The sequence below is a fragment of the Clostridia bacterium genome (assembly GCA_035628995.1).
Taxonomy (GTDB): Bacteria; Bacillota; Clostridia; order Lutisporales; family Lutisporaceae; genus BRH-c25.
In genome coordinates this window covers 346,029-461,371 of the sequence record DASPIR010000023.1, presented here as the reverse complement: position 1 = coordinate 461,371, position 115,343 = coordinate 346,029, and the positions used below count along the sequence as shown (strand labels likewise).

At 40.2% G+C, this 115,343-nt stretch carries 118 protein-coding genes, 5 tRNA genes, 1 riboswitch and 2 other annotated features (2 of these 126 cut by a window edge); of the genes, 113 read left to right on the top strand and 10 right to left on the bottom strand.

The window, feature by feature from the left end:
- From VEB00_09155 to VEB00_09070, 18 genes are all read left to right on the top strand, one after another.
- Positions 1 to 378: the 3' portion of a YicC/YloC family endoribonuclease gene (locus VEB00_09155; GenBank protein ID HYF83178.1), read on the top strand. The gene continues 507 nt to the left of window position 1, outside the view; 378 of the gene's 885 nt are visible here — the last part of the coding sequence; the start codon falls outside the window, past its left edge; its stop codon occupies positions 376 to 378.
- 13 nt (positions 379 to 391) lie between these two features.
- A complete protein-coding gene (locus VEB00_09150; protein HYF83177.1) occupies positions 392 to 670 on the top strand; it encodes a DUF370 domain-containing protein in 279 nt (92 codons plus the stop codon).
- 17 nt (positions 671 to 687) lie between these two features.
- The gene (gene gmk / locus VEB00_09145; GenBank protein ID HYF83176.1) at positions 688 to 1,299 is read left to right on the top strand and encodes a guanylate kinase; all 612 of its coding nucleotides are present in this window, start codon (positions 688 to 690) and stop codon (positions 1,297 to 1,299) included.
- A gap of 1 nt (position 1,300) precedes the next feature.
- Positions 1,301 to 1,510 (top strand): DNA-directed RNA polymerase subunit omega, encoded by a 210-nt coding sequence (gene rpoZ / locus VEB00_09140; protein HYF83175.1) that lies wholly within the window; start codon positions 1,301 to 1,303, stop codon positions 1,508 to 1,510.
- A 24-nt stretch (positions 1,511 to 1,534) separates the two neighbouring features.
- Positions 1,535 to 2,731: a bifunctional phosphopantothenoylcysteine decarboxylase/phosphopantothenate--cysteine ligase CoaBC gene (gene coaBC, locus VEB00_09135; GenBank protein HYF83174.1), complete on the top strand. Its 1,197-nt coding sequence runs from the start codon at positions 1,535 to 1,537 to the stop codon at positions 2,729 to 2,731.
- Between the two features lie 37 nt (positions 2,732 to 2,768).
- On the top strand, positions 2,769 to 5,210 hold the full coding sequence (gene priA, locus VEB00_09130; GenBank protein ID HYF83173.1) for a primosomal protein N': 2,442 nt from the start codon (positions 2,769 to 2,771) through the stop codon (positions 5,208 to 5,210).
- A 132-nt stretch (positions 5,211 to 5,342) separates the two neighbouring features.
- The gene (gene def / locus VEB00_09125) at positions 5,343 to 5,804 is read left to right on the top strand and encodes a peptide deformylase (protein ID HYF83172.1); all 462 of its coding nucleotides are present in this window, start codon (positions 5,343 to 5,345) and stop codon (positions 5,802 to 5,804) included.
- Positions 5,805 to 5,827: 23 nt separating this feature from the next.
- Positions 5,828 to 6,760 carry a methionyl-tRNA formyltransferase gene (gene fmt / locus VEB00_09120; protein ID HYF83171.1) on the top strand — a complete coding sequence of 311 codons (933 nt, stop codon included), beginning with the start codon at positions 5,828 to 5,830 and terminating at the stop codon, positions 6,758 to 6,760.
- 22 nt (positions 6,761 to 6,782) lie between these two features.
- On the top strand, positions 6,783 to 7,460 hold the full coding sequence (locus VEB00_09115; GenBank protein HYF83170.1) for a zinc metallopeptidase: 678 nt from the start codon (positions 6,783 to 6,785) through the stop codon (positions 7,458 to 7,460).
- A 70-nt stretch (positions 7,461 to 7,530) separates the two neighbouring features.
- Entirely contained in the window at positions 7,531 to 8,877 is a 1,347-nt protein-coding gene (rsmB, locus tag VEB00_09110) for a 16S rRNA (cytosine(967)-C(5))-methyltransferase RsmB (GenBank protein ID HYF83169.1), read from the top strand.
- Between the two features lie 7 nt (positions 8,878 to 8,884).
- A complete protein-coding gene (gene rlmN / locus VEB00_09105; GenBank protein HYF83168.1) occupies positions 8,885 to 9,922 on the top strand; it encodes a 23S rRNA (adenine(2503)-C(2))-methyltransferase RlmN in 1,038 nt (345 codons plus the stop codon).
- A gap of 190 nt (positions 9,923 to 10,112) precedes the next feature.
- A complete protein-coding gene (locus tag VEB00_09100; GenBank protein ID HYF83167.1) occupies positions 10,113 to 10,880 on the top strand; it encodes a Stp1/IreP family PP2C-type Ser/Thr phosphatase in 768 nt (255 codons plus the stop codon).
- Complete coding sequence (gene pknB, locus VEB00_09095; protein HYF83166.1) at positions 10,870 to 12,843, top strand: Stk1 family PASTA domain-containing Ser/Thr kinase; 1,974 nt, start codon at positions 10,870 to 10,872, stop codon at positions 12,841 to 12,843. The genes VEB00_09100 and pknB overlap by 11 nt, the downstream gene beginning before the upstream one ends.
- Positions 12,844 to 12,869: 26 nt before the next feature.
- Complete coding sequence (gene rsgA, locus VEB00_09090) at positions 12,870 to 13,742, top strand: ribosome small subunit-dependent GTPase A (protein HYF83165.1); 873 nt, start codon at positions 12,870 to 12,872, stop codon at positions 13,740 to 13,742.
- Positions 13,743 to 14,399 carry a ribulose-phosphate 3-epimerase gene (gene rpe / locus VEB00_09085; protein ID HYF83164.1) on the top strand — a complete coding sequence of 219 codons (657 nt, stop codon included), beginning with the start codon at positions 13,743 to 13,745 and terminating at the stop codon, positions 14,397 to 14,399.
- 2 nt (positions 14,400 to 14,401) lie between these two features.
- Positions 14,402 to 15,034: a thiamine diphosphokinase gene (locus VEB00_09080; protein HYF83163.1), complete on the top strand. Its 633-nt coding sequence runs from the start codon at positions 14,402 to 14,404 to the stop codon at positions 15,032 to 15,034.
- A gap of 292 nt (positions 15,035 to 15,326) precedes the next feature.
- Positions 15,327 to 15,482 (top strand): hypothetical protein, encoded by a 156-nt coding sequence (locus VEB00_09075; protein ID HYF83162.1) that lies wholly within the window; start codon positions 15,327 to 15,329, stop codon positions 15,480 to 15,482.
- A gap of 22 nt (positions 15,483 to 15,504) precedes the next feature.
- The gene (locus VEB00_09070) at positions 15,505 to 15,657 is read left to right on the top strand and encodes a hypothetical protein (GenBank protein HYF83161.1); all 153 of its coding nucleotides are present in this window, start codon (positions 15,505 to 15,507) and stop codon (positions 15,655 to 15,657) included.
- Positions 15,658 to 15,694: 37 nt separating this feature from the next.
- Here the strand turns inward: VEB00_09070 and rpmB are convergent, their stop codons facing one another.
- Complete coding sequence (gene rpmB, locus VEB00_09065; protein ID HYF83160.1) at positions 15,695 to 15,886, bottom strand: 50S ribosomal protein L28; 192 nt, start codon at positions 15,884 to 15,886, stop codon at positions 15,695 to 15,697.
- Between the two features lie 523 nt (positions 15,887 to 16,409).
- On the opposite strand from rpmB, the gene VEB00_09060 reads away from it, so the two are divergent.
- The 7 genes from VEB00_09060 (at position 16,410) to VEB00_09030 (ending at position 23,239) form a co-directional block, all read left to right on the top strand.
- Entirely contained in the window at positions 16,410 to 16,760 is a 351-nt protein-coding gene (locus VEB00_09060) for an Asp23/Gls24 family envelope stress response protein (GenBank protein HYF83159.1), read from the top strand.
- Between the two features lie 169 nt (positions 16,761 to 16,929).
- Positions 16,930 to 18,558 carry a DAK2 domain-containing protein gene (locus tag VEB00_09055; GenBank protein ID HYF83158.1) on the top strand — a complete coding sequence of 543 codons (1,629 nt, stop codon included), beginning with the start codon at positions 16,930 to 16,932 and terminating at the stop codon, positions 18,556 to 18,558.
- A 17-nt stretch (positions 18,559 to 18,575) separates the two neighbouring features.
- Complete coding sequence (gene recG / locus VEB00_09050; GenBank protein ID HYF83157.1) at positions 18,576 to 20,639, top strand: ATP-dependent DNA helicase RecG; 2,064 nt, start codon at positions 18,576 to 18,578, stop codon at positions 20,637 to 20,639.
- A 239-nt stretch (positions 20,640 to 20,878) separates the two neighbouring features.
- Positions 20,879 to 21,097 (top strand): alpha/beta-type small acid-soluble spore protein, encoded by a 219-nt coding sequence (locus VEB00_09045; protein ID HYF83156.1) that lies wholly within the window; start codon positions 20,879 to 20,881, stop codon positions 21,095 to 21,097.
- A 398-nt stretch (positions 21,098 to 21,495) separates the two neighbouring features.
- A complete protein-coding gene (gene rsmD, locus VEB00_09040; protein ID HYF83155.1) occupies positions 21,496 to 22,095 on the top strand; it encodes a 16S rRNA (guanine(966)-N(2))-methyltransferase RsmD in 600 nt (199 codons plus the stop codon).
- A gap of 2 nt (positions 22,096 to 22,097) precedes the next feature.
- The gene (coaD, locus tag VEB00_09035) at positions 22,098 to 22,571 is read left to right on the top strand and encodes a pantetheine-phosphate adenylyltransferase (GenBank protein HYF83154.1); all 474 of its coding nucleotides are present in this window, start codon (positions 22,098 to 22,100) and stop codon (positions 22,569 to 22,571) included.
- 131 nt (positions 22,572 to 22,702) lie between these two features.
- Positions 22,703 to 23,239, top strand: a complete 537-nt coding sequence (locus VEB00_09030) for an ATPase (GenBank protein ID HYF83153.1) — start codon at positions 22,703 to 22,705, stop codon at positions 23,237 to 23,239.
- A gap of 23 nt (positions 23,240 to 23,262) precedes the next feature.
- On the opposite strand, the gene ylbJ is transcribed toward VEB00_09030, so the two are convergent.
- Both ylbJ and VEB00_09020 read right to left on the bottom strand, forming a co-directional pair.
- The gene (gene ylbJ, locus VEB00_09025; protein ID HYF83152.1) at positions 23,263 to 24,471 is read right to left on the bottom strand and encodes a sporulation integral membrane protein YlbJ; all 1,209 of its coding nucleotides are present in this window, start codon (positions 24,469 to 24,471) and stop codon (positions 23,263 to 23,265) included.
- A 79-nt stretch (positions 24,472 to 24,550) separates the two neighbouring features.
- A complete protein-coding gene (locus tag VEB00_09020; GenBank protein HYF83151.1) occupies positions 24,551 to 25,801 on the bottom strand; it encodes a nucleotidyltransferase in 1,251 nt (416 codons plus the stop codon).
- 211 nt (positions 25,802 to 26,012) lie between these two features.
- Between VEB00_09020 and VEB00_09015 the strand changes: the two genes are divergently transcribed.
- From VEB00_09015 to VEB00_08990, 6 genes are all read left to right on the top strand, one after another.
- Positions 26,013 to 27,209: an acetate kinase gene (locus tag VEB00_09015; GenBank protein ID HYF83150.1), complete on the top strand. Its 1,197-nt coding sequence runs from the start codon at positions 26,013 to 26,015 to the stop codon at positions 27,207 to 27,209.
- Between the two features lie 530 nt (positions 27,210 to 27,739).
- Positions 27,740 to 28,657 carry an ABC transporter permease gene (locus tag VEB00_09010; GenBank protein ID HYF83149.1) on the top strand — a complete coding sequence of 306 codons (918 nt, stop codon included), beginning with the start codon at positions 27,740 to 27,742 and terminating at the stop codon, positions 28,655 to 28,657.
- Between the two features lie 7 nt (positions 28,658 to 28,664).
- Positions 28,665 to 29,588, top strand: coding sequence for an ABC transporter permease (locus VEB00_09005; GenBank protein HYF83148.1), 924 nt, complete (start codon positions 28,665 to 28,667; stop codon positions 29,586 to 29,588).
- 13 nt (positions 29,589 to 29,601) lie between these two features.
- Positions 29,602 to 30,621, top strand: coding sequence for an ABC transporter ATP-binding protein (locus tag VEB00_09000; protein HYF83147.1), 1,020 nt, complete (start codon positions 29,602 to 29,604; stop codon positions 30,619 to 30,621).
- Positions 30,622 to 30,689: 68 nt separating this feature from the next.
- Entirely contained in the window at positions 30,690 to 31,988 is a 1,299-nt protein-coding gene (gene lysA, locus VEB00_08995) for a diaminopimelate decarboxylase (protein HYF83146.1), read from the top strand.
- 49 nt (positions 31,989 to 32,037) lie between these two features.
- A complete protein-coding gene (locus VEB00_08990; GenBank protein ID HYF83145.1) occupies positions 32,038 to 33,390 on the top strand; it encodes an amidohydrolase family protein in 1,353 nt (450 codons plus the stop codon).
- Between the two features lie 3 nt (positions 33,391 to 33,393).
- Here the strand turns inward: VEB00_08990 and VEB00_08985 are convergent, their stop codons facing one another.
- Positions 33,394 to 33,732 carry a DUF3870 domain-containing protein gene (locus tag VEB00_08985; protein ID HYF83144.1) on the bottom strand — a complete coding sequence of 113 codons (339 nt, stop codon included), beginning with the start codon at positions 33,730 to 33,732 and terminating at the stop codon, positions 33,394 to 33,396.
- A gap of 327 nt (positions 33,733 to 34,059) precedes the next feature.
- On the opposite strand from VEB00_08985, the gene VEB00_08980 reads away from it, so the two are divergent.
- The 35 genes from VEB00_08980 (at position 34,060) to VEB00_08810 (ending at position 64,842) form a co-directional block, all read left to right on the top strand.
- Positions 34,060 to 34,845 carry a serine hydrolase gene (locus tag VEB00_08980; GenBank protein HYF83143.1) on the top strand — a complete coding sequence of 262 codons (786 nt, stop codon included), beginning with the start codon at positions 34,060 to 34,062 and terminating at the stop codon, positions 34,843 to 34,845.
- Entirely contained in the window at positions 34,842 to 35,915 is a 1,074-nt protein-coding gene (locus VEB00_08975) for a dipeptide epimerase (GenBank protein HYF83142.1), read from the top strand. Before VEB00_08980 ends, VEB00_08975 begins: the two co-directional genes overlap by 4 nt.
- A 14-nt stretch (positions 35,916 to 35,929) precedes the next feature.
- A complete protein-coding gene (locus VEB00_08970) occupies positions 35,930 to 36,751 on the top strand; it encodes an NlpC/P60 family protein (GenBank protein ID HYF83141.1) in 822 nt (273 codons plus the stop codon).
- 16 nt (positions 36,752 to 36,767) lie between these two features.
- The gene (locus VEB00_08965) at positions 36,768 to 37,610 is read left to right on the top strand and encodes a M55 family metallopeptidase (GenBank protein ID HYF83140.1); all 843 of its coding nucleotides are present in this window, start codon (positions 36,768 to 36,770) and stop codon (positions 37,608 to 37,610) included.
- Between the two features lie 364 nt (positions 37,611 to 37,974).
- Positions 37,975 to 39,627 (top strand): peptide ABC transporter substrate-binding protein, encoded by a 1,653-nt coding sequence (locus VEB00_08960; protein ID HYF83139.1) that lies wholly within the window; start codon positions 37,975 to 37,977, stop codon positions 39,625 to 39,627.
- 167 nt (positions 39,628 to 39,794) lie between these two features.
- Positions 39,795 to 40,301, top strand: coding sequence for a DUF177 domain-containing protein (locus VEB00_08955; protein ID HYF83138.1), 507 nt, complete (start codon positions 39,795 to 39,797; stop codon positions 40,299 to 40,301).
- A 13-nt stretch (positions 40,302 to 40,314) separates the two neighbouring features.
- Complete coding sequence (gene rpmF, locus VEB00_08950; GenBank protein ID HYF83137.1) at positions 40,315 to 40,494, top strand: 50S ribosomal protein L32; 180 nt, start codon at positions 40,315 to 40,317, stop codon at positions 40,492 to 40,494.
- Between the two features lie 156 nt (positions 40,495 to 40,650).
- Positions 40,651 to 41,214, top strand: a complete 564-nt coding sequence (fapR, locus tag VEB00_08945) for a transcription factor FapR (GenBank protein ID HYF83136.1) — start codon at positions 40,651 to 40,653, stop codon at positions 41,212 to 41,214.
- A gap of 56 nt (positions 41,215 to 41,270) precedes the next feature.
- Complete coding sequence (gene plsX / locus VEB00_08940; GenBank protein ID HYF83135.1) at positions 41,271 to 42,287, top strand: phosphate acyltransferase PlsX; 1,017 nt, start codon at positions 41,271 to 41,273, stop codon at positions 42,285 to 42,287.
- Complete coding sequence (locus VEB00_08935) at positions 42,274 to 43,278, top strand: beta-ketoacyl-ACP synthase III (GenBank protein ID HYF83134.1); 1,005 nt, start codon at positions 42,274 to 42,276, stop codon at positions 43,276 to 43,278. The genes plsX and VEB00_08935 overlap by 14 nt, the downstream gene beginning before the upstream one ends.
- A 4-nt stretch (positions 43,279 to 43,282) precedes the next feature.
- On the top strand, positions 43,283 to 44,233 hold the full coding sequence (fabK, locus tag VEB00_08930) for an enoyl-[acyl-carrier-protein] reductase FabK (protein ID HYF83133.1): 951 nt from the start codon (positions 43,283 to 43,285) through the stop codon (positions 44,231 to 44,233).
- Between the two features lies 1 nt (position 44,234).
- Positions 44,235 to 45,176: an ACP S-malonyltransferase gene (gene fabD / locus VEB00_08925; protein HYF83132.1), complete on the top strand. Its 942-nt coding sequence runs from the start codon at positions 44,235 to 44,237 to the stop codon at positions 45,174 to 45,176.
- Complete coding sequence (gene fabG, locus VEB00_08920; GenBank protein HYF83131.1) at positions 45,176 to 45,919, top strand: 3-oxoacyl-[acyl-carrier-protein] reductase; 744 nt, start codon at positions 45,176 to 45,178, stop codon at positions 45,917 to 45,919. Before fabD ends, fabG begins: the two co-directional genes overlap by 1 nt.
- Positions 45,920 to 45,958: 39 nt before the next feature.
- Positions 45,959 to 46,186, top strand: a complete 228-nt coding sequence (gene acpP / locus VEB00_08915; GenBank protein HYF83130.1) for an acyl carrier protein — start codon at positions 45,959 to 45,961, stop codon at positions 46,184 to 46,186.
- Positions 46,187 to 46,383: 197 nt separating this feature from the next.
- Positions 46,384 to 47,625, top strand: coding sequence for a beta-ketoacyl-ACP synthase II (gene fabF, locus VEB00_08910; GenBank protein ID HYF83129.1), 1,242 nt, complete (start codon positions 46,384 to 46,386; stop codon positions 47,623 to 47,625).
- A gap of 94 nt (positions 47,626 to 47,719) precedes the next feature.
- Positions 47,720 to 48,439 (top strand): ribonuclease III, encoded by a 720-nt coding sequence (gene rnc, locus VEB00_08905; GenBank protein ID HYF83128.1) that lies wholly within the window; start codon positions 47,720 to 47,722, stop codon positions 48,437 to 48,439.
- Entirely contained in the window at positions 48,432 to 49,505 is a 1,074-nt protein-coding gene (locus VEB00_08900) for a radical SAM protein (protein HYF83127.1), read from the top strand. Before rnc ends, VEB00_08900 begins: the two co-directional genes overlap by 8 nt.
- A 67-nt stretch (positions 49,506 to 49,572) precedes the next feature.
- Positions 49,573 to 49,833, top strand: coding sequence for a stage V sporulation protein S (locus tag VEB00_08895; GenBank protein HYF83126.1), 261 nt, complete (start codon positions 49,573 to 49,575; stop codon positions 49,831 to 49,833).
- A 297-nt stretch (positions 49,834 to 50,130) separates the two neighbouring features.
- Positions 50,131 to 53,691 carry a chromosome segregation protein SMC gene (gene smc / locus VEB00_08890; GenBank protein ID HYF83125.1) on the top strand — a complete coding sequence of 1,187 codons (3,561 nt, stop codon included), beginning with the start codon at positions 50,131 to 50,133 and terminating at the stop codon, positions 53,689 to 53,691.
- A gap of 73 nt (positions 53,692 to 53,764) precedes the next feature.
- A complete protein-coding gene (gene ftsY, locus VEB00_08885; protein HYF83124.1) occupies positions 53,765 to 54,901 on the top strand; it encodes a signal recognition particle-docking protein FtsY in 1,137 nt (378 codons plus the stop codon).
- Between the two features lie 84 nt (positions 54,902 to 54,985).
- Entirely contained in the window at positions 54,986 to 55,348 is a 363-nt protein-coding gene (locus tag VEB00_08880; GenBank protein HYF83123.1) for a putative DNA-binding protein, read from the top strand.
- A 22-nt stretch (positions 55,349 to 55,370) separates the two neighbouring features.
- Positions 55,371 to 56,711, top strand: a complete 1,341-nt coding sequence (gene ffh / locus VEB00_08875; GenBank protein HYF83122.1) for a signal recognition particle protein — start codon at positions 55,371 to 55,373, stop codon at positions 56,709 to 56,711.
- A 40-nt stretch (positions 56,712 to 56,751) separates the two neighbouring features.
- Positions 56,752 to 57,000 carry a 30S ribosomal protein S16 gene (rpsP, locus tag VEB00_08870; GenBank protein ID HYF83121.1) on the top strand — a complete coding sequence of 83 codons (249 nt, stop codon included), beginning with the start codon at positions 56,752 to 56,754 and terminating at the stop codon, positions 56,998 to 57,000.
- A 36-nt stretch (positions 57,001 to 57,036) separates the two neighbouring features.
- Complete coding sequence (locus tag VEB00_08865; GenBank protein ID HYF83120.1) at positions 57,037 to 57,264, top strand: KH domain-containing protein; 228 nt, start codon at positions 57,037 to 57,039, stop codon at positions 57,262 to 57,264.
- Between the two features lie 266 nt (positions 57,265 to 57,530).
- Positions 57,531 to 58,034 carry a ribosome maturation factor RimM gene (gene rimM / locus VEB00_08860; GenBank protein HYF83119.1) on the top strand — a complete coding sequence of 168 codons (504 nt, stop codon included), beginning with the start codon at positions 57,531 to 57,533 and terminating at the stop codon, positions 58,032 to 58,034.
- Positions 58,035 to 58,772 (top strand): tRNA (guanosine(37)-N1)-methyltransferase TrmD, encoded by a 738-nt coding sequence (gene trmD, locus VEB00_08855; protein ID HYF83118.1) that lies wholly within the window; start codon positions 58,035 to 58,037, stop codon positions 58,770 to 58,772. It abuts the gene before it with no gap.
- A 260-nt stretch (positions 58,773 to 59,032) separates the two neighbouring features.
- Positions 59,033 to 59,374 (top strand): 50S ribosomal protein L19, encoded by a 342-nt coding sequence (rplS, locus tag VEB00_08850; GenBank protein ID HYF83117.1) that lies wholly within the window; start codon positions 59,033 to 59,035, stop codon positions 59,372 to 59,374.
- A 58-nt stretch (positions 59,375 to 59,432) separates the two neighbouring features.
- Complete coding sequence (gene ylqF, locus VEB00_08845; GenBank protein HYF83116.1) at positions 59,433 to 60,290, top strand: ribosome biogenesis GTPase YlqF; 858 nt, start codon at positions 59,433 to 59,435, stop codon at positions 60,288 to 60,290.
- Positions 60,291 to 60,556: 266 nt separating this feature from the next.
- Positions 60,557 to 61,201, top strand: a complete 645-nt coding sequence (locus tag VEB00_08840; GenBank protein ID HYF83115.1) for a ribonuclease HII — start codon at positions 60,557 to 60,559, stop codon at positions 61,199 to 61,201.
- 5 nt (positions 61,202 to 61,206) lie between these two features.
- Positions 61,207 to 62,859 carry a flagellar hook-length control protein FliK gene (locus tag VEB00_08835; GenBank protein ID HYF83114.1) on the top strand — a complete coding sequence of 551 codons (1,653 nt, stop codon included), beginning with the start codon at positions 61,207 to 61,209 and terminating at the stop codon, positions 62,857 to 62,859.
- Between the two features lies 1 nt (position 62,860).
- The gene (locus tag VEB00_08830) at positions 62,861 to 63,136 is read left to right on the top strand and encodes an EscU/YscU/HrcU family type III secretion system export apparatus switch protein (GenBank protein HYF83113.1); all 276 of its coding nucleotides are present in this window, start codon (positions 62,861 to 62,863) and stop codon (positions 63,134 to 63,136) included.
- Positions 63,129 to 63,509: a YraN family protein gene (locus VEB00_08825; GenBank protein ID HYF83112.1), complete on the top strand. Its 381-nt coding sequence runs from the start codon at positions 63,129 to 63,131 to the stop codon at positions 63,507 to 63,509. The genes VEB00_08830 and VEB00_08825 overlap by 8 nt, the downstream gene beginning before the upstream one ends.
- Before the next feature lie 20 nt (positions 63,510 to 63,529).
- The gene (locus tag VEB00_08820) at positions 63,530 to 64,096 is read left to right on the top strand and encodes a class I SAM-dependent methyltransferase (GenBank protein ID HYF83111.1); all 567 of its coding nucleotides are present in this window, start codon (positions 63,530 to 63,532) and stop codon (positions 64,094 to 64,096) included.
- Positions 64,097 to 64,130: 34 nt separating this feature from the next.
- Positions 64,131 to 64,517 (top strand): hypothetical protein, encoded by a 387-nt coding sequence (locus VEB00_08815; protein ID HYF83110.1) that lies wholly within the window; start codon positions 64,131 to 64,133, stop codon positions 64,515 to 64,517.
- A 151-nt stretch (positions 64,518 to 64,668) separates the two neighbouring features.
- On the top strand, positions 64,669 to 64,842 hold the full coding sequence (locus tag VEB00_08810) for a hypothetical protein (GenBank protein HYF83109.1): 174 nt from the start codon (positions 64,669 to 64,671) through the stop codon (positions 64,840 to 64,842).
- 172 nt (positions 64,843 to 65,014) lie between these two features.
- Here the strand turns inward: VEB00_08810 and VEB00_08805 are convergent, their stop codons facing one another.
- The gene (locus VEB00_08805) at positions 65,015 to 65,554 is read right to left on the bottom strand and encodes a YcxB family protein (protein ID HYF83108.1); all 540 of its coding nucleotides are present in this window, start codon (positions 65,552 to 65,554) and stop codon (positions 65,015 to 65,017) included.
- A 189-nt stretch (positions 65,555 to 65,743) separates the two neighbouring features.
- On the opposite strand from VEB00_08805, the gene VEB00_08800 reads away from it, so the two are divergent.
- The 7 genes from VEB00_08800 to VEB00_08770 all read left to right on the top strand — a co-directional run bounded on the left by VEB00_08800 (position 65,744) and on the right by VEB00_08770 (position 72,102).
- Positions 65,744 to 66,514 (top strand): polysaccharide deacetylase family protein, encoded by a 771-nt coding sequence (locus VEB00_08800; GenBank protein HYF83107.1) that lies wholly within the window; start codon positions 65,744 to 65,746, stop codon positions 66,512 to 66,514.
- A gap of 204 nt (positions 66,515 to 66,718) precedes the next feature.
- On the top strand, positions 66,719 to 67,897 hold the full coding sequence (locus VEB00_08795) for a class I SAM-dependent RNA methyltransferase (GenBank protein ID HYF83106.1): 1,179 nt from the start codon (positions 66,719 to 66,721) through the stop codon (positions 67,895 to 67,897).
- A gap of 159 nt (positions 67,898 to 68,056) precedes the next feature.
- Positions 68,057 to 68,245, top strand: a complete 189-nt coding sequence (locus VEB00_08790; GenBank protein ID HYF83105.1) for a hypothetical protein — start codon at positions 68,057 to 68,059, stop codon at positions 68,243 to 68,245.
- A 166-nt stretch (positions 68,246 to 68,411) separates the two neighbouring features.
- Complete coding sequence (locus tag VEB00_08785; GenBank protein HYF83104.1) at positions 68,412 to 69,722, top strand: Mur ligase family protein; 1,311 nt, start codon at positions 68,412 to 68,414, stop codon at positions 69,720 to 69,722.
- Positions 69,723 to 69,875: 153 nt separating this feature from the next.
- Complete coding sequence (locus VEB00_08780) at positions 69,876 to 70,544, top strand: single-stranded DNA-binding protein (protein ID HYF83103.1); 669 nt, start codon at positions 69,876 to 69,878, stop codon at positions 70,542 to 70,544.
- Positions 70,545 to 70,670: 126 nt separating this feature from the next.
- Positions 70,671 to 71,207, top strand: coding sequence for a cob(I)yrinic acid a,c-diamide adenosyltransferase (locus VEB00_08775; GenBank protein HYF83102.1), 537 nt, complete (start codon positions 70,671 to 70,673; stop codon positions 71,205 to 71,207).
- Positions 71,208 to 71,229: 22 nt separating this feature from the next.
- Positions 71,230 to 72,102: a YitT family protein gene (locus VEB00_08770; GenBank protein HYF83101.1), complete on the top strand. Its 873-nt coding sequence runs from the start codon at positions 71,230 to 71,232 to the stop codon at positions 72,100 to 72,102.
- A gap of 110 nt (positions 72,103 to 72,212) precedes the next feature.
- On the opposite strand, the gene VEB00_08765 is transcribed toward VEB00_08770, so the two are convergent.
- Genes VEB00_08765 through VEB00_08745 form a run of 5 tightly spaced genes read right to left on the bottom strand, consistent with a single transcriptional unit; the run spans position 72,213 to position 76,833 of the window.
- Positions 72,213 to 73,418: an aspartate kinase gene (locus tag VEB00_08765; GenBank protein ID HYF83100.1), complete on the bottom strand. Its 1,206-nt coding sequence runs from the start codon at positions 73,416 to 73,418 to the stop codon at positions 72,213 to 72,215.
- A gap of 13 nt (positions 73,419 to 73,431) precedes the next feature.
- Positions 73,432 to 74,148, bottom strand: coding sequence for a 2,3,4,5-tetrahydropyridine-2,6-dicarboxylate N-acetyltransferase (gene dapD, locus VEB00_08760; protein ID HYF83099.1), 717 nt, complete (start codon positions 74,146 to 74,148; stop codon positions 73,432 to 73,434).
- The gene (dapB, locus tag VEB00_08755) at positions 74,148 to 74,918 is read right to left on the bottom strand and encodes a 4-hydroxy-tetrahydrodipicolinate reductase (protein HYF83098.1); all 771 of its coding nucleotides are present in this window, start codon (positions 74,916 to 74,918) and stop codon (positions 74,148 to 74,150) included. The genes dapD and dapB overlap by 1 nt, the downstream gene beginning before the upstream one ends.
- A 4-nt stretch (positions 74,919 to 74,922) precedes the next feature.
- Complete coding sequence (gene dapA, locus VEB00_08750) at positions 74,923 to 75,810, bottom strand: 4-hydroxy-tetrahydrodipicolinate synthase (GenBank protein HYF83097.1); 888 nt, start codon at positions 75,808 to 75,810, stop codon at positions 74,923 to 74,925.
- Positions 75,811 to 75,837: 27 nt separating this feature from the next.
- Positions 75,838 to 76,833 carry an aspartate-semialdehyde dehydrogenase gene (locus tag VEB00_08745; protein ID HYF83096.1) on the bottom strand — a complete coding sequence of 332 codons (996 nt, stop codon included), beginning with the start codon at positions 76,831 to 76,833 and terminating at the stop codon, positions 75,838 to 75,840.
- 96 nt (positions 76,834 to 76,929) lie between these two features.
- Positions 76,930 to 77,123, bottom strand: a riboswitch (Lysine riboswitch).
- Between the two features lie 207 nt (positions 77,124 to 77,330).
- On the opposite strand from VEB00_08745, the gene VEB00_08740 reads away from it, so the two are divergent.
- The 40 genes from VEB00_08740 to flgC all read left to right on the top strand — a co-directional run.
- On the top strand, positions 77,331 to 78,488 hold the full coding sequence (locus VEB00_08740; GenBank protein HYF83095.1) for an amidohydrolase: 1,158 nt from the start codon (positions 77,331 to 77,333) through the stop codon (positions 78,486 to 78,488).
- Between the two features lie 93 nt (positions 78,489 to 78,581).
- A complete protein-coding gene (locus VEB00_08735) occupies positions 78,582 to 79,889 on the top strand; it encodes a hypothetical protein (protein ID HYF83094.1) in 1,308 nt (435 codons plus the stop codon).
- A gap of 173 nt (positions 79,890 to 80,062) precedes the next feature.
- Positions 80,063 to 80,269 (top strand): small, acid-soluble spore protein, alpha/beta type, encoded by a 207-nt coding sequence (locus VEB00_08730; protein HYF83093.1) that lies wholly within the window; start codon positions 80,063 to 80,065, stop codon positions 80,267 to 80,269.
- A 75-nt stretch (positions 80,270 to 80,344) separates the two neighbouring features.
- Positions 80,345 to 81,094, top strand: a complete 750-nt coding sequence (locus VEB00_08725; GenBank protein HYF83092.1) for an NAD-dependent protein deacylase — start codon at positions 80,345 to 80,347, stop codon at positions 81,092 to 81,094.
- Entirely contained in the window at positions 81,069 to 81,830 is a 762-nt protein-coding gene (locus tag VEB00_08720; protein ID HYF83091.1) for a methyltransferase domain-containing protein, read from the top strand. The genes VEB00_08725 and VEB00_08720 overlap by 26 nt, the downstream gene beginning before the upstream one ends.
- Positions 81,831 to 81,856: 26 nt before the next feature.
- Positions 81,857 to 82,741: an Hsp33 family molecular chaperone HslO gene (gene hslO, locus VEB00_08715; protein HYF83090.1), complete on the top strand. Its 885-nt coding sequence runs from the start codon at positions 81,857 to 81,859 to the stop codon at positions 82,739 to 82,741.
- Positions 82,742 to 82,944: 203 nt separating this feature from the next.
- Positions 82,945 to 83,020 (top strand) — tRNA-Val (locus VEB00_08710).
- A 101-nt stretch (positions 83,021 to 83,121) separates the two neighbouring features.
- Positions 83,122 to 83,198: transfer RNA gene (locus VEB00_08705), tRNA-Asp, on the top strand.
- Positions 83,199 to 83,206: 8 nt separating this feature from the next.
- A tRNA-Phe gene (locus tag VEB00_08700) sits at positions 83,207 to 83,282 on the top strand.
- 7 nt (positions 83,283 to 83,289) lie between these two features.
- Positions 83,290 to 83,364, top strand: a tRNA-Gly gene (locus VEB00_08695).
- A gap of 13 nt (positions 83,365 to 83,377) precedes the next feature.
- Positions 83,378 to 83,452, top strand: a tRNA-Cys gene (locus tag VEB00_08690).
- 129 nt (positions 83,453 to 83,581) lie between these two features.
- Positions 83,582 to 84,343 carry a hypothetical protein gene (locus VEB00_08685; GenBank protein ID HYF83089.1) on the top strand — a complete coding sequence of 254 codons (762 nt, stop codon included), beginning with the start codon at positions 83,582 to 83,584 and terminating at the stop codon, positions 84,341 to 84,343.
- Between the two features lie 244 nt (positions 84,344 to 84,587).
- Positions 84,588 to 85,511 (top strand): putative sporulation protein YtxC, encoded by a 924-nt coding sequence (gene ytxC, locus VEB00_08680; protein ID HYF83088.1) that lies wholly within the window; start codon positions 84,588 to 84,590, stop codon positions 85,509 to 85,511.
- A 52-nt stretch (positions 85,512 to 85,563) separates the two neighbouring features.
- On the top strand, positions 85,564 to 86,160 hold the full coding sequence (locus VEB00_08675) for a DUF445 family protein (GenBank protein HYF83087.1): 597 nt from the start codon (positions 85,564 to 85,566) through the stop codon (positions 86,158 to 86,160).
- A 48-nt stretch (positions 86,161 to 86,208) separates the two neighbouring features.
- Positions 86,209 to 86,419, top strand: a binding site (T-box leader).
- Positions 86,420 to 86,508: 89 nt separating this feature from the next.
- Positions 86,509 to 88,419: a threonine--tRNA ligase gene (thrS, locus tag VEB00_08670; GenBank protein HYF83086.1), complete on the top strand. Its 1,911-nt coding sequence runs from the start codon at positions 86,509 to 86,511 to the stop codon at positions 88,417 to 88,419.
- Positions 88,420 to 88,624: 205 nt separating this feature from the next.
- Entirely contained in the window at positions 88,625 to 90,256 is a 1,632-nt protein-coding gene (locus VEB00_08665; protein HYF83085.1) for an ABC transporter substrate-binding protein, read from the top strand.
- Positions 90,257 to 90,280: 24 nt separating this feature from the next.
- Positions 90,281 to 90,880 carry a DUF6305 family protein gene (locus tag VEB00_08660; protein ID HYF83084.1) on the top strand — a complete coding sequence of 200 codons (600 nt, stop codon included), beginning with the start codon at positions 90,281 to 90,283 and terminating at the stop codon, positions 90,878 to 90,880.
- 45 nt (positions 90,881 to 90,925) lie between these two features.
- Positions 90,926 to 92,320: a HAMP domain-containing sensor histidine kinase gene (locus VEB00_08655; GenBank protein HYF83083.1), complete on the top strand. Its 1,395-nt coding sequence runs from the start codon at positions 90,926 to 90,928 to the stop codon at positions 92,318 to 92,320.
- A gap of 29 nt (positions 92,321 to 92,349) precedes the next feature.
- Complete coding sequence (locus tag VEB00_08650) at positions 92,350 to 92,976, top strand: response regulator (protein ID HYF83082.1); 627 nt, start codon at positions 92,350 to 92,352, stop codon at positions 92,974 to 92,976.
- A 217-nt stretch (positions 92,977 to 93,193) separates the two neighbouring features.
- Positions 93,194 to 94,438, top strand: a complete 1,245-nt coding sequence (locus VEB00_08645; GenBank protein ID HYF83081.1) for a DUF3798 domain-containing protein — start codon at positions 93,194 to 93,196, stop codon at positions 94,436 to 94,438.
- Between the two features lie 138 nt (positions 94,439 to 94,576).
- Entirely contained in the window at positions 94,577 to 96,190 is a 1,614-nt protein-coding gene (locus tag VEB00_08640; GenBank protein ID HYF83080.1) for a sugar ABC transporter ATP-binding protein, read from the top strand.
- Positions 96,183 to 97,217: an ABC transporter permease gene (locus tag VEB00_08635; GenBank protein ID HYF83079.1), complete on the top strand. Its 1,035-nt coding sequence runs from the start codon at positions 96,183 to 96,185 to the stop codon at positions 97,215 to 97,217. The genes VEB00_08640 and VEB00_08635 overlap by 8 nt, the downstream gene beginning before the upstream one ends.
- A gap of 3 nt (positions 97,218 to 97,220) precedes the next feature.
- Complete coding sequence (locus VEB00_08630) at positions 97,221 to 98,339, top strand: ABC transporter permease (protein HYF83078.1); 1,119 nt, start codon at positions 97,221 to 97,223, stop codon at positions 98,337 to 98,339.
- 60 nt (positions 98,340 to 98,399) lie between these two features.
- Entirely contained in the window at positions 98,400 to 99,806 is a 1,407-nt protein-coding gene (gene pepV, locus VEB00_08625) for a dipeptidase PepV (GenBank protein ID HYF83077.1), read from the top strand.
- A gap of 141 nt (positions 99,807 to 99,947) precedes the next feature.
- Positions 99,948 to 100,058 (top strand) — a sequence feature (ribosomal protein L20 leader region).
- A gap of 14 nt (positions 100,059 to 100,072) precedes the next feature.
- Positions 100,073 to 100,585, top strand: coding sequence for a translation initiation factor IF-3 (gene infC, locus VEB00_08620; protein ID HYF83076.1), 513 nt, complete (start codon positions 100,073 to 100,075; stop codon positions 100,583 to 100,585).
- 68 nt (positions 100,586 to 100,653) lie between these two features.
- Positions 100,654 to 100,851, top strand: coding sequence for a 50S ribosomal protein L35 (rpmI, locus tag VEB00_08615; protein ID HYF83075.1), 198 nt, complete (start codon positions 100,654 to 100,656; stop codon positions 100,849 to 100,851).
- 21 nt (positions 100,852 to 100,872) lie between these two features.
- Positions 100,873 to 101,232, top strand: coding sequence for a 50S ribosomal protein L20 (gene rplT / locus VEB00_08610; protein HYF83074.1), 360 nt, complete (start codon positions 100,873 to 100,875; stop codon positions 101,230 to 101,232).
- A 304-nt stretch (positions 101,233 to 101,536) separates the two neighbouring features.
- Positions 101,537 to 102,907 carry a TrkH family potassium uptake protein gene (locus VEB00_08605; protein HYF83073.1) on the top strand — a complete coding sequence of 457 codons (1,371 nt, stop codon included), beginning with the start codon at positions 101,537 to 101,539 and terminating at the stop codon, positions 102,905 to 102,907.
- A 16-nt stretch (positions 102,908 to 102,923) separates the two neighbouring features.
- Entirely contained in the window at positions 102,924 to 103,589 is a 666-nt protein-coding gene (locus VEB00_08600; GenBank protein ID HYF83072.1) for a TrkA family potassium uptake protein, read from the top strand.
- Between the two features lie 3 nt (positions 103,590 to 103,592).
- Positions 103,593 to 104,402 carry an RNA methyltransferase gene (locus VEB00_08595; GenBank protein HYF83071.1) on the top strand — a complete coding sequence of 270 codons (810 nt, stop codon included), beginning with the start codon at positions 103,593 to 103,595 and terminating at the stop codon, positions 104,400 to 104,402.
- A 159-nt stretch (positions 104,403 to 104,561) separates the two neighbouring features.
- On the top strand, positions 104,562 to 106,094 hold the full coding sequence (locus VEB00_08590) for a YifB family Mg chelatase-like AAA ATPase (GenBank protein HYF83070.1): 1,533 nt from the start codon (positions 104,562 to 104,564) through the stop codon (positions 106,092 to 106,094).
- Between the two features lie 22 nt (positions 106,095 to 106,116).
- A complete protein-coding gene (locus VEB00_08585; GenBank protein HYF83069.1) occupies positions 106,117 to 106,554 on the top strand; it encodes a YkvA family protein in 438 nt (145 codons plus the stop codon).
- A 210-nt stretch (positions 106,555 to 106,764) separates the two neighbouring features.
- A complete protein-coding gene (gene dprA, locus VEB00_08580) occupies positions 106,765 to 107,853 on the top strand; it encodes a DNA-processing protein DprA (protein HYF83068.1) in 1,089 nt (362 codons plus the stop codon).
- A 56-nt stretch (positions 107,854 to 107,909) separates the two neighbouring features.
- Positions 107,910 to 110,003, top strand: coding sequence for a type I DNA topoisomerase (gene topA / locus VEB00_08575; protein ID HYF83067.1), 2,094 nt, complete (start codon positions 107,910 to 107,912; stop codon positions 110,001 to 110,003).
- Positions 110,003 to 111,316 (top strand): methylenetetrahydrofolate--tRNA-(uracil(54)-C(5))-methyltransferase (FADH(2)-oxidizing) TrmFO, encoded by a 1,314-nt coding sequence (gene trmFO, locus VEB00_08570; protein ID HYF83066.1) that lies wholly within the window; start codon positions 110,003 to 110,005, stop codon positions 111,314 to 111,316. The genes topA and trmFO overlap by 1 nt, the downstream gene beginning before the upstream one ends.
- Before the next feature lie 259 nt (positions 111,317 to 111,575).
- Positions 111,576 to 112,106, top strand: a complete 531-nt coding sequence (hslV, locus tag VEB00_08565) for an ATP-dependent protease subunit HslV (GenBank protein ID HYF83065.1) — start codon at positions 111,576 to 111,578, stop codon at positions 112,104 to 112,106.
- A gap of 9 nt (positions 112,107 to 112,115) precedes the next feature.
- Positions 112,116 to 113,516 (top strand): ATP-dependent protease ATPase subunit HslU, encoded by a 1,401-nt coding sequence (hslU, locus tag VEB00_08560; GenBank protein ID HYF83064.1) that lies wholly within the window; start codon positions 112,116 to 112,118, stop codon positions 113,514 to 113,516.
- A 14-nt stretch (positions 113,517 to 113,530) separates the two neighbouring features.
- Complete coding sequence (gene codY, locus VEB00_08555; GenBank protein ID HYF83063.1) at positions 113,531 to 114,313, top strand: GTP-sensing pleiotropic transcriptional regulator CodY; 783 nt, start codon at positions 113,531 to 113,533, stop codon at positions 114,311 to 114,313.
- A 251-nt stretch (positions 114,314 to 114,564) separates the two neighbouring features.
- Positions 114,565 to 114,972, top strand: coding sequence for a flagellar basal body rod protein FlgB (gene flgB / locus VEB00_08550; protein ID HYF83062.1), 408 nt, complete (start codon positions 114,565 to 114,567; stop codon positions 114,970 to 114,972).
- A 5-nt stretch (positions 114,973 to 114,977) separates the two neighbouring features.
- Positions 114,978 to 115,343, top strand: the 5' portion of a protein-coding gene (gene flgC, locus VEB00_08545) for a flagellar basal body rod protein FlgC (protein HYF83061.1). The gene runs 78 nt beyond the window's last position; 366 of the gene's 444 nt are visible here — the first part of the coding sequence; its start codon is at positions 114,978 to 114,980; the stop codon falls past the right edge of the window.

The following is a 115,343-nucleotide window of genomic DNA, read 5'->3' as shown; positions in this document are numbered from 1 at the left end:
GGCTTTGTAGCCAACATCAAGGAAAAATCATACAGTATAGTTGATGAATACAAGAACAAGCTATATGATAGAATAAAAGAACTTACAAAGGATATACCAATTGATGAAAACAGGCTTCTGACAGAAGTGGCAGTTTTTGCTGATAAATCAGGCATTGACGAAGAAATAGTAAGGCTTGAGAGCCATATGGAAGAACTGCGAAAAGCATTGAATTTCAAAGGATCTGTTGGAAAGAAGCTGGACTTTATCATTCAGGAAATGAACAGGGAAGTAAATACAATAGGCTCGAAAATTACGGATTTAGGAATATTAAATAACGTAATAAACATCAAAACAGAAATCGAAAAGATAAGGGAACAAGTGCAAAATATAGAATAACTGGAGGTTTAACATGGGAATAAAACTAATAAACATCGGATTTGGTAATATCGTATCAGCCAATAGACTGGTTGCAATAGTCAGCCCTGAGTCAGCTCCAATAAAGAGAATAATACAGGAAGCAAGAGACAGGGGCATGCTTATTGATGCTACATATGGCAGAAGGACGAGAGCTGTAATAATAACAGACAGTGATCATATAATTCTTTCTGCTGTACAGCCTGAAACGGTGGCACATAGGCTGATAGACCGTGAAGCAGAAGAAACAGATGAGGTCGTTACAGAGGAATAATCAAGGCGGAGGGGAATATGAAGAGCAAGGGTCTGCTTATTGTTATATCAGGACCTTCAGGTGCAGGCAAGGGCACTATCTGCAGGGAACTTCTTCGCATCAGCAATGCAAAACTGGAGCTTTCTGTTTCGGCTACGACCAGAAAGCCTCGGGAAGGTGAAATTGAAGGGGTCAACTACTTTTTCAAGGATAAAGCTGAGTTTAGCAGAATGGCTGAGGATGGGGAGTTTATCGAATATGCCAAGGTTCATGACAACTATTATGGAACTCCTAAGAAATATGTCATGGATAAGCTTGAAGAAGGAAAAAGTGTAATACTTGAGATAGATGTTCAGGGTGGAATGAAAGTAAGGCATGTCTTTGAAGAAGCTGTATTTGTTTTCATTATGCCTCCTTCCTTTGAAGAACTGAGAAAGAGGATTGAAGGTCGTGGCACAGAAACTGAACAGGACATTTGCAAAAGGATGAAAAATGCATTTGATGAAGTAAAATATGCCTATAATTACGATTATGTGGTAGTGAATGATGACTTAAAGGATGCAGCAGCAAAACTTGACTGCATACTCACAGCAGAAAAATGTAGAATAAAAAGGTGTAAGACTGATTTTGATAATTTCAGGGAGGGGTAAAATGATATATCCTACTTTATCATCATTATTAGAAAAGGTGGACAGCAAGTACACTCTTGTGGTTGCTGTCGCAAAGCGAGCAAGACAACTGGTAGATGGACAGCCAAGGCTTACAAAAGTTGATTCAAATAAGCCGGTTACAATAGCAATAAATGAAATCAACGACAGTAAGATTATCTATGAAAGAAACAATCCGGAAAGACAAGATTAGTGTACTGGAATATAGGTGAGTAAAATGCTTAAAGGAAAGAAGATAGTCCTGGGGGTATCAGGAGGCATAGCTTCATATAAGGCTTGCGAGCTAGTAAGCAGGCTCAAGAAGCTGGACGCCGAGGTACACGTTATAATGACGGACTCAGCTTCCAAATTTGTCACACCGCTTACCTTCCAGTCACTTTCATTGAATCAGGTGTCTATAGACATGTTTGAAGCGCCAAAGTATTGGGAGATAGAGCATATATCTCTGGCAAAGCTGGCTGATGTATTTGTGATTGCCCCTGCGACTGCCAACATCATTGGCAAACTGGCATGCGGGATTGCAGATGATATGCTGTCGATTACTGCTATTGCAACTAAAGCACAGATAATACTCGCTCCCGCTATGAACACCAACATGTATGACAATCCCGTGGTTCAAAGGAATATTAAGCTTCTGAAGGAACTGGGATATGGTTTTGTTGAACCTGAAGAAGGACGCCTGGCCTGCGGTGATGTTGGAAAAGGTAAAATGGCTGACCCTGCTGTAATTGAAAGGGCTATTATAGATGCATTAAGCTTAAAGCAGGATTTGGCTGGCAAAAGCATATTAGTAACAGCTGGTCCAACACGCGAGGCTATAGATCCTGTAAGGTTCATATCAAATCACTCCACAGGAAAAATGGGCTATGCAATTGCCGAGAGGGCTTCAAAGAGAGGCGCCAAGGTTTATCTGGTCTCAGGACCGACCAATCTTGAGACACCCTGTGGTGTGACAAGATTTGATGTAGTATCCGCAAAGGAAATGCACAGCAAGGTAATGGAGCTTTTCCCTGAATGCGATATTGCAGTCAAGGCTGCTGCTGTTGCTGATTATGCCCCAGAGGCTGCATACAGTCAGAAGCTTAAGAAGTCAGATGATGAGCTTGAATTAAAACTTACAAAAAACCCTGACATACTTTATGAATTGGGGAAAATCAAAGGTGACAAGATAATTGTGGGTTTTGCCATGGAGACAGAGAAGCTTATTGAGAATGCGGCTTCCAAGGTCAGAAAGAAAAATCTGGATTTCATTGTAGCCAACGACTTGAATGAAACAGGGGCAGGATTTGCTGCTGATACCAATGTAGTAACGCTTATTGACAGGGACGGAAATATAGAGAGTATTCCGCTCAAGAAAAAACATGAGGTTGCGGATATAATTCTTGATAGAATAAGAGATATAAAGCGTACGTAACTGTACGCTTTTATACTATGCCATTGGGGGAAAAACATTGGATAAAAAATTATTTGCAGAGGTCATTGTAGCGAATAAATGTAAAGAGACGGACAGAACCTACAGCTACCTGATTCCGAAAGAGATGGAAGATAAGGTTATGGTCGGCAGTAGGGTCATTGTGCCCTTTGGCATGGGGAATAAGCAGCTGGAGGGGTATGTACTGGCCATCAAGGACAGTATAGACTTTAATATTTCCAGGATAAAGCCTTTGGTCAGGGCTTTGGATGATGAACCTGTGATGTCTCCACAGCTTGTAGAACTGGCGAAATGGATGAAGAATAAGTATATGAGCTATTACATTGACGCTATTCACGCGATTGTGCCTTCGCCTGTAAGGACAAAAAGCAGCTATACTATAGAGCTTGCAGACAGCGATGATATAAATGACAAGATTGCCAGACTGAATTCCAACAGTATTATTGAGATACTTGAGTTTCTTGAATTAAACGATGGTAGTGCCAAGCTGGAGGATATAAAGGAATATTTCAGCGGCCTTAAAATAGACTATTATATGAAAAAGCTTCTAGAGGCAGGGATAGTACGGAAGCTGCAGCAAGTAGGAAATAAGATAGGAAAGAAAACCGAAAAGCTTCTGTATCTCACAGAGGGTGTAAGTTTTGATATAAAGAAGAATGCAAGCAAGCAGAAGGAGATATTTGAGCTGCTTGGGAATAATCCGGGTATATCCATGTCTAAGCTTAAGGAGACTTGCGGAGACTGTGATTCAGCAGTTAAAGCCATGGAGAAGAAGGGCTGTATCAGGATAGAGGAAAGGGAAGAGTACAGGAAGGTCAATTCAAAGGTTTACAGCGAGAAAAGGCATGAGCTTTCAGCGGCTCAACTGGATGTGATGACCAACATCAGGAGTCTCTTTTCCCAAGGTAAGGATGTGGTGCTTCACGGCGTAACAGGCAGTGGAAAGACTGAAATATATTTGGAGCTTATCGAAGAATGCATGGAACAGGGTAAGGACTCAATAATGCTGGTGCCTGAAATATCTTTGACGCCGCAAATGGTCTCAAGATTTAAGAATCGCTTTGGAGATAATATAGCTGTAATGCACAGCAGCCTCTCGGAGGGTGAAAAATACGACGAGTGGAGAAAGATAAAAGCCGGTATTGTAAAAGTGGCTATAGGAGCTCGTTCAGCGGTATTTGCGCCCTTTAAAGCATTGGGAGTTATAATCATTGATGAAGAGCATGAAAATACATATAAATCAGAAATAAAGCCCAAGTACCTGACCCGGGAAGTAGCAGAGAAAAGGTGCCAGCTGGAAGGTGCACGAGTGCTTATGGGTTCTGCGACTCCCTCTATTGAGACTTATTACAGGGCTAAGGTGGGAGAGCTTGGCCTGGTGGAGCTGCCTGAAAGGGTGAATGGAAGTCCCATGCCTGAGGTAGAGGTAGTAGATATGAGGGAAGAGCTTAAGTCTGGCAACAAGACAATATTCAGCAGCAGTTTGACTGAGGCGATTCTAGATAACCTGAAAAGTGGAGATCAGATTATTTTGTTCCTCAACAGGAGGGGTCACTCCACTTTTGTGTCCTGCAGGCAGTGCGGTATAGTGATGAAATGCCCACGGTGCAGCATCTCGCTTACATATCATATGAAAAGTGAAAAGTTAGTATGTCATTACTGCGGATATGAGAGGGATAATCCAACTGTATGTCCCAAGTGCAATAGTGATAAGATAAAATACTTCGGTGTGGGTACCCAGAAGCTGGAAAAGGAGTTCAAGAAAAAGTTCTCTGTCAAGGATGTACTGAGAATGGATGCTGATACTACCTCAAGAAAGAACTCACATCAAGAGATTCTGGATAAATACAGGAGACGGGAAGCTAATGTGCTTCTTGGAACACAGATGATATCAAAGGGGCTTGATTTTCCTGACGTTACGCTGGTAGGTGTTATTACAGCTGATACCAGCCTCAACCTGCCGGACTTCAGGTCTGGCGAGCGCACCTTCCAGATGATTGCGCAGGTGGCAGGACGCTCAGGAAGGGCGAGCAAGAAAGGCCGCGTAATTGTTCAGACTTACAGTCCTGAGCATTATAGCATAGAATATGCCAGGTACCATGACTACAAAGGCTTTTATGAACAGGAGATAATGCTGAGGAGGGAGATGCTATACCCGCCCTTTTCAACCATAGCCAATATCTTAATAAGCGGAACGGTAGAGAATGAGGTAATTAAATATGCCAATGAAATTAGCCGGTTCTTGGATGAGAGGATAAAGCATCAGGACGATGTGGAAAAGCTGGGGCCGACAGCGGCAACAATATCACGTATAAAAAACCGATATAGATGGCAAATAGTAATTAAGAGCAAGAGTGAAGACACAATTAGAGCGATACTTGAGGATTTATCAGAAAACTGCGGTGAAGGACAGACCAATGCGAGCATAAGTATGGATTTGAATCCTCAAAATATGTTATAGTAGAATAAAACTGGTGCGTGGTGCGTGGTACAAGGTGCGAGGAATTGAGTAACGCTTCGAAGAAATGGCATAAGGCTACTCCCCGAACCCCGAACCTCGAACCCCGAACCTGATAATTTACAGGAGGAAATTATGGCTGTTAGAACGATAAGAAAAGATGGGGATGAAGTTTTAAGGAAAGTGTCAAGAAAGGTAGAGGTTATTGATGACAGGATATTGACACTTCTTGATGATATGAAAGACACAATGTACAAGGCTGAGGGCGTTGGACTTGCCGCTCCTCAGGTCGGTGTATTGAGGCGGGTTGTTGTAATAGATATTCGGGAAGGGCTTATTGAGCTAATAAATCCGGTCATTGTATATGAAAGCGGAGAACAGATTGAAGAAGAAGGCTGTCTCAGTATTCCTGGAATCAGGGGAGAAGTGAAAAGGCCTGCCAAGGTAATTGTCAGAGCAATGAACCGGAAAGGTGAAACCTTTGAGATGACAGGCACTGAGCTTTTGGCTATCGCCTTCTGTCACGAAATTGACCATCTTAATGGTATGCTTTTTACAGATAAAGCGATTACTAAGACTATCCAAAAGGAAGAGTAAAGGAAAAAAAGGGAGGACAGCAGATGAGAATTGTATTTATGGGGACTCCTGATTTTGCAGTTCCGTGCCTTAGCATATTGCTTGCACAGAAGCATGATATTGTGGCTGTTGTAACTCAGCCTGACCGAGCAAAGGGAAGGGGCAACAAGCTTGCACCTCCTCCGGTGAAGGTGCTGGCTGAGGAAGTCGGAATACCTGTGTATCAGCCAGAGAAGATAAAGACCAAGGAATTCACAGAAATACTCAGGAATTTAAAGCCTGATATTATTATAGTAGTTGCTTTTGGGCAGATATTATCTCAGGAGATTTTAGATATACCTCCCCTTGGCTGTATCAATGTTCATGCCTCACTGCTGCCAAAGTACAGGGGGGCAGCACCTATAAACTGGTGCATTATAAACGGAGAGACAGTTACGGGAGTTACTACCATGTACATGGATAAGGGGCTGGACACTGGGGATATGATTATAAAGAAAGAGACTGCTATAGGTGAAAATGAGACTGCAGGCGAGCTGCATGACAGACTTATGGAGCTTGGAGCTGCGGTTTTGTCAGATACAATGACAATTCTGTCAGAAGGAAGGATTTCGAGAATTCCCCAGAATAACGAGGAAGCTACTTATGCGCCGATAATGACTAAAGCTCTTGGAAGGATTGATTGGTCCAAGGATGCGAAAACTATCAAAAATCTGATACGGGGGACTTATCCATGGCCGGCTGCCTTTTCCCAATATGGCGGTAAAGTATTTAAGATTATTGGCGCAGAAGCTTTTGATTGCGGTGAGAAACATGACAAATGGGGCAGTATAGTTAATTTGGAAAGTGGCTGCATAGTCGTGAATTGTGGTATAGGAAGCCTTAAAATAACAGAATTACAGTTTGAGAACGAAAAGCGTATGAGCGTTGAAGCATATCTGCGAGGGCATGATATAGAGACGGGCACAATACTACAATAAAGTTATTTAGGAGGAAATACAAATGTTTTACGATTCTACTTTTATATTATTAATACCTGCAATGATATTTGCTGCATATGCGCAGTCAAAGGTAAAATCCACCTTCAACAAATACCTTAAGGTAAGAAATAGCTACGGACATACCGGATTTGATGTAGCCAGAAGGCTTTTGGATGCCAATGGACTTCAGGATGTACCGGTAGAGCTTGTGGGAGGAAGACTGTCTGATCACTATGATCCCAGGAAAAGGGTATTAAGATTGTCACAGGATGTGTATAACAGCAATTCCCTTGCTTCTGTCGGGGTAGCAGCCCATGAGTGCGGCCATGCTATACAGCATCTGGAGGGATATGCACCGCTGATTGTCAGAAATGCTATAGCACCAGTAGCTTCCATTGGTTCTCAGGCTTCTTGGCTTTTCATAATCGGGGGATTCATTTTCAACTGGATAGACCTTATAAACATTGGAATACTGCTCTTTTCTGCTGCTGTGGCTTTTCAGGTTATAACACTTCCAGTAGAATTCAATGCCAGCAGTAGGGCAATCGCTCTTTTGGAAGGCAATGGACTGGTTCCATCCAATGAAATTGGACCGGCAAGAGAAGTTCTAAGAGCTGCAGCCCTTACTTATGTTGCAGCAACCTTCGCAGCTATCATGCAGCTTATAAGGCTTTTTGTTTTAAGAGGCAGAAGAGATTAGAACTATAATATTTAAAGCTACAGGTAGGTATATTACTATCTGTAGCTTTTTATGAATCGGAGCGTGACGTATGAAAAAAATTGACATAGCGAGAGATGCGGCTGTTTCAGTTGTTTATAAGGTCCTCAGGGAGGGGGCTTATTCAAATATTGCTATAAAGCAGGAATTGGATAAGAGTGGTCTTCTGAAGCTTGACAAAGCTCTGGTGACTGAGATAGTAAATGGGACATTGAGAAACCTTACGCGAATAGACTGGGTGAAATCGCAGTTTGTGAAGAAGAATAAGATTGAGCCATGGATTGAGGATATTATTAGATGTGGAATATATCAGCTGCTGTTCCTTGATAGAGTGCCGGACTCCGCAGTGTGCAATGAAAGTGCTGAGCTTGCCAGAAAACGTGGGAATGAGGGCACTGTAAAGTTTGTAAATGGCGTTTTGAGGAATATAAGCAGGAATAAGGAGAAGCTGGAGTATCCCGATAGGGAAAAGGAAAGTATAAAATACCTGTCAGTGTTTTACTCCCACCCTGAGTGGATGGTTAAAAAATGGGTGAAGGATTTTGGTGTGAATTTCACTGAGGACCTCTTAAAGTCCAATAATGAAATACCCCCCTTCACGATACGCTGCAACAGGCTTAAGATAAACAAACAAGAGCTTTTGACGATGCTTTCTGAAGAGAATATTGACTGTCAAGAAGGCAGCTATAATTCTGAAGCGATACACATCAGAGGAACCTCTTCTATTGAAGGCAAGGATTCCTTCAAGAAAGGCTATTATCAGGTTCAGGATGAAAGCTCGATGCTAGTAGCTCATATTATTGATCCTAAAGCCGGTGAAAGGATACTAGACATGTGCAGCGCGCCTGGAGGCAAGACAACTCATATTGCTGAGCTTATGGGGAATCAGGGGGAAATAGTGGCAAGAGATGTTCATCCTCATAAACTCAAGCTGATAGAGGAAAGCTGCAGCAGGCTTGGTATTGGCATTGTGAGGACGGAGCTTTATAATGCAATGCTGCTGGATGAGGAATCTTTGGAGAAATTTGACAGAGTGCTTTTGGATGCACCTTGCAGCGGTCTGGGAGTAATGAGAAGGAAGCCGGACCTTAGGTGGAAAAAGAAGCAGGATGATTTCAGGGAATTAGCTAAGCTGCAGAGGGAAATGCTAGAAATGGCTTCAAAATATGTAAAGCCTGAAGGAATACTCATCTACAGCACTTGTACCATAAATAAGACTGAAAACTTAGAGGTTGTGAAAGAATTCTTGTCTCGCAGCCAACAATTTCAGCTGGAAAGTATAATAGGACAAATACCGGAAAACTTAGTATGTGAAAGCGCGTATACGGGTTATCTGGAGCTTTTTCCAAATACCCACGGCACTGATGGATTCTTTATTGCCAAAATGAGAAAGAGGTAGTGATTATATGGAGAACAAAAGAAATATCAAGGACTTGAGTTATGATGAGCTTGAGAGCTATGTTGAAGATAACAAATTGCCAAAGTTCAGGGCAGGACAGATTTTTGAGTGGGTTTACAAGGATACTGCCTCCTTTGGTGATATGACCAATCTATCCAAGAGTATTATTGAGCTTCTTGAAAGGGATTTTTATATAGGAAGGGCACGGATAGAGGCAATGCAGCACTCTAAGATAGATAATACAAGAAAGTACCTGCTTTGCTTGGAGGATGGAAATGCAGTGGAGTGTGTGCTTATGGAGTACAGCTACGGTAAAACCATATGCATATCCACACAGATTGGCTGCAGGATGTCCTGTGAGTTCTGCGCTTCGACTGTAGGAGGCCTGGTAAGGTCAATGAGCAGCGGAGAAATGCTGGAGGAGGTAATGGCTGTTTCCAGGGATATAGGCGAGAGGATTGGAAATATCGTGCTAATGGGTACTGGAGAGCCTTTTGACAACTATGAACAGGTTATGAAGTTTATTAAGATGATAAACCACAGCAAAGGACTGAATGTAGGACAGAGGCACATTACACTGTCAACCTCGGGCATAGTCCCCAAAATACTCGATTTTGCGGATCAAAACCTGCAATGCACTCTTGCAATATCACTGCATGCAGCCGATGAAGAAAAAAGAAGTAAAATAATGCCTGTGAACAATAAATATAACATTGAAAAGCTCATGGAAGCCTGCAGATATTATATCAAAGTAACAAATAAGAGAGTGACTTTCGAATATGCCTTGATAAAAGACGTCAATGACAGTTCTAAAGATGCTCATGATTTGGGGACACTGCTAAAAGGAATGCTTTGCCATGTCAATCTTATTCCTGTAAACAAGGTGGAAGGAAAAGAGTTTGTAAAAGCGTCTAAAGAAAAGATAAATGCCTTTAAGAATGCTCTAGAGGGCTTCGGAGTTGAGACGACCATAAGACGTGAGCTTGGCAGCGAAATAGATGCAGCCTGCGGTCAGCTCAGACAGAAGTATGTGCGGGAGCATTAGATATGAGATATGAATAAGGTAGGGGCGAACACTGTTCGCCCGTACATGCTTCGAAGAATTTTCTTAAATCGCGTAACGCGAAACCCGAAACGCGAAACAAATATAAAATTTCTTAGAGGGTTTTTTCATATTATGTCGAAATATTTTGCAGAATGATATGCTTTTGAAGTATATATTTAGAGGTGATTTGATGAGGTCAGTCGGCAAGACAGACATAGGTCTGGTTAGAAAGATAAATGAGGACAGCTTTTTGTGTGAGAAGCTTCAAGGTATCGAAAATTCATATTTGCATATTGTTGCTGATGGCATGGGCGGCCATAATGCCGGAGAAGTTGCCAGTTCCATGGCGGTGCAGGAAATAGCCGCTTTTATAAAAAATAGTATTGAAACGCTTAAGCTTGGCGATAGAGAAATCCAAGACTTGATAAGGAATGCAATATTGCATGCCAATGATAAGGTCTACAAGACTTCAATAGTTAGAAGCAACTGCCTGGGTATGGGTACTACACTGTCAATGGTGCTTGCGAAAGACCGCAGACTCTATATTGGACATGTAGGAGACAGCAGGGTGTATCTTATTAGAGAGAAGGTTATATCAAGGCTTACGGAGGACCATTCACTAGTTGCGGAGCTTATTAAAGCGGGCACTATAAAGCCTGAGGAAGCGAACAATCACCCACAGAAGAATGTCATTACAAGGGCACTGGGAACGGAATACACCCTGGAGCCTGATATAAGCCAGTGCGACATGCAGGATGGGGATTTTATTTTAATTTGTACTGATGGGTTGTCAAATGCGGTGCATGAAGAGGAAATGGTTAATGCAATAGCGAACGCCTCTGATTTGAATGAAGCCTGCGAGCTTCTAGTCAGCAAAGCTAAGGAAAGCGGCGGTTTTGACAATATTACAGCAGTGGTTATCCAGATGTGTAAAGGAGGTGACTATTATGGTAGGTAGAGTATTGGGAGATAGATATGAAGTAATGGAAAAAATCGGTGGCGGCGGAATGGCATTGGTATATAAGGCCAAATGCAGGCTGTTGAATAGATTTGTGGCGATAAAAGTACTGAGGTCAGAGTTTACAGAGGATGAGGAGTTCGTTAAGAAATTCAGAAGAGAGGCTCAATCAGCAGCCAGTCTTTCTCATCCGAACATAGTAGGAATATATGATGTAGGAACTGAAAACAGCAACTACTATATAGTCATGGAGTACATCAAAGGGCAGACCCTTAAAGAGCTTATCAAGAGCAAGGGAACTCTAGGCGTTGAATATGCTACAAATATTGCAATTCAGATATGCTATGCATTGGACCATGCTCATAAAAATCATATAGTGCATAGGGATATAAAATCTCACAATATATTAATAAGAGAAGATAACTCGGTAAAAGTGACGGATTTTGGTATTGCCAGAGCTGTGTCTTCAAGTACAATAACAAATACCGGCAATGTAATCGGCTCTGTGCACTATTTTGCACCTGAACAGGCAAGGGGCGGCTATACCGATGAAAAGTCAGATATATATTCCCTTGGAGTTGTAATGTATGAAATGCTTACCGGGAGATTGCCCTTTGAAGGTGATTCTCCTATTGCTGTCGCATTGAAGCATATACAGGAGGAGCCTTTGCCTCCTTCGAAAATCAACTCAAGAATACCAAGAGCCATAGAGGCTATAATATTAAAGTGTATGGAAAAAGAAGTTTCCAGGAGGTACAATAGTGCTTCAGAAATTATTAATGATCTGAGACAATCTCTGGTTATGCCCAATGGGGATTTTGTGAAGAAAAACAAGTTTACTGATGAGAATACCAGGGTGCTTGAACCTATAAAGATTATAGACATGGATGTTGCATCTGAGACACAGGAAGAAGCAAGCAGCAGGGCAGAAGTTAAAGAGGGAAAGCTGGTTATTGATGATTATTCTGTAGATGCAATACCCACAATCCAGGGAGGCAGTGAAAACCCTGTCAAAAAGAAAAAGAGAAATATAGGATTTCTAATAGCGGCTATTGTCGGTGGACTGCTGCTAGCCTTGCTGGTAGGCGGAGGAGTACTGTTTGTAAATAGTCTCTTTGCCGTAAAGGAAGTGGAAGTGCCTGATCTTATTGGCATAAATGAGAATGAAGCAAAGGAGAAGCTTGGAGCTTCAACCCTTATACTTGAAGTAACTGAGCGGGTATTCAACAAGGAGATCGCTGAAGGCAAAATAATCAGTCAGAATCCTAAACCCAACGAAAAGAACAAAATAACCAACCCTGTAAGGGTCGTTGTGAGTAAAGGTCCCAGAAAGGTTGTCGTACCCAATTTAGTAGGCGAAAGCTATGATAAAGTTAAAATGATACTGGAAGGGGAAGGTCTTGCAGAAGGCAAATTTGAACAGGAATACGACGAATACCCCAACGGGTTTGTTATAAGACAGAGTATAGCAGCAGGCATCAGCGTGGAAGAGGGCACAACAATAGAATATGCAATAAGCATAGGACCTGAGAAATTTGTAATGCCAACTTACGTTGGACTAGGAATTGAAGAGGTTAAGACTGATCTTATTGTTAAAGATCTTATTTTAGGAAATATTACTCCTGGAAGCAGCAGTGAATATCCTGCAGACGCGGTATTGGAACAGAGTATAAAGCCCGGCAGCGATGTTACTAGAAAAAGTGTTGTGGATTTTGTAGTGAACAGCCTAAAGCAGGAGACGAGCGGAACTAATACAAAGCTTATATTTCCTCTGCCGCAGAATCTTGAAAGCATGAAGGTTACTGTTTATAAGGTGCAGAACGAAATAAGCAGCAGAATATATGAGAGTATTCACAAATCCTCCGAAAAACAGCTGGAGATTCCGATAAGTGGAGAGGGTGAAGTCACTTTTGAGATTTATATTAATGACAGCCTGTATAAAAGTAAGGCTCACAGCTTCTAAAGAATACGATTGAAAGTAGGGAAAACATGCAGAAGGGTGTTATAATAAAAGGCATCGGAGGCTTCTACTATGTAGATACAGTCGATGGAATATATGAGTGCCGTGCCAGAGGTAGATTCAGAAATGAGAAAATAACACCACTAATAGGAGACCATGTTGAGATTGAGGGTGACCCTAACAGTCTTCAAGGCTATATACTTGGTATTTCTGAGAGGAAAAATCAGCTAATAAGACCTACAGTTGCCAATATTGATCAGGTGATTATTGTATTTGCAGCTAAAAAGCCGGATATCAACATGACGCTTATGCAGAAGTTTCTCGTATACTCAGAATATAAGAAGCTGAATCTTGTGGTATGCATTAATAAAATTGACATGGATGAAGAAAAGAACTATCTGGAAGTAGTAAAAATGCTGGAAAGCGTTCCATATAAGGTAATCACAACAAGTGTTAAAACAGGTACAGGAATAGAGCAGCTGGAAGAAATGCTTAAGGATAAGATTTCGGTTTTTGCAGGCCCATCCGGAGCTGGTAAGTCATCACTCTTAAACAGTATACAACCAGGGCTGGCGCTTAAGACCGGTGATTTGAGCAAGAAGATTGACAGGGGCACACATACCACCAGACATGCGGAGCTTATTAAGCTTGAAAAGGGAGGTATGGTAGCAGATACTCCGGGCTTCACTTCTTTCGAAATAGGTGAATTGGAGCTTTCTAAGCTGGAAGGCTGCTTCCCCGAATTTGAGGATTTCAAGAATTGCTATTTTCTTAACTGCGTACATGATAAAGAGCCTCGATGCGGGGTAAAGGATGCAGTAGAGGAAGGCAGAATAAATAAAATTAGATATGATTTCTATATATCGCTATTAAATGAATTGAAGAAGATCAGGAGGTATTAAATGATTAAGCTAGCACCATCCATTCTGGCAGCAGACTTTGCGAACCTGGAGAGAGATGTTGGGATAGTTGAGGAAGCAGGGGCTGATTGGCTTCATGTGGATGTTATGGACGGGCATTTTGTTCCGAATATTACTATTGGCCCGGCTGTGGTTAAAAGCCTAAGGACTAAGAGCCGCCTTATATTTGATGTACATTTGATGATAGAGAACCCTGAGCTTTATATCAAGGATTTTGCAGCCAGTGGTGCTGATATCATAACGGTGCATGCAGAAGCAACCAATCATCTTCATAGACTGATACAAATGATAAAGGGTGAGGGTAAAAAAGCAGGAGTTGCATTTAATCCAGCCACACCTATCAATGCTTTGGAGTACGTGCTTGACGATTTGGATATGGTTTTAATTATGAGCGTAAATCCCGGCTTTGGAGGGCAAAAATTCATAAATTCTTCTTACGAGAAGATTTCAAGAGTAAGAAATCTCATAGATAGCAAAGGACTTAAGGTTGATTTGCAGGTTGATGGAGGAGTAGGTCAGGACAATGTTGGCAGGGTTGTGGAGAGCGGAGCGAATGTAATAGTCGCGGGGTCAGCAGTTTTCAATTCCAAGGATATACCTGCAGCGATAAAAATGATGAAGGAAGCAGGCAGTAGATAAACATGAAGACTGTTATCATAAGCAGTGGTGAAATATACGATTACAACTTCTGTCATGATATTGTGCAGTCTGCGGATCGTATTATCTGCGCAGATGGCGGTACAAGGCATGCAATAAATATGAAGCTTACTCCTGACGTAATAATGGGAGATATGGATTCCTCCGCAGCCCAGTATATTGAATATTATAAAAAAAAGGGAGTAGAGGTTATACAGTTCCCACAGGACAAGGATAAGACAGATACCCATTTATGTGTAGAATTTGCTCTTACTTTCTCAACAGAAATAGTTCTTTTGGGAGCGACCGGGAGTAGGATTGACCATATGATAGCGAATATTTCCCTCTTAAAGCTTGGCATCGAAAGAAACATCCCAATCAGCATGATGGATAATAAAAACCATATAAACATGATAAGGGATTCGATTTCCTTAGAGGGCAAAAAAGGAGACTTTTTCTCTCTTATACCTTTTACTGAAAAAGTAGAGGGTATATGCACAAGAGGAGCCCATTATGAGTTGAAGGATGCGGAAATGGAGCTGGGTGATCCATATGGAGTGAGCAACTACTTCGAAGACAATACAGTGGAGGTAAGCATAAAGAAGGGGTATTTATTAGTCATCAAGTCTGAAGATTAGATTAGTTACCAGTTATCTTTCCGTGAATGATAAGAAAATAGCGTCAGCGCTACGCCTGAGTCATTCTGAGTTTACGAAGAATCTTATACCTGTGAGGATGACCCATCAAGAGCTCTCAAGTATTCCACAAGGGTCGAAGATCCTTCACTTTGTTCAGGATGACATATAAGCAAAAATATATATATTTCTGTGTCAATTATGACTCTACATTAGTATTATATAGTGTAGGGTTTTATTCGTTTTTGGGCTGATTAATGTATGTTTTGCGAAAGCAAAGCTAGGGGGATTAATGATGAGATATACTTATAAGAGATATGCTGGCTGCTTATGTATCATTCTTTCTGTTTTCCTGATTTCCAGGTTCATACCTATGTTCCTATGGTATTTTGTAGTTGTGGCAGCTATCGCAATGATTGGATACCTGCTGTACAACTGTTTCTTTATATAGCATATAGGGGGGAGGTTGCTTTATGAGTTTTTTGAGAAAGAAAAGACTGATTGGATTTTTAGCTTTCTGCATAGGCTTGGGAATACTCTTTGCTGTTATGGTCCCAACAATTGGATGGGTGATGTTTTCGGCAATATGCCTAATATGCATTGGAGCGTTTCTCATTAGATGGTAATACAAAAAAGATAAAAAGCGCGTTTCCGCGCCTTTAATTACACCGCTCTCTGTACTTTACCTGATCTTAAGCACCTAGTGCATACATGCAATTTCTGTGGAGTGCCGTTTACAATAGCTCTCACAGTCCTGATGTTCGGCAGCCAGATTCTACGAGTATGTCTGTTAGAGTGACTTACCTTGTTTCCAGTAATCATACCTTTTTCGCAAACTTCGCAATGCCTTGCCATGAAATACACCTCCTTCGGAAATGAGCCTCAAATTACACATGACAAATTTAACCTTAGTATAATTCGTTCTGTCATTTATTTTCAAGCATTTTTATAGTATTTTTAATTTCATAAAAACAATAATATTTTAACATAATGTTATATAAATGGCAACCATACATTTTGTGAAAACCATTTTATATTTTAAATTCAAAGTATGAATCATATTCGGACAAGTCCTTTAGTACTTTACTTTACTACCTAATTTATAGTATTATTTACTATATTGAAAGCATCAATGTATATACATTGATTATACTGTGAAATCTTAATGAAAAGCACATGTTTTTTTTCGCAAAACGTATGGATATCTAATGTTTATTATATTATTTGTTGAACTATATAAACATATAATATAAAATATATAAAAGGCTTCAAATAATAAATTAAGGGAGCCTTTTATAAAATGCACTTACGGAAAGTGGTAAATTAATGAAATCTATACTTTCCTGTGCGTTATAAATAAAAAGCGGGAGGAGATCGCATGTCTGCCAAATACAGAACTCAGTATGGTGAGATCAATATATCGGAAGATGTTTTGGCTAGCATTTCGGGACTTGCAACTACTGAATGCTACGGATTGGTCGGAATGGCCAGTAAGAATGCAAAAGACGGTTTGGTTGAGCTTCTGAAAAGAGACAACCTTGCTAAGGGCGTGAAAGTTGCTGCAGAAGGTGAAGAAATAAGCATAGATTTATATATAGTTGTGGAATTTGGTACGAAAATATCAACTGTTGCAGATAACATAATCAGTAAGGTAAAATATACTGTGGAAAATCTGACTGGTCTTAAGGTAAAGAAAGTCAATATCAATGTACAGGGCGTCAGAGTATAGGTTATCATATCGCGCAGAATACTCTGCTTAATATGATAAACCGACCGCGGATGCACACGATTTTGTAAAGGTAATTGTCACGCAGGCGTGACCAAAATCGGCGCGCAAATTCGTCGGCTCGAATTTGAATAGGGAGGTTCAGATCTTGTCAACACAAAATATTGATGGTATGCAACTTAAGAATATGATAATATCCGGTGCAAACAATCTGGAAAATAATAAAGGACCTGTAAATGCCTTAAATGTATTTCCTGTACCTGATGGTGATACAGGTACGAATATGTCTCTTACAATGCAGTCTGCTGTAAGGGAAGTTAAAACAGCTAAGGACAATGAAGTCCACACGATAGCTGATGCTGTTTCCAACGGATCGTTGATGGGCGCGAGGGGAAATTCCGGAGTCATACTTTCACAGATTTGGAGAGGCTTTGCAAAGGCTTTAAAAAATCAAAGCAGTGTAGATTCAAAAGCTCTGGCAAACGCACTTATGGAAGGCTCCAACACTGCCTACAAAGCAATAATGAAACCCACTGAGGGTACTATACTCACAGTTATTCGAGAGACTGCGGAGCATGCTGTGAAGATTTCCGACAATTTCAAGGATACAGAATTATTTTTGGCTGAAATCATAAGCAAGGCAAACCAAGTACTGGACAAAACTCCTGAGTTGCTTCCTGTACTAAAGAATGCAGGGGTAGTTGATGCAGGAGGAAAAGGACTTATATATATTTTTGAAGGCATGTATCATGCATTGAAAACAGGCGAACTGCTTGAATTGAAGCAGATTGCTGAAATAGAACAGAAGGATTACGAAGCAATAAGGCCGGTATTTAAAGCAGAGGAAATAAATTTTGGATATTGCACTGAGTTCTTTATAAAAGGCAAAGATGTCAATCTGGAAGCGTATAGAGACGAGGTTGCACCTCTTGGAGATTCATTGGTAGTAGCAGGGGATGAAAATCTCTTAAAGGTGCACATACATACCAACAACCCAGGTAAGGTGTTGGAGCTGGCACTAGTCTACGGTGAGCTTTCAAAGATAAAGATTGATAATATGAGGGAGCAGCACAGAGAGCTGCTGTTTAAAGAAGAGGAATATAAAGCCTCAAGAGAAGTAATCAAGGAAGCTCCTGAAACTAAGGAAAAGTATGGGGCAGTAACCGTTGCAATGGGAGATGGGATTTCAGACATATTCAAGGACTTGGGAGCAAGTGAGATAATAGAGGGTGGACAAACCATGAACCCAAGTACTGAGGATATATTGAACAGTGTGAATAAAGTAAATGCAGAGACGGTATACATATTCCCTAACAATAGCAATATCATACTTGCTGCCAACCAAGCCAAGTCCCTGGCAGAGAAAAACGTTGTGGTTGCTCCTACAAAGACCATTCCACAGGGAATATCTGCACTTATGGCACTTGACTATGACAAGAGTATTGAGGAAAACACCAAGAAGATTGAAAAAGCCATATCAAGTGTTCGGTCTGGACTTGTAACCTACGCAGTAAGGAATTCCAACTATGATGGCATAAACATAGAAGAAGGCAATATACTTGGCATGGTCGAAGGAAAAATAAAAGGCGTAGGCAAAGACACTCTGGAAGTAAGTAAAAAAATACTAAAAGAAATGATTGATGAAGATTCATCATTGATATCGATATATTATGGCAATGATGTGGCTGAAGAGGAAGCGCAGAAACTGGCAGAAGAAATCGGTGAGTATTATAAGGACTGCGAAATAGAGCTGCACTTCGGCGGGCAGCCGCTGTACTACTATATACTCTCAGTAGAATAAAATTTCGAGGTTTACAAATGAGTTATTTGGACGTTTCCATAAAAAATATAAAGGGAATAGGACCAGTAAAGGCCAAGCTTTTCAATAAGCTTGGCCTAAACACTATAGAGGATTTGCTTGAATACTACCCAAGAGGATATAAGGATAAGAGCCAGACGACAAATATTAAGGATTTGCAGCCTGAGGAAAGCTATACAGTCAGAGTGAAAACTTCAGGGAAGGCTCAGGAAGGCAGGGCAAAGAGCGGGATTATAATTACAAAGCTTTCGGTATTTGATGACACAGGAAAGTTGAATGTGGTGTGGTTTAACAACAGGTACGTCAAAAATACCTTTAAAGAGGGCGACGAAGTCCTGCTTCACGGTAAAGTCAAACGTATAGGCAAGGACTTGGTCATGGAAACACCGGAATATGAGAGGGTGACGGTCGGGGGCAGTGTAAATCTGATGAGGATAGCTCCATACTATTCACTTACAGAAGGCCTGTCTCAGAAGGACATCAGGAAAGCATTATATTCTTCATTGCAGCAAATAAATGAAAAGCTTACAGATGTATTTCCCGAGGAGCTCCGGAAAAAGTATGGGATGGCTGAAATAAACTTCTGTATTAATAACATCCATTTCCCCGAAACTCTAGATAAGCTGGAGATGGCACGAAGAAGACTTATTTTTGAAGAGTTCTTTATGCTGCAGTCCGGCCTGATACATATAAAAAAGATTAGCAACGAGGGGAAGACAGGAATAAGCTTTGATAAAACAGATGAAATACAGCAGTTTATTTCAAAGCTGCCTTTCAAGCTTACTTCAGCGCAGCTGAGGGTATTTGAAGAAGTGAGCAAGGATATGGAAAGTTCAAATGTCATGAACAGGCTGGTACAGGGTGATGTAGGGTCAGGAAAGACAGCAGTTGCCGCTCTTGCGCTCTTCAAATGTGTAAGGAGCGGATATCAGGGTATAATGATGGTACCTACTGAAATCCTTGCTGAGCAGCACATGCTGACTCTTGCCCAGCTTTTCAAGGATACTGGCATAACCATCGGACTTCTTAAGGGAAGCATGAATGCAAAGGAAAAAGAAAGCGTGTTGACTGCTTTGCAGTTGGGAGATATAGACATAGTGGTAGGTACTCATGCGCTCATACAAAATAGTGTGAGTTTCAAAAAGCTTGGGCTTGTCATAACCGATGAACAGCACAGGTTCGGAGTAAGGCAAAGGGCGGTGCTTTCCACAAAGGGAGACAACCCTGATATGCTGGTAATGACGGCGACTCCAATACCAAGGACACTATCGCTTATTGTATATGGAGACCTTGATGTATCGATTATTGATGAAATGCCTCCGGGAAGAAAAAAGGTGGACACATTTTTCATAGATTCTGCCAAGAAGGAAAGGCTTATGAATTTTGTCAAAAAGGAGCTTGATTCTGGAAGGCAAGCATATTTCGTATGCCCCCTTGTAGAGGAATCTGAGAAGCTGGAGCTAAACTCAGCTGTGGAATACAGCGAGGAGATAAAAGAAAAGTTTTTTAAGAATTATAGAGTGGGTCTGCTTCATGGAAAAATGAAGGCTGATGAAAAGAATGAGGTAATGGGAAGCTTCAGGGAAAAGGAGACACAAATACTTGTTTCTACTACAGTAATAGAAGTAGGAGTGAATATCCCCAATGCAACCATAATGGTGATAGAGGATGCCGACCGATTCGGCATGGCGCAGCTGCATCAGTTGAGGGGCAGGGTAGGCAGAGGCGGGCACCAGTCTTACTGCATACTAATATCTGATACCAAAAGTGAGGCAGCACGGGAACGACTTAAGTACATGACGAAAACTGAAAATGGGTTTGAGGTAGCTGAAAAAGACCTTGAGTTTAGGGGAAGCGGTGAAATATTAGGGCAAAGACAGCATGGACTGCCTGGCTTTAAGCTGGCTGATATATTCCGTGATGTTGAACTTCTTAAGCTTTCTAGAAATGCGGTAGAATACATATATGAAAAGGATAAGCTTTCAGATGATGAATACAAGAGGATGAAAGCCATACTGGACAACAGGTTCCAGAAAATATTGGATGAGATAACCTTGAATTAGATTAATTGGTACGGGGTTCAAGGTGCGAGGTATTTGAAAACAGCCTTTGCATATGTTAGGATTTGTGTTACATTTTTTCCTTCGTTAACATAAATTACAGAGTTTAAAAAATCACAAATAGAGTAAATTAATAGTACATAAATCACATAAAATCCTTTTATTGCATCATGCATACAGGACTTAAATTGATTGGACCAATGTGGTTTATACTAAGCAAAAACAAACAGGAGGTGCTACATATGCAAAGAAATACTACATCAGGTTCATCAAACAGGAATCTGGTACCAGAGGCAAAAGCTGCTTTAAGGACTTTCAGGGATCAGATTGCAACTGAATTAGGAACAGATCTTACTGGCTATAATGGAGATAAAACATCCTGGGAGTGCGGCAAGGTTGGCGGAGAAATGGTAAGAAGAATGATTGAAACAGCAGAAAGAAGCATGTCAGGAAGAAGATAAGGCAATAAAAGGCGTTGGCCGACAAGGTCAACGCCCTTTTTTTAAAACTAATAAAAAATACTGGTGACAATACACATATTAGCCTAATGCTAAAGCGATTGACACCAGTATCGGGAGAGGAGAAATTGAAGGAAGAGCTCTATGGGGAAATATAGTTGAATGTGAGACAAAGTCTCAAACCCACAATTAACTAACATCCCTAAGATATATGGTGTTCAATATGATTTTTTTTATTCACACAAATCACACTAAAATTCTAATATTGTATTAGGCAGATATCCAGCCTAGCTGTTTTGATACTAGATTGGATATTGGAGCGGAGACATTGCTAAAAACTCCAAAATTCGATAAAATATAAATATATTTTTGTATAATAATAGTATTTATGTTAAAATGTAATTGGAAAAAAGGAGGTTAGTCCTTTGCGAGTTATTGCAGGAGAGTTTAGAGGAAGACGACTTGACCGCATAGAGGGAATGGATATAAGACCTACCTCGGATAAAGTCAAAGGATCCTTGTTTAATATACTTGGGGATACTGTAATTGACAGTGTTTTTCTGGATTTGTTCGGAGGCACCGGGGGCATAGGTATAGAAGCGTTGAGCCGCGGAGCAGGGCATGTGGTCTTTATAGATACTGACATAAAAAGCATAAAGGTGCTGAAGGGAAACCTGGAGCACTTAAATATAAATGATAACGTGGAAGTCTTCAATACGGACTATTCCACAGGAATAAGCAAGCTTTACATGCACAATAAGAAGTTTGACATAATATTCATTGATCCTCCGTATAGCGTCGGATTGGCGCAGAATGCTTTAGAGGAGATAGATAAGCATAATATACTTGCGCAAGCTGGTTCGATTATTGTAGAGCATGATTCAAGGGATGAGATGCCATCAAGCCTGGGCAAGCTAAATATGTACTGCAGTAAGAAATATGGGAATACAACACTATCGTTCTATGCAATTAATATGCAAACGCAGCAGAAGGAGGAGTAAGCTTGAAAATTGCAATTTGCCCTGGAAGCTTTGATCCTGCTACCAATGGGCATATTGATATAATCCAAAGATCAGCGAAGCTTTTTGACAAGGTTATAGTTGCAGTGTCGAATAATCCAAATAAAAAACCACTTTTTTCGGTGGAAGAAAGAGTGGAAATAATAAAAAAAACCTGCAGCTCCATTGAAAATCTTGAAATTGACAGTTTTTCAGGACTGTTGATAGAATATGCCAAGAGCAAGAATGCCAATGCAATTGTAAAGGGCTTAAGAGCTGTTTCGGATTTTGAATACGAACTTCAGATGGCTCTTATGAATAAAAAACTGAATCCGGAGATAGAAACAGTATTTATGATGACAAGCAGCAAATACTCATATTTAAGCTCCAGCCTGGTAAAGGAAGTGGCACGGCTTGGGGGCTGCATAAGAGGCTTGGTACCAGAAATGATAGAAGAAGAAATATACAAAAAGATTTAACCTATATTGAACGCACTTAGGGAATTACATCGGGTATAGTGCGAATTCAATGAAAATCAAGGAAACATTTACGCGAAACTTGAATTATTAATGTAAAATGTTTTTCGCGAAATATATGGGAGGTTGGTATTATGGAGGTTATGTTGCTACTTGACGCACTTGAGGATATTTTGGAAAAGGCGCCGAACCTGCCTTTGTCAAGTAAGACTATGATAAATAGGGAAGAATTGCTTGAAATTATCAGGGATATAAGAATTAAGCTGCCTGACGAGATAAAGCAGGCACAGTGGATTAAGGAAGAAAGACAGAAGATCCTTATTGAAGCAAAGAAAGAGGCAGAAGCCCTAAGACGGGAAAGCGAAGAAAAGATGTTAAAAATTAAGGACGAACGCCAAAAGGTTCTTGCAGAAGCTGAGAAAGAGGCGGAAATCCTTAGGAGAGAAGCAGACAGGAAGATTCAGGAGCTCATTGACGAAAGCGATATAATGAAAAAGGCAAGTGAACAAGCTAAGGAATTAATAATAGCTGCTCAAATTGATGCTAAAAAAATAAGGCTTGGCTCCAAAGCTTATGCAGATGAGCTGCTGGCAGAGCTTGAAAAGCATGCAGCAGGCGTTATAGAAACTATAAGAAGCAATAGAGACGAGCTTAAGAACCACAAGAGTTAAGCTGGAATATCGAACGAATTGATTTACCTGGAGAGGCTTTGATGTAAAAGCCTTTTTTTGTTTTTGATAATGAAAACCACCAGCATAAAGGCAAATATAAACAGCATGTTAATGGAAGATTCAATAAAAACATTAATCCAGCTAGAATTTGTGACAGTATCCCACATACCGGCATTAGCTGTCTCATACAGATTGAAAACCTGAAGATTAGAAAACCATGCAAAGAGAATAAATGAGTAAAGCGCAGCTATAATACCCTGTACTATTTTAAAAATAAAATAGATACCGAATTTTAAATCTGTTTCAGCAACTATGCTCATTACCTGAGCATTGACAGAGAGCCCTCCAAAACCTATCATAAAGCTTACCATGATAGTTTTATATATCAGTGGTACTTGTAGTGCCGAGCATGCCTTGGCCCCATTTGTGACCTCCATGAAGCCTATAAGGAAGCTGGATATAATATCAGGGGTAACAGTATCGAAAGGGATTGCCTTTGACAGCATAATAGAAAAGAAGCTTAAAAAGCCTGATATTTTCAACATGCTTGTTATTACAGAGAAGAAAATGATAAACCCGCCAATCATAAGTATAAGATTTACTCCGTTTTTTACTGCGTCTCCCATAAGCACCCCAATAGTACGTCCATCCTTCTGTCTGTAATTCAGCATATCTGCTATCGGATTAGATATACGGTCATTTCTATTGTTTGCCTTGTCTTTTCCATAATATCTCATTAGAAATCCTATTGTTACTGCTGATAAGTAGTGCGAAACTGCAAGAAAGAAGCCAAGGGCGGGGTTGTTCATAATGCCGGCAGCAACAGCACCGATTATGAAAAGTGGACCTGAGGTGCTGCATAGACTCAAAAGCCTTTGCCCCTCAATAGGTGTACAAAGCATTTCCTGACGAAGCTTGGCGGTAATCTTGGCACCAACAGGATATCCGGAGGACATGCTCATAAAAAAACCGAAGGAGCCTTCACCGGGAACCTTGAATACAGGTCGCATGAGCGGCTTGAAGGCGGAACCGAAAAAGCTCACTATCCCCAAGCCGATTAGTATTTCAACGCAGATAAAGAACGGGAGAAGAGCAGGGCAGACTACATTGAACCATAGCTTAAGGCCGTCAGATGCGGCAGAGAAAGCCTCGCTGGGATATGCGATTATGCAGACTACAATAAGGCAGAAAATAATGGAATATACAAAGGTGGAGATATTATTCCTGTTCATGACATACCTCTAAATATTAATATTATGGTCTATATATTTATATTTAGTGGAGTATGGGATTATGAATGGTAGGCGGCCTTTACCCCTTATAATAATACGGAGAAGTGAGATAATCCTCCGAGCCCTTTTTATAAGCGGGGGTTCTATATGCAAGATTGTAAATGTTAGTAGATAATATATCATAAGCGAACATTCTTGTGATCCGTTCATCTTGGCATTTGAAATCCGCCACCTTCGTAATAACCGGATAGGTGGATAGGTCTTTCATCTCTTTTATTAGACGAGTTCCATTTTCATTAAAAGCAAGCACTCTTATGTAAGAAGGACAATTCAGATCTTTAAAGAGTGCTATGTCATTCTTTTGCATATCAAGGAGCAGATGACAGAGAAGCCGCTGTATATATGTTCTGGTATAACGCTTTGTGCTGACTGCTTCGATTAATTCTTCACAGTTGGAGCTGGTCTGTGCATACTTCTTCAGCCTATATTCAATGCCCTCTCTGACATTAAGGTATTTCCTTAGCTCTGCTTCTTCAATCATCCTGAGTCTGTAAAGCAATAGATCGGAAAAGTCATTCAGGTACAGTGGGTGTCTGTTTGACGTAATATTGGCTTCAATTATATCTATTGAATTTTGGGGCACTGACAGTCTGACCTTTTCTGAGATGCCCTTCTCTTTTATTTCATTTCTGACTGCTGTAGCACTTGCAATATTACCAGTAATGCCTGTATCATTATGTTCGCTTGCAATGCGTTTTACAGCGACAGGTTCTATTCGGCTTCTCAAAGCCATCAGAGCTTTGATATACTCTATCCCCAATACATTATTGGGATTTCTCAATATATCATCGGTATTTGATTGTTCTTCGGCTCCCATATAAGAAGACAGGGCATTTGATATTGCTTTAGGATATGAGAGACCTTGATCCAGCTGAGCTTTGAGAAGCTTTTTAAAAGCGTCCGGTTCATTGTGGAGCAGCTTTGCCAACTCATGGAGTGCATCAGTATCCCCCAGCTCACTGCCAAAGCAGATATAATCAATAACTCCCATGGAGTTCAATATCTTTACTGCGCCTAAAGCAAATATTTCTGCAGGCTGACAGGCATACACCACGGGCAGCTCAATAACAAGGTCTGCTCCATTCATAACAGCCATCCGCGCTCTTGACCATTTGTCAAATATGGCAGGCTCTCCCCTTTGTACAAAGCTGCCGCTCATGATGCAGACGGCATAGTCTGCACCGCAGGCTTCCTTTGCAGCCTGAAGGTGGTATTTGTGACCATTATGGAAGGGATTGTATTCAGAGATTATTCCTACAGTTTTCATCATTAACACCTCGCAACCTCGGAATCCCGAAACCTCGGAACCCCGAAACCTCACATCCTATTTTACCATATTTTGCACAGTCATATGTATAATTAAGATTTCATTCGAGGGAATACTATACTTTGTTAATTATTTTGCAAAAAAAAGCAGGAAAAATGTTATTTATATAGAAAAGGTTACTGGACATATTATTTTTCGGGGAGGTACATATTAAATGAAAATTCTGGTTATTAATTGCGGCAGCTCATCGTTGAAGTATCAATTGATTGATATGAAAAACGAAGAAGTTATTGCAAAGGGTCTGGCAGAAAGGATAGGAATTGAGGGTTCGGTTCTAAAGCACCAACCTAAGGATTCTGACAAAATAACAATAGAAAGACCTATGCCAACACACAAAGAGGCTCTGCAGACACTTGTAGATGCTTTAACAGATAAGAACTATGGTGTTATAAAGGATATGGGAGAGGTAGCTGCAGTAGGACATAGAGTAGTTCATGCAGGAGAGAAGTTCGCTTATTCAGTAATGTTGGATGAAGATGTAATGGGTGCACTGAAAGAGTGTATAGAAATAGCTCCATTGCACAATCCACCGAATATCATAGGTATCGAAGCATGCAGGCATATAATGCCTAATGTTCCTATGGTGGGAGTATTTGATACAGCCTTCCATCAGACTATGCCAAAGGAAGCATACATATATGCTATACCTTATGAATTCTATGAAAAGTATAAAATTAGAAGATATGGCTTCCACGGAACATCCCACAAATATGTTTCGGAAAAAGCAGCAGAAATGCTTGGCAAACCTCTAGAGCAGCTGAAGCTTATAACCTGCCATCTGGGCAATGGTGCTAGCATTGCAGCAGTAAAGTATGGCAAATCTGTAGAGACCAGCATGGGTTTTACACCTCTTGAAGGTCTTGCAATGGGAACAAGGTCAGGAGATATTGACCCTGCAATAATAAAATATCTGTCAGAAAAAGAAAACATGAGCGTTGCAAAGGTTGATGATATGCTAAATAAGAAGTCCGGTGTATTGGGCATATCCGGTGTAAGCAGCGATTTCAGAGATGTGGAAGAAGCTGCGGATAATGGCAACGAAAAGGCGAAGCTGGCTCTTGATGTATACGTTCATAAGGTCAAGAAGTATATAGGTGCATATGCTGCAATAATGAATGGTGCAGATGCAATCATATTTACAGCTGGCCTGGGTGAAAATTCAGACTTTATAAGAAGTGCAGTATGCAAGGATATGAGTTTTCTTGGAATAGAACTTGATGAAGCGAAGAATAAAGTAAGAGGCAAGGAAGTAGACTTGTCAAAAGCCGGTTCAAAGGTAAAAGTACTTCTTGTACCGACAAATGAGGAGCTTATGATTGCAAGAGATACAAAAAAGATTATAAACAAATAAGAAAGGCTTATATTGAAGCATTTTAACGGTTAAGGAAGCCTTTCTTGAAACTCGTTTACGGAAAGTGGAACACTAATGAAATTTATACTTTCCTACTCGTTATAAAGGAAAATAAAGCAAAAAGCAGGGAAACCTGCTTTTTGCTTTTCTAAACTAAAGAAATTCGTATATAAATATAATAAGCCTATATTTTCGAAGAATATATTTTTTGAATTGATCAGAAAAAAATTTGCTGCTCTTGAAGGATTTCTTAAAAAGTTGGCGTATATTTATATATAAGTTTTCAATACCATTATAACTATCAATGTACTGAAATTTGGAACACACATGACAGGGATATTTCTGTTATGATGATTTGAAATTGTCAGTATGCTGCGTCATTTATTTTTCGTAAATGAAATTCGGCAGAAAGGCTTGTCCTTTTTGCTTTTTTTATTATACTGCCCGGTAAGACCTCAGCTTCGGTGCTTCCTGGGAAGTAATGCTAAATTACAAGGGATGGACATTTATTATTTCGGGAGGTGTTGTTTTTGCTGAGGTATATTTTAAAGAGGTTCATTATTTCACTTATTACTATTTGGGTATTGACGACAATTGTATTCTTCCTAATCAGAGTTTTACCTGGCGATCCCTTCACATCAGAAAAGACCACCCCACAGATCAAGGAAAGTATGATGAAATACTATGGGCTGGATAAACCAATATATGTGCAATATGCCAAGTACATAAAGAATCTGCTGCAGGGCGATATGGGCTACTCCCTGAAGTTCAAGAACAGGACTGTTAATCAGGTTATAATTAATGCATTTCCAAATTCTGCAGAGCTGGGTATAAGAGCATTAATGATTGCTATTCCAATAGGTATTCTACTTGGTATTATTTCTGCGCTAAACCATAACAAGGCTTGGGATTACGGGAGTATGATTGTTGCGGTTATTGGTGTATCGGTACCAAGCTTTATTATTGGAGGATTGCTGCAGTATGTTTTTGCAATAAAGCTCAATTGGCTTCCTGTTGCTCAATGGAAGGGATTCGAATACACAATACTTCCTTCCTTTGCATTGGCACTTAGTACGCTGGCGTTGATTGCACGGCTGATGAGGGCAAGCATGCTGGAGGTTACAGGACAGGATTATATATTAACTGCAGAAGCAAAGGGGCTTCCGGTATATAAGATTGTTTGGAAGCATCAGATAAGAAATGCAATACTGCCGGTTATTACTGTACTGGGACCTATTGCTGCAGCTCTAATCACTGGTACCTTTGTTATTGAACAAATCTTTGCAATACCGGGTCTGGGGAAGCACTACGTAAACGGCATTCAGAGCCTGGACTATACGCTTGTATTGGGGCTGACGATTTTCTATGGAGCTTTTGTCATAATACTAAACTTTATTGTTGATATAATATATGGGTTTGTTGACCCTAGAATAAGGGCTACAAGATAGGGGAGGGATGGCAGTGATTGAGATAAATAAGGAATTATTCACCCATATGGGTATCAACGAGGAATACAGTGAGACAATTAACAGACCAAGCATGACTTACTGGCAGGATGCATGGAGAAGACTTAAGAAAAACAAAATAGCAATGGCAGGGATTGTAATATTGACAGTTTTCACTTTAATGGCAGTAATCGGACCATATATGGTGAAGTTCACATATAATTCAACCAACCTGGAGCTTTTGAACCAGTCACCTGACAAAGTACACTGGTTTGGCACTGATTCCTTGGGAAGAGACTTATGGGCAAGAGTCTGGATGGGCGCAAGGGTATCCCTGTTCATAGGCCTTGCGGCAGCGGGTATAGAATCCTTAGTCGGTATAATTGTAGGCGGGGTATCCGGTTATTTGGGCGGCAAAGCTGATATGATTATCATGAGATTTGTAGACATAATGATTTCAATTCCAGAACTAATATTCATAATACTTATCATGGTAGTCGTTGGCTCAGGTATTATGCCCATAATCATAGCTTTTGCAATCACCGGCTGGCTGAGAATGGCAAGACTGGTGAGAGGGCAGGTGCTTCAACTTAAAGAGCAGGAATTTGTGCTTGCTGCCAAGACCTTGGGTGCAAGCTCTAAAAGATTGGTTTTTAGACATCTTATTCCAAACACACTTGGAGTTATAATAGTTACCTTGACTATGGCAGTACCTAATGCGATATTTTATGAAGCATTTTTAAGCTTTATAGGCATAGGTGTAAGGCCGCCGCTTGCAAGCTGGGGGCAGCTGGCAAATACAGGAGCTCAGGTATTTGAAATATATCCCTTTGAACTTTTTATACCTGCTGTTTTTATCAGTTTGACCATGCTTTCTCTTAACCTTCTTGGGGATGGTTTGAGAGACGCTTTGGATCCAAGGCTTAGAAAGTAGGGGGGTGCAGAGAATGGAAAATAATAAGATTTTGGAAGTCAAGGATTTGCACGTATCCTTTGACACATATGCAGGAGAAGTCCAAGCGGTACGCGGTGTTACCTTTGATTTGTACAAGGCTGAGGCAATTGCAATAGTAGGAGAATCCGGCTGCGGCAAAAGCGTAACTGCAAAATCGGTAATGAAGCTTATACCTATGCCGCCAGGAAGGTTCAAAAAAGGGAATATTATATTTAATGGGAAGGACATAACTAATTATACTAGAAGGCAGATGGAAGCAATAAGGGGCTCGGAAATAGGGATGATATTCCAGGATCCTATGACTTCTTTATCGCCGACTATGCTGGTGGGAAGACAAATTGCTGAGGGTGTTATGCAGCATCAGAAAGTATCGAAGAAACAGGCATTGGAAAAAGCTGTTGAAATGCTTAAGCTGGTTGGCATACCAAACCCAGAGAGCAGGATAAATCAATACCCCCATGAGTTCAGCGGAGGTATGCGGCAGAGAGCGATGATTGCAATAGCTCTAGCATGCAATCCAAAGCTATTGATAGCTGACGAGCCTACTACTGCACTTGATGTTACCATCCAAGCGCAGATACTGGATTTGATGAAAGAGCTTAAGAAAAAGATAGATACCTCCATAATCTTGATAACACATGACTTAGGCGTTGTTGCCGACATTGCCGAGAGGGTAATAGTCATGTATGCAGGAAAGGTTGTGGAAGCAGGAAATATAGATGACATATTCTATAACCCCAAGCACCCGTATACCTGGGGACTTTTAAAGTCAGTACCGAGGCTTGATTCGGGCAGCAAAGAGGAGCTTATACCTATAACAGGCACACCTCCTGATTTGTTTTCGCCGCCAAAAGGCTGCGGTTTTGCAGCCAGGTGCAAGTATGCAATGAAAGTATGCTATATGATGCAGCCTGAAATGACTGAATGCGGAATGGGACACAATGCAGCTTGCTGGCTGCAGCACCCTGATTCACCCAAAATAGAGAGACCAGAAGGTATAGGCAGGAGCTAATGTAATTATAATAAATACGCTACCCAATATGTTGAAACGGGTGCAGTACTATGAGAAGAGGGATTCCTATGGATTCAAAAGGATGTATTGAAAAAAATGAAAAAGGGCATCTGGTTTTTGACGGCTGCGATGCTGTTGAGCTGGCTAAGGAATATGGCACGCCCCTTTATGTTATAAGTGAAAGCGAAATACGAAAAAGGTGCAAAAGGATAAAAGAGCATTTTACGGATAAATATACTGATACGCAAGCATTGTACGCAAGTAAAGCCATGAGCAATCTGGCCATTTACAAGATTATAGGCGAAGAAGGAATGGGTATTGATGTGGTGTCTGGTGGAGAATTGTACACTGCTATAAAAGCCGGTTTTCCTGCAGAAAAAATTTATTTTCACGGTAACAACAAAACTCCTGATGAGATTAAGCTGGCTATTGACAATAATATTGGCTGTTTTGTTATAGACAATGATCATGAGATTGCCATTATTCAAGAGCTAGCTCATGAGAGCGGCAAGAAGATTAAGGCGCTGCTTCGCATTACGCCGGGAGTATCTGGACATACCCACGAATATATTTCTACAGGTCAGATAGATTCTAAATTCGGCTTTTCAATTAATGATGACGTAGCTTTGAATGCAGTAAAAGAGGTACTTAAGTGCCCCAATATTCATTTTGCAGGTATCCACTGCCATATCGGCTCTAATATTTACCGCGTTGATGCATACAGAGAAGCGGTTAAGGTTATGACAACTCTCGCACTGCAAATCAAGCAGGAGCTTGGTGTGGAGATTGAAGAGCTGAATATGGGAGGCGGCTTTGGAGTTTATGATCATGATCAGGACAAACCTGTTGATATAGTAGATTTCATTGAAGTGACGATGAAGACTATAGAAGAGCAATGCTCTATTAAGAACTTAAAGAGACCAAGGATTATCATAGAACCGGGACGGTGGATCGTTGGCGAATCAGGTATAACACTGTATACCATAGGCGCAATAAAAGATATAAAAGGAATAAGAAAATACGTAAGTGTAGATGGCGGAATGGCGGATAACCCGAGACATGCTCTCTATAAGGCTGTATACAAGGCATCAGTGGCCAACAAGGTAAATGAATCCTGCACTGATACAGTGACTATAGCTGGGAAATGCTGCGAGTCAGGGGATATTCTTATCAGGAATCTTAAGACTCCGATACTGGAAGCCGGTGATATTCTGGCTGTATACGGCACTGGGGCCTATAACTATTCCATGTCCAGCAATTATAACAGGCTGAGGAGACCGGCATTGGTCATGGTCAACAAAGGAAAGTCAAAAGTTATTGTAAGAAGAGAAACATATGAGGATCTGATAAAGTACGAAATGCTTTAATTAAACGCCTTTATGAGAACTGATTCTTTTGTAAAGGGAGGTTGTCAAAATGGAGCTTGCTATAAATAATAGCTTGGTGATTGACCCTAAAAACAAAGTTTATTCAAAGCTGAATATTGCAGTTAATAACGGAAAAGTAGCAGAAATCACGCAAAAAAGACTTTCTGCCGATGTCACTATTGATGCGGATGGTATGGTGACGGCTCCAGGCTTTATAGATGCTCACATGCATGAAGGAGACTATGATAATGTAAGAGACAGCTTTGATACTGGGATATTTGAATGTATGTTGAGAATGGGAGTGACAACAGCAATTGGCGGAAATTGCGGTTCAGGTCCGGAAGATCCCGGTGAATACTTGGATGCCGCAGACCGATTGGGGCTGCCAATCAATCTGGCTTTACTGGTTCCTCACAATACACTCAGGCAAAGGGTAAAAGCAGCTGATAAATATCGGGCTGTCGGTATTGAGGATGCATATGCCATGAAGGAGTTGGCGGAGAATTGGCTTAACTGCGGCTGCATTGGCATATCCTTCGGGATACGCTACATTCCGGGCATAGACAGGCGCGAACTCCATATTATATCAGAAGCTGCAGTGGAAAGCAGGAAGGTAATAGCCGCACATATCAGAGATGATGCTTCAGTGGTTATACCATCTATAGCCGAAATTATGGATATAGCTGACAGGTTCGGAATACCAGTGCAGATTTCCCATATTGGAAGCATGGGAGGTTATGGGCAAATGGACGAAGTATTAGCATTCATTGATTACCACAGGTCACGAGGACTTGATGTTTATGCCGACTGTTATCCATACTCTGCTTTCAGCACCTGCATAGGCGAAACAACATATGATGATGGATTTCTGGAGCGTTATGGCACTTCCTATGAGAGTATTGAGATAGCAGAGGGCCCGTATAGGGGCAGCAGATGTACAAAGGGATTGTTTGAAAAACTAAGAGCTGAAGCCCCGGATACCTTAACAATAGGACATGTTATGAAAGAGTCGGAGATTTTAAAAGCTCTCGCTCATCCGGGGGTACTTATCGGCAGTGACGGTTTCATGCACTGCGGAGAAGGACATCCCCGCGCTGCAGGTACTTTTCCAAGAGTTCTTTCTGAATATGTCAGAAAAGGGAGACTTATGAGCCTTCAAGAAGCCATAAGCAAGATGACCTGGATGACAGCTGAACGCTTTGGCATACCAGGAGGAGAGCTGAGTGTTGGAAGTGCTGCAGATATTGTAGTATTCAGGCCGGAAGAAATTGAAGACAAAGCTACCTTTGAAAATCCGGCAATTCCTCCAGCTGGGATAGAATATGTCGTTCTGGGTGGCAGAGTTGCCTTAAAAGATGGAGAAATAATGAATCATCATTTGGGCAGGTCAATAAGAAAGTGACATTTATAGCTCGACAGGCTTACCTCTTTTAAAGTCCAGGTATTTCTTCTGCGCATCCTTAAAGGCCACTAAAATGGCTTTTTGTGAGGAGCCAAGATAACGCCTGGTAACCCGGGCTTTGACTGTGGCATAATCAGTGGCCATGTTTTCCTTAATTAAGATGTCTTTCAATATATTGTTTGTAAGGGTGATTATGGCGTTGCATTCAACGTCTATAATATTGCCGCTTTCGTTTTCTACAATGAAACCGATGAAAAATTGACCGTACATTTGTGTAATTGGGTTGTTCATCTGGGATTTGGAATTACCGATTATATATAATGTATCTTCAGGGTAGATCATACTAATCCTCCGCTATAAACAAAATTGTTTTATCATCATTAAAATAACATAAAACAGCTATGTGTACAAACAAAAATATTTTGCCGCCAATGGAGGATTTTTATAGAATAGAGCGTATATATATATAATTACAATTACAAAAACTGACACTCATGGCAGAGATTATGTTCTGCCGTAGTTCAAAAGCTTTTGTATGCTGCGTCATTTATTAGCGGAGATAGAGGTTATCCAAATAATTCTCCCTGATACGTAAATGAAATTCGGCAGAAAGGGTATACCTTTCTGCCTTTTTATTTTTGATAACGGAACAGGAGGGAGAGATTCTGAATGATTGAAAAAGTTATAACGGATTTATTAAGCTCCATGGAAGGAGAATTCTCCGTAATTCTAAAAGATCTGAGAAACGGAAGAGTTTACTTTGAGAAGGCTGCCGACAGGCAAGTTCCATCAGCAAGTACAATAAAAATACTGATAATGGTTGAAGCTTTCAAAAGGATTATGCTAGGCGGGCTGGATTTGGACAGAAAAATAAATGTTAGTGATAATGAGAAGGTAGAATTCAGCTTAATTACCGAAATGAGTACTGTTCAATTTACATTGAAGGATATGATAGTCCTGATGATGACTATCAGTGACAATACAGCGACCAATGTGCTTATTGAATTGCTTGGGATGGAGAACATCAATAACACAGGGGTGGAAATAGGACTTGAAGGCACAGTACTTCAAAGAAAGATGATGGATTTTGAAGCTGCTGGGAAAGGCAGGCAAAACCTAACAATACCAAGGGATCTGGTGAAGCTTGTTGAGAAGCTTTACAAAAATGAGATCCTGACACCAGAAGCTTGCAGCCAGATGCTGAAGATTATGAGCACTGTGATTGGCAGGGATTATATGATAAGAGACCTGCCTGTTGATATAAGAGTTGCACATAAGACCGGTGAACTGGATGGAATCAACCACGATGTAGGAATAATCTACACAACCAACTGCGATTACGTCTTGGGAATATTCGCAACAGGCCTTAAGGACAATATCACCGGGAGAAAATATATAGCACAGATATCTAAAGTAGTATTTGACCATATATATAAGTTAGGAGGAATAGAATGAAAATAAAACATATTGAGACAATGATGATTACTACTCCATTGAAGAAGCCCTTTAAAACTGCACTGAGACAAACAAGTATATCAGAGAGTATAATTGTCAAGATACACAGCGATGACGGACAGGTAGGTTTTGGGGGTGCGGCTCCAACGGCAGTTATAACAGGGGATACTTTGGATTCGATAAGAGGTGCAATTGAAAATTTTATTGGCCCGGCAATAATAGGGATAGATATAGAAGAGTTTGATACATTGATGAAGAAGCTTCATAGCTCTATTTTTAGAAACACCAGCGCAAAAGCCGCCATTGATATGGCCTTATATGATTTATACGGAAAGCATTTCAAAATACCGCTGTATAAGCTCTTCGGAGGAGCAAGGAAGGAAATTGAATCGGATATTACAGTTAGTGTAAACTCACCTGAAGAAATGGCTCAAGATGCTGTAGACTATATAAAAAGAGGATATACAACTTTGAAAACAAAGGTAGGCGTAGACAGCGAGCTTGACATTATCAGGATAAAAAGAATCAGAGAGGCGATAGGTAATAATGTAAAGCTTCGTCTTGATGCGAACCAGGGCTGGTTTGCAAAGGAAGCCGTAAGGACAATCAGGAAGCTCGAAGATATGGGAATGAATATTGAGCTTGTGGAGCAGCCTGTTAAAGCCCATGATTTTGAAGGTTTGAAGTATGTGACAGATAATGTGGATACTCCTATTATGGCAGATGAGTCACTGTTCTCACCTGAGGACGGGTTCAGCATACTTAAGCTTAGAGCAGCTGATATTTTGAATATTAAGCTCATGAAATGCGGAGGGCTGCATAATGCACTTAAGATAAATGCTATGGCTGAAAGCTGTGGTGTGGAATGTATGCTTGGAAGCATGATTGAGAGCAAGATAGGAATTACAGCAGCAGCGCATCTGGCCTGCGGCAAGCTTAATATAACAAGAGCGGATCTTGATGCAGTAGATTTGATGGCTGAGGATCCTATCGACGGTGGTGTTAAGGTAACAGGGAGCAGGCATGTGATACCTGAAAGCTATGGACTGGGCATCAATGGATTAAAGTAAGAGGAGGACTCAGTATGGAAAGAGCTGTAGTATTGAAAAATGTAGCATCACTTAATCTGCTGCCGGATTTGAACAGCGAACTGGCGGATGAAGTACTTCATGGAATGGTGCTGGAGATAGTTGAAAGGAAGTATGACCCATGGTATAAAGTTAAGACATTATATGATTATTATGGGTATGTGAATAAAAATGATTTGATTATTGATGACGCCGCAGCTTCTAAATGGCAGAACGAGAATTATGCAATTTGGAGACTGACAGCGGATGTCATGACTGAACCCAAATACGGCAGTAGAATTGCAGCTACTCTGGTAAGGGGCTGCCTGATAAGGTATACCGGAGTTTATGAGAATAAGTGGGAAAAGATAGGCCTTGCAGACGGAAGCTGGGGTTGGATAAGAACCGGTTTTGCCAATTATATAGAGAAGCTGTCTACAGTAGATGATGAAGAGAAGCTGCGCAGCAGAATTGTAAGCATAGCTATGGATTACCTTGACACCCAATACAGGTGGGGTGGGAAAAGCCATTTTGGGATTGATTGCTCCGGATTGGCTGCCATGGCTTATATGATGAATGGCTACCTGCTTCCGAGAGATGGGGGTCCACAGCAGGAATATTTGAAGGCTATAAAGAGAGAGGAAGCAAAACCGGGAGACCTGGTTTTTTTCCCTGGTCATGTAGCGGTTTATATTGGAGACGACAATTATATACATGCAACTGGCAGAGAAGGGTATACGCTCATAAACAGCTTTAATAAAGACAGTAAATTGTACAGGGAGGATCTTGATAAAGGTCAGACCGGTACATGTACAATATTTGGAATGTTTAATAAATAAACAAGGAGGCATAGGGATGAAGAAAATTTACGTTTCAGTAGATTTGGAAGGTATAGGCGGTATTGTTAGTACCATTCAGGTAGGAGCTGTTGAAAATGCTTTCTACAGCGAAGCAAGGAGGCTTATGGCAGGGGAAGCCAATGCTGTAATAGAAGGCATCAACCAAGCAGGTGGATTAGCCGTTATAGGCGACTCTCACGGCAATGAGCTGAATATACCAATTGAGCTTTTAAAAGGAGATTTTCTGCTATGCTGCGGCCAGGATAAGATGCTTTCAATGATGGGTGGTATGGATGATACATACAGCGGTGTCATATTGCTTGGCTATCACTCGCGATTCGGCACTCCTATGGCAATTATGGACCATACTTACAGCCCTACAACTCTTCGGGAATTGAAAATCAATGGCGTTCCAGTGGGAGAGTCTGAAATAAACGCTGAGGTAGCAGGGTACTTTAATGTGCCTGTACTAATGGTAAGCGGTGATGATGTCACAATGGCACAGGTAAGGAAATCCTTTCCTACTATTGAGACGGTAGCAGTAAAGAAGAGTATTGGCAGATATTCAGCACTCTGCGAGCCGGTTGACAAAGTTAGAAAGAAGCTTTCTGAGGCTGCAAGGATGGTCACTGAGAACATTGAAAAGTATGGGTATCTCTACAAGTCAAAACCTCCTATACGCATGGAATTTGCGTGGAATACAGCTGTAATGGCAGAACTGTGTACTTATGTGCCCGGGGTTGTCAGAGTGGATGAAAGGACGACTGCGTATGAGTGCAGCGATTACATTGAAGCCTTTAAGCTGTTCACTGTATTCAGAAGGCTCGCAACCTCGGTAGCGGATAGAAATTATCTATAATTTAGGTTCGAGGAGAAAATTACATCGAAGAAATGCTTGAACCTATTGCCCATTGCCTATAGCCTATTGCCAAAAATTAAATATCTACTGGATATAAAGCAATACTTCCTTTGGTGCTTTGACTTAATAAAAAAAGTTTGTAAATTTTGATAATACCAGCAGGGATATTTTCTTTAGCAACGAATACTATTAGTAATATAAAAGTATATAAGCTTTAATGGCTACTGCTTTGTTTACTTAATTACGTATTCGAAATCCAGTCGAAAATAGTTCTATTTTCTATTGGATTTTATTTTTATTAAATTTATAATGTTCTTAAAGGCTTAATAAAGCCTAATATATAAAATAAGGGGGAAGCAGATTTATGAAAAAGAAGTCATTAATGATTTGCCTTGCGTTATTGCTAACATTAAGCACACTGCTGTCCGCATGTGCTCCTAAAGCGCCTGTTCAGGGAGATGGTGCAGCAGCTCCGGCAGCAGCTGAAAAGTCTATCAACATTCTTATGGAGTCAGAACCACCGAACATTGACCCACAGATTGCCACAGACTTATATTCTTTCTTCGTAGCAGGACATGTGCTTGAAGGACTTGTAAGAGTTTATGACGGCAAAGTAATACCTGGTGCAGCTGAAAAGTGGGAAATATCACCTGATGGACTTACATATACCTTCCACCTGAGAGATTCAAAATGGAGCGATGGAGTACCTGTTAAAGCTAAGGATTTTGAATACTCAATATTGAGGCTTTTAGATCCCAAAACAGCTGCAGATTATGCTGAAGTTATGGGCTTCTATATTAAAAACGCCGCAAAATTCTACAGTGGAGAGATTACAGACAAATCCCAGGTCGGTGTAAAAGCGGTTGATGATAAGACTTTGGTAATAACTCTTGAAAGCCCAACCGGATATTTCCTGAGATTGCTTGGCTTTGTAAGCTACCTTCCTACAAGGGAGGATATGGTAGCAAAATTTGGTCAGGCATATTCATCTGAACCGGACAAGATGGTTTATAACGGACCATACATTGTTAAGGAATGGAAGCATGAGGAAAGTGTAACACTTGCAAAGAATCCTAATTTCTGGGATAAAGATAATATTAAAATGGATACCATTGAGTGTCCAATAGTTTCAGATCTCAAGACAGCCGTTAATATGTTTGAAGCAGGAGATTTGGATTTCAGCTCCATACCTGCTGATTTGTTAGATACTTATATCCAGAATGGAAAAGCTAAAATGAATCCTAACGGCGGCTTGTATTTTGTGCAGTTCAACTATAGCAGCAAGACTAATGGCCAAATATTAGGAAATACTAACTTCAGAAAAGCCATATCTTATGCTATCGACAGGGATAGTTTGATGAAAGCTGTGTTTAAGAGGGGTACAGCAGCATCTCGATATGTACCTAATAACATAATGGGCTTGAATGACAAGTTTGATGAGGAGAATTCATTGAATGCACTGCCGGCAAAGTTTGATTCTGCAGAAGCAAAGAAATACTTTGATTTGGCTCTTAAAGAGCTTAATTTGACAGCAGACAAATTTCCAACAATAAAGCTTTTAGGAGCAGATACAGCTGATGCCAGGAAGTATTGTGAAGCTTTACAGGATATGATTCTTAAAAATCTCGGTATAAAGATAGAACTTATAAACGTTCCTTCAAAGCAGAGGCTGCAGGCTGTCAAGGATAGGGATTATGAAATGGTTTACGCCAACTGGTTCCCTGATTTTGATGATCCAATGACTTATCTTGATATATGGATCACAGGCGGCGGCTTCAACCGTTCAGACTATACAAATCCGAAATATGACGCTTTGATTAAGGAAGCAAAATCAGCTACTGATGAAAAAGTAAGACAGCAAAAGATGTTTGAGGCAGAAAAAATTGTTCTTGAAGACATGATAGTTGTTCCGCTTCACTGGGCAGCTAATGCAGGTTTGGAGTCAGACAGGATGGTCAACTTTAAACGTTCCATGGTTGGTGCAGACCCAGACCTCACTTTCGTAGATGTAAAATAATAGCAGTATTAGGAAAAGGTGCTGTCCTAGCTGGGACCGCACCTTTTTTGTTTAAATAAACAACTCGGTGTTAATACTAAATATACGCAGGTATGAAGTGTTTTTGCTTGACAAAACATATATTGATTTGTATAATAAAATTTGTTAATTACATAGAGGTGTGCTTAATGGAACTTAATTTTACCAAGATTTCTAGATCCGAAGGCGTCACAGAGGAATTTGACATAACTGACCATCTTGATGATAGCACTATTGAATTCTGCGGTGAGAGATTAAATATCGTTTCGCCGGTTGCAGTAAAAGGCAGTGCAGTTAATTATGAAGGCAAGATAAATGTGGATCTCAGAATTACAACTCAAGTGGAGAGGACATGTTCCAGATGCCTTGAAAGCTTCAAGGAAGAGGTTCAAGTAGATTCCAGCTATGTTTTTGTCAAAGAAGCCAAGGACAATGAGGAAGACTATTATACCTTCAAGGGTGACAAGGTGGACATCACAGATCTTGTTATGGGTGATATAGCATCCGAGCTTGCCATGAAACCACTTTGTAACAAAGACTGCAAAGGACTGTGTCCGATATGCGGAGAAAATAAGAACAATAGCGACTGCCAATGCAAAAACGAAAAAATTGATCCAAGAATGCAAGCTTTAAGCAAGCTGCTCGACAGAAAGTAAGGAGGTGTTTATATTGGGTTTACCGAAGAGAAGACACTCACAAGCAAGAAGAGATAAGAGAAGAGCTAACTGGAAGTTGGCTTTACCGGGACTGGTTGCATGTCCACAGTGTCATGAACCGAAGCTTCCTCACAGGGTGTGCAAATCCTGCGGCTACTACAAGAATAGAGTAGTTATAAAAGTTAAAGAATAATTAAGAAGATTTGATTGATGGTTTCCTCAGTGCAAAGTTTTGTAATGGGGGAACTATTTATTTTTTTTGCAAAACACTTGCATAATTGGTGCTAAGTATTATATATTAATATTAGTACCAGATACTAAGGACTATTTTGGTTTTGGAGGCTTGAAAATGAAGCAGAAAAGCGTAAGCAAAAAGGAAAGACTGGCGAGTCTATTGGATAGAATAAAGATAGACCCATTTCTTACTGATGAAGAGCTCGCAGAAAGCTTCAACGTAAGCATACAAACTATAAGGCTCGACAGGCTTGAGTTGGGAATACCGGAGCTTAGGGAGAGAATAAAAAGCGTTGCGGAGGATAACTATTCCAAGGTCAAGTCTCTTCAAGGAAAAGAGATTATGGGAGAACTGGTGGATTTGAACCTTGGTGTCAGCGGGATTTCCATTCTGGAAACTGATAATGTATTCGCTTTCGAAAGGACAAATGTAGTTAAGGGACAGTACATATTTGCCCAGGCTGAGTCACTGGCTATCGCTGTTATTGATTCCAGTGTTGCTCTTATAGGGGTAGCAAATATTAAATACAAAAGCCCAGTATTTGCTGGCGATAAGCTAATTGCAAAAGCTGAAGTCGTAAGAACCCGGGGCAATAAATATTTCGTCTGGGTGTTCATAAAGGTAAAACAGGCTGAAGTGTTCAGAGGGAAGTTTATCCTTGTATCCTTCAGTAAATAGAGGTAACATAATCACACAAAAGTATCTTTTATGTATTATGCATTGGAGGTTTGAATATGAGGGTTGCTATTGATGTTATGGGTGGAGATAATGCACCAAGGGCGATAGTGGAAGGCTCTATTCTTGCGCTGAGGGAATATGGTGCAGAGTTGTATCTTGTGGGTTTGAAGGATGAGATACTAAAATATATTAGTGAAGAAGATAAACATAATCCTAAGATTAATATTATTGAAGCTTCAGAAATAATCAATTTTGATGAAGCTCCGGTCAATGCAATTAAACATAAAAAGAATTCCTCACTGGTAGTGGGGCTTAAGCTGGTAAAGGATGGCCATTGCGATGCCTTTGTGTCTGCAGGAAGCACAGGAGCATTTTTGGCAGGGGCGCTTCTTAAGGTAGGAAGAATAAAAGGTATAGACAGGCCTGCACTTTCACCTCTCATACCAACTGTTAAAGGCAGCTGCATGGTCATAGATGTGGGTGGAAATATGGATTGCAAGCCCAGAAACTTGCAGCAATTCGCTATAATGGGCTCAATATATATGGAAAAGGTAATGGGAATAAAAAATCCAAGAGTAGGACTACTAAATGTTGGGACCGAATCCTCCAAAGGGAATGAACTTACAAAGGCAAGCTTTGAACTTATAAAAAATACTTCAGTCAATTTTGTAGGAAATGTTGAAGCCAGGGATATAATAACCGGAGTATGTGATGTATGCGTTTGTGACGGCTTTGCAGGGAATGTACTTTTAAAGACCACTGAAGGTGTTGCCATGACAATATTCAAGCAGTTAAAGAATGAGTTCACAAAAAGCTTCAAGACACAATTGGGAGCGATGCTGTTAAAGAGCAGCTTAAGAAATTTCAAGAAGCAGTTTGATTATACCGAAGTTGGTGGGGCTCCGTTTTTGGGTATTAACGGAATTATGATCAAAGCACATGGAAGTTCAGATGCCAATGCAGTAAAGAACGCAATAAGACAGGCAAAGATGCTCTATGATAACAAGTGTGTTGATACAATCATGAGCGAAATTAGTGAATTAGGAGTTGAGAACACTGATGAACAAGCTTAAAATGGCAGGTATAATCGGTACAGGAAGCTGTCTGCCGGATAGGGTAATGACAAACCAAGAGATGGAACAAATCGTTGATACAAACGATGAATGGATAAGGTCACGAACAGGAATATGTGAACGAAGAGTATCTGACGAGAATACAGCTACTTCTGATCTTTCTACAACTGCTGCATTAAGGGCTTTGGAAAACGCGAACCTGAAGCCTGAGGACATTGACCTTATTATTGTAGCTACAGTTACTCCGGATATGGCATTTCCTTCAACTGCCTGCATAGTGCAGAAGAATATAGGAGCGGTGAATGCAGCGGCTTTTGACTTGGAGGCAGCATGCAGCGGCTTTTTGTATGGACTTTCAGTTGCAGAAAACTTTATTAAGACAGGATATTACAAGCACGTATTGGTTATAGGGGCAGAGACTCTTACAAAAATAGCTGATTTTACCGATAGAAACACCTGTGTTATTTTTGGAGATGGTGCAGGTGCAGCAGTGATATCAGAGGTAGAGGATGATTATGGCATTTTATCTACTTATATAGGAGCAGATGGAAGAGGAGGACACCTCCTTCACCAACCGGCAGGAGGATCAAGGATTCCGGCTACAGTAGAGAGTGTCCAAAGCGGACTTCATTATATAAAAATGGACGGCAGCGAAGTATTTAAGTTCGCTGTAAAAATAATGGGCGAAGCCGCTGAGAAAGCTTTAGCTAAATGCGGTTTGAACAAGGAAGATATTGATTATCTGATTCCTCATCAAGCGAATATCAGAATAATAGATGCAGCAGTCAGAAGATTGAAAATATCAACTGAAAAGGTACATATTAATATAGACAAATACGGAAACATGTCCTCTGCTTCAGTGGCAATAGCCTTGGATGAAGCAAACAGGAACGGATGCTTAAAGGATGGTGATATTACCGTTCTTGTAGCCTTCGGAGGAGGCTTGACCTGGGGAGCTGCTGTATTAAAATGGAAAGGTATCGGGAGGTAGACAAATGTTTAAGACTTCAATATGTGATGTACTTGGAATAAAGTATCCGATACTGCAGGGCGGAATGGCTTGGGTTGCCACGGCAGAGCTTGCTGCGGCAGTATCTAATGCAGGAGGACTGGGAATAATAGGTGCTGGGAACGCACCTGGAGAATATGTGAGAAGCGAGATAAAAAAGGCAAAGAAACTGACTGATAAGCCCTTTGGTGTGAATATAATGCTCTTGTCACCTTTCGTAGAGGAAGTTATAGATGCAGTTTACGAGGAGAGAGTACCAGTCATAACAACAGGTGCAGGAAATCCGGGGAAATATATAGCTCGGTTTAAGGAAATTGGTACAAAGATAATTCCGGTTGTTCCGGCGGTATCTCTTGCCAAGAAAATGGAGCAGGAGGGCGTTGATGCAGTAATTGCTGAGGGAACGGAGTCCGGAGGCCATGTAGGAGAGCTTACCACTATGGCATTGGTGCCACAGGTGGTGGATGCAGTAAATATACCTGTTATTGCGGCAGGAGGAATAGCTGACGGAAGAGGATTGATATCTGCACTTGCTCTTGGTGCTCAAGGCGTGCAGATGGGTACTATCTTTGTGTGTGCAGCAGAGTGTACAGCTCATGAGAACTATAAACTGGCGATAATTAAGGCTGGTGACAGAGGAACCATAGTAACAGGGCGCGTAACAGGTCATCCGGTAAGGATTTTGAAGAATAAGCTGGCAAGAGAATTTGAAAAGCTTGAAAAGGCAAATGGAAGTGCTGATGAATATGAAAAGCTTGGGGTAGGGCGTCTAAAGGCTGCAGTTGTGGATGGAGATGCTAACTATGGCTCTGTGATGGCTGGTCAGATAAGCGGTCTGGTAACGCAAATCAAGCCAGCAAAAGATATCATAGAAGATATTGTGAAGGAAGCTCTCAAAGTTTTAGACACAGTAGGAACACTGGCAAAGGAGGAGTAGAATGTCAAAAATAGCTTGCATTTTCCCCGGACAGGGAGCTCAATACCCGGGTATGGGAAAGGAAATTGCTGAAAATTATAGTGAAGCAATGAAGATATTTAATCTCGCTAGTGATAGGCTGGGCATAGACATGAAAAAGCTCTGCTTCGAGGGAGATGAAGAAGAACTAAAAAAGACGGAAAACACACAGCCATCTATACTTACTGCCAGTATAGCCCTGCTGGAGGTACTGAAACTGAAAGGTATAGAGCCTGAAGTAACAGCCGGTTTGAGCCTCGGTGAATACTCAGCACTGGTAGCATCTAAAGCAATAAGCTTTGTAGATGCAGTTGCATTAGTAAAAAAGAGAGGCAAATACATGCAGGAGGCAGTTCCTGCCGGAGAAGGCACAATGGCGGCTATTATGGGCATGGAGAGGGAATCTGTAATGGAATGCTTGAAGATGGCAAGTGGATTTGGTGTTGTGGAAGCAGCTAATTTCAATTGCCCCGGACAGATTGTCATAGCCGGACATACAAAAGCTGTAGAACATGCCTGCACAATATTAAAGGAAAAAGGCGCAAAAAGAGCGATAATGCTTCCTGTTAGCGCACCCTTCCATTCAAGCCTCTTGAAGCCTGCCGGGGATCGGTTGGCCTTGGAGCTTGAAAAGGTTGATATATCTGATAATGAATTGCCTGTTGTTTCAAATGTAAATGCTCAGGTAATAATGAACAAATATGAAATAAAAAAATGCCTCGTTGAACAAGTCAGCAATTCGGTTCTTTGGGAAGATAGCATAAAACACATGATGGACATGGGAGTGGATACCTTTATCGAAGTGGGACCAGGGAAGACGCTTTCAGGTTTTGTAAAGAAAATTGATAAGAGCCTTTATGTTTATAATGTCGAGGATATGGAGTCCTTGGAAAATACTATAGTTAGCATAAGGGAGAGATTATAATGCAATTAAAGGGAAAAACCGCTGTAGTGACAGGGGGATCAAGAGGTATAGGCAAGTCAATTTCTCTTATGCTTGCCTCAAAGGGAGCAAATGTAGTGGTCAACTACACCTCCAGCCGGGAGTCCGCAGAATCAGTTGTCAAGGAAATAGAGGCAATGGGTGTGTCGGGGATGGCTGTAAAGGCTGATGTTTCCAAAGGCGCTGAGGTAGAAAATTTAGTGAATGAAGTATTAAACGCATACGGCAGCATAGATATATTAGTAAATAATGCCGGGATTACAAGGGATAACCTGATAATCCGCATGACAGAGCAAGATTTCGATGATGTGATTAATACAAATCTCAAAGGTGCATTTATATGCACAAAATCGATAGCTAAGGTAATGATTAAGCAAAAGTCGGGTAAAATAATAAATGTTTCCTCTGTGGTTGGCATAACTGGAAACGCGGGTCAATCCAACTATGCAGCAGCTAAAGCAGGAATCATTGGTTTTACTAAATCTATGGCTAAGGAATTGGCCAAGAGGGGCATAAATGTAAATGCAGTTGCCCCCGGCTTTATAGAGACTGATATGACCTCAAAGCTGCCTGAAAAGGTAAAAGAGGAGTTCGCTAATAATATTCCATTAATGCGTACAGGAAAGCCGGAAGATGTAGCTAAAGCAGTACTGTTTTTAGCGTCGGAATATTCTGACTATATCACAGGCCAAATAATTAATATTGACGGTGGTATGGTTATGTAATATTATCATAATATAAAATCCTGAAGGGAGGTGAACTTAATGATTTTTGAGAAGGTTCAGGAGAAAGTAGCGGAGCAGCTTGGAGTAGACGCGGAAGAGGTTTTATTGGAGTCTTCCTTCATTGATGATTTGGGTGCCGATTCACTTGATATAGTGGAGCTTTTAATGGCGCTCGAAGAGGAGTTTGATATAGAAATACCTGATGAGGAAGCAGAAAAGCTCGCAAGTGTTGGCGATGTAGTTGATTACATAAAAAACAATAAATAAAAGATGTCCCGTAAAGCGGGGCATTTTTTTTTAAAAATCAGTAATTAAATAAATTGAGCTAAAATTCTTACATTATATCAAGCAGACAGCCCTGCATAATTGGTCCGACCCGAGGATGGCTGCGATGATAGAATGTATAGAATTATCACAATTTATATCAATGATTATATATAATTTTATTTAAGGAGAGGAAGCGCTTGAACAAGAGAAGAGTAGTTATAACAGGAGTAGGGATAATTTCCCCTATTGGTATTGGTAAAGATGAATTCTTTAAAAGCTTAAAGGAAGGCAAATGTGGAGTTGACTATATAACCAGGTTTGATACAACGGATTATGATACAAAGATTGCGGCTGAAGTAAAGGATTTTGATCCAACTGAATACATTGACAAAAAAGAGTGCAGAAGGATGGATAGATTTACACAGTATGCAGTTGCAGCATCCAAAATGGCTGTTACAGATTCAGCACTGGACATAAACGCGATAGACAACGATATGTTCGGAGTGTGTATAGGTTCTGGTATTGGGGGTATGGAAACCCTTGAAGCACAGCATGACATTCTAAGAGAAAAGGGCCCAGGCAGGGTAAGCCCCTTTATGGTACCGATGATGATATCCAATATAGCGTCAGGCAATGTATCTATAGCTTTGAATGCAAAAGGCCCAAATACCACAGTAGTGACAGCTTGCGCATCAGGTACAAATGCAATAGGGGAAGCCTTCAAAACAATTCAGAGAGGTGCTGCCGATATTATGGTTACAGGAGGAACGGAAGCCTCCATCACACCTTTATCTTTTGCTGGATTTTGTTCAATGAAAGCGTTGTCAACCAGAAATGATGATCCAAAGACAGCATCAAGACCATTCGATAAGGACAGAGATGGCTTCGTAATGGGGGAAGGTGCAGGGATGCTGATTGTTGAAGAGCTTGAGCATGCACAAAAAAGAGGCGCTAGAATATACGGAGAGGTTGTAGGATATGGCGCTTCCGGAGATGCTTATCATATAACAGCGCCATCACCAGATGCACAGGGTGCATACAGAGCAATGTTAATGGCGGTTAAGGATGCAGGTATAGAGGCAACGGAAATTGATTACATCAACGCTCATGGAACCTCCACAGGCATGAATGACAGGCTGGAGACCCTTGCGATAAAGAAGCTTCTTGGGGATGATGCCGGCAAGGTCGCAATAAGCTCAACCAAATCCATGACTGGTCATCTTTTGGGAGCAGCTGGAGCAATTGAAGCTGTTGCTTGCCTATTGGCTATAAATGAGGGAATAATACCTCCGACTATAAACTATACGACACCTGATGAAGAGTGTGACTTGGACTATGTTCCAAACAAAGCAAGAAATAAGGAAGTAAAATACGCTATGTCAAATTCCTTAGGCTTTGGAGGACATAACGCCACTATCATGTTGAAAAAATTCGAATAAATGATATAGTAGAGATTGGGAATAATATTCCATTAGGGATATGTCTCAATCTCTAATTTTTTTTGCAGCATTACTTTTATAGGGAGTGATTGAATTGTCAGGTATTGATTCTAAAAGATTGAAATGTCTAAATGATTTTGAGGGCATAATTGAGTATTCATTTAAGAATATCAATATATTGAATAATGCGCTTACCCACAGCTCCTTTGTGGCCTCAAAGCCGGATTTCCTGGAGCACAATGAAAGGCTTGAGTTTATTGGCGATTCCATTCTCAATATGGTAATAAGTCTGCACTTGTACAGCAATTGCAAGAACTCTCCGGAAGGAAGCCTGACAAGGTACAGGGCGGGTATAGTATGTGAGCAGTCCCTTTACAATGCCTCAAATAGATTGAAGATTGGACAGTATTTGCTTCTGAGCAAAGGCGAGGAGAATACGGGTGGAAGAAACAGGGTTTCCATTCTGGCTGATGCCTTTGAAGCTGTGATTGCTGCAATTTATCTTGACGGGGGAATAAAGAAAGCAAAGACTTTTATTATAAACAACCTGAAGGAAATAATAAATGACGCTATAGAAAACAGGATTTTCAGCGATTATAAATCCTTCCTGCAGGAGCATATCCAGAAAAACAATTCTGGCAAGCTGAGCTACAAGATGCTCAAAGAGGAAGGGCCGGATCACGATAAGACTTTTGAAATAGCCTTGTTTCTAAATAGTGCAATGATTGGCAGTGGGACGGGGCATAGCAAGAAGGATGCGCAGCAGGCTGCCGCAAAAGACGCAATAATTAGTCTTGGTGTGAAAAATGAGTAAGAAGCATTATATAATTCCAATATTTGTGCCGCATAAAGGTTGCCCCCATGACTGCATATTCTGCAACCAGAAAAAGATAACGGGACAGCTTGGTGAAGTAACAGCTCAGGAGGTAAGGGAAAAGATCGAGGAATACCTTGAGACAATACCTGAGGAAGGAAGCCATATAGAGGTTGCATTTTATGGAGGAAGCTTTACTGCTATTTCTTTGGACTATCAGAAAGAGCTCTTGGAAGCGGCCTTCAGTTATATTGAAAATGGCAGAATAAAGAACATAAGAGTATCAACGAGACCGGACTGTATTGATGCTGAGATTTCGGATAATCTGAAAAGATATGGCGTAGGTGTAGTGGAGTTGGGCGTTCAATCAATGGATGAAGAGGTACTGAAACTCTGCAATAGAGGTCATACCTCAGAGGATGTGGTTGACGCTGTTCGTATTTTAAAGAAATATGACTTTATTATTGGTGTACAGATGATGGTCGGACTGCCGGGAGACACCGAGGAGAAAGCTTTGAGAACAGCTGAGGAGCTTATTGGGCTAAAGCCGGATATTGCAAGAATATACCCAGCTTTAGTAATAAAAAATACCTATATAGAGGAAATGTACCTAAAAGATGAATACCATCCTCTGACCTTGGAAGCGGCTGTTGAGGAGTCTAAAAAGCTGTTAATACTTTTTGAGGGAAATGGAGTAAATGTGATCAGGATAGGACTTCAGCCTACCGAAAATATACTCCTGGGCAAGGACGTGGTTGCAGGCCCCTTCCATCCTTCTATGCGGCACTTGGTTGAATCTCTTGTCTACAGAGATATGATTACACACCTATTAGGCAAGATGCCGCAAAACCATCATAATATCATAATTAAAGTTAACCCGAGGAATATTTCAGAATTGATGGGGCACAAAAAATGTAATATTGAATTTCTTAGGGCAAATTTTTTTATCGACAAATTGGATATAATTCAAGATGATTGTGTTGAAACAGATACAATAGTGCTTACTGACGGGGAAAAAAGTATTAAAATGTCAGAAAAAGACTATTATTCCATATTGGCCAAATGAAGGAATTGGAAAATATTTATAGAATACTATAATAAACTATACTGATAAATATAGGAGGTATTCTAAAATGGAAGTACTAAAAGTATCAGCTACATCACAACCAAAATCAGTTGCCGGAGCGCTTGCTGCTGTATTAAGAGAAAGAGCAACAGCAGAATTACAGGCAGTTGGTGCAGGTGCTGTAAATCAAGCAGTTAAAGCGATAGCAATCACAAGAGGTTTTGTAGCACCTAATGGTATAGACCTGGTAGTGGTCCCAGCCTTTGCGGAGATACAAATTGACGGGGAGGATAGAACTGCAATAAAGTTCATCGTGGAGCCAAGATAAAATGACAAGCATTATACATAGATTAATTTTATGAAAGCCTATTACTACATTTGGTAATGGGCTTTATATTTTATCGTTACGAGTTACAGGTTACGAGTTACGAGTTACGAGTAGAAACTGGGATAGTTCTTCAAAGTCATTGCCCTTACCGCGAAACGCGAAACACGAAACGCGCAACCAAACCAAAAAGAATACCTGGATAAGCAGCCCTAGACTCCTTCCAGCAGCCTATAGCATATGAGGACAAGGTGTGTTAAAATATACTAATAAAAATCTGTTATTCGGGAGTGACTAAATTTGTATTTGAAACAAATTGAGATACATGGCTTTAAGTCTTTCGCAGAAAAAATAGAGCTTAACTTCGGCAATACCATAAATGCCATAGTCGGCCCAAACGGCAGCGGCAAGAGCAATATCTCCGATGCAATCAGATGGGTATTGGGAGAGCAAAGTGTAAGAGCCTTGAGGGGAAGCAAGATGGAGGATGTCATTTTTGCAGGAAGTGACACCAAGAAAGCCCTGGGCTTTGCAGAAGTATCCCTGTGCATTGATAACAGCGACAAGCAAATACCCGTAGATTATACAGAAATTAATATAATGAGAAGAATGTACCGTTCGGGTGAAAGTGAATACTTTATAAACAAAACCTCCTGCAGGCTTAAGGATATTTATGAGCTTTTCATGGATACAGGGATAGGCAGAGACGGTTATTCAATTATAGGACAGGGTAGAATCGATGAGATATTGAGCAACAAATCAGATGAAAGACGAAGTGTATTTGAAGAAGCAGCCGGCATTGTAAAATACAAGTCCAGAAAGCAGGAAGCGGAGAAGAAGCTTGAGCAGACTAAGCAGAACATAATAAGGATAACAGATATCATTGAAGAGATACAGACGCAGTTAGGACCGCTTAAAGAGCAGGCAGAAGTGGCGAAACGCTATAGAGGGATTGTAGAGGAGCTTAAGGCAATAGAAATAAACCTTATGCTCAATAATATAGATAAGTACCGCAGCAAGCTTCTGAGTACGAAGCAGGAAGCGGAGGATATACAGGGCCTGATGCATGAGAAGACCTCTCTTGCAGCTCAGTTTGAGCTAAAGCAAAATGAGCTTAAAACATTGCTTGGTGAGTTGGAAATCAGCATTAATGGGCTCAGCGAAGAGATCCATCATCTTGAGAATAATAAGGAGAAGCTCGAGGGAGAATGCAACGTACTTCAGGAAAGAATCAAGAATCTTAACCTGAATACAGCAAGGCTCAATAAGAGAGATTGTGAACTTAAGGATGAGGTTGAAAAGTCGAATCTGAATATAGAGCAAAACAATCAGAAGCTAATTCAGCTTAATTCAGCATTTTCTGAGGCAAGCGAGAAAATTGATGAAAAGACGGCTGATTTTGAATCCAATTATCAATCCATAAACGATATGGAATCAGAGCTTGGTGATAAGCAGCAGAAGTTTATAAACCTAATAAACAGCCTGTCGGAGCTTAAGAGCAAAATTAACAGCACCAACGTATTTGTCGACAATATAAATAAAAGGAAAAGTCAGGTAGAAGGTGATGTGAACGTACTTGAGCTGCAGCAGGAGGACAAAGAGAAGCAATATAAGAGGTCTACTGCGGAGCTGGAGGATTTCACAAGAAAGACAGAGGACTGCGGGGTACAGATAGAGGAGCTCAAAGGCAGTAAGCAAGAGTGTGAAAGCGACATCCAGCTATTAGAAGAAAAAATTGCCAAGGTAAAGACCGAGAAAGAAGCGCTGCTTTCCAGACTCAAGGTGCTTGAGGATATGGAAAGGGATCATGGAGGCTACAGCAGGGCTGTAAAGGTTCTGATAACAGAGCATCACAATATAACAAAAGGCTTTTGTGGCGTTGTAGGGGAAATGATAAAAGTACCCTCTCAGTATGTTACAGCTGTAGAAATTGCTCTAGGAGGCTCGGTGCAGAGCATAGTAACAGATACGGAAAATGATGCTAAGCTTTTGATAGAATACCTTAAGGAGCACAAGGTAGGCAGGTCTACCTTCCTTCCAATAAGCTCAATAAAACCAAGATTTTTCAATGACAGAGAAAAGCAGCTTTTTGATATGGAAGGTTTTGTTGGAGTTGCTTCAGACCTTATCGGATATGATCCCAAAATGAAAAATGTAATGCAGAGCATGTTGGGAAGGACTGCGGTTGTTAAGGACATTGATGCCGCTATAAGACTTGCCAGAAAGGCCGGCTATGAATACAAGATAGTAACCCTGGCAGGTGAAATAGTGAATGCAGGGGGATCAATGACAGGAGGCAGTTTGCAGTCGTCATCCAGCTCGGTTCTGTCCAGAAAAAGCGAAATTGAAACTCTTAAAGTGCAGCATGATGCTAAGCAGAGAGAGCTTGAGGAACAGAATTCGAAGCTTGAAGAACTGAAAATGCAATCAGCGGATATTAGCAGTGATATTGATTTCAAAACAGAGATATTCCACTCTCTTCAGATAGATATCAATAATTACAAGAACAAATGTGAAAACATCAAGAATGATATGCAGGTCATAAGGGACAGAATTTCAATAAACCTCAAGGATTTGGGGGATTTGGAAAAAGAATATAATGAAACCAATAGGATAATGGCAGAGAATTCAGAGAAAGCAGAAGCCGTAGAAAAGGATAAGCTGACTGTGGAGGCTCAGATAGCTGAGCTTCAGGAGCAGATGAAGCAGTTCAAGGAAGTAAGGGATGCCTACAATGAAGAGATTACTGAACTCAAAATAAAATTAGCATCGGTTGAGCATAATAAAAAGACCACAGAAGGCTCCATAAGAGACATGGAGCAAAGAATCAGTGAGATTGAAGAAGAAATAAGGAACAATCAAGCTGAGATTGATAGGGAAGAAACAGAAATCACAGCACTTACGACGGATTTCGAAAGCAAGAAAGCAGAAATTGAAAGAGCTGTATTGGAAGCAGGTGAAAAGCATAAGCTTCTTTCTGATAATGAGAGAGATAAAACAACGATATATGAAGACCTGCAGAAGATAGAAACAGATATTAAAGAATATAACAAGGACATTGCTACTTTACAAACAGACCTGCATAAAGTTGAGATGCAGTATGCCAGACTTGAAATCGAATTGGAAAACACAGAAATGAAGCTCTTGGAGACTTATGACATGAGTTACAACAGAGCTCAGGATTACAGAGATTCAAGCCTGAGTCTCACATGGGCATCAAAACGCTGTGAAGAGCTGAAGAATGATATACGGTCCATGGGCACAGTAAATGTAAATGCAATTGAAGAATATGACAAGCTTAGTGAGCGTCATTTGTTCCTCAGCACACAGGTTGAGGACCTCACAAGAGCAAGGGATAACCTGATTGCTGTTATTGCTGAGATAGCAGAAAGTATGAAGCTTCAGTTCATCACCGAGTTTAATAAGATTAACGAGAACTTCAATGAGGTTTTCAAACAGCTTTTTGGTGGTGGACACGCAGAGCTTGTCCTTTCGGATGAGGAGAATGTACTGGAGTCAGGAATTGAGATAATAGCCAAACCTCCGGGAAAGAAGCTTCAGAATCTGATGCTGCTCTCTGGTGGAGAAAGAGCGCTTACAGCGATAGCATTGCTGTTTGGCATACTGAAAATGAAGCCGGCACCTTTTTGCGTGCTGGATGAAATAGACGCAGCGCTGGATGATGCAAACGTTGACAGATATGCAGAGTTCCTTGTAAACTTCTCGGCGACTACTCAGTTCATAATAGTAACTCACAGGAAGGGTACAATGGAGTCAGCCGACTGTCTGTATGGCGTAAGCATGGAGGAGAACGGAATATCGAAGCTGGTGTCAGTAAAGCTTGAAGATAAAGTAAGCTAGTAGGGGCGATTCATGAATCGCCCGTACATTATTATATACATTGATTATATTTCATAAAAGGAGTGTATTAGCGATGGCAGGATTTTTTTCTAAGTTATTCAAGAAGGGACAAGAGGATGAGCAGCAGGAGGAATTTGTTGAAGAATCAGAGGAGCAGCTTTCTGATGAAGAAATAGAGGCGATGCTTCTGGAAGAAGAAGAAGAGCTTCAGGAGACTGAGCTTGAGGATATAGAAGAACCGGAACAGGTTATTCAAGAAGAGATGGAAGAGGAAATAGAAGAAGAAGCTGAGGAAGGCAAGGGTTCATTTTTTACTAGACTGAAGGATGGACTATTCAAGACCAGGAAGAACATCACAGATAAGATTAATGATGTGCTGTCCAATTTCAAGAGCGTTGATGAAGAGCTTTTCGAAGAGCTGGAGGAAATACTTATAACCTCAGATGTTGGGGTTTCTACAACCTTAAAGATTCTGGAAAACCTGAGGAAAAGCGTAAAAGAAAAGAACATAAAAGACCCCGCTGATGTGAAGGGTCTGCTAAAGCAGGAAATACTTAATATTATGGGAGAAAGTGGCGAAAAACTTGGGTTAAATACTCCGGAAGTAATACTTGTGATCGGTGTCAATGGAGTAGGCAAGACCACTTCCATAGGGAAAATAGCCTCAAAAATGAAGAAATCAGGTAAGAAGGTTGTTATAGCAGCAGCAGACACCTTCAGGGCTGCAGCCATAGATCAGCTTGAGATATGGGGCAGCAGGATAGGTGTTGAGGTTATAAAGCATCAGGAAGGCTCTGATCCGGCAGCTGTTATATTTGATGCAGTCAACTCAGCAAAATCAAAAAAAGCTGATGTGCTGATATGTGATACGGCTGGAAGACTGCACAACAAGAAAAACCTCATGGAAGAGCTGAAAAAGATCTCAAGAGTAATTGAAAGGGAATATCCTGAGGCTTATAAGGAGACACTGCTTGTACTTGATGCCACTACCGGACAAAATGCCATTTCGCAGGCAAAGCTGTTTAAAGAGGTTGCAGATATAAACGGCTTGATACTTACAAAGCTTGATGGCACAGCAAAAGGTGGAATAATTATAGCTATTAAGTCTGAACTTGATATACCGGTCAAGCTTATTGGTGTGGGTGAAAAGGTAAACGATCTTCAGGAATTTGTTGCTTCTGACTTTGTAGATGCACTGTTTGAGGAATAATAATATTGACAAATGCATAACATTAATATAAAATAACAATGTAAAGGTCAAGACCTTTACATTGTTGCTTTCAGAGGTATTAATATGTATGACAAGATTGTGCAAATAGCTTTATTGTTTGACTTCTACGGTCAGCTGCTTACAAAGAAGCAGATTGAGATTGTTGATATGTATTACGGCAATGACCTGTCCCTGGGTGAAATATCAGAACAGCAGGGAATAAGCAGGCAGGGAGTTTATGACACGCTGAAAAGGGCTGAGAAGACCCTATATGAATACGAGGAAAAACTTGGATTGGTAGACCGATTCTTAGAGCAAAAGGAAAGCATGCAGAAAATAAATGAAATGCTAAATGAATTATTGGATAAAAACGAATATGATAAGAAATATTTTAATGAAAAAATAAGCAGCATAATAGAATATATAAAACTATCGGTTAAAGAATAGGGCTTAGAAGTGGAGTGATAGTATGGCATTTGAAGGTTTAGCTGATAAGCTTCAGCAGACTCTGAAAAAGCTTAGAGGCGCTGGGAAGTTAAATGAAAAAGATGTTAAGGATGCCATGAGAGAGGTTAAAATGGCCCTCCTGGAAGCTGATGTAAGCTTCAAAGTGGTTAAAGATTTTATAAACAAGGTTACTGAAAGAGCGGTAGGGCATGATGTATTGGAAAGCCTGACACCGGGTCAGCAGGTAATTAAGATAGTCAACGAACAGATGACAGAGCTCATGGGAAACACCAACAGTAAGATAATGTTTTCCTCCAAACCGCCAACAATTCTTATGATGGTCGGCTTGCAGGGAGCAGGTAAGACAACGACCTGCGGAAAGCTGGGCTTGATACTTAAGAAACAGGGCAAGAACCCGCTGCTGGTTGCCTGCGACGTATACAGACCTGCCGCAATAAAGCAGCTTCAAGTGGTAGGCGGGCAGGTAGGCATTGAGGTATTTGAAATGGGTGACAAAGTGAACCCTTTGGATATTTCAAAGGCAGCAGCAGCACACGCATTGAAGAATGGCAATGATGTAGTTATTATAGATACCGCCGGCAGACTCCACATAAATGAAGAACTTATGGATGATCTCGTTGATATAAAAAGTAATGTAAGACCCACAGAGATACTTCTTGTTGTTGACTCAATGACAGGGCAGGATGCAGTAAATGTAGCTGAAAGCTTCAACGAAAAGCTTGGGATTGACGGTGTCATACTTACCAAGCTGGATGGCGATACAAGAGGTGGAGCAGCCTTATCAGTAAAGGCGATTACAGGCAAACCCATCAAATTTGCCGGTATGGGAGAGAAGATGGATGAGCTGGAGCCTTTTCATCCGGATAGGATGGCTTCCAGGATACTTGGAATGGGAGATGTACTGAGCCTCATTGAGAGAGCCCAGTCAGCCTTTGATGAAAAGTCTGCCATGGAGATGCAGAAGAAGCTCAGAACTCAGCAGTTTGACTTTGATGATTTTCTTGAACAGCTTCAGCAAATGAAGAAGATGGGACCTTTAAGCTCAATACTTGAAATGATACCGGGAATGAATCCCAACAAGATGAAGGGCATGGAGGTTGACGACAAGGAACTGGTAAAGGTTGAAGCCATAATAAGATCAATGACGAAAAAAGAGAGACAGAACCCTGATATAATAAACGGCAGCAGGAGAAAGAGGATTGCAGCAGGCAGCGGCACCAGCATACAGGATGTAAACAGGGTGATGAAGAACTTTGAGCAGTCAAAGAAGATGATGAAGCAGTTTGCAGGCATGGAAAAAGATATGAAGAAGGGCAAAATGAAAATGCCTTTCTTTAGATAAAAAAGGCTAATTTAAGAAATTTTGTAAGGAGGTGAATTCAATGTCAGTTAAAATCAGATTGAAAAGAATGGGAGCTAAAAAGTCACCTTTCTATAGATTGGTAGTTGCTGATTCAAGATCCCCAAGAGATGGCAAGTTCATCGAGGAAATAGGATATTACAATCCTATCACAGAGCCGGCAGAAATCAAGATAGATGCTGAAAAAGCAAAAAAGTGGCTCGATAACGGAGCACAACCATCAGATACAGTTAGAAAGCTTTTAAAGAAAAACGGAATAATTGAGGCTTAATATTTTGGATTAAAATATCCATTAGGAGTGTTGCAATTGAAAGAGCTAGTAGAAGTAATTGCAAAAGCCCTTGTAGACAATCCCGATATGGTCAAGGTAAAGGAAACTGAAAGCGACAGGTCATTAATTCTTGAGCTTTCAGTTGCTCCCGAAGACATGGGGAAAGTCATAGGAAAGAACGGAAGAATTGCGAGAGCAATAAGAACCGTTGTAAAATCCAGTGCAGCAAAGCTGGATAAGAAGGTAATTGTAGAGATACTATAACGAGTAGGGGCATCTGTTCTACATTAATTTGTAATGCCCCGTAAGCGAGTTTCATGAGAAGCTTCCTTTTTGATAATATTTAAAATAAAAGCTTCTCATATAATTACGTACTGAGTATACTTATTTAAAGGGTCGTTTTACATATATTGATAAAACGACCTTTTAACAAATTTTTTGGTATTTTGTATTGAACTATATATCTGCGAGATATATTAAGGAAACAAAAGTGCAAAAGTCTTTGCATTTTGTATAATAGGAGAGATAGTATGCTGCAATACCTTAGTATAGGACAAATTGTAAATGTACATGGCTTTAAGGGGGAGGTAAAGGTTTATCCCCTTACTAATGACATGAACAGGTTTAAAAAGCTCAAAGAGGTTTATGTAGAAGAAAATAATGAGCTAGTGAAATATGAAATTGAGGCTCTTAAGTTTTTAAGCACCACAATTGCAATGAAGCTAAAAGGAATCGATACCGAAGAAGCGGCCAATAAGCTGAGGAATTTTTACATAAAAGTAGACAGGAAATCAGCAGTCAAGCTTCCCAAGGACTCATATTTCATATGCGATTTGATAGATTTAGAAGTATATGATGAAAAAGGCTTGCTTCTAGGCACAATAAAAGATGTGCTTCAGACAGGCAGCAATGATGTATATGTGGTTCGGACCGGCGGAGATGACATACTTATTCCTGCCTTGAAGGACGTTGTAAAAGAAATAGATATAAAGAATAAAAAAATTGTGGTAGAACTGCCAGAGGGTTTGATTTAAATGAGGATAGATATATTGACACTTTTCCCGGAGATGTTCGAAGCAGTGCTTAATGAAAGCATTATTGGACGGGCTGCGGAAAAGGAACTTATTAAGATGCAATTTCATAACATAAGGGATTATTCAGAGAACAAGCATAGGAAGGTGGATGACTATCCGTACGGAGGAGGGCTTGGGATGCTGATGCAATGCCAGCCTATATTCTCTGCAGTGGAGGATATCAAAGCAATGCTTGGTAAAAAGCCCTACACCATCCTTATGAGTCCTCAGGGCAGAACCTTCGATCAAGCAAAAGCTTTAGAGCTTAGTACTTATGAAAACCTTATGATTATTTGCGGGCATTATGAGGGAATAGACGAGAGAGTAACTGAAGCTCTTGTGGATGAAGAGATATCCATAGGGGACTTTATACTGACCGGAGGGGAAATAGCGGCTATGGCAGTAGTGGATGCCACCTGCAGGCTGGTTCCCGGGGTGCTGAAGGAGGATGCTTCACATATGGTTGAGTCCTTCGGCGATGGTTTGCTGGAGTTCCCACAGTACACAAGGCCTCCTGAGTTCATGGGTATGGAAGTGCCGGAGGTTCTGCTTTCAGGACATCATGAGAATATTGAACAATGGAAAAGATATCAATCCCTGAAAAGGACCTATGAAAAAAGGCCGGAACTGCTGGCTAAAGCGGCTTTGTCTAAAGAAGATATGAAGCTTCTGGATAAGATAAAAAAAGAATGCAAATAATTCTTATATATATCGAACGCACTTAAGCATTCCTCTTGAGCATTGTGCGAATTCGATAAGTCAAGGAAGTATCTTCGCGAAATTTGAATATTAAAGATTATGTATATTTCGTGAAATACTTGTTGCGCAGAGGCTTGGCATATGGTATAATTTTAACGTTAATACGGGCGTTCCGCTGTCAGAGCACTTAATCAGAATATCACAGTTAATTGTGATTTATAATGAACATGAACGTCTATGATGGAAGGAGGGACATTGCGATGGATTTAGTTAAAGTTATTGAAAGCGAACAGCTTAGAGGTGATATACCTGCTTTTAATGTGGGAGACACTGTTAAAGTACACGTTAAGGTTATAGAAGGAACAAGAGAAAGAGTTCAGGTATACGAAGGCGTAGTTATGAAAAGGCAGGGTGGTGGACTGTCAGAGACTTTTACAGTAAGAAGAATTTCTTACGGTATAGGTGTGGAAAGAACCTTCCCGTTACATTCACCTAGATTGGACAAAATCGAGGTTGCTAGAAGAGGTAAGGTAAGAAGAGCAAAGATTAACTACTTAAGAGATAGAGTAGGTAAGAGAGCAAAGATTAAAGAAATAAGATAAAAGGGGGCTTAATAGCCCTTTTTATTTTTGTATAACCAAGCATTGGAGCGTGGTACATATGAACATACAATGGTATCCGGGACATATGGTCAAAGCTAAGCGCAAGATAGCAGAGGATTTAAAGCTAGTTGATGTTGTTATTGAGCTGCTGGATGCTAGAATACCGATGAGCAGCAGGAATCCGGAAGTTGACCAAATTGTAGGAAGCAAAAAACGAATAATCGTACTGAATAAAAGCGACCTTGCTGATCCTGTGGTAAACCGCAAGTGGATTAACTATTTCAACCAGGAAAATACAAAGGTTATATTGGCCAATTCAGTAAGCGGCACAGGTTTAAAGGATGTATTGGCGGCTTCAAAGGAGCTTATGAAGGAAAAACTCGATAGGCTTAAGAGCAAGGGCTTGCTGGTTAAGACTGTAAGGGCACTGATAATAGGGATTCCCAATGTGGGTAAGTCCACTTTCATAAACAAGCTTGCGGGAAAAAGCGTTGCACAGACTGGTGACAGGCCGGGAGTCACAAAATCGAAGCAGTGGATAAAAGTGAGTCCTGAGCTGGAGCTATTAGATACACCGGGAATTCTCTGGCCTAAGTTTGAGGATGAAAGAGTGGGTATGAGCCTTGCCTATACTGGTGCGATAAAGGATGAGATACTGGATATCAATGAGCTGGCAGAAAAGCTTCTGGAGGTACTTATAAGTAAATTTCCGAATATGCTTAAGGCCAGGTATAAGCTGGATGAGATAACTGCAGATATAACCCCCCAGACACTCTTGGAGAAAATAGGTCGGAAAAGAGGCTGCATAATAGCCGGCGGCGAAGTAGATATGCTGAGGGCTTCGGTAATGCTTCTGGATGAGTTCCGCGGAGGGAAGATTGGGAATATTACGCTGGAGACACCGGAAGATTTCTAACAAAAACGGCGATAAGCGGCGCAATACTGCGTTGTGCTGCGGTCGGAAAGTCCTCACGTACATCGTGTACGCTCCGGGCATTCCGCCTTGCACGCCTTGTCTTGCTTGCTTCTGGCCATTTTTAAGGATTTGCTATTGACGTAAAATGATATTTGAACTAATAGGAAATAAGATATTGTATGATATAATGAGCATGTAGAATTTACATGCTTGTTTTTTTGTGAAAGATTCCGATAAATTATTATAGGGACGAATGAGGTGTAGTAATGGCTATCAGAATTAAAGATGATGATAAGGAAAAGGAACGACTCTTCAAAATGACAGAGTACGAGCGGATTTGCTATGAGAAGGGCTTTAAACTGATTGCAGGTGTGGACGAGGTAGGACGGGGTCCGCTGGCAGGGCCTGTTGTCGCTGCAGCGGTTATACTTGGGGAAGGTATACTCATACCAGGGGTTAATGACTCTAAGAAGCTTTCAGCTGAGAAAAGGGAATACTTATATGACGAGATAAAGTCAAAAGCCTTGTGCTGCAGCATTGGAATAGTTGATGAAAAGATTATAGATGAGATAAACATACTTAACGCTACATACCTTGCAATGAAGAAGGCTTTACAAGATTTGTCCGCAAAACCTGAATATATTCTGCTTGATGCTGTGACCTTAAAGGATATAAATATTCCTCAGAAAGGGATAATAAAGGGCGACAGCCTAAGCTTATCAATAGCTGCCGCATCAATAATAGCAAAAGTTGAAAGGGATAGGATAATATCCAGCTATGATGAGATATATCCTCACTTTTCTTTTAGCAAGCATAAGGGGTATGGAACCAGCGAACATATTGAATGCATTAAAAAATACGGTCTTTTACCCATACATAGGAGATCTTTTACAAAGAATTTTCAGGGGTGATTTAAATGAGAATTGATGCTTCAAGCTTGTTATCCATAAAAGCGGAATTGACAGAACAGCTGAAGAACCTGGATGTCGGTGATGCCTTAAAAGGAATGGTGCTGGAAGCCTTGGGCAACAGCATTGCTATAAGGACAGCAAGCGGCCAGATATTTACCGCTTTACTTCAAGAGGGTGCAAATATTCCTAAGGGTGCTTTTGTAGAATTGATAGTCAGCAGCATAACTGGCGGAAAAATATATGCTGAATTTAAGACTGAAAGTAAAGCCACCGATTTGGATGCAAAGGTGTCCGAGCTTTTGAAGCAAATCAACCTGCCTGTTGATGAGAAGAATATTGAGGCTGCAAAGCTTCTGATAAAATACAAGCTTCCTTTGAACAAGGAAGCAATTGTGAATATTACAGGACTGCAGAAAAGTATCGATAATTTGAACCAAAGCAGCGAAGGACGAGTGGGATTGCTGCTTTCCGGACTGGATATAAAAAACACGACGGTTGATGTGCTGAATAAGGTTGTTCTCAAATGGTCCCCTGATTTGATAAAGCAGGAGGCTGTAGTGGGAGATGAAATAAAATTATCGAATGCTCCTGCAGGGAATATTGAAGTAAAAGAAATCAGCAAGGAGACTGAGCAGCCTGTCAATATTAAGGTTAGCCAGGCATTAGCTGAGGAGGAAATTAATAGTGAGAGCCCAGTGAGTGTAAAGGAGCCAATAAAAAAGGAGCCTGCTGGTGATTTGAACGTAAGGAAGCCAGTGCAGGAGGTTGGTGCTCCCATTGAAGATAATAGGGGAACAGAGCTTCTCGAAGTATTAGAGAAGCTGGGAATAGAAGCAGGAGGCGAAGTAAAAAGGTTCGCAGGACAAGTATCGGATATTCTCGCTTCAATAAAAAATAGCGATATGGAAGCTCTAACTTACCTTGTTTCAAAAGAGATAGAGATAACCCCTAAGAATTTGGGTATGCTTATGAAAAATATTGAGAACAGCGATGGAATATCGCAGTTCATTGATAAGCTTCAACAAAGAATAATTGTTGAGGATAATCCAGAGTTAAGGGAAATAAAGGAGTCCATAAAGAAGGTTTTCCTGGAACCCAGACAGGTGGAGAACAGCAAAGAGGTTGCAGAGCAACTGAAGGATATAGTAAAACTGGGAGAAAAACTGGAGAACTATCTGGACAGCAGAGGGAATAAAGACCCGGAGATTAGGGATGCACTGTCCAATCTTAGGGATAATATTGATTTTATCAGAAGTATAAATGAAAATAACAATTTTATACAGATACCATTAATGATAAACAGTGATACTTCCACTGCTAAGCTTTATATATTTAATGAGGGCAAGAACTGCAAAAAAATAAACCCGGATAATGCCACTATTCTTATTGCACTGGATTTGAAAAGCCTTGGTCACTTGGAAAGTATGATAGGGGTGAAGGGCAAGGCTGTAAACGTTACTTTCAGAGTTGAAAATAAAAGCGTAGGAGACATAATAGAAAAGCAAAGTCTTTTACTTAAGAATTCTTTGGAGGGAAAAGGCTACAGCCTGAGTCCGGTTAGAATTATTAGCCTGGAACAGCCTTTCAGCCTGCTTTCACTTGAAGCCATGATAAACGAGAGCGGTTCAGGGAAAATCCATTTTGATATGAGGATATAATATGAATAATAAGCTTAAGAAAGCAGCGGCTTTGTCCTATGAGCAGGGAGAGGCAGCGCCTAAAATTACAGCCTTGGGTAAAGGCGAGGTGGCAGAAAGGATAATAAAGACCGCAAAGGAAAACAATGTGCCTGTCTTTGAGGATAGCGGAATTATCGATACTCTGATACAGCTGGATATTGGTGATCAGATTCCCCCAGAACTGTATAGCGTTGTCGCAGAAGTTTTGGTATTCATCGCAAGTATTGACAGAGAGAAGGGCAGCAAGAATGGGTAATAATAAAATTCTGGGGGCTTTTGGGGAAGGCTTGGCGTGTGAATACCTTGCGGAAAGTGATTATAGAGTGCTCGAAAGAAACTTTAGCTGCAAGGTGGGGGAAATCGATATAATAGCATTGCAAAATGACACAGTTGTTTTTGTAGAGGTGAAGACAAGAAGCAGTGAGAAATATGGCTTACCCTCCGAGGCAGTAAGTGCTGCAAAACAGAAAAAAATAGTCAAGACAGCTTTGTACTACCTCCAAACTAATAAGCTTCTTGATTATATGTGCAGGTTTGATGTAATAGAAATATTGGTTGATGCAGAGAATAAATACCAGATAAACCTGATAAAGGATGCCTTCCAGTATTCAGGAAGGTACGGCTATTAAAGGAAGGAAGATATTTAGACATGATACTCAGCAATTCTTTAAATATTTCACATGAGTTTATTAAAAAGGTGGTGCAGCAAGGAGATACTGTTGTAGATGCCACAATGGGGAACGGTAATGATACTCTTTTCCTTGCTGGGCTTGTAGGAGATAAGGGCAAGGTTTATTCCTTTGACATACAGGAATATGCCCTTGCAAATACAAGAAAAAAACTTGATGATGCCGGGATTAGCAGCTATGTTGAGTTAATAATGGATGGACACCAGAATATTGATCGCTATGTAGCGAAGGGCGTCAGGGCAGTAATGTTCAACCTGGGCTATCTTCCCAAGGGAGATCATAATATTGGTACAAAAGCTGATACCACCATAGAAGCCTTGAAGAAATCCATGGAACTGCTTATGGTTGGCGGATTAATAATGATGGTAATATACTACGGCGGAGACAGCGGTTTTGAAGAGAAGGAAGCGGTGCTTGAATATGTGAAGACCATTGATTGCAGGAAACATATAGTGCTTGTAAGTGACTTTGTAAATCAAATCAATTGCCCTCCAATTGCTGTGTGCATAGAGAAGGTTACAGAGTAGGATAGAGAATTCATGAAATGAGGTGTTATATAATATGCCAGAGGTAAATAAGAGAATCAAGGGCTGGGCTTTCGTGAAGAATGTAGCTGATGAACAGGAGGCAGTCATGGTGGAGTCGGTTCTTGGGACTGAAGGTATACTAATTCAAAGGAGACATAAAGAGAATGGAAGCTATTTGGAGGTATACATGGGAATGTCCCGCTACGGAATTGATTTGTTTGTACCTGAGGATGCTGCTGAATTGGCAAAGGCCATTCTTGACTCTGAAGTGATAGATATGCCTGAGGAAATCGGGAAAGAAGATGAAATGAAGTCAGCAGAGAAGTACGAATCAAAAAGAAGAGGTATTGTATGGATTATATTAATGTATCTTTTTATTCCTGTTATTGCAGCCATAATATTGGGAGTTATATTTAGATAGTATAAATGTATAAAAATGGTAATAAAGTCGCAGTAAAAATAGTACTCTTCCTCCTTTGACTGGAATAAAATAGGAGGTATAATATAGTAAACAAGATATTCTTGTTTAAGCACCTCCCGGCCTGGTGTGAAAGGAGGGAAAAAAAGTCACTATGAAACGCAGTTGTAAGAAAACATCGCAGAATGTGTTTGAAGTGATAAACACCCTTACGTTCTCAACATTGATCAGGTTGGTTGCTTTAGCATTAACAGCGCTTTTACTGGTTAATTACGCGAAATTTACTCCAAAGGAAGTCATAGAGCTGGTACATACAATCATATCATGATTGATGCTTGGGACATAATGCCCGGACACTCATGGAGGAGCATGGTGCGGTTGTCAGGCGACGACCGCTAATACTGCAAGGCCGGTCCCGCTATCCCAAGATAGTGGTGCGATGATATGAGTGTCCTACTATTAGAAGCATAAAAAATCGGAGCTGATGCTCCGATTTTTTTCTACTTCTTATATTTTGCTATAATTTCTTTTACGAATTTTATCTGTTCCTTGTTCTTGAAGTATCTCTTTGGCAGGACGAAAGCCAAATCCTTCTTATCAATGAAGAGTGCAAAACCATGGGAGAAATCAAATACCTTATACATCTTTTTCCACGAATACTCCAGCTTTGTGTCATTTGTAGATACGATGAACTTGTCCGCAGTAATAGTTATATAGATGTCCTTATCAAGGACCTTATGTGTTTTTGCATCCTTGAACGCAATAAGATATGTTCTTATAAAGGGAGCTGAGAACAAAATCATTATTACCAGGTCAAGAGTTATACCCTTAACTGTTCCCCAGTCAAAAACTTGGGTAGAGGATGTAATGTATAGCAATGAAACTAAACTTAAGGTATAGATTATAACAATAATTGCGCACATTATATTGACGACTAAACCTGATTTTTTTAGATTGAAAAGTGAAAAGTAATAACGGAAATAATCCAGCATCGTAAGCCTGACCTTAATATCAAAGGTCTTTTCGTGCACTTCGGCCATTTATACCACACCCCCAAGTAAATTTGAATACTAACTACTATTATATTTAATTTTTGGCTGTTGGTCTAGTGCTTATTAACATAACAGCTTACCAGTCAATCAAAATGTTAATAACGCACTTCATTTATATTCTACTTCCAAATCCTCTGAATAAATTATTTATGAAAGAAAGATTTTTGGAGGTGCAACGTGAAGCTAAGATTTAAAGGAAGCTACAAAGCCATAAATATTATGCTGGTGATGGTGATAGTCAGCATTTCACTAATATACAATTATGCAAGCTACAATCACCTGCTGGATGCTTTCAAGGATAACAGCAGGCAGCTTCCGATATACTGTGTGGATACATCGGAAAAGAAGGTCGCAATTTCTTTTGATGCAGCATGGGGGGCCAATTACACAGAAGACCTGCTTGCAATACTCAAAAAGTATGAGGTAAAGACTACCTTCTTCCTAGTCGGTTTTTGGATTGATAAATATCCGGAAATGGTAAAGAGAATTGATGAGGAAGGCCACGAGGTAGGCAATCATTCCGCAAAGCACCCGCATATGTCGCAGCTGTCAAAGGAGCAGATTATTGAGGAGCTGGGAAAGACTTCAAAAAAGATAGAAGCAATTACAAATAAAAAGGTTACTCTGTTCCGTCCTCCATTTGGAGACTATAACAACAGGCTTATAGAAACCTCCAGAGAAATGGGCATACAGATCATTCAATGGGATGTTGACTCTCTTGACTACAAAGACTATGGAGCTGATGCAATAGTCAAGCGCGTACTTTCAAAGGTGAAGAACGGCTCAATTGTACTTTTCCACAACAATGCAACCTATACAAAGGATGCACTTCCGATAGTGCTGGAGAACCTTCAGAAGGAAGGGTATAAGGTAGTGCCGATATCAGAGCTGATTTATAAGGAAAATTACTATATAGACCATACCGGAATGCAGAAGTTATTGAGATAAAAAATACCTCCTAAAATAGGAGGTATTTTTTACTTATTTAATTAATTAATACATAAAACAGGGTTTTGAAGGATGTTATTTAGAATACCATTTTTCGTCAAGTTATGATATTTTAGTAATAGACCTATATTTATGAATAAAGTACGATTAAGTGTATATGCTGAAAAATATAAAAGGAAAGTATATCGAAAACGGAGGATGACTATGTCTGATATAGAACTTGTGGCACCATGCAATTTTGGGGTGGAAGCATCACTATCCAGGGAAATAAGGAATCTGGGCTATGAAACAACAAGGGTAGAGGATGGAAGAGTCGGCTTTATGGCTGACGCTGAAGGAATATGCAGGTCAAACCTGTGGCTGCGTACTGCTGAAAGAATACTTGTCAAAGTTGGGGAATTTGAAGCCTTTTCTTTTGAAGAGTTGTTTGAAAAGACCAAGGGACTGGAGTGGTATAAGTGGATACCCAAAGATGCAGAGTTCCCTGTCGCAAAAGCTTCTTCAATAAAGTCAACGCTTTTCAGCACTTCTGACATACAAGCAATAGTCAAGAAGGCTGTGGTTGAAAGCTTGAAAACCAAATATAAGGTGGAGTGGTTCGAAGAGACGGGGGAGAAATATCCTATACATGTGTTCATTAATAAGGATAGAGTAGTTTTATATTTGGATACCAGCGGTTTATCCCTTCATAAAAGGGGCTACAGAGAGATATCCAATGCTGCTCCTATAAAAGAGACTCTTGCCGCGCTCATGGTACTTCTGACACCTTGGAAAGCAGACAGGGCCTTTATAGATCCCTTTTGCGGCTCAGGTACAATAACCATTGAAGCTGCTATGATAGGACTGAATATGGCACCTGGACTCAACAGAAGCTTCATATCAGACAACTGGCGCTGGATTGACAAGAACGCATGGGAAAAGACAAAAGAGGAAGCCAGGTCGCTGATAAAAAATGATGTTGAGTTAAATATACAGGGATATGACATTGATGAGGCTTCTATCAAAGTGGCAAGAAATAATGCAAGGCTGGCAGGCTTGGAGGATAAGCTGCATTTCCAGAAAAGGGACATGAAAGAATTGAGCAGTAAGGATCACTACGGTTTTATAGTAACAAATCCGCCATATGGAGAAAGACTTTCAGACCATAAGAGTGTTGAGGGGTTATATAAAGAAATGGGCAAGGTATTCTCAAAGCTTGATACATGGTCCTTTTACATAATAACCTCCCATGAGGAGTTCGAGAAGTTCTTTGGAAGAAGGGCGGATAAGAAGAGGAAGCTGTATAACGGCATGATGAAAACGGATCTTTATCAGTATTTCGGACCTAAGCCCCCGAGGCATAACATCATCGAAAATATAACACAGGAAGAAATTGATAAATAAGCTAACGAAACATATTGAACGCATTTAAGTATTTCTATAGGGTAAAGTGCGAATTCAATAACATTAATGAAACCGTTTACGCGAAATCTGATAGAAATTTTAAAATGTTTTTCGCGAAACGCTTGCCCCCTTAATATAATGTATTAAGGGGGTGTTATCTTGGATAGGAAAATTATTAAGCAGGTTCGCAAGGCACTTATTTTTGAATCGCTGTTTTCAGGTGCATCATCATTGTCAAAGGTATTTAATGAGACTGAGGATGAGCTTGAGGATATGATGAAATCCATTGATAAAACAGTAAAGTCTCAAAGGATCTTTGATAGTAAGCTTTTTAAGAATATTAAGTAGTAAGAAAAAATGCTAACTAATAATTGTTTTATAGATGTAGTGATTTTCGGTTGAACATACATAAAATTACGGCTATAAGCCAATGATAAAAAAAGATAGCCGTAAAAATATGTGTAGGTTTAACCTGTATTTTATCACACTATATTACAAACTAGGAGTTGGTAAAATGTACGTGGACAGTACGGGAAACATTGGAGTAACAGCGGATCCGCAAAAGGTAAGACCCGGAATGATATATGTCGATTTGTCCAGCAGAAGGAACAGGAGACAAATATATGAAGCTTACTTAAATGGAGCATCCTTGATTTTTACACCCCATAATATATCCAATCCTGATCTTCCGGTAATAAAGGTAAAGAACCCCCAGGATACACTTTATATGCTGTTCAATGGATTGTTCGGAAAGCAGCAGCAGCAGGCGAGGTTGATCGGGATTCTTGGTGACAGTGATAAGAGTGTGCTGGTGGATTTAATACAGAACATATTACGCGAAGTAAATACTTCTGATGGTATGAATGCAATGCCAGTCACAATTGATACAAACTCATACAATCTTTTCTATATGGATATGAGTCTTGATAGTGCAATTCTAACTGACAGGGGTTACTTGGAAGGCAATTGCGGAAGCAAGCCCGAAGCTGACTTCTTTCTAAGCTTATTGAAGAAAAAGACTATTATAGTAAATAATGATGAGCCTTATGCGATGAAAGCTGTAGAGGATTGCAAGGAAATCATGCAGATTACTTACGGTCTGAATAAGAAAGCTGCTGTTACAGCGTCAAGCATTGATGCAGGCGAGACTACCTGCTTCAATTATTGCGTGCAAAGAAGCTTTCTGACAAAGAGCGGAAAAAGGGTTGAACCCTTCGAGATCCCAGTACATTTTAATGCTATGGGAAGCCACAATATATACAATGCACTGGCTGCAATTACCTGCGGACTGTATTATGATGCGGAAATAACAAATATTAAGGACTCTGTAGAGAGTTATAAACCTCCTGCCAGGCATTTTCAAAGAATATATGATGGTGAATTTACTATAATAGACAACTACTGCAATTCATTGCAGGATTATACTGCGGCATTTGAGTCATTGCAAATATTAAGCTGTGAGAATCTTATGCTTATCATATCTTTATCAAATAGTTCAAGCTTGAGTTTCCATGTAGAGAAAGCGTGTCTTATAGCAGAGTGGGTCAAAATGCTGAAGTGCAAGGAAGTAATTTTGACCAGCTGCATGGACGGTGATGCCAGGATTGGGGAGCTTCCTCTAAAAAGCATGCGTATTTATAAGAAGGTTTTCAAGGAAAATGATATACCCTTCAGATATTATCATTTACTACAGCATTCTATTGAGAGGAGTATATCAGAGCTTAAGAAACGGGATATGCTGGTAATGTTGGGAAGCGACGAAATGAATATGGCACATAGACTCTTATGCAGACACCTGAAGCCAATAAATAATGAAAAACATTAAAATTAAGTATTCCCGCTGTTATGACTTAATAAGTTGTAATGGCGGGAGTTTTTTTATCCAAAGCAAAAATAATTCATATTCTTTGCTGCTGCTGAATATGTATACTGTAGGTTAAGCCTGAAATACGCAAGAACAAGGAAAGGAGTGGGGCTTATGACTGACAAGGTCATAGAGAGCAACAATGTTACCGTATACGGGACGGTAACTTCCAAACCGGAGTTTAGCCATGAAATGTATGGCGAGGGTTTTTATACGGTATACCTGGAGGTTCCAAGGCTGAGTGACATCTCCGATACACTGCCTATTACGATATCAGAGAGGCTCGTCCTAGGGCTCAATATTGATGTAGGCTCAACTCTCCTCGTTGAAGGACAGCTGAGGTCTTACAACAAATATCAGGAAGGAAATAATAAGCTTATACTTACGGTATTTGCAAGAAATCTAAAACCAATAGAGCAGGAAGTGAAAAATCCAAACCAGATATATCTGGACGGTTTCATATGCAAAAGGCCAATATATAGGACTACGCCCTTCGGCCGTGAAATAACGGATATGCTTCTGGCAGTTAACAGGCCTTATAACAAATCTGATTACATACCATGCATAGCGTGGGGCAGGAATGCAAGATACTCTGAGAATCTGAAGGTAGGAGACAGGATAAGGATATGGGGCAGAATACAAAGCCGCAACTACCAGAAGAAAGTGTCAGAGGAGGAGGTCATCACAAGAACAGCATACGAAGTATCTATTTCGAAAATGGAAGTGTGTGATGCCGAAACAGGCGAAGCTGAAAGCTTCGAAGAGGAAGAGCAGGAAGAATAGAATAAAAAGCGCAGGTGCTGAGGCATTGCGCTTTTTTGCATATTTTACTTTGAAATACAATGAAATGAAGATATAATAATTGTATATGAGCTGATGATTCTAACAAAAGCGGGAAGGGATGATTATATGAAGCTTGAAAAGGGGCTTATACAGGTTTACACAGGAGATGGAAAGGGCAAGACAACAGCTGCATTAGGACAGGGGCTCAGGTCCTGCGGAAGAGGACTGAAGGTTTGCATGGTACAATTCTTAAAGGGTGGAGATACAGGAGAGCTTCATAGTGTGGAAAAGCTGCACCCTTTGTTTGAGATATTCAGATTTGAAAAGAAAAGAGGCTTTTTCTGGACGCTTGACCATAAGGAAAAGTATGAACTAAAGGAAGATATAGAAAAAGGGTTTGAGTTCATAAAAGCAGTGGTCAGCAAAGAGGAATGTGATGTTCTAATAATTGATGAACTGTTGGGAGTGCTCGGGAATAAGCTCCTGGAAGTCAAGGAGGTAGTAGAGCTTCTGAAGTCTAAACCCGACACCATGGAGATAATAATCACGGGTAGAAACGCTTCAAAAGAAATTATTGATGCTGCAGATCTGGTAACTGAAATGAAGGAGATTAAGCACTATTTCAAAAATGGTGTGTCGGCCAGAGAAGGCATTGAGTCATAGTTCGAGGAAAAGGGGTAATAGCATGAAACTGTTTGAAAGAATATATGACAGTAAGTACAGATACATTCTTATGTTTTTCATGATAATATTGGGGGGTGCCATTGGGGGTATTTCCTTCAATGTATTCCTGATACCGCATAAGCTGCTTAGCGGTGGTGTCAGCGGTATAGCGCTTATATTGAAGTATCTTTTCGGGTTAAACCCAGGAGTGCTGATATTTGTTTTCAATATACCAATATTTATTGCGGGATATAAATTTGTAGATAAGGAGTTCATTCTTCTGAGTCTTGTCGGTATGACGGCATTTTCAGTATCCATTGATGCTTTCGCTTTCTTAAAGGATGTTATTTATATCAAAGACACTCTTTTATCCTGTCTTTACGGGGGAGTACTGAATGGCATAGGCATGGGGATAGTATTCAGAAACAGGGCTTCCCAGGGTGGAGTTGACATAATAGCTGTGATAGTAAAGAAATATTTTTCAATGAATCTCGGAAGCACATCCTTAATGATAAATTTCGTCATAGTTGCAATTGCATCGTTGTTTTACGGCCTTAATCTTGCTATGTACACACTGGTATCGATGTATGTTGCATCAGCAGTGCTTGATAAGGTACAGAAGGGCTTCGGAAACAGCAAATCAGTGATGATAATCACAGAAGATGAGCAGCAGGTTGCTGAAACGATACTGAAAACATTGGGCAGAGGGGTTACATATCTGGATGGTGAAGGGGCTTATACCGGCAATAAGAAGAAGGTAATATATTGTATAGTGACTCTGAACCAGCTGGCTAAGCTAAAGCAGATAGTACATGAAGTTGACAGCAATGCCTTTATGGCAGTAAGCGACACCTCAGAGGTTTTAGGTCAAGGCTTTGCAAACAGGGGAATATAGGACTGGTTCGAGGTACGAGGTACGGGGTTCGAGGAGTAGGGACGACCAGTGGTCGTCCCTACTATTGCCTATTTGCTAAAAAAGTCCAGCCATATTTGGCTGGACTTTTTTTATAAATCAAATTCTCTAGCGATTGCTTCGATGGCCTTTTTCTGGTCATCGGGACTTATTACGTAGGATATCTTTATTTCCGAAGTAGTTACGATGCTTACAGGAATATTGTTCTCAGCAAGGAGGTTGAAGACCTTGGCTGCGACTCCCGATTGGCTGTTCATGCCCAGTCCTACTACGGACAGCTTTGAAATGTTTTCGTACGCTTCATAGCTGAAGGTGAATATTTTATCCTTGAAGGTATCCAGTATCATTGAAGCCTGATATAGGTCAGTCTTGGGAAGTGTGAATGATATATTCACAAGCTTGTTTACAGGGAAGGTCTGACTTATCATATCTATGTTTATTTCTTTATTTGCAATGCTTTGGAATATTTCTGCAACAACCCTGATATCATGAGGTACTCCGTTCAGGGTTATTATCGCCTCATCGTTGTTCACCGCAATGCCTGTTATAGCGGTATTCTCCATAGTATTATCCATCTCCTTTATGATGGTACCTGGTATATCCCCCGTATTGAGGGCTACGAGTACAGGGACCTTGTATTTCTCTGCAAGCTCTATGGATCTGGAATGCATAACGCTGGCTCCTGAGCTTGCCATTTCCAGCATTTCTTCATAGCTTATATACTCAAGCTTTCTTGCGCTCGGATAAAGTCTTGGATCAATAGTATATATGCCATCAACGTCCGTATATATTTCGCATTGAGCCTGGAGCTTTGCGGCAAGTGCCACTGCAGTTGTATCTGAGCCGCCTCTGCCCAGGGTAGTTATCTCGTTATCCTCATTTACACCCTGGAAGCCTGCGGCTATTACTATCTTACCTTTACTAAGCTCTTCCAGGATTTTTTCTTCGCTTATTTCAGCTATTCTGGATTTGGTATGGGAACCCTCGGTTTTTATTCCAAGCTGTTGCCCTGTAAAGGACACAGCATCGGCACCGATATGATTGAGCGCAATTGATAGCAGGGACATGGAAACCTGCTCTCCTGTCGCCATTAACACATCAAGCTCACGTCTGTGAGGGTCGGGTGTTATATCATAGGCCATGCGGATAAGTGTATCAGTGGATTTGCCCATTGCCGACACTACGATGACCATATCATGTCCTTCAGATTTTCTTTTTACTATACGTTTAGCAATACCTTGTATCTTTTCTATTGTTTCTACGGAGGTGCCTCCGTACTTCTGTACAATAACAGCCATTTTATATCACATCCTAACCTCTTAGATCATCTAATATCTTTTTTTTGTCTCCAGCTAAATCTTTTACAGTTTTTATCATCCTTGCAGGAATCCCGGCTACAACAGTATCTGCTTCTACATCCTTGGTAACTACCGAGCCTGCAGCTACAACTGCGCCTTTTCCTATGTGAACACCTTCTAGAATAACAGCGTTTGCGCCTACAAGCACATTATCCTCAATAACAACAGGATCTGCGCTTGGAGGTTCCAAAACACCGGCAAGCACGGCACCTGCGCCTATATGGCAGTTGCTGCCTACTATAGCCCTGGCTCCAAGCACAGCGTTCATATCAATCATTGTGTTCTCACCAATTTCACTGCCAATATTTATTACAGCACCCATCATTATTACCGCATTCCTATGTATAAGCACTTTGTCTCTAATCACTGCACCCGGCTCAATCCTGGCATCTACATATCTTGTATCCAGAAGGGGTATGGCTGAATTTCTTCTATCACATTCCAATTCGAAGTTTATTATTCTATCTTTATTGTCCAAAAGGAACTTTTCTATTTCTGAATGTTCCCCGAAAAGCACCCAGAAGCTTTCAGCGCCATAAGACCTGATGCTGCCCATATCGATTCCGTTTAAGTCACCATTTATATAAGTTTTCACTGGGGTTACTTTTTTTGCTTCTTTTATATATGCAGCAATTTTATAGGGATCTGTGATTTCAAATTTCTGACTCATTAAATCATCTCCTCAAGCATAGTTTTCATGCTAAAAAACCCTTTTGTCTTTGAGGCAGTATAACAGGCTGCCCTGATTGCACCGCGGCCCAATATGTCACGGGAAAGAGCGGTATGCTTTATCTCGATTATTTCATCCTTGCCAGCGAAAAACACTGTATGCTCTCCGGGAATAGTACCACCTCTAATAGCTGATATTCCAATCTCATTGGGCTTTCGCTTTTCAGTTGCCTTTGATCTGTCATATATAAGCTCCATAGGAGCATCCAAGTGATTCTTAAGTTCATTTGCTATCATAATGGCAGTGCCGCTTGGAGCATCCTTTTTTTCATTATGATGCTTTTCCAGTATTTCTATATCGAATTCTTCTCCCAGGTGTGAAGCGGCTTTTAAAGCCAAATCTATAAGAACACTGATTCCAAAAGTCATGTTTGCTGATACGAATACAGGAATTGAAGCTGATGCTTGTCTCAGTGTTTCATAATCTTTTTCGGATAGCCCTGTAGTTCCGACTACAAGGGCTATCCGGTGCTCAACACAGTATTCGATAGCTTCTGGAAGCATTTCTGGGTTAGAAAAATCCAATACCACATCAACATCGTGAATAGAAGCGGCATCTTTGAAGCTTTGATATGCGGGGTAAGGATTCTGCAGCTTTGCAGGATTTCTTGTCACTCCGGCGATTATATTAATGTTTTCATATTCCTTGCTAAGCCTGGTGATTACCTGACCCATTTTACCATTGCAGCCATTCATAAGTATATTTATCAAGTCTTTACCCCCTAATCTCGAAACCGTAATTTAAAAGCTCTTTTTTCAGATGCTCCAGATTCTTCTCAGCCATATCTACAAGAGGGAGTCTAAGAATCCCTGCATTATAGCCCAGAAGATTCATGGCTGTCTTTATAGGGATGGGATTGACCTCGCAGAAAAGTGCATCATTAAGCGGCTTTATGCTAAGCTGAAGCTCCATCGCACGTTTTGTACCGCCTTCAAGGAAGTTGATTACCATGTCGTGCATTACTTTAGGTGCAATGTTTGCTACAACTGAGATTACTCCAATTCCTCCTACAGAAAGGAGGGGAACCACTTGATCATCATTGCCTGAGTACATGCAGAAGCTTTCATCACAGAACATGCCGATCTCAACGACCTGACTGATATTTCCGCTAGCTTCTTTTACCCCTGCAATGTTCTTGTGCTTGGAAAGAGTTTTTAAAGTATCAGCATTGATGTTAAGTCCAGTCCTGCCTGGAACATTGTAAATTATCACAGGAATATTGATGGAATCTGCTATTGCGGTATAATGAGCAATAAGTCCCTTTTGAGTAGTTTTGTTGTAGTAGGGTGTTACACATAATACACCGTCGCAACCCACTGATTCAGCATATTTTGAAAGCTCAATGGAGTGATGGGTATCATTGCTGCCTGTACCTGCAATAACGGGTATTCTTCCGGCAATTCTTGCTGCGGTGTATTTATATGCAGCCTTTTTTTCATCATCCGACATAGTGGGAGCCTCACCTGTTGTGCCGCATATGATTATTGCATCTGTAAAATTGGCTAAATGCCAATCCAAGAGTTCTCCAAGTTTTTCAAAGTCAATTCCTTCCTCGTTGAAGGGGGTTATGATTGCAACACCGGAACCTTTAAATATTGCCATGGAAAGACCTCCTAAAATTTAAATTGGTTATAAGTTGCTGCTAACAAGAAGTTCAGCAATCTGCACAGCATTTGTGGCTGCGCCTTTTCTTACATTATCTGCAACTACCCATAGATTTATTCCATATTCTACCGAGTAATCCCTTCTTATTCTTCCTACAAAAACTTCGTTTTTGCCGGCTGCGTACACTGCCAGGGGGTATATGTTGTTAGCCGGATCGTCCTGCACAACTATTCCCGGGCTGCTGCTAAGCAGCTCCCTAAGCTCATCAATATCAAAATCCTTCTCAAATTCCACATTGATTGATTCGGAGTGAGCATAGTAAGCGGGAACACGAACTGTAGTAGCCGTTATTTTCAGGTTCTGATCATCTAAAATTTTTCTTGTTTCTTCAATCATTTTCATTTCTTCTTTTGTGTATCCATTCTCAAGGAATACATCAATATGGGGCAGGCAGTTGAATGCTATGGGGTGAGGATAGGTCTTTGGTCCGTTGCCTTTAATTCCTTCCTCAAGGTCAATAACGCCTTTTACTCCCGTACCGGAAACTGATTGATAAGTAGAGTATACAATTCTTTTTATGCCGTATTTGTCATGAAGAGGCTTAAGAGCAACAACCGCCTGTATAGTTGAGCAGTTGGGATTCGCTATTATTCCTCTGTGATCTTTTGCTGCACCGGGGTTTACCTCGGGAACAACAAGAGGTACATCTTTATCCATGCGGAATGCACTGCTGTTATCTATTACTATGACACCCTTGGAAGCTGCTATTGGAGAATACTTTTTGCTGGTTTCACCTCCAGCAGAGAAAAGGGCAATGTCAATGTGCCTATCAAAGGATTTTTCTGTAAGCTCTTCCACATCGTACTCTTTACCATTGAAGGTAATTTTGCTGCCAGCTGATTTTTTGCTCGCAAAAGCATAAAAATTATTAATTGGGAACTGCTTTTCCTCAAGCACCTTGAGAAACATTCTTCCAACCATACCTGTTGCACCAACTACTGCTACATCATACTTGTTCATCGAAATACCTCCTTTAAAATATAAAAAGTCAGCTTTTTTTTAAAAGCTGACATGATAAATATATCTATTCAGAATAAAGCTGAATAAACACACTTATTCATGTATAGCTCTCCACTGGGGGTTGTGCATTAACACTCCAGTGACAGTCCAGACGCTGTTAGCGAAAGGACCAGGTCAGAAAATAGTGGTGTATTTCTGCCTTCGGCGCTTTTACCTTTATGGATATTCGGGAAACCACACCCTAATAAAACAATATCCTTACTATTTAAAAGCGCACCTCTATCCAAGAATAGAAACCTTTGAATAAATTAGAATAATATTATCATAGGGTAAAAAACGTGTCAACAAGCAATATTTGTTTTGCAATAAAAATATTTAGATTTGCACTTCTATAGAAGACATATTGGTGGGGCTTGCTTAATAACTGTTTGAATATTGAGACTATATAATATACAATATTATATGTATAGAAAATTTGTGCATTGCGGGGTGATATTTTGTTAACTGTAGATGAGAAAATAAAAGCGTTGAAAGATGAAGTAATTGCTATAAGAAGGCATTTGCATAGTATTCCTGAACCGGGACTTAAAGAATTTGGAACTACTAAATATATAATCGAATATTTGAATAATCTTGATATACATGCGGAAATAGGCCCGGCTGGCACAGGAGTCATAGCTTACCTTGAAGGAAAGCCAGGTGCAAAGACCATAGCTTTTAGGGCTGACATAGATGCACTATCAGTGGAAGAACAGACAGGGGCGGAATTCTGCTCTTTGAATAAAGGCTTCATGCATGCCTGCGGACACGATGGGCATACAGCCATACTTCTTGGATTTGCAAAGTTCCTAAAACAGCTCGGTAATGAACGTCAAAGCAATGCGCTCCTGATATTCCAACCGGCAGAGGAAGGCCCGGGCGGAGCTGAGACCATAGTAAACGCTGGGATACTCGACAAGTACAAAGCCAGCTGTATATTCGGACTCCATATTTTCCCGGACATTGAAGAAGGCAAAATCGGCTGCAGGCCTGGCGCTATGATGGCACAGACAGGGGAATTCGATTTGTGGATAAAAGGCAAGAGCTGTCACGGAGCAATGCCCCACAAAGGACGTGATGCTATTGTTGCTGCTTCAGATGTGGTATTGGCTTTGAATACTATTGTCAGCAGGTTTGTGGATCCCATAGAGCCTGCAGTCGTTACCGTAGGCAGAATGATATGCGGCGAAAGACGCAACATAATAGCAGGGGAAGCTGTACTGGAAGGTACTATGAGGGCATTCAGCGACAATACCTATAATATATTGAGAAGCAGAGTAATAAAGATTGCCGCGTCTATAAGCGATGCATACGATTGTGAAAGCAGCTATGAAATAAGAGACATGTACCCGGCAGTACATAATGATCCAGAGCTTTTCGAAAAGCTTATGGAGGATTTGGCTAAAGAGGATTTTATAAACTTGAATCCCCTTACACTTGCAGAGGATTTCTCATACTACCAAAAGAGGATACCTGGGTTATTTCTGATGCTGGGATCTAAAAACGATGAAATGGGCTTTACATATCCTCTTCATAGCAATAGGTTCAATTTTAATGAAGAAATATTGATTTTGGGGATACAAATGTTTTATAATCTATTTAGTAGATGCGAATAATTGCATTATTGCATAAAATCTAACAATAATATGACTTTCGGTTTTGCAAAAACAGCTATGAACGCAGGATAAAAAAAGAACAGGGGTGGAAATATGTATAATTTAATTAAAAAGTTGATTTTCACTGTCTTGATTGTAGTTATGTCTGCATCATTAATCTATGCGGATAGGGTTGATACTGGCTGGAAGGGCTATGGCCTGTACAATCTTAATAAATCGGAAGTCAGTATTCTAGATGAAGAGGATACTGTAACAATAAATGGGGGAAATGCAGCTGCGGTATATGAATATACAATAAAAAACAATTCTGCAAATGATATTACAGTAAATTTCGGTTATCCCGATAACGGAATATATAAGTTCAGTATACATGACGGGAGCAAGTTCTTAAGCTATAAGACAAGAGATAATACATACCTTAAGAATAACTACAAGGTTGAAGGACTTCAGACACCTGATGGAAGATGGTATCTGTTCAATATGGCTTTTGAACCAGGCCAAACCCGTGTAATAAAGGTTAGCATTGAAGCAGAAATGAAAAAAGCTGAAAATGATATATATGGTTTAAGTTTTTTTAAGGACAGGACTTACTCCTATGCAATAGCAAGCGAAAAAACAAAGCTCACTTTAAAGTTTGCTAATTTCAAGCCCTACAGTATATTTGAGCTTGAAGGTATAAAACCAGAGGATATATCAAAGCAAGGTGAAGCAGCGCTTTCTTACAGTGGAAGCTACGGGACCGGTGCCTCTCTAAAATATCAGCCTGTTGATAAGATGGCAATAGACAGGTTAAGCGCCAGTGAATACAAAAAGCCAAAAGCAATAGTGAAAGCTTTCAATGCGAAAAATTATAAAGAAGCATTGAAGTTGAGCGATGAATACATAAGCGCTCCTTCAGATAATCGTTTAAGCTTGGAACAGGTGAAATACGTAAAAGCAGAGTGCAACAGACTTCTTAACAAGAATCAAGAGTATATAAGTGCTATGGAGCAGCTGGACATAACCAAGCTGTACCCTGAAAGAATAAAATATAAGGTACTGCTTGACAGGATGAGCGTATATGACGCTATGAACAATGATGATGCAATAGATAAGATACTTGTGGAGCTTACGCCGGAACTGCAAAACTATCCTTATCTTAATTACTGGCTGAATCAGAACGGCTACAAACTTTCAGAAAGCGGACGGAAGGAAGCTGAGGCAGCCGCTAATGCAGAGATTGCCGCCAAACCCGCTTCAGATAAAGGAATTGATATTCTGGGGACTGCTATTAAAGTTATTACAATTTTAAAGGAAAGCCGATGGACATTTACTATATTGGGACTGGTAGTTGGGTTTATTATTGGCAGACTGACTAAAAGAGGCAGGAAGAGAAGCTCAACATACCTTTTCAGAAATTAGAGCAAGTACACTCATTGTATAATATTAGTGAAATACTACATAATATTACTATATATGTTGTAGAAATGTTTTTCGTAAGAATTCTATGAACTTTTGCTCTATCCCGTTGCTTCCGCAAAGGGACCCGCAAAAGAGAATCTCTAACTACAAAACAAGTCATAAGGAGTGATATTATGAAGTCAAAAAATACAAAGAAAAAGGAATTGATTTTGACCCCTGAAGATGCTATGAAGTATGAAATCGCTAATGAACTGGGTCTGGGTGAAAAGCTTTCACAAGTGGGCTGGGGCGGTCTGACAGCAGAAGAAACCGGACGAATAGGAGGACTTGTCACCAGAAAGAAGAGAAGCTTGACACCAAAGAGTAGTATGAGCCAGTGAAAATTTATTATATAAGTGTATTCGCAGCCGCCTTATGCGGCTGTTATTGTTAAGAGGGAGAATAGGGGGGCGTCTATGAACATTTATGAAAAGGCTGCACAAATGATTAAAAAGAGCAGGTCTACCATAGTGCTAACCGGGGCAGGCGTTTCAACAGAAAGTGGAATTCCTGATTTCAGGAGTCCCGGCAGTGGTCTTTGGGAGAAGGTAGATCCAATGGAAGCCTTATCCTCCAGAGTATTATACAATGCTCCGAAGAAGTTCTACAGCTTGGGTTTTAAAATTATAACCTCGATGACGGATGCTTTACCCAATAAAGTGCATTATCTGATAATGAAGCTGGAGGAGCTTCAACTCATTGATCTTGTTGTGACTCAAAACATAGATGGTCTTCATCATAAGGCGGGAAGCAGGAATGTATTTGAGGTTCATGGTACTACAAGAACCTGCAGCTGCGACAACTGCAGTGCAGAATATGATACGGCGCTTATAGAGAAGAAAGTCATGGAGGGGGAGATTCCTCCAAAATGCAGGTGCGGAGGGATAATAAGGCCTGATGTGGTACTTTTCGGGGATATGCTTCCAAACTGCTTTTATGAAAGCATTAAGCGGGTCGAGGAGGCAGAGCTTCTTGTTGTGTTGGGCTCTAGTCTGTCTGTGTCTCCAGTAAATCATCTTGCAGATATATGCAAAAAGCTTATTATTATAAACATTGGAGAAACCTGCTATGATAAAAAGAGTGATATAATTATCAGAGAAAATATTTCTACGGCGTTAGAAAAAATAATGGAGTATGTTGATGATAGAAAATATGAGCAGATATAACGAATTTGCAGAGGTTTACGACCTCTTTATGGAGGATGTGGACTATAAGGCTTGGAGTAGATATGTGGAAGAAATCTTCGGCCTATATGGTATAAAGCCTGGGCGAATACTTGACACCGCATGCGGCACCGGCAATATTACCATTCCTTTGTCAAAGTCTGGATATGAGCTGTGGGGGCTTGACCTTTCGGAGGACATGCTTTCTATTGCTGAGAGTAAGGCACGGACAGCAAAACAAAAAATCAGATTACTGAACCAGGATATGACTCAGATGAATTTAAAAGAAAAATTTGAGGCTGTACTTTGCATGTGCGATGGTGTGAATTATATTCTTGATGAAGAAAGATTGTCGGACTATTTTAATGCAGTCTATAAAATCCTGGACAAAAATGGAATTTTCGTTTTTGATGTCAGCAGCTATAATAAAATACGTTTTGTATTAGGAAACAACACCTTCCACGAGGAAAAAGATAATAAGCATTATATTTGGAATAATAATTTTAATGAGTCTTCTGATATAGTAGAGATGGAACTGATTTTTTTCATGCCGCAAGGCAGCTTATATCGAAAGTTTGAGGAGCACCATTCACAGAAGGCACACAAGTCTGAGCAGCTGATAAATTTGTTAGAGAAAGCAGGCTTTGAAAACATAAGAATTTTTGAAGAATTTAGTTTTAATAAGCCAACAGATGATAGCGAGAGGATTTTTTTCGCTGCGGTAAAAAACATAGATTAATATTTTACAAACTTCAGGAGGATAACATGAAGGATTACATTATAAGAGGAACAAGCACAGATGAAAGCATCAGATTCTTTAGCTGCATTACTACGGCGATGGTAGAGGAAGCCAGAAAAATTCATGACTGCAGTCCTGTCTCCATTGCAGCTTTGGGAAGAATGCTGACTGCAGGAAGCATGATGGGGATTATGCTCAAATCAGAAAAAGATACGCTGACAGTTCAGATAAATGGAAAGGGACCTGCAGGAAGCATAGTGGCCATATCTGATTATACCGGGAATGCAAGAGGGTATATAACTAATCCCAATGTAGAACTGATGCAGCGGGAAGAAGGCAAACTGGATGTGGGAAGAGCAGTCGGAGTGGATGGGCTGCTGACTGTTATAAAGGATCTTGGAATGAAAGAGCCCTATGTAGGACAAATACCTATTATAAGCGGAGAGATTGGGGATGACATATCCTCATACTTTGCGACCTCGGAACAGACACCTACTGCAGTTGGGCTTGGAGTGCTGGTTGAGGTTGACGGGCATGTGGCAGCTTCAGGCGGCTTCATAATACAGTTGATGCCAGAGGCGGATGAAACTATGATATCAAAGCTTGAAGAGCGGCTTGGCAGAGTTAAGTCTGTAACGGATATGATAAGTGCGGGCCTGGATGCTGAAGGTATGATAAAGGATATATTGGGAGACATAGAATACAAGGTGTATGAAGAGAAACAGGTAGTCTACCGGTGCAACTGCAACAAGGAGAGGCTGGAAAGAGCACTTATAAGTGTAGGAAGACAGGAGCTGGAAGACCTTATACATGAGCAGGGAAACGCAGAACTGGTATGTCATTTCTGCAACAGCAAGTATCACTTTGATAAGGAAGAGCTGATCGTACTGCTTGAGAAGGCGACAACATAAATAATTGTATAAAATTAGAATAATCGTAAAAACTTATTATATAATACATCAAATGTAAAATATCTATAAACAGATAATGTAGTATTCCAAAGCTTTCTAGAGAAATACTGTGCATTAAATTGATAAATGTAAGAAATAAAAAAATTCTAGTTTTGACTTTGAGTCATCTGTGAGTTATACTAGGTGATGTCGCAAGATTTAGCGGGGGCATAGCTCAGCTGGGAGAGCATCTGCCTTACAAGCAGAGGGTCATAGGTTCGAGCCCTATTGTCCCCACCAACTTTTTACCGTAACAACGTGGAGGTAAAAAGACTTACATTCCTTAATGTGATACGTAGCATTTGCGGAGTAAACTAAATACTTGTAACAAATTAAATGATGGCCCAGTAGTTCAGTTGGTTAGAATGCCAGCCTGTCACGCTGGAGGTCGACGGTTCGAGCCCGTTCTGGGTCGCCATCATACCTGCCTTGGTAGCTCAGTCGGTAGAGCAGAGGACTGAAAATCCTCGTGTCGGTGGTTCGATTCCGCCCCAAGGCACCACTAATATGCGGGTTTAACTCAGTGGTAGAGTGTCACCTTGCCAAGGTGAAAGTCGCGAGTCCGAATCTCGTAACCCGCTCCATAATTTTATAAAGGGCGACATAGCCAAGTGGTAAGGCAGAGGACTGCAAATCCTCTATTCCCCGGTTCAAATCCGGGTGTCGCCTCCAAATAATTTCAGCTTATTGGATACAATAAGTTTTTTTGTTTTTTGTACATATTTTTTTGGGCAATAGGCGAGAGGCCAAGGGCAATAGGTTTAGCGGTGCTTCGGAGCAAAAAGAAAGGGATGAATCATTTTGGATTTCTTGAAAACACCATTTATACCAGATGGTAATGTAAGTCTTGCTCTTGTGGATTATAGAATAAATGGAGAGATAGAAGCAAGTCTCACTTCTTTGGGTATTGAATTAATTAAAACTGTTAGGTGTCAAGACCTTTACGAAGCGGTGGACGGTCATCCGGACATGCAGCTGCTGCATATGGGAGAGAACAGTATAATTCTGGCTCCAAATGTATTTGACAGTATGGCACCAACACTTGAGAAAAAAGGATTTGCAGTGACAAAGGGTGCAACTTGGCTGGTTAGAAACTATCCGGGCAATATTGCATATAATATATTGAGAATGGGAAATTTTGCTTTTCACAATACGAAATATACTGATGCAGAGGTAGTAAAATCACTGGAAAAGGAAAATGTAAGGCTGATACATGTCAGTCAAGGCTATACAAAGTGCTCAACCTGCATACTTGACAGCAGAACAATCATTACCTCCGATTTAAAGCTTTCGGAAACAGTAGAAAAATATGGGATTGAAAGTCTGCTAATAAAGCCTGGAGGAATAGAACTGAAAAATCTGAATTATGGTTTTATAGGCGGTGCCAGCGGTCTTATTTCGGAAAAGCATATAGCCTTCACAGGTAATCTTGAAGTATTGGAAGACAGCGGCAAGTTAGTTGAATTCCTAAGCGATAGAGGATTTGAGGCAACAATGCTATGGGATGAAAGGCCAGTGGATTATGGATCAATTATACCTTTGAAATGCTTTCAAAAAATATAGAAAATATTTATACATAATTGAAACATTTACAGGTCAAGTATATTGATGACAGCTAAAACATCGAAAAGTCAATCACAGCCACATTTTAAGGAGCTTCACCTGTCATTGGGATTTGAATACAAGAAATATTTACGCAGATACTATTTATGAAAGACCATTCTTATTTGATTTCTTTATAAGTTATTGAACGGATTCTTTCTTATTCTAGTTCTCACAACGTTCAATAAAGGAGGGAGTTGGAAAAATGTTTCTTGTAGCAATTGGTGTATGCGATAATGCAGAGATAATAAAAGCAGATATATATAGACAGTTGGATGAGGCAAAGAAGGATGGTATCGACGTTGTCATTGATGATTATTATGCAGGCGATGCGCTTTTTGTAAGATGCGGCATAAGGGATAAGCTCTTGAACATACTGACTGAAAAGAAGGCTTACGAAGAGCTTAAATATACACTTTCCAAAGCTTTGACAGAAGTAATAATATCACACTATGAACTGAAGCTGCTAAGGAAATTAGCCAAAGCAAACTTCTTTTATTTAAGTGAAAGGGAGCGAGCCAGTGTTATTGGAAATGCCCTGAAACTCTTAAAAGAGGAGAAAATGATGCAGCCAGGTGGCTTTTATAAGGCAACTAGAAGAAGCAGGATAATGAGAAGCATACTTGAATATCTGGATGTTGAAAATGAAATTAATATAGAAGGCTTCGTTAATTTCAGGCTGAATGCATATATTAACGAGCTGAACGAGACTATAGAAAGGGCTTTGGAGATTTTTGTAGCTGAAAGGGAGTACAATGAATTTATTAAGCTTTTGAGATATTTTGTGGAGATTCAAGAGTGTAAGATAGACACCATACATTTATGTCAATCCAAGGACGGAAGATATATAATGTATGATGAAAGCAGAAACCGCGTAAGTAGTGAATATTTTGACGAGCTGCGCTCGGAAATGCTTGATGAAAGCATTAACTATGACGATTTGCTGATTAGTACTCTTATAACAATTTCACCTAACAAAATAATAATACATGATATGGAAAGTTTTAAGAACAAAGAACTGCTTCAGACAATCATGAATGTATTTGCTGAAAGAATAACCGTATGCAATAAATGCGATTTATGCAGCAGCCAGGCGGAGGGCAAGGAAACAAACAAATATAGTCTCTGATTGTCATTTGTGCTATAATGTATAATACAAATGACAATCGGGGGACAGTAAAATGTATGAAGCAATATTTCTGATAGTTGTAGGAGCAATAATCGGCTGGCTTACAAACGTACTTGCGATAAAAATGCTTTTCAGGCCTATAAAACCTTTTAAATTGCCACTTTTGAATATTACAATACAAGGACTTATACCCAAAAGGCGACATGATATTTCAAAAAGTATTGGAGAGGTTGTAGAGCAAGAGCTTATCTCTATACATGAGATTTTTGATAAGCTTGTGACGGAGCAGAACAAACAGGAAGCTTTATGCATAATAAAGGAAAAGCTGCTTAAAGTTATAGATTATAAAATCCCATCCATTATTCCATATTCTATTAAAAGCAAAATAATTGACTATTTCGAGGAGCAGATTAATAAAGATGCCATGTCTATTCTAAACAGCTCTATTGATGGTATAATAAACAATTCGGTACATAAAATCAAGATTGGTGAAATGGTAGAAGAAAAAATTGACGAACTCGAGCTGGAAAATATGGAAAAGCTAATATTAGGCCTTACGTCCAAGGAATTGAAGTATATTGAACTGCTTGGGGGACTTCTGGGTGGAATAATAGGTCTATTTCAGGCTATAATCATAAGAATTCTTTAATTGACATTATATTATGAATAATGTATAATCTTAAGGAAATAATACAATTTAAATGCAGTGATGAGGACGAGTAAAGCAAGGTACTCCAAAAGAGAGGGAATGTCAAAGGCTGAAAGCATTCCTTGGATGAATTGTTTGAAGACCACCTCGTAGCAGCGGGTTGAAAAAGCGTACAGCTTTAGTAAGCCTTGACGTTGATTACGTTATAATCCAGAGTTCAAATCAGGGTGGAACCGCGAGAATGTCTCTCGCCCCTTTCGGGGCGGGAGTTTTTATTTTTTGCGTTATTAAATAACGGTGTTTTGAAAAGTGCAGCTTTTTCAAATTCACCTAAGAGGAGGTATTTTTATGATAAAAGTAACTTTAAAGGACGGTTCTGTTAAGGAGTATCAGAAGGGTATTACTGTTGAAGAAATTGTAGCTTCCATAGGAAGCGGGCTGTTAAAAGCCGCTATAGCCGCAAAAATAAATGGCAAGGTGGTTGACTTGAACACGCCGGTAAATGAGGATTGCAGCCTTGAGGTTCTAACCTTTGACGATGATGAGGGCAAGCATGCATTGAGGCATACTTCCTCCCATATTCTCGCCCAAGCAGTCAAGAGGCTTTATCCAGGTATAAAGCTTGCAATAGGGCCGGCAATCGACAACGGCTTCTATTATGATTTTGATTCAGATAAGCCCTTCTCAGAAGAGGACCTTGCAGCGATAGAAAAAGAAATGGAGAATATTGTTAAAGAGGACTTGAAGCTTGAGAGATTTGAGCTTCCAAGAAAAGAAGCCATTGATATGATGAGCAAGCTCGGTGAGAGCTATAAGGTGGAGCTGATCAATGATCTTCCTGAAGATGCGAAACTATCCTTCTACAAGCAGGGTGACTTTACTGACTTATGTGCAGGACCCCATGCCCCGAGTACAGGCAAAGCAAAGGCACTTAAGCTCCTAAGTGTAGCGGGAGCATACTGGAGAGGCAGTGAGAAGAACAAAATGCTTCAGAGAATTTATGGTACTGCCTTTGTAAAAAAGAGTCAGTTGGATGAATACCTTAACATGCTTGAGGAAGCAAAGAAGAGAGACCATAGAAAGCTTGGCAGGGAGCTTGACCTTTATAGCATTCTTGAGGAAGGCCCAGGCTTTCCATTCTTCCACCCCAAGGGAATGATTCTTAGAAATGTTCTGGAGGATCTATGGAGAAAAGAACATAGAAAAAATGGGTATCTCGAAGTTAAGACACCAGTTATACTGAATGAAGATTTGTGGCATAGATCAGGACATTGGGATAAGTATAAAGAAAATATGTATTTTACGACTATTGATGAGAACAACTATGCAATAAAACCGATGAACTGTCCAGGTGGGATGCTGATGTACGCGAGACAGATGCACAGCTATAAGGAGCTTCCTATAAGGATGGCAGAACTGGGCTTGGTCCACAGACACGAGCTCGCTGGAGCTTTGCATGGTCTTATGAGAGTAAGATGCTTTACACAGGATGATGCTCATATATTCATGATGCCTTCACAAATAAAAGAAGAAATAATAGGCGTAGCGAAAATGATTGATTCCTTCTACAGCCTGTTTGGTTTTGAATATAATATGGAGCTTTCAACAAGACCTGAGAAATTTATTGGGACAATAGAATCGTGGGATATGGCTACAGACGCACTGAGAGATGCTCTGGATTCCCTTGGCAAGCCTTATAAGATAAACGAAGGGGATGGAGCCTTCTACGGACCCAAAATCGATTTCCATTTGAAGGACAGCATAGGACGTACTTGGCAGTGTGGTACTATTCAATTGGATATGCAGATGCCTGAACGTTTTGACCTTACTTATGTAGGAGCAGACGGAGAGAAGCACAGACCCGTTATGATACACAGAGTTATTTTCGGAAGCATAGAAAGGTTCATAGCAATACTCACAGAGCATTTTGCTGGTGCATTCCCCCTGTGGCTGGCTCCAGTACAAATAATGATACTTCCTATATCAGAAAAGCAGAAGGATTATGCTGAGAAGCTTAAGGAAAGGCTTGAAAAGCTCGAACTGCGTGCAGAAGCTGATACAAGGAATGAGAAGGTGGGTTATAAGATCAGGGAAGCTCAGATGCAGAAAATTCCCTATATGCTTGTAGTAGGCGATAAGGAAATGGAGACAGAGTCTGTTGCAGTTAGAGACAGAAAAGAAGGAGACAAGGGAGTAATGCAGTTTGAGGAATTTCTCGCTCAAATCACAAAGGAAATAGAAAACAAAATAAACAAATAAACAAATATATAAATATATAGTAGTAAGAATCATTTACTGCTAAAGAAAGACAGTAATAAGCTAAACCGATTGGCAAGCTTCTTACTGTCTTTCTTTCACCAAATTTTTTGATTTTTTAATTAATTTAAGCTACAATCATATTAGTGGACATGCAGGTGCTTTAGCACAACAAATATCTGTGCACATTTCATTATGGGGTGAAGACATGAAAAAAGGTAATAAACTATTTCTAATATTTTCTATGACTGCATTTATTATCGCTTTCATGTCGGGATGCGTAAAAGAGACAACCAGCCGGGGAGGGTGGGATATTAACTACATCAGCCATGGTGATACGGGAAAAACGCTTGTTATAGGCCGTGCCAATGATTCGGTCAGCTTGGACCCTGCTAGCACTACTGATATGGATTCCTTCAAAGTGACGGTTAACGTATTAGAAACCTTGGTAAAGAGTGAAAAAGAGGGAGATCAAATTGTTCCCTGCCTGGCTGAAAGCTGGAAATCAAGTGAGGATGGACTCACCTGGGTATTCAAGCTGCGCCAGGGAATAAAATTTCATGACGATACTGTTTTCAACGCGCAAGCTGTTGTTTTTAATTTCCAGCGATGGATGGACATTGATAACACATATCACAATGGCTCATTCAGCTATTGGAATTATATATTCGGCGGTTTCCCTGGTTTTGTAAAAAGTGTGACAGCAATTTCGGATTATTCCGTAGAAATAAAGCTTAATAAGCCTTATGCTCCGTTTTTAAACGCGTTGGCAATGCCGGTATTTGGCATATCAAGCCCTGGAAACATAATGAAATATGGAGTGGACACATACGAGCATCCTGTTGGAACCGGACCTTTTATTTTTAAAAGCTGGGAACGGGGTAAGAACATTACTCTCATAAGAAATGACAAGTATTGGAACTATGCTGCCAAGGTCAACGAAGTGGAGTTTAGGGTTATTCCCTTAAGCAAAGATAGGCTGGATGAGTTGAGACAAGGCTCAATCCATATTGCGGATAACCTAAGTCCTGACGATATTGCAGATATTAAATATGATCCCAATTTGTATTTATATCTGAGACCTAGCTTTAATGTCGGTTATTTAGCTATGAATAATGAAAAGTTACCTTTTAATGTACGAGAGGTTAGGGTAGCTATCAACCATGCTATCGATAAAGAAAAACTGATAAATGATGTATTTGACAATTTGGCTAAACCTGCCAAAACATATATCCCGCCCTTCCTTTGGGGTTATAATGATAATTTGGAGTCCTATGAATACAACCCGGAAAAATCCAGTCAGCTATTGGCAAAAGCAGGTTTCCCCAATGGCTTTAAAACAACATTATGGGTAATGGATGCGGCAAGGGATTATTTCCCAAAGCCTTTGGAGACAGCACAGTTCATTAAAGATAACCTTAAGCAGGTAAATATTGACGCGGAAATTAAGGTGTTCAGTTTAAATGAATATCTTGCGAAGATACACGATGGTGAACACCAGATGGCTCTAATTGGCTGGACTGGAGACTTTACCGATCCAGACAATTTCTTATACACTTTGCTGGCTTCTGAAAATGCCAAACCTGGACTGGCCGGCAACTACTCTTTCTATAGGAGTAAAGAAGTAGATCAGCTGCTGGCTCAAGCAAGACAAACCAGCAACATGGTTTTCAGAAGAAGCCTTTATAGAAGCGTGCAGGAAATGGTGAATTATGATGCACCTTCAGTTCCGCTGGTACATACCATGCCGGCATTGGCGGCACGGTTGTCGGTAAAGGGATATGCACCACATATGACAGGTGTTGAGTCCTTGGAGAACGTCGACATTGATTTAGAGTGATGAAAGGGCAGCAGGTGGAAAACTATGAAACAAAAGTTTATTAGAGCAATACTACTGGCAACCCTCATCATTCTGCTTATCTTAACAAATATGCCCTTCACGGAAAAAAGCGAGACTAAAATATTTACACTTCCCGGTCTGCCTCGGCCAATAGCGAATACACCAGTTATTATCACTTCTGCGGGGCAAAGCACCGACACGTATATTATTCGTGATATTTCAAACCAATTAATGATCAGAAGCTTCTTTATGCCTCAGGCAAGGGATGTGGATTTGAAGGATATTAAAACAATTGTGTTTGTGGTAGGGTACAGTTCTTTGGGCGCGAAGCTGCAGGGCATAAGCTACGAGGAAGAGAAGTTACGCATTGAGAAGCTTCTTCAAAAGGCAAAAGAAGACAAATTGACGGTTTTGACTGTTGTAATAGGGAGCGAGCAGCTTCAAGACAATAAGACAGAAGAGCTTCTAAGGCTTATAGGCAAACAAACAGATTATCTGGTAGGGATGAGAGAGTCAAGTAGAGCGAGCATACTGATTGAACTGGCGAAGGATGGGGATATACCATTGACGCTTGTAAATAAAGTAAACGATATTTCTGAGCCTTTTGCTTCAGCTTTTCGATGATTACCAGAAATGCTATATAAGCAAGGAAATGGAAGAGGTCATATAATGATAACCAATGAAATAAAAATGAGTGAGATAAAGTATCCGAAAACATTTATGACAGGAGGCATTTTACTTATCAGCCTCGGTTTTCTTTTTCCTGTCTTTTCTCAGCTTATATGGTTTGATATTATAGAGAAGATAAGAGAAGCCATAAATACAGGGGACAGCGGACATCTTATACTTGCATCTGCCTCCATTAACTTCCTCTACGCAATTCAAAGCACCTTTATTTTCATGGGAACAATGCTGGTGATTTTTCATTCGAAACTTAAGGACTGGTTAAGCCGATTTGACATTTTTCTGGTATCATTAATTACAATTATTTTTTTACATTGGACAAACTCTCTTATATTTGAGCTTCCGTGGGAGCCTGTATCAACAATATTAGCGCTGCTTATAACGCTGTTTCTTTTCGGAAAATTGTTTGGGGAAACTAACAGCTTCATTCAGGTGTTTATAGTGTCCATACAGGTCTTTTTCGCATTTCACTGGCTTAACATCATGCCGATTTTTTCGGTCTACAGATTTGGACAAAGTGATATCCTGTACAGTGTTAAAATATCAGGCGTATATTTGCACTCTGAAACGGTGTTGAACTTTTCAGGGGCTGCATTTTTTCTTCCTTTTATTATATCGGCTTTCATTACGGCTACTCTTTTTATAAGCTACTCCAGGAACATTCACATGATGCGGGAGAATTACGAAAAAGAAAATGAAATAAGAAGTATGAGAACAAAAGCTCTGGAAAACCGAGTATATCAAGAGGTCAAGTCTTTGGTGCATGACTTGAAAACACCGCTTGTGACAATTCGCGGTTTGAATTCCTTGTTGCTTACTGCCAGTGGGCAGGATAAGTTAAGTGAATACAGCAATCGAATTGAAAACTCGGTTACGAGAATGAGTGAAATGATTTCCAGCTTTCTCTATGAATCCTCACACCAGAGACTTAAAGTAACGGAATTGATCAGTTATATAAGAGCACAGCTTCCCCTGGAGGATGAAAAGATTAAATTTGAAATCTATATTGAAGATAATCTTCCGGATATATATGTAAATAAAATACGAATTGCCAGAGCGGTAATAAACATACTTGAAAATGCAATCATAGTTCCCTACAGGCATCCCTTTAAATTGATAAAATTAGAGGTATTGGCAGCTGAAAGAGGAATTAATATAGTTGTGCAGGACAACGGTATCGGCATAAAGGAATCGGATCTTCAGCTAATATGGGAGGTAGGTTATTCTACAAATAATACTTCCGGATTGGGGCTGCCTTTTGCAAAAAGAATATTCATGGACAATGATGGAACAATTGAAGTGCAAAGTCAGGAGAACATAGGAACGACAGCAACGATTTTCCTGCCATCGGTTGAAGTCCTGCAAATATCAGGTAATTAGCATATGTGGAGGTGACTTAGTTGAAAAAAATGAATATGCCCAAAATTGTAATAATAGATGACGAGCCGGACATTGTTTATACAATTCAGGAGATATGCCTGCATGGGGGCTGGGAGACAGTTACTGCGTCAAATGGAAGACAGGGCTATGAGCTGTGCAAAACATATAAACCGAACCTGGCAATAGTAGATTATCATATGCCCGATTGGGATGGACTCACTACAGTGAAAAAAATCCGTCTGCTCGATAATGCCGTATCCATATTAGTGCTGACTGTTGACGAAAGACAAGAAATTGCAGAAAAGTTCATTGAAGCTGGTGCAACTGATTTTGCCATTAAACCAATTAAATCGCCAGACTTAATTTCTCGCATAAAAATGAATTTGAGAATAAATGAAATTCAGCAGAAATATATTGAAGAAAAGCATCAGGTATATATTGATAAAGGAATAAGTCCCGCAACCTTGAGTATTATATGCGATTATTTCAGAGAAAAGGGAGAGGGGCTTACCATCGATGATATAACCAATGGTCTCAACCTTGCATATCAGACCGTACACAGATATGTACAGTACTTGATTGAGGAAAAAAAGATAGAAATCGTTCCTATTTATGGTCAGATTGGAAGGCCTAAAAACAAATATAAGCTGATTTGAAAAAAAGTTCAGAGAAATATGTTATAAAAGTAGGAATAATCCGATAATTCACGAAATTAACAAGTTAAGTTATAAAAGCATTTTTTAACTCGATAAGCAAAGAGATAATGTAATAGTATTTTATGATTGGTTGTGAATATACATACTTGTATAGATTAGTACCTGAAAAGCATTGCTTTTCAGTCTAATAATAAAATTATTAAGTGGAGGGGAAAGAATGAAAAGAATATTAGCTTTAGTTTTAGCACTTGTTACTATTTTTAGTCTTGTAGCATGCGCTAAGCCAGCAGAGCAAGCAGCAGCACCTGCAGCAGCGGCTCCAGCAGCAGCAGCACCTGAAGCACAGAAGTACCACATAGGTATTGTTACTGGTACATATTCACAGGCTGAAGATGAAGCCAGAGGTGCAGAATATCTTATTAAAAAGTATGGCGATGTAAAAGATGGCGGTATGATAAAGCATGTTACATATCCGGACAACTTCGCATCAGAGCTTGAAACTACAATATCAGTTATTGCAGGTCTTGCTGACGACCCAGATATGAAGGCAATAGTAGTTAACCAGGGCGTTGGCGGAACAGCTCCTGCTTTCCAGCAGATAAGAGAAAAAAGACCTGACATTTTATTGTTAGTTGGCATGCCACAGGAAGACCCGAATGTTATTTCAAAAGCTGCAGATTTAATTTCTGACGTTGATAACATATCCCGTGGTTATTACATGGTTAAGAATGCTAAGGATATGGGAGCCAAGACTTTTGTTCACATTTCCTTCCCACGTCATATGAGTATTGAACTTCTTGCAAGAAGAAGAGCAATAATGGAAGAAGCTTGTAAAGATTTAGGCATAGCATTTGCTTTCGAAACAGCTCCAGACCCAGCTACTGATATAGGTCTTGCAGGTGCTCAGGCTCAGTTGCTTCAGATGATGCCTGCACTTATTGCAAAGTATGGCAAGGATTCAGCTTTCTTTACAACTAATGATGGACTTTCAGAGCCATTGATTAAGCAGGTAATAGACAACGGAGCTATCTATGGTGAGAATGATACACCAACTCCTTTGATAGGTTTCCCAGCAGCACTTAGTCTTGACCTTAAAGATGTTGCAGGAGATTTCCCGGCAATCACAAAGAAAATTGAAGAAGCTGTTGTAGCAAAGGGCGGATCAGGAAGAATTCCAGTAGCTCCTTTCTCATTCAGCTATTGTAATTCCGCAGCACTTGGCGAATTTGCTAAAAACGTTATAGACGGCAAAGCAAAGATAGATGATACAAAGGCTGTTATAGAAGCGTTTAATACTCTTACACCAGGCGGAAACTGGATTACTACAAACTATGCAGATGTAAAGACTGGCGAAGTTATGAAGAATTACTTGCTTGTTCTTGAAGACACTTACGTTTTTGGAAAGGGTTATACTGGATCAACAAACACACCAGTGCCAGAAAAGTATTTGAAAATAAAATAATTTTTAACCACTAAAGGGAGTTCAAATTATCCCCTCTATACTTTAGAGGGGATAATTGAATTCTATACCCTTAAAGATTAGTTAAAGGAATAGAAAAACAGGAAATATATTGGTTTCTGTTTGGAAGGGGTGGAACAATTGGCTTTAGGCGACTTTTTGTTGCGTTTTGAGAATGTAGGCAAAGAATTCTATGGAAATCGTGTTCTTAAGAATGTATCATTTAACCTTGAAAAGGGTAAGATTATTGGCTTGGTTGGTGAGAATGGTGCAGGTAAGTCCACTATGATGAAAATCCTCTTTGGAATGAATGACATAATAGAAACTGGAGGCTATGAAGGTAAAATATACCTTGACGGAGCCGAAATTAATTTTCAAAACCCTATGGATGCCTTGAATGCAGGCATTGGGATGGTTCACCAGGAGTTTTCACTTATACCTGGCTTTACCAGCACAGAGAATATAATGCTGAACAGGGAATTATTAAATGAAAGTATTATTTCGAAAATATTGGGAAAAAAGCTTAGTACACTTGACAGGCCGCAAATGAGAAAAAATGCAGAAGATGCAATTAATACCCTTGGAGTTAAGATACCTCCGGATATGCTGGTATCTGAGATGCCTGTCGGTCATAAGCAGTTTTTGGAAATTGCCCGTGAAATAGATAGGAAGCAGGTAAAGCTGCTTGTTCTCGATGAACCTACTGCAGTTTTGACAGAGTCTGAAGCAGAGATTCTCATTAGTGCCATGAGAAAATTGGCTGAGAGAGGGATATCGATTATTTTCATATCACACCGTTTGCAGGAGATAATTGATGTATGTGATTCTATTATTGTTTTGCGAGATGGCGAAATAGTAAAGGATACACCTTCAAAGGACGTAACTATTATTCAGATAGCTGAATGGATGGTCGGTAGGGGTATGGGCGGCGAAAAGCAGAAAAGGGCAAAATCAGCCGATAATGATGATGATATAATCATGGAAATACAAAATCTTTGGGTTGATATGCCAGGTGAGTATGTTCATGATGTTAGTTTAAAAGTCCGAAGAGGAGAAATCCTTGGTATAGGAGGACTTGCGGGACAGGGGAAGCTTGGTTTTCCAAATGGAATAATGGGGCTTTTTCCAGCAGGAGGCAAGGTCGTATATAATGGGAAGGACCTGCCGCTAAATATACCTAAAAAGTCGTTAGATGCCGGGATAGCATTTGTTTCAGAAGATCGTCGAGGAGTAGGGCTTTTACTTGACGAACCTATTTATTGGAATATAGCATTTGCTTCCATGCAGGTACATAACAAATATCTTAAACGCATCTTTGGAGGGCTGTTGCTCCGACAGGAAAAGGAAATGAGAGAATCTGCCAAGCAGTATATGAAGCAGCTTGAGATACGCTGTACATCTGAAAATCAGAAAGTAAAAGAGCTTTCTGGCGGAAATCAGCAAAAGATATGCCTTGCTAAAGCATTCGACCTGGAGCCGGAGCTTCTATTTGTATCCGAACCTACAAGGGGCATAGATATAGGAGCTAAATCACTTGTACTTGAGGCGCTTAAGAAGTACAACAAAGAGAACAAAACCACTATAGTAATGATATCCTCAGAGCTTGAGGAACTGCGTTCTATCTGCGATAGAATTGCAATTGTCAGTGAGGGGAAAATATCAGGGATTTTAGATGCTGCTGAACTATCCACAAATTTCGGACTTCTGATGGCCAATATAAAGCTTGATGAAAGGAAGGTGGACTGTAATGGCTAGTATGCAAAATTTTATTAAAAAAGTTGGAATAGCTAGGTTTATTATTGCAGCATTCTTACTATTTATGCTCATAATAGCACCTTTTGCAGGCCTAAGGCTGGATTTGACAATTAGTGATATGATAACCAGGTTTGGAATGTATTCAGTTCTGATATTGTCACTTATACCTATGATACAATCAGGCTGTGGACTGAATTTCGGACTTCCCTTGGGCGTAATAGCCGGAACCTTTGGAGCTGTATGCAGCCTTGAATTGCAATTAAAGGGCTATGCAGGTTTATTTGCAGCTATGATAATTGGTACCATTGTTGCAATCATAATAGGATATTTATATGGTAAGCTCTTAAACATGGTTAAGGGCGATGAAATGATGATTGCTACTTATGTTGGTTTTGCATCAGTAGCATTTATGAGTATAGTTTGGGTTGTACTGCCATTTAAAAACCCTCATCTCATTCTTGGATATGGCGGTAACGGGATGCGTCAGACAATAAATCTTGACGTATATTGGATGAATAAGCTAAGTGATATTTTAGTTATAAAGATAGGACCTTACTTCAAGTTTCAAACAGGTATGTTCCTGTTCTTTGCCTTAATGTGTTTCCTCGTTTGGGGATTTTTTAAGACAAAGACCGGTACTGCAATGACTGCTGTCGGATCAAACCCTGATTATGCAAGAGCAGCAGGTATCGACGTAGATAAGATACGTACCCTTTCGGTAGTGTTATCTACTGTAATTGCAGCTATTGGGATTGTAGTATATGCACAAAGCTTCGGCTTCATACAATTATACACAGCTCCGGTAAATCATACCTTTTCTACTATTGCTGCAATACTTATAGGTGGTGCTGCAATTAATAAGGCATCAATCAAAAACGTAATTATCGGAGGTTTTTTATCCTTCGGTATATTATATCTGGCACCTGTCGTAATAAACAGTACTATCAAACTGGATATTGCGGATGTTGTCAGACTACTTGTGTCAAACGGCATGATTCTATATGCCCTCACAAGGAAGGAGCGATAGAGAATGGCAAAGAACAAAACGATTATTCGTGATTTTTTAGCTAAGAATATAGTAATTATACTATTTCTATTAATAAGTGGAATTGCTATACCATATTCACAGTATTCAGGACAACACCTTGTACAAGAAGTAGTAACACGTCTTGGTAGAGACTCATTTCTAGTATTGGCGCTGTTGCTTCCCGTAATGGCAGGTATGGGTATAAACTTCGGACTCGCATTGGGCGCATTTTCTGGTCAGATTGCATTGATACTGGTAACGAGCTGGCAGGTTCCGGGCGTAGCCGGTATGTTCCTTGCTATGGCGCTATCAGCTCCGATTAGTATTCTACTGGGATCTTTAGCAGGTGCAATACTTAACAGGGCAAAAGGACGTGAAATGATTACTTCCTTTGTACTGGGATTTTTTATGACTGGTATATATCAGTTCGTAGTAATAATATGTATGGGCAGTATAATTCCTATACATGATCCTAACAACCTGCTTCTTCTGTCAAAAGGCTTTGGAGTAAGAAATGCCATTCAGCTTACTCAGACAAAGGGAGCGTTTGATATGTTCTTTGACAAGCTATTAGGGGTGCCTATAAGCATAGGTGGGGTTCATTTTCCCTTATTCTCATTTGTAATTATAGGAGTACTTTGTGGTTTAACGGTATGGTTCAGAAAAACCAAGATGGGACAAGAAATGAGAGCTATCGGACAGGATATGGGAGTATCGGCAACTGCAGGTATAAATGTAGATAAAACGCGTATAATTGCAATGATAGTGTCAACGACTTTGGCCGGCTTTGGACAGTTGATTTCCATACAGAATATTGGTACATTGAGTACTTATGCCGGAACTGACTCATTGGCACTCTATGCTGCTGCTGCTCTTCTTGTCGGAGGTGCAACAGTAAACAAAGCTAGTATTCCTAATGTTTTTATTGGTACTGCGCTTTTCCATCTAATGTTTATAGTTATGCCTCTGGCAGCAAACAACATTTTGGGCTCAGCTGTTATAGGTGAGTACTCCAGAACCTTTATTTCATATACAGTTGTTGCTGCTTCACTGGTATTGCATGCATGGAACAGGAACAGGGATAAAGAGCGTGAACGTTTGACCATGAGCAATCATGGATGATGAGAGTGTTATAAGACTATATATTAAAAATCAAACATAAAGCTGAGAGGGATGTACTTAATGAGATTTGATAAAATTGTTGAGTCCATGCAGAGTGACATAATAAAAACCACTCAAGAGCTTGTCAAAATAAAAAGTGTTGAAACAAAGCCGGAGTCTGGTGCTCCTTTCGGGGCAGAGGTAAGAAAATGCCTTGATAGAACACTTGAAATATGCAAAGATCTGGGTTTCAGAACCGAAAGTTTTGATGGCTTTGCAGGACATGCCGAATATGGCGACGGTGATGACATAGTAGGGATACTTGTCCATGTTGATGTTGTTCCTGAGGGTTCCGGATGGTCCCATGATCCATATGCAGCTGAAATAGTCGACGATAAAATATTCGGCAGGGGCACCATTGACGATAAAGGCCCTGCTGTGGCTGCAATATATGGATTGAAGGCAGTAATGGATTCGGGAATGAAATTCAACAGAAGAGTAAGGATTATTGTTGGCTGTGATGAAGAGAGCGGCAGATGGGCTTGCATGAAGCACTATTTTAAGCATGCTTCCATGCCTATGTGCGGTTTTTCACCAGATGCTGATTTTCCGATAATCAACAGCGAAATGGGAATACTAATATTCAACCTGGAAAAAGAGTTTGAGGAAAATAACGAGACCTGCTGCGACGGTTTAAGAATAAAACGCATGCATGGAGGCAACAAGGTCAACATGGTTCCCGATTACTGTGAGTGCGAACTGGAAATGAAGAAGGATTTTACTGAAAGAATCCAAAAGACAGTAGAATATATGAAGGATAAAGTGAATGCAAAACTTGAACTAATAGTAGACAACGACAAATGCATTCTCAAATCCTTCGGTCTTTCTGCCCATGGGAGTACCCCAGGCAAGGGAACAAATGCAATTTCGCAGCTTATTTCATGCATCTGCAAACTTCCTCTTTGCGTATCAGAACAGACTGCTTACATCAATTTTCTTAATGAGCATATAGGAATGGAAGTGGACGGCACATCCTTCGGAGTTGCAATGAGTGATGAAGTTTCAGGAAAGCTGGTTTTCAATCTGGGGACAATAGATATGACGGAAGAGAAGGGCAGCGTAGGAATAAACATCAGGTATCCTGTAACCAGGACTAGGAACGATGTATATGATATAATCAAGAATAAAATTTCTTCTGGCATCAGACTAATAGAGGGCGATGAAAAGGATCCACTTTATGTACCTGCAGACAACTTTATGATAAAGATTCTGCAAAAGGTATACGAGGATGTGACAGGGCAAAAGCCAGAGCTTATATCTATAGGCGGAGGCACTTATGCCAGAGCTATAAAAAATGCAGTAGCCTTCGGCCCTTTATTCCCGGGGAAGGAAGAAACCGCGCATCAGAAGGATGAGTTCATAGACGTCGAGGATTTGATCAAGAGCACTAAGATATATGCCGAAGCGATATATGAGCTTGTCAAGTAGGTATTCCTATAGGGTCCGGTTGCGAGTTACGCGTAACGCGAAACGCGCAACCAAAAAATCCTTGACACTAAATAAACATAGTGTTATTATGTATAAGTCAACAGACAACAACAACTTAATATATTGTTTTAAGCTTTTCAAAGGTTTAAGAAGGAGTTCCACTTCTCACCTTACGACACAGTCAGTAAGGTTAAGTCCAAAAGCATGTTTTTATGGGCAGGTGGATATTTCTACCTGCTTTTGATATTTAATGGAGGTGAAAGGTTATAAGTAACAAAGACTTACAGATTAATGAGGAAATCAGGGATAGGGAGCTAAGAGTCATAGATGCCAATGGAGATCAGCTTGGAATTATGTCTTCAAAACAGGCTTTAGAGCTTGCGACAGAAAGGCAGCTTGACCTTGTCAAAATTGCACCACAGGCAAAACCACCAGTATGCAGGGTTATGGATTACGGAAAATTTAAGTTCGAGCAGAGTAAAAAAGAGAAGGAAGCCAGGAAAAATCAGAAAGTTATTAACATCAAGGAAATTCGTTTCTCGCCTAAAATAGAAGATCATGACTTGAATTTCAAAGCAAAAAATGCTCAAAAGTTCCTGCAGGAAGGTGACAAGGTTAAGGTTACAATCAGATTCAGAGGTAGGGAAGTGGATCATGTTACCTTTGGTGAAAAGGCTTTAGGAAGATTTTATGATATTGTGAAAGACGACTGCGTAGTTGAAAAGCCTGCTAAACTGGAAGGTAAGAACATGACTATGGTTTTGGCACCGAAGCAGTAAGTCTGATACCGGAATGTGAATGCTTCAATAATTCAAAATATGAATAGTACAGAAGGAGAGGATTTCAAATGCCTAAACAGAAGACCCACAGAGCGTCAGCAAAAAGATTCAGCTTTACTAAATCAGGTAAAGTAAAGAGAGCATGTGCATATAAGTCACATATTCTTACAAAGAAGAGCACAAAGCGTACTAGAAAGCTTAGAAAAGGCGCATACGCAAGTGCTACAGAAGCAAAAATGATAAGAAAATTAGTTCCATACAAATAATAGACAGGGAGGCAGCAGAAGATGGCAAGAGTAAAAAGAGCGGTTAACGCACATAAAAAACGTAGAAAGATATTGAAGCTGGCTAAAGGTTATGTAGGAGCCAGAAGCAAAAAGTATAGAATAGCTAATGAAACAGTTATAAGGGCTTTAAGATTTGCATATATCGGAAGAAAGCTTAAAAAGAGAGATTACAGAAAGCTTTGGATTGCCAGAATAAATGCAGCAGCAAGAATCAACGGCATTTCATACAGCAAACTTATAAATGGACTTAAGCTTTCAGGCATAGAAATCAACAGGAAGATGCTCTCAGAGCTTGCTATTAACGATGCAGCAGCATTTGCAAAGCTTGTTGATGCAGCAAAAGGAAAACTCAACGCTTAATTTAAGATTATGCATTTAAAAAGACCGATAAGGTCTTTTTTGTTTTTCTTTGATAAATTAAAGCTTTTATGTGAAAATTAAAAGTAAATCCATTTAATATATGAAATAATTATATGCAAATCGAGGATTAAATGAGATAAATAGGGCAAACGAGCAGCAATTGCTGATAGATTCACGTAGCAGTCTAATAGTGATGAGCCTTGGTAATGGTGATTGTTTTAACGATTTTTAATATATGCAGGGCGATGATATAATAGTGTAGTTAATATTTAACAGTATATATTGCTATTAACTTAATGAGGTGATCAACATAATTGCATTCAGTGTCTTTAAAAAAAGGCTTAAAATCACTCCGACACAGCTAGTTGTTACAAGCTTTGCTACTCTTATATTTTTTGGAGCGTTTCTTCTAAACCTGCCAATAGCATCAAGAGATAATCTGCCCGTTGGTTTTGTAAATGCATTATTTACAGCAACCTCTTCGGTATGTGTTACAGGTCTGATAGTAGTAGATACCGGAACCCATTGGACTGTTTTCGGGCAAGTTATAATAGTATCTCTTATTCAAATTGGTGGGCTTGGAATAATGACGATGTCAACCATGTTTGCGCTTTTGCTTGGAAGGAAAATCACACTAAGAGAAAGGTTATTAATACAGGAATCCCTCAATCAGTTTGATTTGGAAGGTCTTGTAAGATTAACAAAGAACATTATTATTGCCACCTTTACAATAGAATTGATAGGTGCAATATTATTTTCCTTTGTTTTCGTACCTGATTATGGTCTTAAGAAGGGGATCGCATTCGGAGTGTTCCATGCAATAACCAGTTTTTGCAACGCAGGCTTTGATTTAATAGGAGAATTCAGAAGCTTCACACCTTATGTAAACAACTTTATAATTAATATAAACACTATGTTGCTTATTATTATTGGTGGCCTTGGCTTCTCGGTGTGGATTGATATTTATCAAATATTTAGAGACAGGAGTTTTAAGAATATCGCTCTTCACAGCAAGGTAGTTCTGGTTACTACGATATTTCTGATATTGTTTGGAGCAGTATTTATATTTGCGGTGGAATTCAATAATCCTGGTACTTTAAAGAATCTGCCTTTTTCAGGTAAGGTGCTTGCATCATTTTTTCATTCAGTATCTCCGAGAACCGCAGGCTACAATACATTGGATATGACAGCTCTTACAACGCCTACTAAATTTATGACCATAATATTGATGTTCATAGGAGGATCACCGGGTTCCACAGCCGGCGGTATCAAGACAGCCACTGCAGCAATTCTTATACTTACGGTAATTGCGGTAGTAAAAGGCAGAGAGGAACCGGAGATATTTGAAAGGCGTATATCTAACTATCTGGTTTATAGAGCCATGGCGGTGGCAGCAATAAGTCTTGGCCTTGTGGTTTTTGTTACTATGGTACTTTCGCTTACTGAAAATGCGGATTTTTTGACTCTATTTTTTGAAACAACCTCCGCCTTCGGTACAGTAGGATTAACGTTGAATTATTCGCCACACTTGAGCATGATAGGAAAACTAATCATTAGTATTACAATGTTTGCTGGCAGGGTAGGCCCATTGTCTCTGGTTCTTGCTTTTGCTCATAGGGCAAGCGGGAACAAAGGTAATCTTAAGTATCCTGAGGATAGGATAATAGTGGGATAGGTGAAAGGGGATTATTATGAAACAATTTGTAATAATTGGCATAGGACGATTTGGGAAGGCTGTGGCCGAGAGGTTGTATGGGTTAGGGCAAGATGTGCTTGCAATAGACACAGATGAGGAAGCAATCCAAAAAATATCCGACAAGGTGACTCATGCAGTAACAGCCGATGCGGCGGATGAGAGTGTATTGCGATCATTAGGAGTAAGAAATTTTGATGTAGGAGTTGTGTCCATAAGCTCTGACATTCAATCCAGTATAATAATCACTTTGATGCTAAAAGAGCTTGGGGTGCGATACGTTGTAGCAAAAGCAAAGGATGAACTGCATGCTAAAGTGCTTTTGAGAATTGGGGCAGACAGAGTAGTATTTCCTGAAAGGGATATGGGTGAACGCGTAGCGCACAACCTTATTGCAACGAACATACTTGAGTATATAGAACTGTCACCAGAACACAGCATTATTGAATTTGCCGTGCTGCATAGCTGGGTGGGGAAAGATCTTAGGGATCTTAATTTAAGAGCAAAATATGGAGTTACAGTAGTGGCTATAAGGAATATGAATGATGACAAAATAAATGTATCTCCTAAGGCAGACAATGAAATCAAGGAAGGAGATATACTTATTGTCATAGGCGACAACGATGATTTGCAAAAGCTGGAGAGGAAAACAGAATTGGGGTAAAGCATGAAAGAAATAATACAAAGCAATACGAATAAGACAATAAAGTATATAAAAGCACTGCAGTTAAAAAAGTACAGAGATGAGTATGGAAAGTTCATAATTGAGGGTGAAAAGCTTCTAAAAGAAGCTTTGGATTATAAGGCATCCATTTCAATGGTGCTTTTCAGTGAAAGCTTTGCTGAAAGTGAAAGGTATGGAGAACTTGAGGCTGCTCTTAAGAGCAGCAATATTCCGTTGTATTACTCAGATGAGAGGGTATTCAAGGAAGTCGGGGAAACTGAGACGCCGCAAGGTGTAATTGCTATCGTTGATAAAATGGAATTCAACCTTGATAGTATTCTAAAAAAAGATGAACTTTGCATAGTGCTGCTGGATGAAGTCAGGGATCCGGGGAATGCAGGCACGATAATCAGGACAGCGGATGCCTGCGGAATAGATGCTGTACTGCTGTCAAATGGGAGTGTTGATTTATATAATGGAAAAACTATAAGAGCAACTATGGGTTCTTTGTTTCACATACCGGTTATTCAGAACCTGGACACGACAGAAGCAATACTGAAACTGAAAGACAGCAGCGTAATGACAATAGGCGCAGATCCTCACAGCAGTGAAAGCTGTATAGACCTGCCCCGCTATAAAAGATCAGCGATTATTATAGGAAATGAATCACAGGGAATAGGACGCGAGATTATAGAGCTTCTAGATAAAAATATAAAGATACCAATGCCGGGAAGGGCAGAATCACTTAATGCAGGAATAGCTGCATCAATTTTAATGTATGAGTTTTCAATTAGGAAGAGATATGCAAAATAAGTTGCATGTCTCTTTTTTTATCAATATATATACAATACTATTTTAGTATATATATGTAATCTGGAGTTTATAATTTTAAAACTATTTATGAAAAAGAAGGAAAAATTTAGTATTTATAGAAATATTTAAGAGAAAGTAATATATATATGGAGTGGTATGATGATTTATAAAACTAATACCTGCGCTTTATACGGAATTCAAGGACACGTTATTGAAGTAGAAACTGATTTGTCCAACGGACTTCCGGGTTTTGACATTGTAGGACTGCCGGATACTGCGGTCAAAGAGTCCAGAGAAAGAGTAAGAGCAGCAATAAAGAATTCTGATTTTCAATTTCCTCAGAAAAGAATAACTATAAACCTTGCTCCGGCAGATATTAGAAAAGAAGGCTCCATATTCGATCTGGCAATAGCCGCTGGAATACTAAGAGCTTCTATGTTCATAGAGAATGAGAACTTGGAAAGCTATGCCTTTCTGGGAGAGCTATCATTGGACGGTACTGTAAAGGGTATAAAGGGAGTGCTGCCTATGTGCCTGTCACTAAAACAAAATGGGTATAAAAGACTTGTACTGGCAAGGGATAATGCAGATGAAGCAGCACTGGTTAATGACATGGAGATATATCCTGTGGAAAATATAATAGATATGGTGGAATTCTTGAACGGGAAAAGAAACATGACGCCTCATAAGGTTGATTTGGAAGCCTTGCTTGAGGGGGTTGTGGAGGAGGAATATGATTTTGCAGATGTCAGGGGACAGGATATAGCAAAAAGAGCTTTGGAAATTGCAGCGGCAGGTGCTCATAACTTAATTATGCTTGGACCCCCAGGCTCTGGAAAGACAATGCTTGCAAGAAGGCTTCCTTCGATACTGCCGGAAATGTCCTTTGAGGAGAGCCTGGAAGTAACCAAGATTTATAGTATTGCGGGCTTGCTTAAGGATAAGCTGTGCCTTGTAACAAAAAGACCCTTCAGGGCGCCGCATCATACAATGTCTGCTGCAGCACTAATTGGTGGCGGAAGAGTTCCTCATCCCGGTGAAGTCTCTCTGTCCCACTACGGTGTATTGTTTTTGGACGAGATGCCTGAATTTCCCAAGAATGTGCTGGAGGTTCTCAGGCAGCCATTGGAAGATGAATGCGTTACTATATCAAGGGTAAATGGCACCATAACCTATCCCGCAAAATTCATTCTTGTAAGCTCAATAAACCCATGCCCCTGCGGCTTTTATGGAGATGAATCCAATAGGTGTACCTGCAGCCCGATTCAAATAAAGAATTACTTGGGCAAAATTTCAGGACCGCTTATGGATAGGATTGATTTACATATTGAAGTGCCTTCTGTAAATTTTAATGACATATCAGGAAATACTCATAGTGAAAGCTCGGCCAGCATCAAAAAGAGAATAAACAAAGCTAGGAAGCTGCAGCTTGAAAGATATAAAAATGAAGGCATTTATTCCAACTCTCAGCTGAAGCCCAAGCAGATGGCTGTATACTGCGCCATTGGAAAAAAGGAGAAGGAACTTCTAAAGAATGCCTTTGACAGGTTCAATTTAAGCGCCAGAGCGTACAATAGGATTTTAAAGGTTGCAAGGACTATAGCTGACCTGGAGGGCAGCGAGCATATAAAGCTGGACCATATTGCTGAGGCAATACAACATAGAAGTTTGGACAGAAAGTATACACTTTAAATGATAATGGAGTGAGAAAGAAATGGGCAATGAAGAGCGGGACATTTTTTCAATAATTGGCAAGCTGCCATGCTACAGCAAACTACTTTTCAAGCTGTATAAGAGTCGCGATATCCGCAGGAAACACAAGGTGCTGCTTTCAATGGGAATAGCTTACAGTTTATCTCCTATTGAGCTGATACCAGGGATAATTCCTGTGGCAGGGCAATTGGACAATATAATCGTAATGCTGCGATGTCTTAAAAAAGTGCTTAATGCAACTGATGTTGAAATCAGGAACAAGTATTTAGATGAAGCAGGAGTAACAATGGAGGATATTAGCGAGGATATATTACTTACAAAAGAAACCTTGAAATCAATAGGGAGAGGTACGGTTAAAGTGGTTTCAAACTCAGTAAAATTCATAGGCTACTCGGCTCTATTGGGGATAAGAAAGTTAAGAAGAAAAAAACCATATTAAAGCAAATTAAAAACCGGTAGTGAAAAGCTACCGGTTATAAATAGGAGGGGGAAGAATTAATTTCCTTTGTCATCCTTGCTGATATTATTATATCAAATCAATGTTACAAAGTTGTTATCATAGTGTAACAATTCAATGAAGAATGTAACAAAATTGTATCCAAGACTTGCTTATTCAGGCATATTAAAGCATTATTGAAAAGGGGATTGTATGAAAGAGAAAAAATATTGGGTATGGCTTTCCTCTGTTCCTGGAGTTGGGAGTAAGAGCAGTATGAATCTTATCAGGTATTTCGGCTCTGCGGAAAACGTATATCAATGCTCGTATTCTGAGCTTATGGCTTCGGGGCTTATAAGAGAACAGACGGTTAAGAGTATTTCAGAGCATAGGAATATTGAAGACATTGATGAATATTTAAAAATTGTGAAAGAAAATGGTATAAAAGTTTATACTATACATGATGATGAATATCCTGAGAACCTTAAAAACATTTATGATCCACCGCCTGTATTGTATGTTAAGGGCGAGCTTATAAAAGAGGATGGACTTGCAGTTGGGATTGTCGGCTCAAGAAAAGCAAGTGACTATGGGTTGAAGGCCGCTCAAAGAATTGCTTCGAGGCTTGCAGAATTGGGTATTACAATAGTAAGCGGCATGGCACTTGGAATTGATTCAGCTGCCCACAAAGGTGCACTTATGTCAAAAGGTAGGACAATCGCAGTATTTGGTTGTGGACTTAAGTATGTTTACCCTATGTCCAATTACAATTTAAGCAATGAGATACTAAAAAGTGGTGCCCTGATATCCGAGTATCTCTTTGACACAGAACCTTTTCCCGCTCAATTTCCAGCTAGGAATAGAATAATAAGCGGGATGTCACTTGGGGTCATAGTTGTGGAGGCAGGTGAAAAGAGCGGCTCATTGATAACTGCAGATTTTGCACTTGAACAAGGCAGGGAGGTATTTGCCGTACCTGGCAACATAAGCTCACCGACCAGCAGAGGCACAAATACCTTGATAAAAAACGGAGCAAAGCTTGTTAGCAGAATTGAAGATATTATTGAAGAGTTAAATCTTAAAATCATATACAAGGAAGAAAGTAATATTAATAATAATGTAAATCTAGACATAAGTATTGAAGAAGATTGTATACTTGCATTTCTGAGAGAAAAGGGCGGAAGCAAGGAGGAAATACTTGCCGCAACAGGCCTTCAGCCAGGGAAAGCGATGGGCGCCTTAACAAAACTGGAAGTAAAAGGGCTTGTACAGCAAATTGGTGGGATTTACCTTTTAATTTGATTTTTTTTTATATTCTGTTATAATGAAATTTGAATTTTTAAAATGAGGTGAATTATTTGAAAACATCTTTGGTAATTGTTGAATCACCTGCGAAAGTAAAAACTATAAAGAAGTTTTTGAGCTCAAGCTATAAAGTGGAGGCATCCATGGGGCATATAAGAGATTTGCCTAAAAGCCAGTTGGGTATTGATGTAGATCAGGATTTTCAGCCTAAGTACATTACTATTAGGGGAAAGGGAGAAATAACAGAAAAGCTCCGTAAAGAAGCAAAAAAATGTGATAGAATTTTCCTTGCAACTGACCCTGATAGAGAAGGTGAGGCTATATCCTGGCATCTTGCCAATATACTGAATCTGGATATGAAGAATGTCTCAAGGATAGAGTTTAATGAGATAACCAAGACGGCAGTTACCAATGCTATTAAAAATCCCAGAAAGCTGAATTTTAATGTTATAGATGCTCAGCAAGCCAGAAGAGTGCTAGACAGGCTTGTGGGATATAAGATAAGTCCTCTGCTGTGGAAAAAGGTCAAGAAGGGGTTAAGTGCAGGAAGGGTTCAATCTGTTGCAGTAAGGCTTATTTGCGACAGGGAGAATGAAATCAGAGCGTTTGTGCCAAAGGAATACTGGTCACTTATTGCAAAGCTTAACGATCCAGACTCAAAAAAGAATTTCGATGCCAAGTTCTATGGCTCTGAGAATGAAAAAATGGAGATTTCCAGCGAGAGTGATATGAACGCTGTACTAGGCAAGCTGAAGGGTGCAAATTACACAGTCAAGAAAGTCAAAAAAGGGGAGAAAAAGAGAAATGCTCCCAGTCCGTTTATCACTAGTAGTTTGCAGCAGGAGGCATACAGGAAGCTGGGATATACTACAAAGAAGACTATGATGATTGCGCAGCAGCTTTATGAAGGTGTTGATATAAAAGGTGAAGGAACATTAGGTCTTGTAACGTATATAAGGACAGACTCAACAAGAATATCTGATGAAGCGAAAAAGGATGCTGCTCAATATATTACTGATAAATATGGAAAGAACTATCTTGATGGAGAAACAAAACCTAATAAGCCTGGTAAGAAAGTTCAGGATGCCCATGAAGCAATCAGACCTTCTTCTGTATTCAGAGAGCCTGAACATGTCAAGGATTCTCTTGATAAGGACCAATACAAGCTGTATAAGCTCATATGGGAAAGATTTGTAGCAAGCCAGATGCAGGCTGCTGTGTTTGATACTGTTACGGCAGATATTGAAGCTAAGGGCTATATTTTCAGGGCTAATGGAAGCATAATGAAGTTTAAGGGCTTTATGAGCATTTATAAAGAAGGCAGCGATGACAAGGATGAAGAAGAAGAAATAACTCTTCCTAATCTTGTGGAAGGGCAGTCGGTAAAGCTTAAGAAGCTGGACCACAAGCAGCACTTTACTGAGCCGCCCTTGAGATATTCAGAGGCTACGCTGGTAAAAGCTCTTGAGGAGAAAGGAATAGGAAGGCCTAGTACATATGCCCCTATTATATCAACTGTATTGGCAAGGGGGTATGTTGTAAGGGAGAAAAAGTTCCTTATGCCAACTGATTTGGGTGAGAAGGTAACTGGTATTCTCACAGAGTTTTTTTCTGAGATTATGAATGTAGAATTCACTGCCAATATGGAGAACAAGCTGGATGAAATCGAAGAGGGAGATAAGGAATGGAAGCAGGTAATAAGGGAATTCTATCAGCCCTTTGCGATAACTCTAAGCAGTGCAGAAGAGAAAGTCGGTAAAATTGAGATACAGGATGAAGTCAGCGATGTAATATGTGAACTTTGCGGAAGGAACATGGTATATAAGCAGGGCAGGTTCGGCAAGTTCCTTGCGTGCCCGGGGTTCCCGCAGTGCAGAAATACTAAAGCAATAGTAGAGAGTACCGGTATAGGCTGTCCTCAGTGTTCAGGCGAGCTTATTACTAGAAAAACCAAAAAGGGCAGAAAGTTTTATGGCTGCAATAAATATCCAGAGTGCAACTTTGTCAGCTGGGATGAGCCAATAGCAGAAAGATGTCCTGAATGCGGCAGTCTGATGGTAAAGAAGTATAACAAAAAAGGTATGGAGCATAAGTGTACTAATGCAGTCTGTGGTTTTAAAAGAGCAGAAGACAAGAAGGGTGATTAATATTGAAGGATCAGGTAATAGTCATAGGTGGAGGACTTGCAGGCAGTGAAGCAGCATGGCAGCTTGCAAGCAGGGGTATAAGGGTTAAACTTTATGAAATGAGGCCGGTGAACAATACGCCGGCACATCATACTGATAAGTTCGGAGAGTTGGTCTGCAGCAATTCCCTTCGTTCCAACCAATTGGAAAACGCAGTGGGACTATTGAAAGAAGAGATGAGAAGGCTGGGCTCGCTTATAATGGAATGCGCCGATAATAAGGCATTGCCGGCAGGCGGGGCATTAGCTGTTGATAGAGAAGGTTTTTCCCAGGAAATAACTGATAGAATAACACAGCATCCCAACATAGAAATAGTAAGGGAAGAAATCACTGAAATCCCTCAGGATCAATATGTTATAGCAGCAACAGGTCCTCTTACCTCGGATAAGCTTTCGGCAAGCATTAGAAAGCTTATGGATAGTGAGTACTTTTATTTTTATGATGCAGCAGCTCCGATTGTAGCATATGAGTCCATCGACCAGAGCAAAGTCTTTAAGGCATCAAGATATGACAAGGGCGACAGTGATTACATCAACTGCCCTATGACAGAAGATGAATACCAAAAATTCTATAACGAGTTGATAAATGCTGAAGTTGTACCGATAAAGAGCTTCGAGAAGGAAATTATCTTCGAGGGCTGCATGCCGGTAGAGACAATGGCAAAAAGAGGACCCCAGACGCTGTTATTCGGGCCACTGAAGCCGGTAGGACTCATAGACCCGAGGACGGAGAAGCTTCCTCATGCTGTAATACAGCTTAGGCAGGACAACAAAGAAGGTACATTATATAACATTGTGGGCTTTCAGACACATCTTAAATGGGGTGAGCAGAAAAGAGTGTTCAGCATGATACCAGGGCTGGAGAACGCAGAGTTTGTAAGATATGGAGTAATGCACAGGAATACTTTTATAAATTCACCAAAGATAATGAGACCGACACTGCAGTACAGTGGCAACAACAAGCTGTTTTTTGCAGGGCAGATGACAGGGGTAGAAGGTTATGTAGAATCTGCGTCCTCAGGTTTGATTGCCGGAATAAATATGGCGAGAATATTCAGGAATATGGAGCCGTTGATATTTCCTGAAACCACAGCTCATGGAGCATTGTGCCACTATATTACCGATCAGACGATAAAGAATTTTCAGCCTATGAATGTGAACTTTGGCATATTTCCACAGCCAGAACACAGAATAAAGAATAAGAAGGAAAAGAGCAGCTATTATGCTGAAAGGGCGCTTAAGGATTTAGAAAAGTTTACCGATTCAGGGCTGTAAAGGTTGAAATATAAAAACTCTTATGCTATATTAAATTTGAAGAGTTTTTTGATTTTTATGAATATTGTAACGTTTATGAAAATTAATTACTCATCAAAAATTAGAAAATAATCATTATTGAGCAATATATAGAATTTGGTTGCGAGTTGCGAGTTACGAGTTGCGAGTATGTTGGAATGGCTTCGAAGAACTAACCCGATTCGCGTAACGCGAAACCCGAAACGCGAAACGCGAAACAGGATTTATCTGGAGGATTAATATGTTTCATGGTACAACAATAGCAGCAGTCAAAAGAGATGGCAAAGGCGCCATAGCCGGTGACGGACAGGTGACCATGAGTCAGAGTACAATAATTAAATCAACTGCCAAAAAGGTCAGGCGTTTGTTTGGGGGCAAGGTAATTGTAGGTTTTGCAGGCTCGGTTTCCGACGCTTTTACCTTGGCAGAGAGGCTGGAGGAAAAGCTGGAGCAGCACAGCGGCAATCTCAAAAGAGCAGCTGTAGAGCTTGCAAAGGAATGGAGAAGCGATAAAGTACTGAGGAATCTGGAGGCTATGCTTATAGCACTGGACAGCGATACACTTCTTGTTATATCAGGAAGCGGAGAGGTAATAGAACCAGATGATGGTGTAATTGCAATTGGTTCAGGAGGCAATTATGCATTGGCTGCAGCAAAGGCATTGACTCAGAACACTGATCTTTCACCAAGTGAGGTTGTGAGAAAATCCTTGGAAATAGCTGCTTCCATCTGCGTTTTCACTAATAACAACATAATGGTTGAAGAATTATAGGAGGATGCTATGAACGAGTTGACCCCAAAGCAGATAGTTGCAGAGCTGGATAAATACATTATAGGGCAGGAAAAGGCTAAAAAGTCTGTAGCAGTGGCTTTAAGGGACAGATACAGGAGAAATCTTCTGGATGATGAGATGAGAGAAGAGGTAACTCCCAAGAATATATTAATGATAGGCCCTACAGGGGTCGGGAAAACAGAAATAGCTAGAAGGATGGCCAAGCTGGTCAATGCACCCTTTGTTAAGGTTGAAGCGACCAAGTTCACAGAAGTTGGCTATGTCGGAAGAGATGTAGAGTCCATAATAAGGGACTTGATAGAATTCTCTGTAAGAATGGTTAAAGCAGAGAAGGTGTCACAAGTAAACGAAAAGGCCTCTGAACTAGCTGCCGAAAAAGTAGCAGAAATACTTGTCCCTTCTGCCCATAAGAGCAATATGTCAAAAAACCCCTTCGAAATGATATTTAATTACGGCGGAGGCAAGGAAAACGAAGAAGATGATGCTGCAAAACAAAGGGAAAATGATTTGGCAACCAACCGTTATTACATAAAGCAAAAGGTAAAGAGCGGAGAACTGGACAGCCAGAACGTTGAAATAGAGGTGGAAGATTCGTCAGGACACAATATTGAAATGTTGTCCGGACTTGGTATAGATCAAATGAATATTAACCTCCAGGATATGTTTGGAGGGCTGCTTCCCAAAAAGACAAAGCATAGAAGAGTGACAGTGAAGGAAGCATTGAAGCTGTTGACACAGCAAGAAGCACATAAGCTTATTGACATGGATAGCGTTATAGATGAAGCCATAAAGAAGGCTGAAGAACGAGGAATCATATTTATAGATGAAATTGACAAGATTGCCGGAAAAGGTTTTGGAAGTGGTCCAGATGTGTCAAGGGAAGGCGTACAGAGAGATATACTTCCGATAGTTGAAGGCAGCACTGTTGTTACGAAATATGGTCCAGTTAAGACTGATTATATTCTGTTTATTGCAGCCGGTGCTTTCCATGTATCCAAGGTATCTGACCTGATACCGGAGCTTCAGGGAAGGTTTCCAGTGAGAGTCGAGCTTTCCAGCCTAAGCAAGGATAACTTCAAGGAGATATTGACCAAGCCCAAGAATGCACTTATAAAGCAGTACACGGCTCTCTTGCAGACAGAAGGAATAAGCGTTACCTTTGAGGAGGAATCCATTGAAGAGCTTGCTGAGATAGCAGCCTTCATGAATGAGCAGTATGAGAATATTGGAGCTAGAAGACTTTACACAGTAATGGAAAGACTTTTTGAGGATATATCCTTTGAAGCTCCGGAAATGAAGAACTACGAATTGAAAATTTCAAAAGACTATGTGCGACAAGCGTTGATGTATGACATTAAAAACAAGGATGTCAGCAAGTATATAATATAATAAGGAGGAAGCATATGAACTCAACACTTTTAGAAAAGATGAGGAAAGTTAATAAGGTACTTCAGACATCGGACACTCAATCTGTATCCTTTCGTGATTTATGCAAAATACTGAGTGAGGTACTGAATGCAAATGTTTATATATTAAGCAGAAAAGGAAGAGTACTTGGTTATGCATTAGGCACTTCAGAGGAGTGTGACTTTTTAAAGAATGATCTCCTGGCGGACAAGAGATTCCCCGAGGATTATAATAAGACTCTGCTTAGTTATGCTGAAACAAAGGAAAATCTTATAAATAAAGAAAATGTATGCGTAATAGATAATAGAGAGAAATGCACTATGGGTACTAATTACTCAACAATCGTTCCGGTAAATGGCAGCGGTGAAAGATTAGGGACTATCATATTGGGCAAATACAACGAGGAATTCAACGTAGAAGATCTGGTGCTTGCAGAGTATGGAGCTACAGTAGTGGGCTTGGAGATTTTAAGATCCAAACATGACGAAATAGAGGATGAGGCGAGAAAGAAAGCTGTTGTACAAATGGCCATTGGGACGTTGTCTTATTCGGAGCTGGAGGCTGTAGATCATATATTCAGAGAACTTGAAGGAAATGAAGGTTTGCTTATAGCAAGCAAAATTGCCGATAAAGTGGGTATTACCAGATCGGTAATAGTAAATGCATTAAGAAAGTTTGAAAGTGCTGGGGTCATAGAATCAAGATCCCTTGGTATGAAGGGAACTCATATAAGAATTCTGAATGACAAGCTCCTGGAAGAACTGAAAAAAGTTAGATAAGTAATAATAAGGGTTAGTCAGCTGAAAAGTTGAACTAATCCTTTTTTATGTACGATATATTAATTATCAGTATGATAATGATAATACCTGCGAAAATTGTCTAAAAGTTTTTGACACAATCCTACATTAATTCGGGTATGGACAAAGGAAATGAGAGATTTGTGTCGAATAATAACCTGGTGTAAGTTTTTTATGGTAATTTTTACATCTCTATATTAAATTTATTTTGATTGTAAATGGAGGTTCTAACTATGATTGATAGGATAAGCGATAAGACCATGATGCTTGAGAAGGCTCTGGATGCTGCTTGGATGAGGAATGAGACAATATCGAATAATATTGCAAATGTTAATACTCCAGGCTACAAAAAATCCTATGTGAAGTTTGAGGAGCTCCTAACCGACGCTGTAGACAAGTTTCAAATATCAGGAATAAAAAAGGATGGAAAATTTCTGCCCATCGGTAAGGATACAAAGTCAACGGTATCGCCTGAAATAGTACAGGAGGATTCCACCTCGATGCGCAGAGACGGAAACAATGTTAATATTGATGTTGAAATGGCTGAGCTTGCAAAAAACTCGATTAAATACAACGCACTAATAGCTCAGATGTCAAAGGAATTCAGCATAATCAAATTAGCAATTAACGGCGGGAGGTAAAAATTATGGCATTTTTGAACTCGATTAATATAAGTGCTTCAGGTCTTACAGCAGAAAAGCTTAGGATGGATGTAATATCCAGGAATATAGCAAATGTAAATACAACAAGGACTGCAGAGGGGACACCCTATAGAAGACAAGTGGTGGTTTTTCAAGCAGGGGAAAATCAGCTGCTCTTCAGCGAATATCTGAGCGATGCCAGTAAGAACCTTATTGGTTCCGGTGTCAAGGTTACAGGTATTACAGAGGACAAGACTCCTTTCAAATCAGTATACGATCCCGGTCATCCTGATGCTGATGAAAAAGGCTATGTTAAAATGCCTAATGTTGATGTGATGACAGAAATGGTAAATATGATATCTGCCAGCAGA

Coding starts and splice junctions, on each gene's coding strand:
- VEB00_09150 (HYF83177.1), top strand. CDS start 392: ATGGGAATAAAACTAATAAACATCGGATTTGGTAATATCGTATCAGCC.
- gmk (HYF83176.1), top strand. CDS start 688: ATGAAGAGCAAGGGTCTGCTTATTGTTATATCAGGACCTTCAGGTGCA.
- rpoZ (HYF83175.1), top strand. CDS start 1,301: ATGATATATCCTACTTTATCATCATTATTAGAAAAGGTGGACAGCAAG.
- coaBC (HYF83174.1), top strand. CDS start 1,535: ATGCTTAAAGGAAAGAAGATAGTCCTGGGGGTATCAGGAGGCATAGCT.
- def (HYF83172.1), top strand. CDS start 5,343: ATGGCTGTTAGAACGATAAGAAAAGATGGGGATGAAGTTTTAAGGAAA.
- fmt (HYF83171.1), top strand. CDS start 5,828: ATGAGAATTGTATTTATGGGGACTCCTGATTTTGCAGTTCCGTGCCTT.
- VEB00_09115 (HYF83170.1), top strand. CDS start 6,783: ATGTTTTACGATTCTACTTTTATATTATTAATACCTGCAATGATATTT.
- rsmB (HYF83169.1), top strand. CDS start 7,531: ATGAAAAAAATTGACATAGCGAGAGATGCGGCTGTTTCAGTTGTTTAT.
- rlmN (HYF83168.1), top strand. CDS start 8,885: ATGGAGAACAAAAGAAATATCAAGGACTTGAGTTATGATGAGCTTGAG.
- VEB00_09100 (HYF83167.1), top strand. CDS start 10,113: ATGAGGTCAGTCGGCAAGACAGACATAGGTCTGGTTAGAAAGATAAAT.
- pknB (HYF83166.1), top strand. CDS start 10,870: ATGGTAGGTAGAGTATTGGGAGATAGATATGAAGTAATGGAAAAAATC.
- rsgA (HYF83165.1), top strand. CDS start 12,870: ATGCAGAAGGGTGTTATAATAAAAGGCATCGGAGGCTTCTACTATGTA.
- rpe (HYF83164.1), top strand. CDS start 13,743: ATGATTAAGCTAGCACCATCCATTCTGGCAGCAGACTTTGCGAACCTG.
- VEB00_09080 (HYF83163.1), top strand. CDS start 14,402: ATGAAGACTGTTATCATAAGCAGTGGTGAAATATACGATTACAACTTC.
- VEB00_09075 (HYF83162.1), top strand. CDS start 15,327: ATGAGATATACTTATAAGAGATATGCTGGCTGCTTATGTATCATTCTT.
- VEB00_09070 (HYF83161.1), top strand. CDS start 15,505: ATGAGTTTTTTGAGAAAGAAAAGACTGATTGGATTTTTAGCTTTCTGC.
- rpmB (HYF83160.1), bottom strand. CDS start 15,886: ATGGCAAGGCATTGCGAAGTTTGCGAAAAAGGTATGATTACTGGAAAC.
- VEB00_09060 (HYF83159.1), top strand. CDS start 16,410: ATGTCTGCCAAATACAGAACTCAGTATGGTGAGATCAATATATCGGAA.
- VEB00_09055 (HYF83158.1), top strand. CDS start 16,930: ATGCAACTTAAGAATATGATAATATCCGGTGCAAACAATCTGGAAAAT.
- recG (HYF83157.1), top strand. CDS start 18,576: ATGAGTTATTTGGACGTTTCCATAAAAAATATAAAGGGAATAGGACCA.
- VEB00_09045 (HYF83156.1), top strand. CDS start 20,879: ATGCAAAGAAATACTACATCAGGTTCATCAAACAGGAATCTGGTACCA.
- VEB00_09030 (HYF83153.1), top strand. CDS start 22,703: ATGGAGGTTATGTTGCTACTTGACGCACTTGAGGATATTTTGGAAAAG.
- ylbJ (HYF83152.1), bottom strand. CDS start 24,471: ATGAACAGGAATAATATCTCCACCTTTGTATATTCCATTATTTTCTGC.
- VEB00_09020 (HYF83151.1), bottom strand. CDS start 25,801: ATGATGAAAACTGTAGGAATAATCTCTGAATACAATCCCTTCCATAAT.
- VEB00_09015 (HYF83150.1), top strand. CDS start 26,013: ATGAAAATTCTGGTTATTAATTGCGGCAGCTCATCGTTGAAGTATCAA.
- VEB00_09005 (HYF83148.1), top strand. CDS start 28,665: ATGGCAGTGATTGAGATAAATAAGGAATTATTCACCCATATGGGTATC.
- VEB00_09000 (HYF83147.1), top strand. CDS start 29,602: ATGGAAAATAATAAGATTTTGGAAGTCAAGGATTTGCACGTATCCTTT.
- lysA (HYF83146.1), top strand. CDS start 30,690: ATGGATTCAAAAGGATGTATTGAAAAAAATGAAAAAGGGCATCTGGTT.
- VEB00_08990 (HYF83145.1), top strand. CDS start 32,038: ATGGAGCTTGCTATAAATAATAGCTTGGTGATTGACCCTAAAAACAAA.
- VEB00_08985 (HYF83144.1), bottom strand. CDS start 33,732: ATGATCTACCCTGAAGATACATTATATATAATCGGTAATTCCAAATCC.
- VEB00_08980 (HYF83143.1), top strand. CDS start 34,060: ATGATTGAAAAAGTTATAACGGATTTATTAAGCTCCATGGAAGGAGAA.
- VEB00_08975 (HYF83142.1), top strand. CDS start 34,842: ATGAAAATAAAACATATTGAGACAATGATGATTACTACTCCATTGAAG.
- VEB00_08970 (HYF83141.1), top strand. CDS start 35,930: ATGGAAAGAGCTGTAGTATTGAAAAATGTAGCATCACTTAATCTGCTG.
- VEB00_08965 (HYF83140.1), top strand. CDS start 36,768: ATGAAGAAAATTTACGTTTCAGTAGATTTGGAAGGTATAGGCGGTATT.
- VEB00_08960 (HYF83139.1), top strand. CDS start 37,975: ATGAAAAAGAAGTCATTAATGATTTGCCTTGCGTTATTGCTAACATTA.
- VEB00_08955 (HYF83138.1), top strand. CDS start 39,795: ATGGAACTTAATTTTACCAAGATTTCTAGATCCGAAGGCGTCACAGAG.
- fapR (HYF83136.1), top strand. CDS start 40,651: ATGAAGCAGAAAAGCGTAAGCAAAAAGGAAAGACTGGCGAGTCTATTG.
- plsX (HYF83135.1), top strand. CDS start 41,271: ATGAGGGTTGCTATTGATGTTATGGGTGGAGATAATGCACCAAGGGCG.
- VEB00_08935 (HYF83134.1), top strand. CDS start 42,274: ATGAACAAGCTTAAAATGGCAGGTATAATCGGTACAGGAAGCTGTCTG.
- fabK (HYF83133.1), top strand. CDS start 43,283: ATGTTTAAGACTTCAATATGTGATGTACTTGGAATAAAGTATCCGATA.
- fabD (HYF83132.1), top strand. CDS start 44,235: ATGTCAAAAATAGCTTGCATTTTCCCCGGACAGGGAGCTCAATACCCG.
- fabG (HYF83131.1), top strand. CDS start 45,176: ATGCAATTAAAGGGAAAAACCGCTGTAGTGACAGGGGGATCAAGAGGT.
- acpP (HYF83130.1), top strand. CDS start 45,959: ATGATTTTTGAGAAGGTTCAGGAGAAAGTAGCGGAGCAGCTTGGAGTA.
- VEB00_08900 (HYF83127.1), top strand. CDS start 48,432: ATGAGTAAGAAGCATTATATAATTCCAATATTTGTGCCGCATAAAGGT.
- VEB00_08895 (HYF83126.1), top strand. CDS start 49,573: ATGGAAGTACTAAAAGTATCAGCTACATCACAACCAAAATCAGTTGCC.
- ftsY (HYF83124.1), top strand. CDS start 53,765: ATGGCAGGATTTTTTTCTAAGTTATTCAAGAAGGGACAAGAGGATGAG.
- VEB00_08880 (HYF83123.1), top strand. CDS start 54,986: ATGTATGACAAGATTGTGCAAATAGCTTTATTGTTTGACTTCTACGGT.
- ffh (HYF83122.1), top strand. CDS start 55,371: ATGGCATTTGAAGGTTTAGCTGATAAGCTTCAGCAGACTCTGAAAAAG.
- rpsP (HYF83121.1), top strand. CDS start 56,752: ATGTCAGTTAAAATCAGATTGAAAAGAATGGGAGCTAAAAAGTCACCT.
- rimM (HYF83119.1), top strand. CDS start 57,531: ATGCTGCAATACCTTAGTATAGGACAAATTGTAAATGTACATGGCTTT.
- trmD (HYF83118.1), top strand. CDS start 58,035: ATGAGGATAGATATATTGACACTTTTCCCGGAGATGTTCGAAGCAGTG.
- rplS (HYF83117.1), top strand. CDS start 59,033: ATGGATTTAGTTAAAGTTATTGAAAGCGAACAGCTTAGAGGTGATATA.
- ylqF (HYF83116.1), top strand. CDS start 59,433: ATGAACATACAATGGTATCCGGGACATATGGTCAAAGCTAAGCGCAAG.
- VEB00_08840 (HYF83115.1), top strand. CDS start 60,557: ATGGCTATCAGAATTAAAGATGATGATAAGGAAAAGGAACGACTCTTC.
- VEB00_08835 (HYF83114.1), top strand. CDS start 61,207: ATGAGAATTGATGCTTCAAGCTTGTTATCCATAAAAGCGGAATTGACA.
- VEB00_08830 (HYF83113.1), top strand. CDS start 62,861: ATGAATAATAAGCTTAAGAAAGCAGCGGCTTTGTCCTATGAGCAGGGA.
- VEB00_08825 (HYF83112.1), top strand. CDS start 63,129: ATGGGTAATAATAAAATTCTGGGGGCTTTTGGGGAAGGCTTGGCGTGT.
- VEB00_08820 (HYF83111.1), top strand. CDS start 63,530: ATGATACTCAGCAATTCTTTAAATATTTCACATGAGTTTATTAAAAAG.
- VEB00_08815 (HYF83110.1), top strand. CDS start 64,131: ATGCCAGAGGTAAATAAGAGAATCAAGGGCTGGGCTTTCGTGAAGAAT.
- VEB00_08810 (HYF83109.1), top strand. CDS start 64,669: ATGAAACGCAGTTGTAAGAAAACATCGCAGAATGTGTTTGAAGTGATA.
- VEB00_08805 (HYF83108.1), bottom strand. CDS start 65,554: ATGGCCGAAGTGCACGAAAAGACCTTTGATATTAAGGTCAGGCTTACG.
- VEB00_08795 (HYF83106.1), top strand. CDS start 66,719: ATGTCTGATATAGAACTTGTGGCACCATGCAATTTTGGGGTGGAAGCA.
- VEB00_08785 (HYF83104.1), top strand. CDS start 68,412: ATGTACGTGGACAGTACGGGAAACATTGGAGTAACAGCGGATCCGCAA.
- VEB00_08780 (HYF83103.1), top strand. CDS start 69,876: ATGACTGACAAGGTCATAGAGAGCAACAATGTTACCGTATACGGGACG.
- VEB00_08775 (HYF83102.1), top strand. CDS start 70,671: ATGAAGCTTGAAAAGGGGCTTATACAGGTTTACACAGGAGATGGAAAG.
- VEB00_08770 (HYF83101.1), top strand. CDS start 71,230: ATGAAACTGTTTGAAAGAATATATGACAGTAAGTACAGATACATTCTT.
- VEB00_08765 (HYF83100.1), bottom strand. CDS start 73,418: ATGGCTGTTATTGTACAGAAGTACGGAGGCACCTCCGTAGAAACAATA.
- dapD (HYF83099.1), bottom strand. CDS start 74,148: ATGAGTCAGAAATTTGAAATCACAGATCCCTATAAAATTGCTGCATAT.
- dapA (HYF83097.1), bottom strand. CDS start 75,810: ATGGCAATATTTAAAGGTTCCGGTGTTGCAATCATAACCCCCTTCAAC.
- VEB00_08745 (HYF83096.1), bottom strand. CDS start 76,833: ATGAACAAGTATGATGTAGCAGTAGTTGGTGCAACAGGTATGGTTGGA.
- VEB00_08735 (HYF83094.1), top strand. CDS start 78,582: ATGTATAATTTAATTAAAAAGTTGATTTTCACTGTCTTGATTGTAGTT.
- VEB00_08730 (HYF83093.1), top strand. CDS start 80,063: ATGAAGTCAAAAAATACAAAGAAAAAGGAATTGATTTTGACCCCTGAA.
- VEB00_08725 (HYF83092.1), top strand. CDS start 80,345: ATGAACATTTATGAAAAGGCTGCACAAATGATTAAAAAGAGCAGGTCT.
- VEB00_08720 (HYF83091.1), top strand. CDS start 81,069: ATGATAGAAAATATGAGCAGATATAACGAATTTGCAGAGGTTTACGAC.
- hslO (HYF83090.1), top strand. CDS start 81,857: ATGAAGGATTACATTATAAGAGGAACAAGCACAGATGAAAGCATCAGA.
- ytxC (HYF83088.1), top strand. CDS start 84,588: ATGTTTCTTGTAGCAATTGGTGTATGCGATAATGCAGAGATAATAAAA.
- VEB00_08675 (HYF83087.1), top strand. CDS start 85,564: ATGTATGAAGCAATATTTCTGATAGTTGTAGGAGCAATAATCGGCTGG.
- thrS (HYF83086.1), top strand. CDS start 86,509: ATGATAAAAGTAACTTTAAAGGACGGTTCTGTTAAGGAGTATCAGAAG.
- VEB00_08665 (HYF83085.1), top strand. CDS start 88,625: ATGAAAAAAGGTAATAAACTATTTCTAATATTTTCTATGACTGCATTT.
- VEB00_08660 (HYF83084.1), top strand. CDS start 90,281: ATGAAACAAAAGTTTATTAGAGCAATACTACTGGCAACCCTCATCATT.
- VEB00_08655 (HYF83083.1), top strand. CDS start 90,926: ATGATAACCAATGAAATAAAAATGAGTGAGATAAAGTATCCGAAAACA.
- VEB00_08650 (HYF83082.1), top strand. CDS start 92,350: ATGAATATGCCCAAAATTGTAATAATAGATGACGAGCCGGACATTGTT.
- VEB00_08645 (HYF83081.1), top strand. CDS start 93,194: ATGAAAAGAATATTAGCTTTAGTTTTAGCACTTGTTACTATTTTTAGT.
- VEB00_08635 (HYF83079.1), top strand. CDS start 96,183: ATGGCTAGTATGCAAAATTTTATTAAAAAAGTTGGAATAGCTAGGTTT.
- VEB00_08630 (HYF83078.1), top strand. CDS start 97,221: ATGGCAAAGAACAAAACGATTATTCGTGATTTTTTAGCTAAGAATATA.
- pepV (HYF83077.1), top strand. CDS start 98,400: ATGAGATTTGATAAAATTGTTGAGTCCATGCAGAGTGACATAATAAAA.
- rpmI (HYF83075.1), top strand. CDS start 100,654: ATGCCTAAACAGAAGACCCACAGAGCGTCAGCAAAAAGATTCAGCTTT.
- rplT (HYF83074.1), top strand. CDS start 100,873: ATGGCAAGAGTAAAAAGAGCGGTTAACGCACATAAAAAACGTAGAAAG.
- VEB00_08600 (HYF83072.1), top strand. CDS start 102,924: ATGAAACAATTTGTAATAATTGGCATAGGACGATTTGGGAAGGCTGTG.
- VEB00_08595 (HYF83071.1), top strand. CDS start 103,593: ATGAAAGAAATAATACAAAGCAATACGAATAAGACAATAAAGTATATA.
- VEB00_08590 (HYF83070.1), top strand. CDS start 104,562: ATGATTTATAAAACTAATACCTGCGCTTTATACGGAATTCAAGGACAC.
- VEB00_08585 (HYF83069.1), top strand. CDS start 106,117: ATGGGCAATGAAGAGCGGGACATTTTTTCAATAATTGGCAAGCTGCCA.
- dprA (HYF83068.1), top strand. CDS start 106,765: ATGAAAGAGAAAAAATATTGGGTATGGCTTTCCTCTGTTCCTGGAGTT.
- hslV (HYF83065.1), top strand. CDS start 111,576: ATGTTTCATGGTACAACAATAGCAGCAGTCAAAAGAGATGGCAAAGGC.
- hslU (HYF83064.1), top strand. CDS start 112,116: ATGAACGAGTTGACCCCAAAGCAGATAGTTGCAGAGCTGGATAAATAC.
- codY (HYF83063.1), top strand. CDS start 113,531: ATGAACTCAACACTTTTAGAAAAGATGAGGAAAGTTAATAAGGTACTT.
- flgB (HYF83062.1), top strand. CDS start 114,565: ATGATTGATAGGATAAGCGATAAGACCATGATGCTTGAGAAGGCTCTG.